This is a genomic window from Pseudotabrizicola sp. L79, assembly GCF_036553525.1.
Lineage (GTDB): Bacteria > Pseudomonadota > Alphaproteobacteria > Rhodobacterales > Rhodobacteraceae > Pseudotabrizicola.
On sequence record NZ_JAZHDA010000052.1, the window covers coordinates 1 to 112908 of the forward strand.

112 protein-coding genes, 2 tRNA genes, 1 pseudogene and 2 riboswitches are annotated in these 112908 nt (G+C 63.0%); of the genes and pseudogenes, 24 read left to right on the forward strand and 91 right to left on the reverse strand.

From position 1 onward, the window contains the following. Nucleotides 1–8: 8 nt before the first annotated feature. The 5 genes from V3C85_RS13125 to V3C85_RS13145 all read right to left on the reverse strand — a co-directional run bounded on the left by V3C85_RS13125 (nt 9) and on the right by V3C85_RS13145 (nt 5060). A complete protein-coding gene (locus V3C85_RS13125) occupies nt 9–245 on the reverse strand; it encodes an Lrp/AsnC ligand binding domain-containing protein (protein ID WP_331795576.1) in 237 nt (78 codons plus the stop codon). Nucleotides 246–361: 116 nt separating this feature from the next. Further along, nucleotides 362–1894 carry an ATP-dependent DNA helicase gene (locus V3C85_RS13130; protein ID WP_331795577.1) on the reverse strand — a complete coding sequence of 511 codons (1533 nt, stop codon included), beginning with the start codon at nt 1892–1894 and terminating at the stop codon, nt 362–364. 59 nt (nt 1895–1953) lie between these two features. Further along, the gene (locus tag V3C85_RS13135; protein WP_331795578.1) at nt 1954–2172 is read right to left on the reverse strand and encodes a hypothetical protein; all 219 of its coding nucleotides are present in this window, start codon (nt 2170–2172) and stop codon (nt 1954–1956) included. 124 nt (nt 2173–2296) lie between these two features. Further along, a complete protein-coding gene (ccrA, locus tag V3C85_RS13140) occupies nt 2297–3589 on the reverse strand; it encodes a crotonyl-CoA carboxylase/reductase (RefSeq protein ID WP_331795579.1) in 1293 nt (430 codons plus the stop codon). A 142-nt stretch (nt 3590–3731) separates the two neighbouring features. Further along, entirely contained in the window at nt 3732–5060 is a 1329-nt protein-coding gene (locus tag V3C85_RS13145; RefSeq protein ID WP_331795580.1) for a 1-acyl-sn-glycerol-3-phosphate acyltransferase, read from the reverse strand. 85 nt (nt 5061–5145) lie between these two features. Between V3C85_RS13145 and V3C85_RS13150 the strand changes: the two genes are divergently transcribed. The 3 genes from V3C85_RS13150 to deoD all read left to right on the forward strand — a co-directional run bounded on the left by V3C85_RS13150 (nt 5146) and on the right by deoD (nt 8437). Next, the gene (locus V3C85_RS13150) at nt 5146–7197 is read left to right on the forward strand and encodes a protein meaA (RefSeq protein WP_331795581.1); all 2052 of its coding nucleotides are present in this window, start codon (nt 5146–5148) and stop codon (nt 7195–7197) included. Nucleotides 7198–7267: 70 nt separating this feature from the next. Continuing rightward, nucleotides 7268–7645: a DUF6455 family protein gene (locus V3C85_RS13155; protein ID WP_331795582.1), complete on the forward strand. Its 378-nt coding sequence runs from the start codon at nt 7268–7270 to the stop codon at nt 7643–7645. A gap of 96 nt (nt 7646–7741) precedes the next feature. Then, nucleotides 7742–8437 carry a purine-nucleoside phosphorylase gene (gene deoD, locus V3C85_RS13160; RefSeq protein ID WP_331795583.1) on the forward strand — a complete coding sequence of 232 codons (696 nt, stop codon included), beginning with the start codon at nt 7742–7744 and terminating at the stop codon, nt 8435–8437. Here the strand turns inward: deoD and V3C85_RS13165 are convergent. Next, complete coding sequence (locus V3C85_RS13165) at nt 8419–9294, reverse strand: LysR family transcriptional regulator (RefSeq protein WP_331795584.1); 876 nt, start codon at nt 9292–9294, stop codon at nt 8419–8421. The genes deoD and V3C85_RS13165 overlap by 19 nt on opposite strands. A gap of 91 nt (nt 9295–9385) precedes the next feature. On the opposite strand from V3C85_RS13165, the gene glyA reads away from it, so the two are divergent. Further along, nucleotides 9386–10699, forward strand: a complete 1314-nt coding sequence (gene glyA / locus V3C85_RS13170; protein WP_331795585.1) for a serine hydroxymethyltransferase — start codon at nt 9386–9388, stop codon at nt 10697–10699. Between the two features lie 54 nt (nt 10700–10753). Continuing rightward, nucleotides 10754–11737, forward strand: coding sequence for an aldo/keto reductase (locus V3C85_RS13175; RefSeq protein ID WP_331795586.1), 984 nt, complete (start codon nt 10754–10756; stop codon nt 11735–11737). Nucleotides 11738–11803: 66 nt separating this feature from the next. Here the strand turns inward: V3C85_RS13175 and V3C85_RS13180 are convergent, their stop codons facing one another. From V3C85_RS13180 to V3C85_RS13260, 17 genes are all read right to left on the reverse strand, one after another. Then, nucleotides 11804–12667, reverse strand: a complete 864-nt coding sequence (locus V3C85_RS13180) for an urea carboxylase-associated family protein (RefSeq protein ID WP_331795587.1) — start codon at nt 12665–12667, stop codon at nt 11804–11806. Between the two features lie 235 nt (nt 12668–12902). After that, nucleotides 12903–13889: a glutathione S-transferase family protein gene (locus tag V3C85_RS13185; protein WP_331795588.1), complete on the reverse strand. Its 987-nt coding sequence runs from the start codon at nt 13887–13889 to the stop codon at nt 12903–12905. 116 nt (nt 13890–14005) lie between these two features. Beyond that, complete coding sequence (locus V3C85_RS13190; protein WP_331795589.1) at nt 14006–14566, reverse strand: ZIP family metal transporter; 561 nt, start codon at nt 14564–14566, stop codon at nt 14006–14008. Nucleotides 14567–14740: 174 nt separating this feature from the next. Then, nucleotides 14741–15520 (reverse strand): succinate dehydrogenase iron-sulfur subunit, encoded by a 780-nt coding sequence (locus V3C85_RS13195; RefSeq protein ID WP_331795590.1) that lies wholly within the window; start codon nt 15518–15520, stop codon nt 14741–14743. 3 nt (nt 15521–15523) lie between these two features. Beyond that, on the reverse strand, nt 15524–15817 hold the full coding sequence (locus V3C85_RS13200) for a hypothetical protein (protein WP_331795591.1): 294 nt from the start codon (nt 15815–15817) through the stop codon (nt 15524–15526). A gap of 1 nt (nt 15818) precedes the next feature. Then, the gene (locus V3C85_RS13205; RefSeq protein ID WP_331795592.1) at nt 15819–16136 is read right to left on the reverse strand and encodes a hypothetical protein; all 318 of its coding nucleotides are present in this window, start codon (nt 16134–16136) and stop codon (nt 15819–15821) included. Further along, on the reverse strand, nt 16133–16981 hold the full coding sequence (locus V3C85_RS13210) for an FkbM family methyltransferase (RefSeq protein WP_331795593.1): 849 nt from the start codon (nt 16979–16981) through the stop codon (nt 16133–16135). Before V3C85_RS13210 ends, V3C85_RS13205 begins: the two co-directional genes overlap by 4 nt. Further along, nucleotides 16981–18783: a succinate dehydrogenase flavoprotein subunit gene (gene sdhA / locus V3C85_RS13215; protein WP_331795594.1), complete on the reverse strand. Its 1803-nt coding sequence runs from the start codon at nt 18781–18783 to the stop codon at nt 16981–16983. The genes V3C85_RS13210 and sdhA overlap by 1 nt, the downstream gene beginning before the upstream one ends. A gap of 24 nt (nt 18784–18807) precedes the next feature. Continuing rightward, complete coding sequence (locus V3C85_RS13220) at nt 18808–19179, reverse strand: succinate dehydrogenase, hydrophobic membrane anchor protein (RefSeq protein ID WP_331795595.1); 372 nt, start codon at nt 19177–19179, stop codon at nt 18808–18810. Between the two features lie 7 nt (nt 19180–19186). Next, nucleotides 19187–19573 carry a succinate dehydrogenase, cytochrome b556 subunit gene (gene sdhC / locus V3C85_RS13225; RefSeq protein ID WP_331795596.1) on the reverse strand — a complete coding sequence of 129 codons (387 nt, stop codon included), beginning with the start codon at nt 19571–19573 and terminating at the stop codon, nt 19187–19189. Between the two features lie 183 nt (nt 19574–19756). Then, nucleotides 19757–20506 (reverse strand): DUF4344 domain-containing metallopeptidase, encoded by a 750-nt coding sequence (locus V3C85_RS13230; RefSeq protein ID WP_331795597.1) that lies wholly within the window; start codon nt 20504–20506, stop codon nt 19757–19759. Between the two features lie 37 nt (nt 20507–20543). Continuing rightward, a complete protein-coding gene (locus V3C85_RS13235; protein WP_331795598.1) occupies nt 20544–21569 on the reverse strand; it encodes a MaoC family dehydratase in 1026 nt (341 codons plus the stop codon). A 29-nt stretch (nt 21570–21598) separates the two neighbouring features. Continuing rightward, complete coding sequence (locus V3C85_RS13240; RefSeq protein WP_331795599.1) at nt 21599–21802, reverse strand: DUF1737 domain-containing protein; 204 nt, start codon at nt 21800–21802, stop codon at nt 21599–21601. A gap of 3 nt (nt 21803–21805) precedes the next feature. Then, a complete protein-coding gene (locus tag V3C85_RS13245; RefSeq protein ID WP_331795600.1) occupies nt 21806–22351 on the reverse strand; it encodes an NnrU family protein in 546 nt (181 codons plus the stop codon). A gap of 36 nt (nt 22352–22387) precedes the next feature. After that, nucleotides 22388–23242, reverse strand: a complete 855-nt coding sequence (locus V3C85_RS13250; protein ID WP_331795601.1) for an HpcH/HpaI aldolase/citrate lyase family protein — start codon at nt 23240–23242, stop codon at nt 22388–22390. 129 nt (nt 23243–23371) lie between these two features. Next, nucleotides 23372–24283: a DMT family transporter gene (locus V3C85_RS13255; RefSeq protein WP_331795602.1), complete on the reverse strand. Its 912-nt coding sequence runs from the start codon at nt 24281–24283 to the stop codon at nt 23372–23374. 52 nt (nt 24284–24335) lie between these two features. Next, a complete protein-coding gene (locus tag V3C85_RS13260) occupies nt 24336–25226 on the reverse strand; it encodes a LysR family transcriptional regulator ArgP (protein WP_331796028.1) in 891 nt (296 codons plus the stop codon). Nucleotides 25227–25315: 89 nt separating this feature from the next. Here V3C85_RS13260 and V3C85_RS13265 point away from each other — a divergent pair, with 89 nt between their 5' ends. Further along, the gene (locus V3C85_RS13265; RefSeq protein WP_331795603.1) at nt 25316–25921 is read left to right on the forward strand and encodes a LysE/ArgO family amino acid transporter; all 606 of its coding nucleotides are present in this window, start codon (nt 25316–25318) and stop codon (nt 25919–25921) included. A 63-nt stretch (nt 25922–25984) separates the two neighbouring features. Here V3C85_RS13265 and V3C85_RS13270 read toward each other — a convergent pair whose 3' ends face one another. From V3C85_RS13270 to V3C85_RS13295, 6 genes are all read right to left on the reverse strand, one after another. Then, on the reverse strand, nt 25985–26191 hold the full coding sequence (locus tag V3C85_RS13270) for a cold-shock protein (protein WP_331795604.1): 207 nt from the start codon (nt 26189–26191) through the stop codon (nt 25985–25987). Nucleotides 26192–26429: 238 nt separating this feature from the next. Then, on the reverse strand, nt 26430–27173 hold the full coding sequence (locus tag V3C85_RS13275) for a YebC/PmpR family DNA-binding transcriptional regulator (protein ID WP_331795605.1): 744 nt from the start codon (nt 27171–27173) through the stop codon (nt 26430–26432). Nucleotides 27174–27282: 109 nt separating this feature from the next. Next, nucleotides 27283–27648: a hypothetical protein gene (locus V3C85_RS13280; RefSeq protein WP_331795606.1), complete on the reverse strand. Its 366-nt coding sequence runs from the start codon at nt 27646–27648 to the stop codon at nt 27283–27285. A 9-nt stretch (nt 27649–27657) separates the two neighbouring features. Then, the gene (locus V3C85_RS13285) at nt 27658–29436 is read right to left on the reverse strand and encodes an SLC13 family permease (protein ID WP_331795607.1); all 1779 of its coding nucleotides are present in this window, start codon (nt 29434–29436) and stop codon (nt 27658–27660) included. A 44-nt stretch (nt 29437–29480) separates the two neighbouring features. Then, entirely contained in the window at nt 29481–30380 is a 900-nt protein-coding gene (locus V3C85_RS13290) for a DMT family transporter (RefSeq protein WP_331795608.1), read from the reverse strand. Continuing rightward, on the reverse strand, nt 30377–31189 hold the full coding sequence (locus V3C85_RS13295; protein WP_331795609.1) for a TIGR00282 family metallophosphoesterase: 813 nt from the start codon (nt 31187–31189) through the stop codon (nt 30377–30379). The genes V3C85_RS13290 and V3C85_RS13295 overlap by 4 nt, the downstream gene beginning before the upstream one ends. Nucleotides 31190–31361: 172 nt before the next feature. Here V3C85_RS13295 and V3C85_RS13300 point away from each other — a divergent pair, with 172 nt between their 5' ends. Both V3C85_RS13300 and pdeM read left to right on the forward strand, forming a co-directional pair. Further along, nucleotides 31362–33752, forward strand: a complete 2391-nt coding sequence (locus V3C85_RS13300) for a ligase-associated DNA damage response DEXH box helicase (RefSeq protein ID WP_331795610.1) — start codon at nt 31362–31364, stop codon at nt 33750–33752. A 51-nt stretch (nt 33753–33803) separates the two neighbouring features. Beyond that, on the forward strand, nt 33804–34472 hold the full coding sequence (pdeM, locus tag V3C85_RS13305) for a ligase-associated DNA damage response endonuclease PdeM (RefSeq protein WP_331795611.1): 669 nt from the start codon (nt 33804–33806) through the stop codon (nt 34470–34472). A gap of 38 nt (nt 34473–34510) precedes the next feature. Here the strand turns inward: pdeM and V3C85_RS13310 are convergent. From V3C85_RS13310 to V3C85_RS13390, 17 genes and pseudogenes are all read right to left on the reverse strand, one after another. Beyond that, a pseudogene (locus V3C85_RS13310) lies at nt 34511–35215 on the reverse strand (hypothetical protein); the annotation flags it as partial. Between the two features lie 113 nt (nt 35216–35328). Then, entirely contained in the window at nt 35329–36219 is an 891-nt protein-coding gene (gene folD, locus V3C85_RS13315; RefSeq protein ID WP_331795612.1) for a bifunctional methylenetetrahydrofolate dehydrogenase/methenyltetrahydrofolate cyclohydrolase FolD, read from the reverse strand. A 13-nt stretch (nt 36220–36232) separates the two neighbouring features. After that, entirely contained in the window at nt 36233–37123 is an 891-nt protein-coding gene (locus V3C85_RS13320) for a bifunctional 5,10-methylenetetrahydrofolate dehydrogenase/5,10-methenyltetrahydrofolate cyclohydrolase (protein WP_331795613.1), read from the reverse strand. Further along, nucleotides 37104–37571: an OsmC family protein gene (locus V3C85_RS13325; RefSeq protein WP_331795614.1), complete on the reverse strand. Its 468-nt coding sequence runs from the start codon at nt 37569–37571 to the stop codon at nt 37104–37106. The genes V3C85_RS13320 and V3C85_RS13325 overlap by 20 nt, the downstream gene beginning before the upstream one ends. 3 nt (nt 37572–37574) lie before the next feature. Continuing rightward, nucleotides 37575–37886 carry a chorismate mutase gene (locus tag V3C85_RS13330; RefSeq protein ID WP_331795615.1) on the reverse strand — a complete coding sequence of 104 codons (312 nt, stop codon included), beginning with the start codon at nt 37884–37886 and terminating at the stop codon, nt 37575–37577. 81 nt (nt 37887–37967) lie between these two features. Then, nucleotides 37968–39644, reverse strand: coding sequence for a formate--tetrahydrofolate ligase (locus tag V3C85_RS13335; RefSeq protein ID WP_331795616.1), 1677 nt, complete (start codon nt 39642–39644; stop codon nt 37968–37970). Between the two features lie 180 nt (nt 39645–39824). Next, nucleotides 39825–40424 (reverse strand): MOSC domain-containing protein, encoded by a 600-nt coding sequence (locus V3C85_RS13340; RefSeq protein WP_331795617.1) that lies wholly within the window; start codon nt 40422–40424, stop codon nt 39825–39827. A 93-nt stretch (nt 40425–40517) separates the two neighbouring features. Then, nucleotides 40518–42425, reverse strand: a complete 1908-nt coding sequence (gene ftsH, locus V3C85_RS13345) for an ATP-dependent zinc metalloprotease FtsH (RefSeq protein ID WP_331795618.1) — start codon at nt 42423–42425, stop codon at nt 40518–40520. Between the two features lie 76 nt (nt 42426–42501). Further along, the gene (gene tilS, locus V3C85_RS13350; protein WP_331795619.1) at nt 42502–43767 is read right to left on the reverse strand and encodes a tRNA lysidine(34) synthetase TilS; all 1266 of its coding nucleotides are present in this window, start codon (nt 43765–43767) and stop codon (nt 42502–42504) included. After that, on the reverse strand, nt 43764–44600 hold the full coding sequence (gene ybgF, locus V3C85_RS13355; RefSeq protein ID WP_331795620.1) for a tol-pal system protein YbgF: 837 nt from the start codon (nt 44598–44600) through the stop codon (nt 43764–43766). The genes tilS and ybgF overlap by 4 nt, the downstream gene beginning before the upstream one ends. Before the next feature lie 4 nt (nt 44601–44604). Continuing rightward, nucleotides 44605–45138 (reverse strand): peptidoglycan-associated lipoprotein Pal, encoded by a 534-nt coding sequence (gene pal / locus V3C85_RS13360; RefSeq protein WP_331795621.1) that lies wholly within the window; start codon nt 45136–45138, stop codon nt 44605–44607. Between the two features lie 96 nt (nt 45139–45234). Further along, nucleotides 45235–46554, reverse strand: coding sequence for a Tol-Pal system beta propeller repeat protein TolB (tolB, locus tag V3C85_RS13365; protein ID WP_331796029.1), 1320 nt, complete (start codon nt 46552–46554; stop codon nt 45235–45237). Nucleotides 46555–46725: 171 nt separating this feature from the next. Then, nucleotides 46726–47844 (reverse strand): cell envelope biogenesis protein TolA, encoded by a 1119-nt coding sequence (locus V3C85_RS13370; protein ID WP_331795622.1) that lies wholly within the window; start codon nt 47842–47844, stop codon nt 46726–46728. Between the two features lie 24 nt (nt 47845–47868). Continuing rightward, a complete protein-coding gene (tolR, locus tag V3C85_RS13375; protein ID WP_331795623.1) occupies nt 47869–48336 on the reverse strand; it encodes a protein TolR in 468 nt (155 codons plus the stop codon). A gap of 3 nt (nt 48337–48339) precedes the next feature. Further along, nucleotides 48340–49035 (reverse strand): protein TolQ, encoded by a 696-nt coding sequence (tolQ, locus tag V3C85_RS13380; protein WP_331795624.1) that lies wholly within the window; start codon nt 49033–49035, stop codon nt 48340–48342. A gap of 146 nt (nt 49036–49181) precedes the next feature. Then, nucleotides 49182–50474 carry a histidine kinase dimerization/phospho-acceptor domain-containing protein gene (locus tag V3C85_RS13385; protein ID WP_331795625.1) on the reverse strand — a complete coding sequence of 431 codons (1293 nt, stop codon included), beginning with the start codon at nt 50472–50474 and terminating at the stop codon, nt 49182–49184. After that, nucleotides 50471–51124 carry a response regulator gene (locus V3C85_RS13390; protein ID WP_331795626.1) on the reverse strand — a complete coding sequence of 218 codons (654 nt, stop codon included), beginning with the start codon at nt 51122–51124 and terminating at the stop codon, nt 50471–50473. Before V3C85_RS13390 ends, V3C85_RS13385 begins: the two co-directional genes overlap by 4 nt. Before the next feature lie 157 nt (nt 51125–51281). On the opposite strand from V3C85_RS13390, the gene V3C85_RS13395 reads away from it, so the two are divergent. Then, nucleotides 51282–52928 (forward strand): phosphoethanolamine transferase, encoded by a 1647-nt coding sequence (locus tag V3C85_RS13395; RefSeq protein ID WP_331795627.1) that lies wholly within the window; start codon nt 51282–51284, stop codon nt 52926–52928. A 35-nt stretch (nt 52929–52963) separates the two neighbouring features. Here the strand turns inward: V3C85_RS13395 and irrA are convergent, their stop codons facing one another. Beyond that, on the reverse strand, nt 52964–53380 hold the full coding sequence (gene irrA / locus V3C85_RS13400; RefSeq protein WP_331795628.1) for an iron response transcriptional regulator IrrA: 417 nt from the start codon (nt 53378–53380) through the stop codon (nt 52964–52966). 161 nt (nt 53381–53541) lie between these two features. On the opposite strand from irrA, the gene fabA reads away from it, so the two are divergent. The 4 genes from fabA (at nt 53542) to V3C85_RS13420 (ending at nt 56313) form a co-directional block, all read left to right on the forward strand. Next, nucleotides 53542–54051 (forward strand): bifunctional 3-hydroxydecanoyl-ACP dehydratase/trans-2-decenoyl-ACP isomerase, encoded by a 510-nt coding sequence (gene fabA / locus V3C85_RS13405; RefSeq protein ID WP_331795629.1) that lies wholly within the window; start codon nt 53542–53544, stop codon nt 54049–54051. A gap of 22 nt (nt 54052–54073) precedes the next feature. Beyond that, entirely contained in the window at nt 54074–55303 is a 1230-nt protein-coding gene (gene fabB, locus V3C85_RS13410; protein ID WP_331795630.1) for a beta-ketoacyl-ACP synthase I, read from the forward strand. A gap of 19 nt (nt 55304–55322) precedes the next feature. After that, a complete protein-coding gene (locus V3C85_RS13415; RefSeq protein WP_331795631.1) occupies nt 55323–56111 on the forward strand; it encodes an enoyl-ACP reductase FabI in 789 nt (262 codons plus the stop codon). A 128-nt stretch (nt 56112–56239) separates the two neighbouring features. Beyond that, nucleotides 56240–56313: transfer RNA gene (locus V3C85_RS13420), tRNA-Gly, on the forward strand. Between the two features lie 5 nt (nt 56314–56318). Here V3C85_RS13420 and V3C85_RS13425 read toward each other — a convergent pair. The 4 genes from V3C85_RS13425 to ileS form a co-directional block, all read right to left on the reverse strand. Beyond that, a complete protein-coding gene (locus V3C85_RS13425) occupies nt 56319–57398 on the reverse strand; it encodes a DUF475 domain-containing protein (RefSeq protein WP_331795632.1) in 1080 nt (359 codons plus the stop codon). A gap of 125 nt (nt 57399–57523) precedes the next feature. Then, nucleotides 57524–58177, reverse strand: coding sequence for an SOS response-associated peptidase (locus V3C85_RS13430; protein ID WP_331795633.1), 654 nt, complete (start codon nt 58175–58177; stop codon nt 57524–57526). 51 nt (nt 58178–58228) lie between these two features. Continuing rightward, nucleotides 58229–58699: a methylated-DNA--[protein]-cysteine S-methyltransferase gene (locus V3C85_RS13435; RefSeq protein ID WP_331795634.1), complete on the reverse strand. Its 471-nt coding sequence runs from the start codon at nt 58697–58699 to the stop codon at nt 58229–58231. Next, nucleotides 58696–61644, reverse strand: coding sequence for an isoleucine--tRNA ligase (ileS, locus tag V3C85_RS13440; protein ID WP_331795635.1), 2949 nt, complete (start codon nt 61642–61644; stop codon nt 58696–58698). The genes V3C85_RS13435 and ileS overlap by 4 nt, the downstream gene beginning before the upstream one ends. Before the next feature lie 251 nt (nt 61645–61895). On the opposite strand from ileS, the gene V3C85_RS13445 reads away from it, so the two are divergent. Both V3C85_RS13445 and V3C85_RS13450 read left to right on the forward strand, forming a co-directional pair. Beyond that, complete coding sequence (locus V3C85_RS13445; RefSeq protein ID WP_331795636.1) at nt 61896–62273, forward strand: DUF2237 family protein; 378 nt, start codon at nt 61896–61898, stop codon at nt 62271–62273. A 74-nt stretch (nt 62274–62347) separates the two neighbouring features. Further along, entirely contained in the window at nt 62348–62746 is a 399-nt protein-coding gene (locus V3C85_RS13450; RefSeq protein ID WP_331795637.1) for a group III truncated hemoglobin, read from the forward strand. 117 nt (nt 62747–62863) lie between these two features. On the opposite strand, the gene trpB is transcribed toward V3C85_RS13450, so the two are convergent. Beyond that, nucleotides 62864–64096: a tryptophan synthase subunit beta gene (gene trpB / locus V3C85_RS13455; protein WP_331795638.1), complete on the reverse strand. Its 1233-nt coding sequence runs from the start codon at nt 64094–64096 to the stop codon at nt 62864–62866. Between the two features lie 182 nt (nt 64097–64278). On the opposite strand from trpB, the gene V3C85_RS13460 reads away from it, so the two are divergent. Further along, nucleotides 64279–65073, forward strand: coding sequence for a DUF4394 domain-containing protein (locus V3C85_RS13460; RefSeq protein ID WP_331795639.1), 795 nt, complete (start codon nt 64279–64281; stop codon nt 65071–65073). 146 nt (nt 65074–65219) lie between these two features. Here V3C85_RS13460 and V3C85_RS13465 read toward each other — a convergent pair whose 3' ends face one another. The 8 genes from V3C85_RS13465 to aroA form a co-directional block, all read right to left on the reverse strand. Further along, entirely contained in the window at nt 65220–65663 is a 444-nt protein-coding gene (locus tag V3C85_RS13465; protein ID WP_331795640.1) for a GNAT family N-acetyltransferase, read from the reverse strand. Between the two features lie 9 nt (nt 65664–65672). Continuing rightward, nucleotides 65673–66341: a phosphoribosylanthranilate isomerase gene (locus V3C85_RS13470; protein ID WP_331795641.1), complete on the reverse strand. Its 669-nt coding sequence runs from the start codon at nt 66339–66341 to the stop codon at nt 65673–65675. Nucleotides 66342–66343: 2 nt separating this feature from the next. Next, nucleotides 66344–66703, reverse strand: a complete 360-nt coding sequence (locus V3C85_RS13475) for a lipopolysaccharide assembly protein LapA domain-containing protein (protein ID WP_331795642.1) — start codon at nt 66701–66703, stop codon at nt 66344–66346. An 87-nt stretch (nt 66704–66790) separates the two neighbouring features. Beyond that, a complete protein-coding gene (ihfB, locus tag V3C85_RS13480; protein WP_331796031.1) occupies nt 66791–67075 on the reverse strand; it encodes an integration host factor subunit beta in 285 nt (94 codons plus the stop codon). Between the two features lie 175 nt (nt 67076–67250). After that, nucleotides 67251–68954: a 30S ribosomal protein S1 gene (gene rpsA, locus V3C85_RS13485; RefSeq protein ID WP_331796032.1), complete on the reverse strand. Its 1704-nt coding sequence runs from the start codon at nt 68952–68954 to the stop codon at nt 67251–67253. A gap of 206 nt (nt 68955–69160) precedes the next feature. After that, nucleotides 69161–69793 carry an NAD(P)H-dependent oxidoreductase gene (locus tag V3C85_RS13490; RefSeq protein ID WP_331795643.1) on the reverse strand — a complete coding sequence of 211 codons (633 nt, stop codon included), beginning with the start codon at nt 69791–69793 and terminating at the stop codon, nt 69161–69163. A gap of 133 nt (nt 69794–69926) precedes the next feature. Then, nucleotides 69927–70514: a (d)CMP kinase gene (locus V3C85_RS13495; RefSeq protein WP_331795644.1), complete on the reverse strand. Its 588-nt coding sequence runs from the start codon at nt 70512–70514 to the stop codon at nt 69927–69929. A 97-nt stretch (nt 70515–70611) separates the two neighbouring features. Then, nucleotides 70612–71958, reverse strand: coding sequence for a 3-phosphoshikimate 1-carboxyvinyltransferase (gene aroA, locus V3C85_RS13500; RefSeq protein WP_331795645.1), 1347 nt, complete (start codon nt 71956–71958; stop codon nt 70612–70614). A gap of 130 nt (nt 71959–72088) precedes the next feature. On the opposite strand from aroA, the gene V3C85_RS13505 reads away from it, so the two are divergent. Then, the gene (locus V3C85_RS13505) at nt 72089–73114 is read left to right on the forward strand and encodes an MBL fold metallo-hydrolase (protein WP_331795646.1); all 1026 of its coding nucleotides are present in this window, start codon (nt 72089–72091) and stop codon (nt 73112–73114) included. Between the two features lie 6 nt (nt 73115–73120). On the opposite strand, the gene trmB is transcribed toward V3C85_RS13505, so the two are convergent. The 9 genes from trmB to miaB form a co-directional block, all read right to left on the reverse strand. Continuing rightward, nucleotides 73121–73816 (reverse strand): tRNA (guanine(46)-N(7))-methyltransferase TrmB, encoded by a 696-nt coding sequence (gene trmB / locus V3C85_RS13510; protein WP_331795647.1) that lies wholly within the window; start codon nt 73814–73816, stop codon nt 73121–73123. Nucleotides 73817–73951: 135 nt separating this feature from the next. Next, nucleotides 73952–75118, reverse strand: coding sequence for a methionine adenosyltransferase (metK, locus tag V3C85_RS13515; protein ID WP_331795648.1), 1167 nt, complete (start codon nt 75116–75118; stop codon nt 73952–73954). Nucleotides 75119–75125: 7 nt separating this feature from the next. Continuing rightward, a riboswitch (SAM-SAH riboswitch) is annotated at nt 75126–75174 on the reverse strand. 35 nt (nt 75175–75209) lie between these two features. Further along, nucleotides 75210–76700, reverse strand: coding sequence for an apolipoprotein N-acyltransferase (lnt, locus tag V3C85_RS13520; protein ID WP_331795649.1), 1491 nt, complete (start codon nt 76698–76700; stop codon nt 75210–75212). Beyond that, nucleotides 76697–77608, reverse strand: a complete 912-nt coding sequence (locus V3C85_RS13525; protein ID WP_331795651.1) for a hemolysin family protein — start codon at nt 77606–77608, stop codon at nt 76697–76699. Before V3C85_RS13525 ends, lnt begins: the two co-directional genes overlap by 4 nt. Before the next feature lie 39 nt (nt 77609–77647). Then, nucleotides 77648–78151: an rRNA maturation RNase YbeY gene (ybeY, locus tag V3C85_RS13530; protein ID WP_331795652.1), complete on the reverse strand. Its 504-nt coding sequence runs from the start codon at nt 78149–78151 to the stop codon at nt 77648–77650. 59 nt (nt 78152–78210) lie between these two features. Then, complete coding sequence (locus V3C85_RS13535; RefSeq protein ID WP_445942020.1) at nt 78211–79215, reverse strand: PhoH family protein; 1005 nt, start codon at nt 79213–79215, stop codon at nt 78211–78213. A 192-nt stretch (nt 79216–79407) separates the two neighbouring features. Then, complete coding sequence (locus V3C85_RS13540) at nt 79408–79791, reverse strand: hypothetical protein (protein ID WP_331795654.1); 384 nt, start codon at nt 79789–79791, stop codon at nt 79408–79410. A gap of 8 nt (nt 79792–79799) precedes the next feature. Beyond that, nucleotides 79800–80369 (reverse strand): OmpA family protein, encoded by a 570-nt coding sequence (locus V3C85_RS13545; protein ID WP_331795655.1) that lies wholly within the window; start codon nt 80367–80369, stop codon nt 79800–79802. A 203-nt stretch (nt 80370–80572) separates the two neighbouring features. Continuing rightward, nucleotides 80573–81895, reverse strand: coding sequence for a tRNA (N6-isopentenyl adenosine(37)-C2)-methylthiotransferase MiaB (gene miaB / locus V3C85_RS13550; RefSeq protein WP_331795656.1), 1323 nt, complete (start codon nt 81893–81895; stop codon nt 80573–80575). A 153-nt stretch (nt 81896–82048) separates the two neighbouring features. On the opposite strand from miaB, the gene V3C85_RS13555 reads away from it, so the two are divergent. Further along, nucleotides 82049–82918 (forward strand): glycosyltransferase family 2 protein, encoded by an 870-nt coding sequence (locus V3C85_RS13555; RefSeq protein WP_331795658.1) that lies wholly within the window; start codon nt 82049–82051, stop codon nt 82916–82918. Between the two features lie 135 nt (nt 82919–83053). Here the strand turns inward: V3C85_RS13555 and V3C85_RS13560 are convergent, their stop codons facing one another. The 8 genes from V3C85_RS13560 to cydD all read right to left on the reverse strand — a co-directional run bounded on the left by V3C85_RS13560 (nt 83054) and on the right by cydD (nt 91858). Continuing rightward, nucleotides 83054–83407 (reverse strand): DUF5368 domain-containing protein, encoded by a 354-nt coding sequence (locus V3C85_RS13560; RefSeq protein WP_331795660.1) that lies wholly within the window; start codon nt 83405–83407, stop codon nt 83054–83056. Between the two features lie 11 nt (nt 83408–83418). After that, entirely contained in the window at nt 83419–84762 is a 1344-nt protein-coding gene (locus V3C85_RS13565; protein ID WP_331795662.1) for an NAD(P)/FAD-dependent oxidoreductase, read from the reverse strand. 198 nt (nt 84763–84960) lie between these two features. Then, complete coding sequence (locus V3C85_RS13570; protein WP_331795663.1) at nt 84961–85398, reverse strand: hypothetical protein; 438 nt, start codon at nt 85396–85398, stop codon at nt 84961–84963. Between the two features lie 88 nt (nt 85399–85486). Beyond that, entirely contained in the window at nt 85487–85627 is a 141-nt protein-coding gene (cydX, locus tag V3C85_RS13575; protein WP_331795664.1) for a cytochrome bd-I oxidase subunit CydX, read from the reverse strand. A 13-nt stretch (nt 85628–85640) separates the two neighbouring features. Further along, the gene (gene cydB / locus V3C85_RS13580) at nt 85641–86804 is read right to left on the reverse strand and encodes a cytochrome d ubiquinol oxidase subunit II (RefSeq protein ID WP_331795666.1); all 1164 of its coding nucleotides are present in this window, start codon (nt 86802–86804) and stop codon (nt 85641–85643) included. 5 nt (nt 86805–86809) lie between these two features. Continuing rightward, nucleotides 86810–88432 (reverse strand): cytochrome ubiquinol oxidase subunit I, encoded by a 1623-nt coding sequence (locus tag V3C85_RS13585; protein WP_331795668.1) that lies wholly within the window; start codon nt 88430–88432, stop codon nt 86810–86812. A 124-nt stretch (nt 88433–88556) separates the two neighbouring features. Beyond that, a complete protein-coding gene (locus V3C85_RS13590; protein WP_331795670.1) occupies nt 88557–90200 on the reverse strand; it encodes an amino acid ABC transporter ATP-binding/permease protein in 1644 nt (547 codons plus the stop codon). Beyond that, on the reverse strand, nt 90197–91858 hold the full coding sequence (gene cydD, locus V3C85_RS13595; RefSeq protein WP_331795672.1) for a thiol reductant ABC exporter subunit CydD: 1662 nt from the start codon (nt 91856–91858) through the stop codon (nt 90197–90199). Before cydD ends, V3C85_RS13590 begins: the two co-directional genes overlap by 4 nt. Nucleotides 91859–92044: 186 nt before the next feature. Between cydD and V3C85_RS13600 the strand changes: the two genes are divergently transcribed. Then, the gene (locus V3C85_RS13600; protein WP_331795674.1) at nt 92045–92710 is read left to right on the forward strand and encodes a class I SAM-dependent methyltransferase; all 666 of its coding nucleotides are present in this window, start codon (nt 92045–92047) and stop codon (nt 92708–92710) included. A 12-nt stretch (nt 92711–92722) separates the two neighbouring features. Here the strand turns inward: V3C85_RS13600 and V3C85_RS13605 are convergent. The 6 genes from V3C85_RS13605 to gcvT all read right to left on the reverse strand — a co-directional run bounded on the left by V3C85_RS13605 (nt 92723) and on the right by gcvT (nt 98299). Next, a tRNA-Ala gene (locus V3C85_RS13605) sits at nt 92723–92798 on the reverse strand. An 80-nt stretch (nt 92799–92878) separates the two neighbouring features. Further along, on the reverse strand, nt 92879–93328 hold the full coding sequence (trxC, locus tag V3C85_RS13610; protein WP_331795676.1) for a thioredoxin TrxC: 450 nt from the start codon (nt 93326–93328) through the stop codon (nt 92879–92881). A gap of 61 nt (nt 93329–93389) precedes the next feature. Next, complete coding sequence (locus tag V3C85_RS13615) at nt 93390–93707, reverse strand: DUF3775 domain-containing protein (protein ID WP_331795678.1); 318 nt, start codon at nt 93705–93707, stop codon at nt 93390–93392. A gap of 123 nt (nt 93708–93830) precedes the next feature. After that, entirely contained in the window at nt 93831–96671 is a 2841-nt protein-coding gene (gene gcvP / locus V3C85_RS13620) for an aminomethyl-transferring glycine dehydrogenase (protein WP_331795680.1), read from the reverse strand. A gap of 122 nt (nt 96672–96793) precedes the next feature. Further along, nucleotides 96794–97153, reverse strand: a complete 360-nt coding sequence (gcvH, locus tag V3C85_RS13625; RefSeq protein WP_331795681.1) for a glycine cleavage system protein GcvH — start codon at nt 97151–97153, stop codon at nt 96794–96796. Nucleotides 97154–97162: 9 nt separating this feature from the next. Then, nucleotides 97163–98299, reverse strand: coding sequence for a glycine cleavage system aminomethyltransferase GcvT (gene gcvT / locus V3C85_RS13630; RefSeq protein ID WP_331795683.1), 1137 nt, complete (start codon nt 98297–98299; stop codon nt 97163–97165). Nucleotides 98300–98451: 152 nt separating this feature from the next. Further along, nucleotides 98452–98556: riboswitch (glycine riboswitch) on the reverse strand. 76 nt (nt 98557–98632) lie between these two features. On the opposite strand from gcvT, the gene V3C85_RS13635 reads away from it, so the two are divergent. Further along, nucleotides 98633–99199 (forward strand): gamma-glutamylcyclotransferase family protein, encoded by a 567-nt coding sequence (locus V3C85_RS13635; RefSeq protein WP_331795684.1) that lies wholly within the window; start codon nt 98633–98635, stop codon nt 99197–99199. On the opposite strand, the gene V3C85_RS13640 is transcribed toward V3C85_RS13635, so the two are convergent. After that, nucleotides 99183–100538: an MATE family efflux transporter gene (locus tag V3C85_RS13640; protein WP_331795685.1), complete on the reverse strand. Its 1356-nt coding sequence runs from the start codon at nt 100536–100538 to the stop codon at nt 99183–99185. The two genes, V3C85_RS13635 and V3C85_RS13640, sit on opposite strands and share 17 nt — an antisense overlap. Before the next feature lie 44 nt (nt 100539–100582). Continuing rightward, nucleotides 100583–101911: a glutamate--tRNA ligase gene (gltX, locus tag V3C85_RS13645; protein WP_331795687.1), complete on the reverse strand. Its 1329-nt coding sequence runs from the start codon at nt 101909–101911 to the stop codon at nt 100583–100585. 99 nt (nt 101912–102010) lie between these two features. Here gltX and V3C85_RS13650 point away from each other — a divergent pair, with 99 nt between their 5' ends. From V3C85_RS13650 to V3C85_RS13660, 3 genes are all read left to right on the forward strand, one after another. Continuing rightward, complete coding sequence (locus tag V3C85_RS13650; protein WP_331795688.1) at nt 102011–102421, forward strand: metallopeptidase family protein; 411 nt, start codon at nt 102011–102013, stop codon at nt 102419–102421. A 123-nt stretch (nt 102422–102544) separates the two neighbouring features. Further along, on the forward strand, nt 102545–103483 hold the full coding sequence (locus tag V3C85_RS13655) for an MBL fold metallo-hydrolase (protein ID WP_331795690.1): 939 nt from the start codon (nt 102545–102547) through the stop codon (nt 103481–103483). A gap of 126 nt (nt 103484–103609) precedes the next feature. Beyond that, nucleotides 103610–104554 carry a 1-phosphofructokinase family hexose kinase gene (locus tag V3C85_RS13660; protein ID WP_331795692.1) on the forward strand — a complete coding sequence of 315 codons (945 nt, stop codon included), beginning with the start codon at nt 103610–103612 and terminating at the stop codon, nt 104552–104554. A 120-nt stretch (nt 104555–104674) separates the two neighbouring features. On the opposite strand, the gene V3C85_RS13665 is transcribed toward V3C85_RS13660, so the two are convergent. Both V3C85_RS13665 and V3C85_RS13670 read right to left on the reverse strand, forming a co-directional pair. Beyond that, nucleotides 104675–105298: a hypothetical protein gene (locus tag V3C85_RS13665; protein WP_331795694.1), complete on the reverse strand. Its 624-nt coding sequence runs from the start codon at nt 105296–105298 to the stop codon at nt 104675–104677. Further along, on the reverse strand, nt 105282–106946 hold the full coding sequence (locus V3C85_RS13670; protein WP_331795695.1) for an NAD+ synthase: 1665 nt from the start codon (nt 106944–106946) through the stop codon (nt 105282–105284). The genes V3C85_RS13665 and V3C85_RS13670 overlap by 17 nt, the downstream gene beginning before the upstream one ends. A 162-nt stretch (nt 106947–107108) precedes the next feature. Here V3C85_RS13670 and V3C85_RS13675 point away from each other — a divergent pair, with 162 nt between their 5' ends. Next, entirely contained in the window at nt 107109–108590 is a 1482-nt protein-coding gene (locus V3C85_RS13675) for an MORN repeat-containing protein (protein ID WP_331795697.1), read from the forward strand. Nucleotides 108591–108684: 94 nt separating this feature from the next. Here the strand turns inward: V3C85_RS13675 and V3C85_RS13680 are convergent, their stop codons facing one another. Genes V3C85_RS13680 through V3C85_RS13695 form a run of 4 tightly spaced genes read right to left on the reverse strand, consistent with a single transcriptional unit; the run spans nt 108685 to nt 112659 of the window. Continuing rightward, nucleotides 108685–110217 (reverse strand): cryptochrome/photolyase family protein, encoded by a 1533-nt coding sequence (locus V3C85_RS13680; RefSeq protein WP_331795698.1) that lies wholly within the window; start codon nt 110215–110217, stop codon nt 108685–108687. Next, nucleotides 110211–110873 carry an SDR family NAD(P)-dependent oxidoreductase gene (locus V3C85_RS13685; protein ID WP_331795699.1) on the reverse strand — a complete coding sequence of 221 codons (663 nt, stop codon included), beginning with the start codon at nt 110871–110873 and terminating at the stop codon, nt 110211–110213. Before V3C85_RS13685 ends, V3C85_RS13680 begins: the two co-directional genes overlap by 7 nt. 18 nt (nt 110874–110891) lie before the next feature. Then, nucleotides 110892–111578 carry a hypothetical protein gene (locus V3C85_RS13690; protein ID WP_331795701.1) on the reverse strand — a complete coding sequence of 229 codons (687 nt, stop codon included), beginning with the start codon at nt 111576–111578 and terminating at the stop codon, nt 110892–110894. Beyond that, a complete protein-coding gene (locus V3C85_RS13695; RefSeq protein WP_331795702.1) occupies nt 111568–112659 on the reverse strand; it encodes a GSCFA domain-containing protein in 1092 nt (363 codons plus the stop codon). The genes V3C85_RS13690 and V3C85_RS13695 overlap by 11 nt, the downstream gene beginning before the upstream one ends. Nucleotides 112660–112908 lie beyond the last annotated feature (249 nt).

A 112908-nucleotide genomic window follows, 5' to 3' on the forward strand; every position in this document is an offset into this window, starting at 1 on the left:
GCCCGGCGTCAAAAGGCCTTGAAGGTCATGGTGGTCAGCGTCCGGCTGATGCCGGGAATGTCAAACAGCTTTGACGACAGATAATGCCCCACATCCTCATCCTCGGGGATGTAAACCTTGGCGATGAGATCATATTCACCACTGGTCGAATACATCTCTGACACGATCTCCCGGTCCCAGATGGCATTGGCCACCTCATAGGTCTTGCCGGGGGTGCAGCGGAACTGAACGAATACGCAGCGCATCGGGGCCTCCTGATCATTGCGCCAAGCCTAGTCGCTTGAACCGGAAACGAAAAGCGGGAACGGCACGCGGCAAATCTCTTGCAAGAGATTTGCAAATTCCTTTTCAAGGAATTTGATCACTCGGCCTCGGCCTGCATCACCAGCGGCACCGTCGCAGGCCGCAGATCGGCCACGCTCAGATCCCCCTTTGGCCGCGCCAGCCGGTTGCGCACCACCCAGAACAGCCGCTTTTCCGCCCGCGTGATCGCCACATAGGCCAGCCGCTTCCACAGCGGCACCCCGGCCTCATTGCGCCCGGCCTGCGCGGCGGCAAACAGATCGGGGGCAAAGACCTGCACCTCTTCCCACTGGCTGCCCTGCGCCTTGTGGATCGTCACCGCCGCCCCATGCAGAAAGGCCGCCCCCATCCGCGCCGCACTTGGGATGAACGGCTCTTCCTCGTCCGGGCGTTCGATCTTGATGATGCTGGCCGCACTCACCTGCGGGTCTTCCGCCCCCACCACATGCAGCTTGGCAAAGCCCTCACGGTTGCCGGGGCCCAGATAGATCACCTGCGCGCCTTTGATCAGCCCCCGCGCCTCCAGATCAATCCGCTTCTTGCGGTGCTTCAGCGGCAGTTCGATCCCGTCGCAGATCAGCGGCTCTCCGGGCAGCAACTGATCTTCCGGCGCCCCATGCGCGGCACGAAAGGCCGTGATCAGCCGGATCCGCGTCGCATTGCGCCACACCAGACAGGGCGAGCGCGCCATCAGATCCGCATCCACCCGCTCGGCCCAGACCACCCGGTCATCGCGCCGCGCCGCCGCTTCGACCATGCGCTCGAAATCCTCAAACCCCAGATCGGGGTCGGCCAGGGCATGGGCCAGATCCAGAATCGGGTTATCCTCGGCCTGCCGGTGAATCCGGCTCAGCATCAACCGGCGCGCCTCGGGCAACCGGTCAAACACCATGCTGCCCGATTGTCCCACCGGGGCCAACTGTGCCGGATCGCCAAACAGCACCAGCGTCGGAAAGATTTCGCGCAGATCGTCGAACTGGCGTTCATCCAGCATCGAGGATTCGTCAATGAACCCCACATCCAGCGGCTCTTCGCGGCGCTTCCAGCCCTTGATGAAATCCGATCCGCGCAGACCCGCCGCCGCCAGGGCCCCGGGCACCGAGGCCACCTGCTGAAAGAACGCGAACGCCCGGTCCAGCGCCCCCTCGGCCAGCCCCTCCACCTCGGGGCGCGTGCCGCCCCCGGCCAGCCATTCGGCAATCCGTTCATATTGCGGATCATAGACCGGCGTATAAAGAATGCGGTGAATGGTCGTCGCCGGCACCCCGCGCATCCGCAACACGCTGGCCGCCTTGTTGGTCGGTGCCAGCACCGCCAGGGTCCGTCGGTCCTTGCGCTTGCGGCCCTCATAATCGCCCGAGATCACCTCAACCCCAGCCGCGATCAGCGCCTTGGTCAACTGCCCCAGCAGCATGGTCTTGCCCGATCCGGCCTTGCCCATCACCGCCAGAACCTGGGTCTTGCCCTCGGCGGGCGGCAACAGCGCGCCATCGTCGATATCAATGCCCGCCACGCGCAGCATCTGGGCCACATTGTCATGGGCCTGCGCCTGATCATCTGAAAGCGTAAGGGAAATCTGCGTGCCGGTCATGCCCGGCACCATAAGGCCAAGCCCAAGGGCCTGCCAGAGCCAAAGCCAAGGCGCCGCGCCTAATTCGGCCGCCCCTTTGGCGCCCGGCCCGCGGCCCCGATCCCCGCATCCTCTTGCGCCACTTCGGCCCGCGCCACGCGCAGCGCCTCATCTGCCATGGCGGCGGTCGCCGGAAGGCAGTTCTGCACGGCGTAAGATCGCAGATCCTCCAGCACCTCAAAGATCCAGTCGTGACACATATCCGCCCAGCACCACTCAGACCAATCCGCTGGCCTCATCCTATAGGAGAGTTTAAGCCAATGATTTGCAATCTTATGTTGTTCATGGGCCCAAAAAGACCGGTCAGCAAAAAGCCGCCGGCAGGGGGCCCCGCCGGCGGCTTGTGGTCGGTTTAGCCAGCGATCAGCGCTGCTTGCTGGCCTCCAGCGTGTCTTCAAAGGTGCGCAAACCCGTGCGCGGGGCCTGCACCAGAACCGCCATATTTCCGGGCTTGTGCTGGTTTTTCCACATCTTGGTATGCGCCTTGGGAATATCCGCCCAAGGGAAGACTTCCGACATGCACGGATCAAGACGGCGCTCACACATCAGCTTGTTGGCGGCGGCGGCTTGCTTCAGATGGGCAAAGTGGCTGCCCTGCAAACGCTTTTGGTGCATCCACATATAGCGCACGTCAAAGGTGCAGTTAAAGCCGCTGGTGCCCGCACAGATCACCACCATGCCGCCCTTTTTCACCACCAGGGTCGATACCGGAAAGGTCGCCTCGCCGGGGTGTTCGAACACCATATCGACATTCACACCCTTGCCGGTGATGTCCCAGATCGCCTTTCCGAACTTGCGCGCTTCTTTCAGCCAGTCGTTATATTCCTGGCTGTTCACCGTGGGCAGTTGCCCCCAGCACTTAAAGTCATTGCGGTTGATCACGCCCTTGGCGCCCATCGACATGACGAAATCCCGCTTGCTTTCGTCGCTGATCACGCCGATCGCATTGGCCCCGGCCGTATTGGCCAGCTGGATCGCATACGACCCAAGGCCGCCCGAGGCGCCCCAGACCAGCACATTCTGGCCCGGCTTCAGATCATGCGGTTCATGGCCGAACAACATCCGGTAAGCGGTGGCAAGGGTCAGCGTATAGCAGGCGCTTTCTTCCCAGGTCAGATGCTTGGGGCGCGGCATCAACTGTTGCGCCTGCACCCGGGTGAACTGCGCGAACGAACCGTCATGCGTTTCATAGCCCCAGATCCGCTGGGTGGGGCTGAACATCGGATCGCCGCCGTTGCACTCCTCATCATCGCCATCATCCTGATTGCAATGGATTACAACCTCGTCGCCCACTTTCCAGCGCTTGACCTTGTCACCCACCGCCCAGACGATGCCCGACGCATCCGAACCGGCAATGTGATAGGGCTGCTTGTGGCCGTCAAAGGGCGAAATCGGAACGCCCAGACCGGCCCAGACCCCGTTATAATTCACGCCCGCCGCCATCACCAGCACCAGCACTTCATGGCTGTCGATGGTCCAGGTATCGACCACCTCTTGCTGCATCGCATCTTCCGGGGCGCCATGCCGTTCGCGCCGGATCGACCAGGCGTACATCTGCTTGGGCACATGGCCCAGGGGCGGCATTTCGCCCAGTTCATAAAGGTCCTTCTTGGGCGCGTCGTAGGCGACGATAGCGCTTTGCGTGTCCAGAGCCATGGGGGCCTCCATCCGGGTTTCCTTTGCCGCGCCGCAGAATCGGCGGGGCTATACGCCTTTGGATATGACCCGCCGCGCAACTTTGCAATAGTATGAAAGTCTTTTTTGTAATTTTATGTCTGCGGCGCCGCAGCAAATGGCGCTATCTTGCAGCAAGCCCCAGCCTTTGCCGCACGGGTGCGGCGTAAAATGCCAGCAAATCCAGCCGGTCAGGCACGATGGCGCCCGTAGCATCCACCAGACCACGCAGCCGCAGCATCGCCATCCCCTCGGCCTCGGCCTGCGCCAGCCCCCCGGGTGGCAGGCGCAAGACCGCACCTGCGGCCCGCAACCGCGCCACCAGATCCGCCAGCGCGATGCCTTCGGTCAGGCTGGCCGCCATCAAGGGCACGGGCAGCATCGGCACCACCGCCTCAACCTCGGCCATCAGGCGCGTGGCGAACCCGTCCAGATCGCCCCCCGCCGCGCGCCAGTCGCGCAGCGACATCGGCGCGCCGAAACTGGCCGCCGCAGTGCCAAACAGAAACTTGCGCCCCCCCGCCCGCTTGATGGCCACCCGAAGTGCCTCCCACAGCACCCGGCCAAGGCGCGGACGAAACCGCCGCGTGCCGCTGCGCCCGGCCTTTACCAGCAAAGCGTCCTCCAGCACGCGGTCATAGGCCAGCCCCACCGGAATGAACACGATATCGCGCCCCTCGGGCCGCCACCCCGCCCAAAGATAGGACAGCAACCCCAGTTTGGCCGGCCCCACCCGCCCATCCAACGACAGGCCACCTTCGGGAAACACCGCCTGCACCGTGCCCTTTTCCGTCGCCATCTGCACATAGCGCGCCAAGACCCGGCGATAGAGCGCATCATGGTTGCCGCGCCGAATGAAATAGGCCCCCATCGCCCGGATCAGCGCGCTCAGCGGCCAGACCCGCGCCCATTCCCCCACCGCATAGGAAATCGCCGTCCGCCCCGCCACCAACCAGGTCACCAGCACATAATCCATGTTGCTGCGGTGGTTCATCACAAAGACAACGCTGGCATCCGGGGCCACCGCCGCCAGTTCCCCCGCCACCTTGCCCACCCGCACGCGAAAGAACACCGCCGACAGCCACCGCGCCGCCCGCGTGGCAAAGCCGAAATAGATCAGCGCCGAAAACCCCGGCACGATCTCGCGCGCATAGGCCCGCGCCTTTTCCAGCGCCACCTCGCCCGGCACGCCCGTTTCGGCCGCATGGTCCGCCACCGCCTCCAGCACCGCCGGATCATACAGCAACCGCACCACCCAATCCCGGCGGCTCATCAGCTTGAAAGGCTCGATCTTGCGGTCCAGCCGCGCATTGACCCGCGCCACCACCCGCTCGACCCGCCCGCGCATCAACCAGCGCAGGCCGGGGCCGATGATCCGCTCTAACGCCGCGATGGCCGCCAGAACCCCGGCAACCACCAACAACCAGACCGGAATCTCTACAGTGCTGAACATATCCGCAGCCTAGCCGATCCCGCCCCCCACACAATGCTCTTCGCCCAAAGCGAAAAACCGCCCCCTTTTCGCCGCATCGCAACAAATGCCGCATCGCGGCGAATTGACATCGCCAGATTCTTTCCCTTATCTGTGCCCTGACGAAACAAAATTGCGCGCCATCGACTCGGAGGTTTCCATGACCCAAGACAAACCCTGGCTGTTCCGCACCTATGCGGGCCATTCCACGGCCTCGGCCTCGAACGCGCTTTACCGCACCAACCTGTCCAAGGGGCAGACCGGCCTGTCGGTCGCCTTCGACTTGCCCACCCAGACCGGCTATGACAGCGACGATCCGCGCGCCAAGGGCGAGGTCGGCAAGGTGGGCGTGCCAGTGGCCCATCTGGGCGACATGCGCGCACTGTTCGACCAGATCCCGCTGGAACAGATGAACACATCCATGACGATCAACGCCACCGCCCCCTGGCTGCTGGCGCTCTATATCGCCGTGGCCGAAGAACAGGGTGCTGACGTCGCAAAACTGAACGGCACCGTGCAAAACGACCTGATCAAGGAATATCTGTCGCGCGGCACCTATATCTGCCCGCCGAAACCCAGCCTGCGGATGATCACCGATGTCGCGGCCTATACCCGCCAGCATCTGCCGAGATGGAACCCGATGAACGTCTGCTCTTACCACCTGCAAGAGGCAGGGGCGACGCCGGAACAGGAACTGGCCTTTGCTCTGGCCACGGGCGTGGCCGTGCTGGACGATCTGAAAACCAAGGTCGCACCCGAACATTTCCCCGAAATGGTCGGCCGCATCTCTTTCTTCGTGAATGCCGGCATCCGCTTTGTCACCGAACTGTGCAAGATGCGCGCCTTTGTCGATCTGTGGGATGAAATCTGCGAAACCCGCTTTGGCGTGACCGATCCGAAATACCGCCGCTTCCGCTATGGCGTGCAGGTCAACAGCCTGGGCCTGACCGAACAGCAACCCGAAAACAACGTCTATCGCATCCTGATCGAAATGCTGGCCGTGACGCTCTCGAAAAAAGCCCGCGCCCGCGCCGTGCAGCTTCCCGCCTGGAATGAGGCATTGGGCCTGCCCCGCCCCTGGGATCAGCAATGGTCGCTGCGCATGCAGCAGATCCTGGCCTATGAAACCGATCTGCTGGAATATGACGACCTGTTCGACGGCAACCCCGCCATCGACCGCAAGGTCGAGGCGCTCAAGCAAGGCGCGCGCGATGAACTGGCCACCATCGACGCCATGGGCGGCGCCGTGGCCGCCATCGACTATATGAAAGGCCGTCTGGTCGAGGCGAATGCCGAACGCATCGCCCGGATCGAGTCAAAAGAAACCACCGTCGTCGGCGTCAACCGCTTTACCACCACCGAACCCTCGCCCCTGACCACAGGCGAAGGCGCGATCATGACCTGCGATCCCGAAGCCGAGGCCGACCAGATCGCCCGCCTGACCGCATGGCGCGCCAGCCGGGATGCCACCGCCGTCAAGGCCGCACTCGACCAACTGGCCGCCGCCTGCACCTCTGGCGAAAACGTCATGCCGGCCTCAATCGCCTGTGCCCGTGCCGGGGCCACCACGGGCGAATGGGCCGCCGTTATCCGCCGCGCCTTTGGCGAATACCGCGCCCCCACCGGCGTTTCCCGCAACCCCAGCAACCGCACCGAAGGGCTGGAACCGATCCGCGAGGCCGTGTCCACCGTGTCGGCCAAGCTGGGGCGGCAACTCAAGTTCCTTGTCGGCAAACCGGGGCTCGATGGCCATTCCAACGGCGCCGAACAAATCGCCGCCCGCGCCCGCGATTGCGGCATGGATATTCATTACGAAGGCATCCGCCTGACGCCCGAAGAAATCGTCAGCGCCGCCGCCGATCAACAGGCGCATGTCGTCGGCCTGTCGATCCTGTCGGGCAGCCATATTCCCCTGATCGAAGAAACGCTGCAACGGATGCGCGACGCCGGGCTGTCGCATATTCCGGTGGTCGTCGGCGGCATCATCCCCGAAGACGATGCCGTGGCCCTGCGCGCCATGGGGGTGGCGGCCGTCTATACGCCCAAGGATTTTGAGCTGAACCGCATCATGATGGATATCGTCACGCTGGTCGATACCGCCCCCCTCGCGGCCGAGTAACGCGCCCCGGATCTTGCGCCAGATCAAGGCGCGCCGCCCCCGGCGCGCCTAGCCTTGCCCCAAAGCAAAGATGCGGGACAAGGAGACGATCATGCTGCACGCCATCAAGGCCCTGATCAGCCGCAGGCGTCAGGAAAAAGCGGTCGAGGCGCTCAGCGCCGCCGACCTGGCTGATCTGGGCATGACCCGCGACACGGTGCTGCATTTTCTGCGCATGCCCGCCGATGCACCCGACAGGGTGCTGGCCATGGGGCGGGTTTTTGGCCTGTCCGAAGGTGGGCTGAAACAAAACCGGTCCGATTGGCTTGATATGGTCGAAACCTGCGCCGCCTGCCCCGACCGCGCCGCCTGTGCGCTGGTGCTGTCCAAGGGCGCTTTGGCCAACCCGCGCGACGCCGCCTTTTGCCCCAACACGGCCCGTTTCACCGCCCATTGGGCCGCCGCCTGACGCCCGAGTCGCCCTCCGCATTGCCCCCGGATTTTGTCTGTACAGGGGGTGCACAGGGGGTGTACCCAAGGCAGACAGCATCTGACAGGGCGGAACATGACCTTTCACATCGGCGCAAAACCCGGCCAAATCGCCGAAACCGTGCTTTTGCCGGGCGATCCCTACCGTGCCCGCTGGGCGGCCCAGCGGTTTCTGGATGGGGCAGAACTGGTCAATGAAACGCGCGGAATGCTTGGTTTTACAGGCACTTGGCAGGGCCACCCCGTCACCATCCACGGCACCGGCATGGGCCAACCCTCGATGTCGATCTATGCCAATGAGTTGATCCGCGACTACGGTGCACAAACCCTGATCCGCATCGGCTCTTGTGGGGCCTTGCAAGACCATGTGAAGCTACGCGATATTGTGCTGGCCCAGGCCGCCAGCACCATATCTGGCCCCTCCAGCACGATCTTCCGCGAGGCAAATTTCGCCCCCGTCGCCGATTTCACCCTGCTTTCAAAGGCTCACACCGCAGCACAGGGCAAGGCCCATGTCGGCGGGATTTTGACCTCGGACACGTTTTATGATGAACGTGACGATATTTCCAAGCAATTACAACGGCATGGCTGCCTCGCGATCGAGATGGAAACGGCCGAACTCTACACCCTCGCCGCCCGCTATCAACGCCGCGCCCTGGCTGTTCTGACCGTGTCAGACCACATCCTGACAGGCGAGGCCCTGCCGTCAGATCAGCGTGAACAAAGCTTTGCCGATATGGTCGAAATCGCCCTTCACGCCGCCTTTGACTGAAGCCAGCGCGCGACCCGCCCCGCCGCCGATGTGGGGCGTAACCCTTTGTCAGACCACAGAAAAAGCCCGCGCGGCAGGGTCAGCCGCGTGGCAAAGGGGGCGACCAGACGCCCCTCCTCCAGATGCCGCGCCACCAAGGCGCGATGGCCCATCAGCACCCCCGCACCATTCACCGCCTCCTCGACCGCAAGGCCATACAGCGAAAACACCGGCCCCCGCGGCACCACAAGCACTTCCGGCACCGCATGGGCCAGCCACAGACGCCAATCCTGATCCCATGTCGCATCCGACAGACAGGCCACCCGCCCCAAGTCGTCAATCCCCTGCAACCGCGCCGCCACCTCGGGCGCACAAACCGGAAAAATCTCATCCTGTTCAATGGGTTCGCCGGGGCCTTCGGCATAGAACAGGCACAGATCGAACGGCGCGCGTTTCAGGTTGGGCGGGCCTTCCATCGCGGTGATGGAAACTGAAATCTCGGGCGCCAGGGCCCGCAGGCCCGGCAATTTGGGTGATAGCCAAAGCTGGGCAATGGCGGGCAAAGTGGCGATATGCACCGTTTGCGGCGCGGCCTCATCGCGCAATCGCCGCGACGCCGCCGCAAGCGCATCAAAGGCCGCCATCATCTCGGGCAGCACCCTTGCGCCCAAAGGGGTCAGCACCACCCCCTTGGCCCCACGCTGAAACAGCGCCGCGCCAAGGGCCGCCTCCAGCCCCTTGACCTGCGCCGTCACCGCCCCCGGCGTCACCCCCAATTCTGCCGCCGCCGCCGCAAATCCCCCCAACCGCGCCGCAGCCTCAAAGGCGCGCAGGGCGTTCAGAGGCAGATCATGGGGACGAGGAGGGGATACAGCCATAAATGCCTCAATTTTTCTAACCCTAGAATTTCGGAAATCTCATTTGCTGGCAAGCCCACAGTTGGGCATTCTGCCCCAAAAGGAGATCACCATGCCCCATTCCACCGCCCGCCCCTGGGTTCCGACCGAAGCCTATATCCAAACCCTTGCCGCCCGCGCCAATGCCCCGTCATCCGCTGTAAACGCCCGGATTGAAACGCTTATTCAGCAGAACCTTGCGATCCATGATCAAGAGTGTTTCAACCTGAACCCGGCCACCAACGTGATGAACCCCCGCGCCGAGGCGGCGCTGTCTCGCGGTTTGGGCAGCCGCCCCAGCCTGGGCTATCCGGGCGACAAATACGAAATGGGGCTAGAGGCGATCGAGGAAATCGAGGTCATCGCCGCCGAACTGGCCTGCGAGATTTTCGGCGCGAAATATGCTGAAATCCGCGTCGGCTCGGGCGCGTTGGCCAATCTTTACGGCTTTATGGCGCTGGCAAAACCGGGCGATGCGATCATTGCCCCCCCACCCGCCGTTGGGGGCCATGTCACCCACCACGCCGCTGGCTGTGCGGGTCTTTACGGCCTTGTCACCCATTCGGCCCCGGTGAATGTCGATGGCTATACGATTGACCTGGAGGGCCTGCGCAGCCTGGCCCAAAAGGTGCGGCCCAAGATCATCACCATCGGCGGGTCGCTGAACCTGTTTCCGCACCCCGTGCCCGAAATCCGCGCCATCGCCGATGAGGTCGGCGCCAAGGTGCTGTTCGACGCCGCCCATCAATGCGGCATCATCGCCGGTGGGGCTTGGGCCAATCCGCTAACCCAAGGCGCGCATCTGATGACGATGAGCACCTATAAATCGCTGGGCGGGCCTGCCGGTGGCCTGATTGTCACGAATGACGCAGACATCGCCAAGGCCTTGGATCATATCGCCTTTCCCGGCATGACTGCGAATTTCGATGCGGCCAAATCAGCCGCCCTTGCCATTTCCCTGCTGGATTGGCGCGACCATGGTGCCGCCTATGCGCAAGGGATGATCGCCCTGTCTCAGGCACTGGCCGCAGAACTGGCCGCCCTTGGATTGCCCGTGTTTGGTGCAGATCGCGGCATGACGCAGTCGCATCAGTTTGCCGTTCAGGCAGCGGGCTTCGGCGGGGGGCAAGCGGCCTCGAAAACCTTGCGCAGGGCAGGCTTTCTGGCCTGCGGCATCGGCCTGCCGATCGCCGAGGTGGCGGGCGATCTGAACGGCCTGCGCATCGGCACACCAGAACTGGTGCGGCGCGGCGTCACCCCCGCCGATGCCCCCGCCCTCGCCGCCCTGATCGCCGAGGCTTTGCGCTCGAACGCGCCGGAAACGGTGGCCGCGCGCACCAAAGACCTGCGGGGCAGGTTCACCGGTCTGCACTTCGTGACCGCCTGACTTGACCCCATCGCCTGCATGGGCTTCCTTGTCTGAAACAGCACAGGACAGCCCATGCAGAAACGTCAACTTGGGGCGGGCGGCCCCCTTGTCTCGGCCATCGGGCTTGGATGCCTTTCCTTCGGCGGCCTGTTTGGCCCCACAACCCGTGACGACAGCCTGCGCTGCCTTGATGCCGCATGGGAGTGTGGCATCAACTTTCTGGATGTCGCGAATATCTATGGCAACGGCCTGTCGGAACAGGTGATTGGCGCATGGCTGGCCAGCCGCCCGCATCGCCCGGTGATTGCCACCAAGGCCAGCATCGTTGCGGGGCCAGATCGCCGCATCGACAATTCGCGCGCCCATTTGCGCGCTGAACTTGAGGGTTCCCTAAAACGGCTGGGTGTTGAGCGGGTGGACCTGTTTTACATGCACCGCCACGAAGCCGGGCGCCCCATCGAAGAGGTGGCAGAAACCATGGCCGAACTGATCCGCGAGGGTAAGATCGGCGGCTATGGCCTGTCGGAAATCGCACCCTATACCCTGCGTCGGGCGCATGCTGTGCATCCGGTTGCCGCCGTGCAAAACGAATACAGCCTGTGGACACGCGCGCCCGAACTGGGGCTGCTGCAAGCCTGCGCCGAACTGGATGTGGCCTTCGTGCCCTTCTCGCCGCTGGCCCGTGGTGCCTTGGGCGACCCGATGCTGGACCCCGATCTGCATGATATTGGCCCGTTCCGCAGTCAGATCCCGCGCTTTTCAGCCGAAAACTGGCCGCTGAACCGGGAACGGCTACTGTCCTATCGCAGCCTGGCCGCCGACTTGGGCCATAATCCGGCGGCCCTTGCCATAGCCTGGTGCCTGCATCAGGGGCCGCACCTGATCCCGATCCCCGGCACCCGCAGCGCCACGCATCTGCGGGCCTGGGCCAAGGCCGCCGAAATCCGGCTGACAACAGCCGATCTGGCCGCGATCGAACAGGTGCTGCCCATCGGCTGGGCCTATGGCGACCGCTACAACGATGATATGGCCGCCTCGGTTGAACGCTACAGCTAACCCCCTTCATCTGTTCAAAAATATCCTCGGGGGGAGGCCGAAGGCCGTGGGGGGCAGACAGCCCCCCTAGCGTCCGTGGCTGCGGTCATATCCATTGGCTATTGACGGCGCCCATCCCGGTGGCGGCGCCGCAGGGCGAAACACCTGCACCATCAGCGGATGGCATTGCGCCTGATCCGACGAATGCTGCGCCGAACAATCGCCGCCCGGACAGGCCGACAGGGCCCCCAACAGGCCGATCTCGGCAAAGAATTCCAGATAATCCCCGGGGCGCACCGGGCTTGCCTTCATGAAATACTGGCCGGCATCGCGGGTAAAGCCGGTGCACATGAACACATTCAGCACATCATGCACATGCAGTTCCGCCTGATGCAGCGGCAGGCCCGTCGCATCGGCCAAGGCGCGGGTCAGGTTGGAATGGCAGCAATGGTGATACTGGCCACCATGGCTAAGCAGGTTGTGGGTATAGGGGTCGCAGCGCGTGCCGATCACATCATGCACCGCCCCGCCAAAGCCATCAAACCCATACCAATCCAGCGTATCTTCGGTGATCGTGGCCATCGGACGCAGATAGGGCAGGTTTGACCACATCCGATCCCCCGCGCTGAGATGGGTGCCGTGCAACGCGCGGGTTTTGCCGGAAAAGAACCTTTCGCCCAGATCAACGGCATTCCACAGGTTCAGATCTCCCACCTGTGGGCCATCGATGCTGGTGATGCGAAAAAAGCAGCCCGCGGGCACATCGAAACACCGGGCCTCACGGGCGGGCACCAGCACTTCGGCAATCATCTGCCAGCCCTCGCGCGCCGCGCGATAGGGGGCAAGGTCGGGGGCAGGCAGGCTGTTGACGGGATAGCAGATCACCGGTGCAACGGCCTTGCGGTCGGCAGCATCAAGCGGTGCGGGATGGGTGGGATGGTCTGGCTTCATGGGGTCACCTCTGCGCCCACCATCCCTGCCCTGTCGGGTCTGGTCAATCCCGCCGCAGACAGTCTTTCGGCGCAGCCGCACCCGGGCTGACCGCCCCACAGGCCGCGCACCGCCATTGCCCTGCCGCCCTTTCCTGCCGCCAAGCGCAAATCCGGGTCAGCGTCGATGTCCGCCTTTGCCAATACAAATAGGCAAAGACAAAGATCAGCAGCAAGGCCACCAGCAGCGGCATGGTTCATTCCCCCAAATGGTCGCGGCCATGGGGGGCAAGATAGTCGATCTCGGGCCCCACCGGCACAATCCGATGCGGGTTTATCGTCTGATGGCTGAAATGGTAATGGCGCATGAAATGATCGACATGCACCGTCGCGGCCACTTTGGGCCATTGATAAAGCTCGCGCGTATAGGCCCAAAGATGCGGGTAATCGACGATGCGGCGGCGGTTGCACTTGAAATGGCCGTGATAGACCGGATCAAACCGGATCAGCGTGGGAAACAGCCGCCAATCCGCCTCGGTGATCTGCGTGCCCATCAGATAGCGCTGCCGCGACAGACGGTCCTCCAGCCAGTCAAGCGTGTCAAACAGTGCGGCCACGGCCTCATCATAGGCGGATTGGCTGGTGGCGAACCCGGCCCGATACACACCGTTGTTCACCGTGGCATAGATCCGGCTGTTGACCTCGGCCATCGCGGGGCGCAGGGCCTGCGGCACGAAATCCTGCAGATCGCCCGTCAGCCCGTCGAAGGCAGAGTTGAACATGCGAATGATCTCGCTCGACTCGTTCGACACGATGGTGTTCGTTTGCTTGTCCCACAGGATCGGCACCGTCACCCGACCCGAGACATCGGGCATGGCGCGCGTATAGATATCGCGCAGAAAGGGCAGGCCGAACTGACGGTCGCCCGTGGTGCCGGGGAAATCCGTGGCAAAGGTCCAGCCATCGGACAGCATGTCGGGATGCACGACCGAAACGTCAATATGATCCTGCAAGCCCTTGAGCGCACGGAAGATCAGCGTGCGATGCGCCCATGGGCAGGCGTAAGAGACATAAAGGTGATAACGCCCGCTTTCGGCGCGAAACCCGCCTTGGCCCGAAGGGCCAGCCGCGCCATCGGCAGTCACCCAGTTGCGAAAGGCCGCATCGGTGCGCACAAAGGCGCCGCCCGACTTGTCGGTCTCATACCAGGTGTCGTGCCATTCGCCGTTGACCAGCAGCCCCATCGCGCCCTCCAATTCCCGTGCCCATCACCATAGGCGACCGGGGCCTGCGATCACACCCGCAGGGGCGCGCAAGTCTCGCGCGGGGATGCACAGCGGCGGCAGGGGCGTCAGGGGCGTCAGGGCAGGTAAAGGTAACCCGCAAGGCCCAGCATGAACCCCGCCACGGCCCCCAGGGGCGGCACCCAATGCCGTTCCAGAACCGCCTGTGGGGCGATATCCTGAAACATCAGATACAGAATGCCCCCACCGGAAAACAGCATCAGCGCGCCCAGGATTGCAGCGTGGCTTTCCAGATAAAGCAACCCAAAAGCCGCCGACGCCGGGCCGATACAGGCAAGGGCAGCAAAAAGCGCCAGCAGACGCCAGGGCCGGATTTTATGGGCGGCCAGAACCTCGCGATAGGCGTTAAAGCCTTCGGGCAGGTTTTGCAGCGCGATCAGCAGCGCCAACAGCATGGCCCGCGTGCGGTCTGAGGCCAGAATGGCCCCCAAGGCCATCGCCTCGGGAACGAAATCCAGCAGCATGGCCATCAGCTGCGCCGCTCCACCGCCGTGCGACTTCAGCGCTCGGTCCGCGAACATGAAGGCCACGCCTCCTGCCCCCAGCCAGAACAGGGCCGCAGCGGGCGGCACATGCGCAATGCCTTCGGGCACCAGCACCAGACAAACCGCCGACAACAAAGCCCCGCCACCAAAGGCGACGATCGCGTGGAACAGTTCGGCCCTTGGCCGGTGTCTTTTGACCGGGCATCGGCGCCGATCAAAAGGGCCAAAAGCCCACCCAAGGGAATGGCAAAGCCTGCGGCTGCGGCCAGAACCAAGGCGAGCCACAGGCTTTCGGGCAACATGGCGTCAGACGACGCGGCTGACCATCATCTTCTTGATCTCGGCAATGGCCTGCGCTGGGTTCAGTCCCTTGGGGCAGGTCTTGGCGCAGTTCATGATCGTGTGGCAGCGATACAGTTTGAACGGGTCTTCCAACTGATCCAGACGCTCGCCCGTGGCCTCATCCCGGCTGTCGATGATCCAGCGATAGGCATGCAGCAAAGCGGCGGGGCCAAGGTATTTGTCGCCATTCCACCAATAAGACGGGCACGATGTGCTGCAAGAGGCGCACATCACACATTCATACAGACCATCCAGCTTTTTGCGATCTTCGATCGACTGGCGCCATTCCTTGGCCGGGCGATTGGTCTTGGTTTCCAGCCAAGGCATGATGCTGGCGTGCTGGGCGTAGAAATGGGTCAGGTCGGGGATCAGATCCTTGATCACCGGCATATGAGGCAACGGATAGATCTTCACATCGCCCTTCACCTCATCCAGCCCATAGATACAGGCAAGGGTGTTGCGCCCGTCGATGTTCATCGCGCAGGAACCGCAAATCCCTTCGCGGCAGGACCGGCGGAAGGTCAGTGTCGGGTCGATCTCGCTCTTGATCTTGATCAGCGCGTCCAGAACCATCGGGCCGCATTTGTCCATATCGACAAAATAGGTATCGACCTGTGGGTTCTTGCCGTCATCCGGGTTCCAGCGATAGATCTGGAACTTGCGCACGTTCTTGGCACCTTCTGGCTTTGGCCAGGTCTTGCCGGTGCGAACCGTCGAATTCTTGGGAAGTGTGAACTGGACCATGGTTTATCCCTTCCATTCCGGGAACGAGTAAAGCGGGCGGGTCGGCGCCTGCCCTGATTTCTGTTGCACGCAAAGGTCGTAAACAGCCGAAGGATCACGACCCATGATAAAATCCGAGGTCACCGTGACCTCAAGGTTGCCACGGGCCTTGCCCGTGGAATCGACGCCCACCCCGATCTCGCCGCGCGGTTGCTGGGCCAGACGCGCCCTTTCAAGGCACTGACGCTCGGCCTGTTCGACAGGGATGGGGCCACAGGCCAGCAGCGCAAGCGGGGCGGCAAAGACAAACTGGCGCATCCTACCCCCTCCACATCACGGCACTGGCGGCAAAGCAGGCCTGCGTTTCCGGGCGCACCGCAATGGCCCGGATGTTCGCCTCGGTCAGCGTGCCAGCAACCACGGCCACATCGCGCGACAGGGCTTGCACCTCGGCGGCAGTGGCGTGTCGGATCACGCAATCCGTGGCCCGCTGCGCCTGTGCGCCTGTCATGTCACGCTGCATCACCGGCAACACAACGGTTGCCGCCGCCCGGCGGCCAACAGTGTCAGCCATATCCTGTGGCGAGCACCCCGCCAGCAGCAATACCGTCACAACAAGACCGAAGTGCACCTTCATGCCCGCCCCTCATCCAATGCGAAATGGATGTTGCGCTGGTTTGAGTAGACCTCACGATACCCAAAAGCTCTCAACTCAGCCACCAGATCGCGCTTCCAAAACCGCCGATGACAAACCTCGGTCAGAATATAGCGCGGCCAGGCCTTGGGTGGCATCACATCAAAGTAGGGGAGTAAGGCACTGTCCTCAAAGCCTTCGATGTCAATTTTCAGCATGCCGATATGGTCAATGCCCAAGTCATTCAGCGCATCTGCCAGCGTGACCTTGGAAACCTTGATTTCTTGCCAATGATCAAAGCGTTTTGTGGCCGACGTCCCACCCTGATTGTGCGGGGGGCGAAACAGTGCCAACTCACCCGGCGCTTCTGCAACCGCCGCATTTATGACGGTCACGCGATCACTCATCCCGTTAAAGGCCAGATGCGTCTTCAATCGCTCAAAAGTATCCGGCGCTGGTTCAAAGGCGATGATCGGCCGATCAGGGGGCAGTATTCGACCCGCCAGCATGGAATACAGGCCGATGTTCGCGCCAATATCGATAAAGTTATCGTACTCGGCAACGCGTTCGATCACACGATCAAACTCATCTTCCTCACCGTGAATCCCGTTCAGAACGATGCCCTCATCCCCGGCGTTCGACGATGGAAGCAATCGAAGCCGTAGCCCCCGAAAGCAAACATCATACGCCTTCTCTGACGCACGCAACCAACGCTTTGCCAGTTTTCGATGCAGGGGCCAGGTTCTGTGGGGGCGGTCAAAGCTGAATGTCGCCATGACAAGATATGCCCAACCATCCGGGGCAAAAGCCCCGAACGGTGCAGCAGAAATGTCGGGCGAGGACCTCATCAGAACTTCCGTTCCGCCGGGGCGATCTTCTTCAGGCTGATCCCACCCTCGGCCTCGGCCGTCAGCGGATCAACATGCACCGCGCGGTAGTCCAGCGTCACCTTGTCGCCATCGACCCAAGCCAGCGTGTGTTTGCGCCAGTTGGCATCATCCCGCTGGGCATAGTCTTCATGCGCATGGGCACCGCGGCTTTCCTTGCGGGCGTTCGCGCCATAGATCGTGGCAAGCGCATTCGGCATCAGGTTGGCCAGTTCCAGCGTTTCCATCAGATCGCTGTTCCACACCAGACTGCGGTCGGTGACATGCAGATCACCCATTTTGCTGGCGATGGCGGTCATCTTCTTTTCGCCCTCGGCCAGCGTCTTGTCGGTGCGGAATACGGCCGCATCGGCCTGCATGGTCTTTTGCATCTCAAGCCGCAGATCTGCCGTCGGGATCGCGCCTTTGGCGTGCCGCGTGTCGTCAAAGCGCGACAGCGCCTTGTCCACCTCGGCCTTGTTCAGGCCCGGCACGGCGGCGTTCTTATCCACCACCTGACCGGCGCGAATGGCCGCCGCACGGCCAAACACCACAAGGTCAATCAGACTGTTCGAGCCCAGACGGTTTGCCCCATGCACCGAGGCACAACCTGCCTCACCCACGGCCATCAGACCGGGAAAGATGGCATCGGGGTTATCCTTGGTCGGGTTCAGCACCTCGCCAAAGTAGTTCGTCGGGATACCGCCCATGTTGTAATGCACTGTCGGCAGAACCGGGATCGGCTCTTTGGTCAGATCGACACCGGCAAAGATGCGGGCCGATTCCGAAATGCCGGGCAGGCGCAGTTCCAGCGTTTCCTTGGGCAGGTGGTTCAGGTGCAGGTGGATGTGATCGCCCTGATCGCCCACGCCACGGCCTTCGCGAATTTCCATCGTCATGCAGCGGCTGACATAATCGCGCGGCGCAAGGTCTTTGTAATGGGGCGCATACCGCTCCATGAACCGCTCGCCGTTCGAATTGGTCAGATATCCGCCTTCGCCACGCGCCCCTTCGGTGATCAGGCAGCCCGAGCCGTAGATGCCCGTCGGGTGGAACTGCACGAATTCCATATCCTGCAGCGGCAGACCCGCACGCGCCACCATGCCACCACCGTCACCGGTGCAGGTGTGGGCGCTGGTCGCGCTGAAATAGGCACGGCCATAGCCGCCCGTGGCCAGAACCGTCATCTTGGCGTTGAACACATGGATCGTGCCGTCATCCAGCTTCCACGCCACAACACCCGTGCAGACGCCATCGGTGATGATCAGATCAATCGCGAAATATTCGATAAAGAATTCGGCGTTGTTCTTCAGCGACTGGCCATACAGCGTGTGCAGGATCGCATGGCCGGTGCGGTCAGCCGCGGCACAGGTGCGCTGCACCGGGGGGCCTTCGCCGAATTCGGTGGTGTGGCCGCCAAAGGGGCGCTGATAGATCTTGCCCTCTTCGGTGCGCGAAAAGGGCACGCCATAATGCTCCAGCTCATACACGGCCTTGGGGGCTTCGCGGGCCAGATATTCCATGGCGTCGGTATCGCCCAGCCAGTCTGACCCCTTGACGGTGTCATACATGTGCCACTGCCAACTGTCGGGGCCCATGTTGCCAAGGCTGGCCGCGATGCCGCCCTGTGCGGCCACCGTATGCGACCGGGTCGGGAAAACCTTGGTTACACAGGCCGTGCGCAGGCCCTGTTCGGCCATGCCAAGGGTCGCGCGCAGACCGGCCCCACCGGCCCCCACCACGACCACATCATAGTCATGCACTTCATAAGGATAGGCGTTCATGTTCTTGTCCTTTTTCGCGCTGGATCACAGGGCCATGCGGGCCAGGGCAAACAGCCCTGTCGCGGCAAGGATCCAGCCCAGAGAGGTAACCCCGATGATGGCAGCCTTTTTGGCCGAGCCACGCAGGTAATCTTCGATCATGATGGTGGCGCCGCCGATAAAGTGGCGCATGCCGACCACCAGGATCAGGGCCGTCAGAATGGCCGGGAACGGATGGCCGAACGTGGCCACGACCTGCTCTTGTGATTGGCCAAGGGCGTTGCCAAAGATATACAGCCAGACCGGCACCATGAAGGCCAGCCCGACAGAAGACACAGTCATGGCCCAATGATGTTCGGTGCCAGTGCCGGATGCGCCTTTGCCGACGGCGCGCTTGCGATCAGTCAGATAACGCATGGGGGCCTCACATAACCAGAATAAGTGTGATCACGGTCAGAACGACCGAACCGATGATGCAGGCCATCCCCAGCTTTTCTGCTGTCGGGATATCAAGCCCCTTGCCGGCATCGTAATACAGGTGCCGCAGACCCGCGAGGTAGTGATACCACACAGCCCAGAGTGAGCCGGTAAAGACCAGATCCCCGAACCAGCTGGTGGCCACCGCATTGGCCGTGGCGAAATATTCGGGTGAGGTCGCGGCGGCCAAGAGCCACCACACGGCCAACATAACACCCACGATCAGGGCGTTTCCGGTGATCCGCGTCAGAATTGAGGTCAGCATGGGCACATGCCAACGGTAAATCTGCAAATGCGGAGAAAGAGGCCGTTCGACCCGCTTGACGTCTGCCATATCGGTTCCCTTCGTCGCTGGCTTGACCCGGATGGCATTCCAGGCCCGGGGCGCGCTTCGATTATGCCTTTCTGAATAGCGTTTTTTTTGCGCCTGTCACGCTCTGCAATGCCGCAGGTGCTGCAAATTAGCGCTAACCCCGAAAGATTCCGACATTCGTGATCACGAAATTTCCGGGTGTGATCACAGTTCGGCGCCGATTGCCTGCTCGATCAGATAATCCACATATTCGGTGCAGATTGAAATCGAGCGGGTTTCAGGGAAGTAAAAGGCATTCACCTCGCCACATGGCTCATGGTGCACCACCACAGGTTCTGGCAGCGCGTAGATGGCGTTCAGATCCGTGATCTCATCTTGCAGCAACACCGTGATTTCTGGATCGCCGCCACCGTCAGAAACGGTCAGCGCCGTTGCAGGATCGGCGCCTTCCTCAAGCTCGATCTCATAAAGGAACGCCCCCCAGGATTCATCGGCAAGCGTGAATTCTTCCGGGCACAGGGCGGCCCGATCCTCGGGCAGTTCAAACAGTTCTGCAAAATCTGCCCGCCCCTCGGGATTGGCACCGTAAAACAGGCAGACGGTGTTGTAATAGCGCTGCTCGTCGGGGCCATGCACATCCCAATAGCTGGTCTCATTGCCCTCTTGCGATGACAGCAGAAACGACAGGGCCGTGGCCGCAGCCACCCGCCGGGCATAGTCCTCTTCCCAAAGACCATGCGCCAGAACCACGGCCAGCATATCTGCCGCGTCTTCCTCTTGCCCCAGAACGGGCAGATCCAACTGGTCGATCAGGGCGTGACCCATCTCATGGTAAAGCGTGCCCAGAATATTGCCTTCGACATAATCCCGCGCGCCCGGGGACAGATCGGCAATGCCTTGGGCACAGGCGGGCGGGGCAACGGCAAGGCAAACCCCAAGAATCAGATGCCGCACCGCATTTACCCCGCCGAATGATCCACGCCTGCCGCTATCAAAGCGGCATCAAGGCCCAGTAATCAAGATCCAGCAGAACCTCGGGCAGGTATTTCCCGTCAGCGCCCTTCAGCGCCCCGGCCTGCCCGCGCGTGGCCACCAGACGCAACCGAATGGCCCCCACGCCGGGGCGGTCGGTTTCGGCCTTTTCCAGCACTTCGGACCAGGCCCGAACGGTATCACCGGCAAAGCAGGGGTTGGCATGGGCCCCGCCGTTCAGCGCGACGATCATCTGCGCATTGGCCAGGCCATTGAACGACAGCGCCCGCGCCAGACTGATGATATGCCCGCCATAGATCAGCCGCTTGCCATCGTCGCGCACGGTCGCATCGAAATGCACCTTTGCGGTGTTCTGCCACAACCGCGTGGCCATCATATGCTCGGCCTCTTCGATGGTGACGCCATCAACATGGTCGATCACCTCACCCACGGCATAATCGGCCCAGCGATGCGGTTCTCCGGCCAAGGTGAAATCATAATTGCTGAAGGTCAGGCGTTTGGGAATGGACAGGGCCTCGGGCACCACGACCGAGGCCAGTTGCGGCACCACGGCCGACGGGGCCGGCGCGTCAAGATTGCCTTTGCGCACCATCACCCAACGGACATATTCCAGAACCGGCTCGTCATCCTGATTAAAGCCCTTGGTGCGCACATAGACGACACCCGATTTGCCGTTCGAGTTTTCCTTCAACCCGATCACGGTGCTTTCCGACCGCAGCGTATCGCCTGCATTCACCGGTTGCAGCCACCGCCCCTCGGCATAGCCCAGGTTTGCCACGGCATTCAGGCTGATGTCGGGCACGGTTTTGCCAAAGACGGTGTGAAAGGCGATCAGATCATCCAGTGGGGCGGCGGCCAGACCACAGGCCCGCGCGAATTTATCAGACGAATACAGGGCATGACGCGCGGGATACAGCGCGTGATACAGCGCCCTCTCGCCCCCCGACAGCGTGCGTGGCACCGCATGGGTGATCGTCTCGCCCAGGCGGTAATCCTCAAAAAAGCGGCCGGGATTGGTCTTCATGGCATCGTTCTCCTTGCGGCGGGCGCCGCCTATTGCGCGCCCAGCTTGATCTCTGGCGTATAGGTGCCCGGCACCTCTTTGGTCACCGCCTGCCCGCAGCGCATCACGCCACGGGCCGCGTCAAAGGCATAAGTGGGGGGGCCGTGCAATTCCCACCCCTTGTTCAGCGCCGCCGTCACCTTGTGACAAAAGGCCGAGGTGTCGTCGTCAGACAAGAACCGATACAACCGCACCGCTTACCCCCAGGGCTGAACGCCCAGCCAGTTGTGGATCAGCATGATGACCACCGTCACCACAACCGCCCCGACAACAGCCATGATCTCTTTCGAAACCGGCACAGGCGCAGGCCGTGTCCAGTTCGGCTGGGCGCGATTGATCACAATCACCTCAACCACCGCCCAGGCCAGCAAACCGCCAAACAGCAAGATCGAGGCCAGATCGCCATTCACCAGCAAATGGGCCACAGCCCATGTCTTGAACCCCGTCAACTGCGGGTGGCGCACCTTGCGGGTGATGGCCGTTTTCATGCCCGATGCCGCGTAGAAATAGAACGCCAGCAGCATCAGCAGATTGTTCACATGGGTCAGAAAGCTGGGCGGATACCAGACATCAATATGCGTCACACCATGATAGCCAACCACCATCAGCACGACCGACAGCATGATCGCCACTGCCACCGCACCCTTGCCCGCCTCGCCCATCCGGGCACGGGCCTCTGGGGCAATCCGCTTGAAGAAATGCGCAGCCCACCACAGGGCGACGCCAAGAATGATCAATGTCATGGTTTGAACCTTTGGCTACCAGCCTGCACCATGGCCCTATTCGGCCATGGCTGCAATCGCCTCGGCCTTGGCCAGCATCTGTTTTGCCGTAGCCACATGCAGGTTCTCGACGATCTTGCCATCCACCACGGCCACGGCCTGACCGGCGGCAATGGCGGCATCATAGGCCGCGATCTGGCGCCGGGCCAGATCCACCTCGGCCTCAGACGGGGCAAAGGCAGTGTTGGCAATCTCCAACTGCAAAGGGTGAATCAGCGTCTTGCCATCGAACCCCATGTCGCGCCCCTGTTCGCATTCGGCGCGCAGGCCGTCTTCATCCTTAAAGGCGTTATAGACCCCATCGACGATCACCCGGCCATGGGCGCGGGCCGCCAGCAGGCACAGGCCAAGGCCGGTCTGCATGGGAATGCGGTCGGCGCGGAACCGGCTGCCCAGTTCCTTGGCCAGATCATTGGTGCCCATCACCATGCCTTGCAAGCGGGGATGGCGGGCAATGTCCGCCGCATTCAACATGCCAAGGGCGGTTTCCATCATGGCCCAAAGCGGCTTTTCCGGGGCAATGGCGGCCACCGCCTCCAGATCGCTGGCCTGGCTGACCTTGGGGATCAAAAGCGCATCAACGCCCGCGTGATCGGCAAAGGCCGCGGCATCCTCGCGCCCCCAAGGCGTGTCCAAACCATTGATCCGCACGATCCGCGCGCGGTTGCCATAGTCACCGTTCAGCGCCTGCGCCAGGATCGCCCGCGCGTTCACCTTTTCATCGGGGGCCACGGCATCTTCCAGATCAAAGATGATCGCATCAGCCGCCAGCGTCATCGCCTTTTCCAACGCCCGCTCTTTCGAGCCGGGAATATACAGAACAGACCGATAGGGGCGGGCAGCTTGCGTCATTGATTCGACCTCTCGCAACATTATTGCGCCAAAGGGCACCAATGCGCCACAAATGGCAAGGGCAAATTTGCCGCATCGCAGCAATTCAGCAGCGCTCGCAGACCATCGGGTGGCACGCGGGAGTAAGTGTCAGATCGCCGGAACATCTGGCTTGGCCGCACGGCGCCGCAGCACAGCCTCACGCCAGGTGATATAGCTGACCGCCGCCACGATCACCCCGCCACCCAGCAAAACAAAGGGGTCCACCGGCTCGGCAAAGGCAACCGCCCCCAAGATCGTGGCCCAAACCAGTTGCAAGAACACCACCGGTTGTGTCACCGCCACAGGGGCCACGGCAAAGGCCCGGCTCATGCAGTAATGCCCCAGCGTGGCACAGGCCGCCACCACCGCCAACCAGGCCACCTGCGCCAGGCTGATCGGCACCCAAACCCACCAGGCCAAAGGGGCCAGCCCCAGCGTCACCACCAGCGACAAGACCGCCACCGCCTGCCCCGCCCCCACCAGCGCCGACAAGCGCTTGGCAAACAGATAGGATCCGGCAAAACAGCAGGCCGCGCCGATCTGGCTCAGATGCCCGTCCGTCACCTCACGCAGGCCGGGGCGCAGCACAATCAGCGCCCCGATCAGCGCCACACCAATCGCCGCCATCCGCCGCGCCGCCAGCTTTTCGCCCAGAAACACCGCCGTCCCCACGGTCAGCAACACCGGATTCAGATAGCCAATCGCCGTCACCTCGGCCACCGGGATGCGGGCCATGGCGTAAAACCAAAAGATCACCGCAGCCACATGCAGCACACCGCGCCCCAGATGCAGCCGCCACACCGCCACCGGCATGCCTGCGCGCAACACCCCCAGCAAGGTGGGCAGCAAAAACACGGCCCCCCAGGCAAAGCGGATAAAGGCCGATTGCGCCGCCGGAAGATCCGTGCCCAGCGACCGCACCACCCCGGTCACGGCCACAAAACTCAGGCCCGAGGCCAGCATCCACAAGATGCCATGCAGCGGGTTCTGTTGGGCGGGGACAAAGGGTTCGGCAGCCATGGCCGCACCCTGCGTTGCGCCGCGCGGCAAGACAAGGCCGCGATTGTATCCGTCACAACCCGTCGCAAATCAACACCCGCCCCGCCGCCGCCCGCATCGCCCGGGTCAGCGGCGCAATCACCCCGGCCGTCAGCCGCGCAAATTGCCAGTGCAGCGCCACATCCAGCGCCGTATCTGGCACCAGCTCAACCAACCGCCCCGCCGCCAGATGCCCGGCCACCAACGGCTCGGGGTTCAGCCCCCAGCCCAAGCCCAGAACACAGGCCTCGACAAAGCCTTGCGACGACGCCAGCCGATGCGACGGAAACCCCGCCCGCGCGCCCATGCCCCGCGCCTCGACCCATGCCACCTGCAACCGATCCTTGTCGGAAAAGGTCAGCGCCGGGGCCCGCGCCACCGCCGCCGCCGTCACACCGTCGGGAAACCAGCGCGCCATATAGGCAGGCGAGGCCGTGGCCCGATAGCGCAAGGCCCCCAAAGGCCGTGTGTCACAGCCCTGCAACGGCCCCGGATGCGCCGTCACCGCCGCCACAACCTCACCGCGTCGCAGCCAGTCTTGCGAAAAATCCTGATCGTCGATCACCAGATCGAACAACACCCCCGGCACCTCGGCCAGCGCCGGCAACACCCAGGTTGCCAGACTGTCGGCATTCACCGCCACCCGAACAACCGCCGCCCGCGCCTCGCCTGCCCCCAGGGCCGCCGCCACATCGCGCGCCAGCAGCGCCACTTCGTCATGATGCCGGATCAGCCGCAGCCCCGCTTCGGTCGCCACACTGGGCGTCCCGCGCCGGATCAGCAGCGTGCCCACCCGCTCTTCCAGCGCCCGCAGCCGCTGCGACACCGCCGATTGCGTCACCCCCAACTCGGCCGCCGCCAGATCAAACGATCCACGCCGATGCACCGCCACAAGCGCCGCCAATTGGGCCGGATCGAACATCAGTTTTCCTTATCCATGATCAGAAAGATAAACTGGATTGATCCACGCCCCATGGCCTAAGTCAAGCCGCAGCCCAAACCCGCAGGACACCCATGCTCAACGCCGCCGTCGCCGGATACCTGACCGCCCTGTCCCTGATCGCCGCCATCGGCGCGCAAAACGCCTTTGTCCTGCGTCAGGGCCTGCGCCGTGACCATGTCTGGCCCGTGGTGCTGACCTGCGCCGTGTCGGATGCGCTGTTGATCACCCTTGGCGTTGCCGGGTTCGACAGCCTTGCCGCCATGGCGCCCTGGCTGACCACCGCCATGCTTTACGCCGGGGCCGCGTTTCTGATCGCTTATGGCGCACTGCGCTTTCGTGCAGCCCTGCGCGGCGGAGAGTCGCTGATGCCCGCCCCCGGCCGCACCACCAGCCTGCGCGCCACCTTGGCCACCTGCCTGGTGCTGACCTGGGCCAACCCGCATGTCTATCTTGATACCGTGGTGCTGCTGGGGGCGATCAGCGCACAGTATGCACCGCATCACTGGGCCTTCGGGGCCGCCGCCGCCCTTGGCAGCCTGTCGTTCTTCTCGGCCCTTGGCTTTGGCGCCCGCCTTCTGGCACCTCTCTTTGCCAATCCCCGCGCTTGGGTGGTGCTGGAACTGGCCATCGGCCTGACAATGTGGCTGATCGCCCTTGGCCTGATCCTGCAAGCCTGAGGCGTAAAAGAAAACGGGGGCAGCTTGCGCCACCCCCGTTTCAATGCCGAACCGGCGCTTGGCTTATGCCAGCGACAGGTTGGTGGCCGATTCGCGACCATTGCGGTCTTTTTCCAGATCGAACTGAACGGCCTGGCCGTCATTCAGACCGCGCAGACCAGCACGCTCCAAAGCGGTGATGTGCACGAACACGTCCTTCGACCCACCTTCCGGTGCGATAAAGCCGAAACCTTTAGTTGCGTTGAACCATTTCACGGTGCCTTTGGCCATCGTGAGATCTCCTGTAAGTAGCGCCACCCACAGCATGCGGTGGCCCGGCCGAGAGTCGTCTAGATCGAGTGACTGTGGGCCGAAGCAGACAGAAGACCGAAAGAGAAGAAGCTTTGCACGAGTTACATAGGCCGCCCCGTGCCGAAATGCAAGGCCCGGCCCGGCAAAGCAACGCCATGCCAGCCGGGCGGCAAATTTTTTCCAAAAAATTTGTGCGGATTTTTCAAAAAATCCGCGGTCACTCCAACTGCGCAGCCACCTCTTCGGGCACATCAAAATTGTGCGTCACGGTCTGCACGTCGTCATCTTCTTCCAGCAGATCAATCAACCGCATCAGCTTTTGCGCGGTTTCCAGATCCACCTCGGTGCGGCTCTGCGGCTTCCAGATCAGCTTCGACTCGGTCGATTCCCCCAAAGCCTTTTCCAACGCATCCGACACTTCCGACAGCGCCTCGACCTGGCAATAGATCCAGTGGCCGTCCTCATCACTCTCGACATCATCCGCGCCAGCCTCCAGCGCGGCCATCATCACGTCATCCGCCGATCCAACCGCCGCCGGATAGGAAATCTCGCCCACCCGGTCAAAGCTGTGCGCCACCGATCCGGTGGTGCCCAGATTGCCGCCCGATTTGGTGAAATACGACCGCACGTTCGATGCCGTGCGGTTCAGGTTGTCGGTCAACGCCTCGACGATGATCGCAATCCCGTTGACGCCATAACCTTCATAGCGGATCTCGGTGTAATCGCCCGCATCCCCCATCTGCGATTTCTTGATCGCGCGGTCGATCACATCCTTGGGCATCGACACGGCCTTGGCCGCCTTGATCGCCAGACGCAGACGCGGGTTCATATCAGGGTCAGGCAGGCCCATCTTGGCCGCGACGGTGATTTCCTTCGCCAGCTTGGAAAACATCTTCGAGCGCAGTTTGTCCTGCTTGCCCTTACGGTGCTGGATATTCGCCCATTTGGAATGGCCCGCCATGATGCCTGCTCCTGAAACCTGTTCTGATAACGGGTTCCCTTACACCAGCCCCGCCCCCGGCTGCAAGCCACCCACCGGGGTAAGCTGTAGGGGGCCAATTGTCCGGGGGTCAGTCGATCTCGGGCACTGGCGGGGGCGAGGCAAAAACCGTATCCACGCCCGCCGGATCGGTGATCACCACTTCGGCCAAGGGCGGCACCGCCCCTTCCGCCCCAAGGGCAGAAGTGATCCCCGTCCAGATCTGGCGCAGGATATTGGGGTTCTCGATCTCGCGCACCGCATAGCCATATCCCGGCCCACAGCTTTCCAGCCGCCCCACCGGCGCCGCACGCCAATCGGCCCGGCACACCGTGCCATCCGACAGCACCAGCGTCAGCAGGGTCTGTGACAACCGCGCCTCTTGCGGCACCACTTGGCCCATAGGCGCGCCGACACAGCCCGCCACCACCAGCATCACAGGCAAGATCATCTTCATAACCAGCTCCTACAGCGGCCAGATCAGCGGGATCAGGGCCGAGGCCACCAACCCGGTGATGATATTCAGCGGAATCCCCACCCGGAAGTAATCCGAGAACCGATAGCCCCCCGGCCCATAGACCATCATATTGGTCTGATACCCCACCGGCGTCGCAAAGGCGACCGAGGCTGAAAACATCACCGCCACCGCAAAGGGCCGCGGGTCCATGCCCAAAGACAGGCCCAGTTCAATGGCAATCGGGGTAAAGATCACCGCCACCGCATTGTTCGACAGGAATTCGGTCAGCAACAGGCCCAGAAAATACACCGCCAAGATCATCAGAAACGGCGGCAGCCCGGCCATCAGCGGGCCCACCGCATTTACGATCACCGTCACCGCGCCGGAATGATCCAGCCCCTGCCCCACCGCCAGCATGGCAAAGATCATGCCCAGCAGACGGCCATCGACGAATGAAAACGCCTCATCGGCATCAATGCAGCGGGTGATCAGGATGATCGCCACCGCCACCACGCCCAGCGCCAGGATCGGCGCCATGTTCAGCGCCGAAAGACCCACGATGCCCAACAGCCCCAACAGCGCAATCGGGGCCTTTTCACGCCGAAACGCCCGCAGCGCCGGGCGGCTGATGTCAACCAGATCCTGATCGGCCGCCAGCCGCTGAATATCCTCGATCGCACCTTCCAGCAGCAGGGTATCGCCCACCCGCACCACCAGATCATCCAATTGCCGGCCGATGTTCTGATTGCGCCGATGCGCGGCCAGCACATAAACGCCATAGCGCCGCCGCAGGCGCAGATCGCCCAAGCGCCGCCCCTCCATCCGGCAGCCGGGGCTGATCAGCACCTCCACCGTTTCGGTCCGGGTAGAGGACAGCTTGTCCACCAGTTGCACATCCTTGCGCGCCTGCAAGCCCAAGAGTTCGGTCATTTCCGTGCGCAAAACCACCCGGTCGCCCGCTTCCAGAACCACCGGCCCCAACTCGCGCCGCAGGCTGGCATCGCCGCGCAACACGTCGATCACCCGCACGCCATCACGCTTGAACAGATCGACCTCCATCACCTTCTGGCCCACCAGCGCCGAATCCTCGGGCACCGCGACCTCGGTGAAATATTTCATCTTCTTGCGGTCCGACAGCAGCACCCCCATCGACTGCCGGTCGGGCAACAGCTTGTTGGCAAACAGCCCCAGAAACAGCCCGCCCACCACCGTCACGGCAATGCCCAGCGGCATGATCTCGAAAATCCCGAAATGCTCCATCCCCTTGGCGCGCACCACCCCGTCCACCAACAGGTTGGTCGAGGTGCCGATCAGCGTCAGCATGCCCCCCATGATCGTCATGTAAGACAAAGGGATCAGCATCTTCGACGGCGCCACACCAATGCGCGCCGCCATCTGAATCACCACCGGAATCATCACCGCCACCAGGGGCGTGTTGTTCATGAAGGCCGAGGCAATGGCGACAAAGGTGAACAGCACCAGAATCGTGGTGCGCGGCCGGTTGCCCACATTCCGTTCAGCCATGCGGATCACCATGTCAACCGACCCGGTCCGCACCAGCCCGCCCATCACCAGAAACATCATCACGATGGTCCAGGGCGCAGGGTTCGACAGCACATCCACCGCATCGGCCACCGGCAGGATGCCCAGCACCAGCATGGCCGCAGCCCCGGCCAGCGCCACCACCTCGACAGGATAGGTTTCCAGCACAAACATGGTGAACATCACCAGCAAGATCGCCAGTGCCACCCAAGGCTGCCATTCCGCCGCCAGTTCAAATCCGAACATACCGCCTCCCAGACTGCGGCCGCCACGCGAATGCCGCCAAGACCTCAGACTGCATTCGCCCGGACCGCCTCACGCGGCTTGACCAATGCCACACCGGCCAGCATCAAGACAAGCGAAACCAAGGCCTGCGGTTGCAACTGCTCGCCCAAAAGCACAACTGCCCAAAGAACGCCCGCCCCCGTCACCAGATAGGAACATTGCGCCGCAAAAACCGCCCCTGCGCGCGCCGCCAACCAGACATAACCCGCATAGCACAGGCCATGCACCACACTGGATGCAATCAGCGCCAGTTCGGGGCGGCCAAAATCGGCCAAGGGATTGAACATCTGCCCCGAAGCCAGCGCCAGTGGCAGACACAACACCATGCCCACCAGACTGGCCATGAACATGGCCTGCACCGCATCCATCCCCGCCATCCCGACGCGGGCCACATAATTCGATTCCATCGCGTAAAACAGCGGCCCCACCAGTGCCAGCGGCAGAAACGCCACCAAACCCGCCGCCCAGACACCCGCCCCCGGCGCCGCCAGCAAGACCACGCCCGCCAGCCCCAGCCCCAACCCGGCCACGCGCCGCAGCGAAAACCGATCCGCCCCCAGCAGCATCGCAATCCCAAAGGCCATCATCGGAATGGTCGAGATCAGAATCGACATCACCGCCGAAGGCAACCGCGCCACGCTGATGTAAAAGGTTGCATTGGGCACCAGCGTGCCCAGCACCGCCACCACCACCGCAAAGGTCAGGGCCGGGCGGGTCAGCATCAGCCCCCGCCCGCGCAACCGTGTGATCGCCCCCAACACCAGAACGCAGATCACCAATTGCCAAAAGATCAGCCCGAACGGCCCATGCCCCGTTGCCGTGGCCATCTTGCCGGTCGGCTGGGTAAAGCCCCAGCCCAGACCCAACAGCACCAACACCGCAAGGTCCAGCCTGCGTCCGCTCAAGGCGTGGCCTCTTCCAAACGACCACCCACCCGGATCATCCGCACCCGCAGGGCGCGCCCGGTCTTGTCGTCGGTTTCCACAAACACGCCCGACAGCGTCGCCTCACCTGCCGCGGGCTCAAACCGCGCTTTCGGCATCCCGGTGACAAACCGCCGCAACGGCTCCAGCTTTTCCATCCCGATCACGCTGTTGTAATCGCCGCACATGCCCGCATCGGTCAGATAGGCCGTGCCCTTGGTCATGATCTGCGCATCACCCGTTGGCACATGGGTATGCGTGCCCACCACCAGACTGGCCATGCCATCGCACCAATGGCCCATCGCCATCTTCTCGCTGGTCGCCTCGGCATGCACATCCACCACCGCGGCCTGCACCGCCGCGCCCAAGGCATGGCTTTTCAGCACCGCCTCGGTTGCGCTGAACGGGTCATCGAACGGGCGCTTCATGAACACCTGCCCCAGCACCTGCGTCACCAGAACCCGCCGCCCCTGCGTGGCCGTAAACACCCGCGCGCCCTTGCCCGGGGCCACTTTGCTGAAATTCAGGGGCCGGATGATGCGCGGCTCCTGCTCGATGAAACTCAGCATGTCTTTCTGGTCAAAGGCATGATCACCCAGCGTGATGCAATCGGCCCCGGCCTCCAGGATCAGCTTGGCATGGTCGCCCGAAAGCCCGGCGCCGCTCGTCGCGTTCTCGCCATTGACCACCACGAAATCCAGACCCCAATCGGCACGCAGCTTGGGCAGCCGTGCCGCCACCGCTGCACGCCCCGCCCGTCCCATCACATCGCCCAAGAAAAGTATCCGCATACCGCCCCGATTAGGCCCGCGCCGGGGGCAGGGCAAGCCAAATCGGCGTCGCAACCGCGCCAAGGCACCGTGTCACGGCTGTGACCACAGATGCACCACAGATAAACCACGGATAGACCACGCCGTCACCACGCCCCGTTGACCTTGCGCCCCGCCCCGCTACCCTTGGCCCATGGTCACGCTTCCCACCCCCCTTTCCAACTGGTTTTCCGCACGGGGCTGGGATCTGCACCCCCATCAACGGCAGATGCTGGCGCAGTCACAGGCCCCCGCCACGCTGCTGATCGCCCCCACGGGCGGCGGCAAAACGCTGGCGGGGTTTCTGCCAAGCCTCTCAGAAATAACGGAAAATCCGAAATCAGGGCTGCACACCCTCTATATCTCGCCGCTCAAGGCGCTGACATCAGACATCCGCCGCAACCTGCGCAACCCGATTGACGGCGCGGGCCTGCCCATCCGGGTCGAAGATCGCACGGGCGACACCACCTATACCCAACGCCGCCGCCAAAGGGCCGATCCGCCCCATATCCTGCTGACCACGCCCGAAAGCCTTGCCCTGCTGCTAAGTTACGAAGATTCCACAAGAATTTTTGCATCATTGCAGCGGGTGATCATCGACGAAATCCATGCCCTTGCGGAATCCAAGCGCGGCGACCAACTGACCCTGCTGTTGGCACGCCTGCAATCGCTGGCCCCGAACCTGCGCCGCATCGGGCTTTCCGCCACCGTCGAAGACCCGCCTGCACTGGCCCGCTTTCTGGCGCCAGATACCCAGATCGTTCAGGCCGATCCGGGGCCCGACCCCGATATTTCCATGCTGGAAACCCCCACCCCACCGCCTTGGGCGGGGGGGGGCGGGCGCTATGCGATCCCCGAAATCCTCAATGAAATCAAGGCGCATCGCACAACGCTGATCTTTCACAACACCCGCGCACAGGCGGAACTGTTTTTTCACGACCTCTGGCTACAAAACGAAGACAGCCTGCCCATCGGCATTCATCACGGCAGCCTTGCCCGCGAACAGCGCGAAAAGGTTGAAGCGGCGATGGCCACGGGCGCGCTTCGGGCCGTCGTCTGCACCGGCTCGCTGGATCTGGGCATCGACTGGGGCGATGTCGATCTGGTGGTGCAGGTCGGCGCGCCCAAGAATGTGAAACGTCTTGTGCAAAGGATCGGCCGCGCCAATCACCGCTACAACGCCCCGTCCAAGGCCCTGCTGGTGCCCGCCAACCGGTTCGAGGTGGTCGAATGCAAAGCCGCCCTTGATGCTGTCCGCGCCCGCACCCTGGATGGCGAACCTCGCGGTCCCGGCCCGCGTGACGTTTTGTGCCAACATATCCTGATGACGGCCTGTGCTGGCCCCTTTGATGAGACCAGCCTTTATCATCAGGTCAAGACGGCCGGGCCATACCGCAACCTGTCGCGGGCGGCCTTTGATCAGACACTAGATTTTGTGGCCACCGGCGGCTATGCCCTGCGCGCCTATGACAAATGGCAACGCCTGAAACAGACCAATGGCCTGTGGCATCTGCGCGATCCGCGCAGCGCCGCGGTGATCCGGCAGAACCTTGGCACCATCATCGACACCGAAACGCTCAAGGTTCGCCTCAAGGGTCGCTTTGGCGGCACCCCTCTGGGCGAGGTCGAGGAAGCCTTCGCCGCCACCCTGACCCCCGGTGACACCTTTCTGATCGGCGGTCAGGTGGTGCGCTATGAAGGGTTGGCCGAAATGACGGTCGAGGTCACCCGCCAACCTGGGCGTGACCCCAAAGTGGCCACGTTCAACGGCACGAAATTTGCGACATCAACCCTGCTGACCCACCGGATTCTTGATATTTTCCAACAAGATCACTGGCCCGACCTGCCCGCCCACACCGCCCAATGGCTGGCCCTGCAACGCAAGGTTTCCCGCCTGCCCGACCGCGACAGCCTGCTGCTGGAAAGCTTTCCCCATGACGGGCGCGAACATCTGGTCATCTACGGCTTTGCCGGCCGCAATGCCCAGCAGACGCTTGGGCTGCTGATCACGAAAACCATGGAAGAACAGGGCCTTGCCCCGCTGGGTTTTGTTGCCACCGATTACGCCACCCTGATCTGGGGCCTTGATCCCGTCACCGATGCCGAACCGCTGTTCGATCTGGCCCGCCTGCGCGCCCAGCTGGACAGTTGGCTGGCCGGTAACGCCTTGATGAAACGCAGTTTTCGCAGCGTCGCCATCATCGCAGGGCTGATCGAGCGCAGCCATCAGGGCCGACGCAAATCGGGGCGGCAGGCGACGTTTTCCTCTGACATCCTGTACGACACCTTGCGCAAATACGACCCCGACCACCTGCTGCTCAGCATCACCCGCGAAGAGGCGATGCGCGGTCTGATCGACTTTTCGCGCATCGAAGACCTGCTGGCCCGTATCAACAGCATTGATCTTAAACGCCTTTCGCGCATCACCCCGCTGGCTGCCCCCTTGTTTCTGGAACCCGGCCGCATTCCCGTGCACGGTCAGGGCCGCGACAGGCTGGTGCAGGCCGAAGCTGAAAAGCTGATGGCCGCCGCGGGGCTGACCTAGGCCCAACATCACCCCCTTGCCAAGGCCGCCTGTCCTTGGCAAGCCTCGCCCATGCATCACAGCCTGACCTTCCACACCGAAACCCTGCACTGCCTGCCCTCGGGCGCGCTGTTCTGGCCTGCGCAGGGGTTGCTTTGTGTGTCAGACCTGCACCTTGGCAAATCCGAACGGCTGGCCCGCCGGGGCGGCACCTTGCTGCCCCCCTATGAAACCCGCGCCACCCTGTCACGGCTTGAGGCCGATCTGACCGCAACAGACGCGACCACGATCATCTGCCTGGGCGACAGTTTCGACGATTCTGCCGCCCTTGATGGCCTTGACGAGACAGATCGCCTGTGGCTGATCCGCCTGATTGCCGGGCGCAACTGGGTTTGGGTGGCGGGCAATCATGATGCCGGGCCACTGAACATTGCAGGCACCCATCTGGCCCAGGTAAAACGCCCCCCCCTGACCTTTCGCCATATTGCAGAACCCAACGAAATGGCCGAGATTTCAGGCCATTATCACCCCAAGCTGCGATTGGCCGGGCAAGCGCACCGCTGCTTTCTGGTGGATGCCAAGCGGATGATCCTGCCCGCCTATGGCGCCTATACCGGCGGGCTGTGGTCGTTTGACCCGGCTTTGTCGGGGCTGATGGCCCCAGACTCTATCGCCTTGGCCTGCACCGCTGGCAGGGTGCTGGCCGTGCCGATGCCACGTTCCTCGACCAAGGCACGATAGGTCTTGCTGACGGGAATGGTGGTGCCATCCTGCAGGGTCAGCACCAGTTTGCCCCCCACTTTCGCCGCCGCAACAACCGCCGGCCAGGCCACCCAATGCGACCGATGCACCTGCGCCCCATCCAGCCCATCGGTTTCCGCAATCGCATCTGACAGCCGCAACAACAGGCTGGTGGTTCCAGCCGTGGTGCGCACATCGACATAGTGATCCCGCACCGAGATTGACAAAAGATCGCCACGCTGCGCATCGGGCAGGCGGTCAAAAAGGCGCGGGGCAAATGTGGCCGCCGCGTCGCTTGGCATGGGGCTCTCTGGCTCGGCAAAGGCCTCGCCCATTTGATCTGTCACGCCGCGAAAGGCCCCAACCGTCAGCGAACACAGGGCGGTAAAACTGGCGATCTCTAGCCAGCTGGGCAACGGCGCATCGGTTTGAAACGCCGGAACCAGCAGGATCAGATGCACAATCGGAGGAAAGATCAGCGCCAGAATCAGGGCAATGATCGGCGATCCGACGGTCAGGCTTTTGACGTTCCAGACCCCGAAGACCAGCGCCCGCAGCAGCATGCCCAGAACCACGCCCATGCCGACGATCATGGCCCAAAAGGCAAAGCGCAGCGGAAAATCCAAAACGCGGTAGGTATCAAACGGGCCAGCAAGGCTGCTGACCAGGGTCAACGTCAGCCAGATGACAAAGGGAAGGCCCGATTTCAAATCAGACCGCAGGGAAACCATAAACGCTTTCATGCACGTCCCGGCACGAATTACAAACTATGCATCTGACATAGATGGCCACCAAAAACTTCGCAAGAAGCCTTTGGTAGCAAATGCTTAGACTGTTGCCGCCGTGCCCGCAGGCGTCAGGCTGTCAGGCCTTTTGGTTCGGGCAGGGCATTGGCGCGACAGCAGGCGGTCAGCGTATTGGCCAAAAGACAGGCAATCGTCATCGGCCCAACCCCCCCCGGCACCGGGGTGATGGCACCGGCCACATCGGCAGCACTGGCATAGTGCACATCGCCCACCAGCTTTGCCTTGCCATCCCGCTCGATGCGGTTGATGCCCACGTCAATCACCGTGGCCCCGGGCTTGACCATATCGCCCGTGATCATCTCGGGCCGGCCAACTGCGGCCACCAGAATATCGGCGCGACGGCAGACCTCGGCCAGATCCTTGGTGCGGCTGTGCGCGATGGTCACGGTGCAGCTGTCGCCCAGCAAAAGCTGCGCCATCGGCTTGCCGACGATGTTCGACCGGCCCACCACAACCGCATTCAGCCCGGCAAGGCTGCCGTGATGGTCGCGCAGCATCATCAGGCACCCCAGCGGCGTGCAGGGCACCATCGACTTTTGCCCCGTGCCCAACAGGCCCACGTTCGAGATATGGAACCCGTCCACATCCTTGGCCGGGTCGATCGAGTTGATCACAAGATCGCTGTTCAGATGCCCCGGCAGGGGCAGTTGCACCAGAATGCCATGCACGGCCGGATCGGCGTTCAGCCGTGCAATCAACGCCAGCAGATCGGCCTCTGACGTGTCGGCGGGCAGCTTGTGTTCATAGCTGTTCATGCCCACTTCCACCGTCTGCGTGCCCTTGTTGCGCACATAGACCTGACTGGCCGGATCTTCCCCCACCAGCACCACAGCAAGGCCCGGCGTCAGCCCCTGCTCTTCGCGCAGGCGGGCCACATGGGCGGCCACTTGCGCCCGCACCTTGGCCGCGAATGCCTTGCCGTCAATCACCACTGCGGTCATGTTTACGTTCCTTTCAGCCAGCCGCCGCAAAAGCGGCGCGATAATGGTTCATTTGCATCCGTGTCGCCAGAACGGCATTCTTCATCAGGATGGCCACCGTCACCGGCCCCACACCGCCCGGCACGGGCGTGATCCAGCCCGCCGTGGCAGCACAGCTTTCAAAATCGGCATCCCCCACCGTGCGCGGGCCATTTGGCCCGTCAACCCGGTTGATCCCGATGTCAATCAGCGCGGCCCCCGGTTTCAGCATGTCACCCCGCACAAGGCCCGGCTTGCCAACCGCCACGAACACCGCATCGGCCGCACGCGAATGCACCGCAACCTGCCGGGTCATGTGATGGCACACCGTCACGGTGGCCCCCAACCCCATCATCAGAAAGGCAATCGGCTTGCCGACGATTTCAGAATGCCCGATCACGCAGACATCCAGGCCCTCAACCTTTAACGGCAGGGTTTTCAGAATTTCCACCGCAGCCACAGCGGTGCAGGGGCCAAGGGCAAGGTCGTTGTAAACGATATTGCCAATCGACGACGGATGCATCCCTTCCACATCTTTCAACGGATGCACGGCCTTTTGCAGCGCCTTGACCGGAATATGCGCGGGCAAGGGACGCTGGATGATGATGCCATTGACGCGCGGATCAGCGTTCAGGCCCGCCAGCACGCCGGTCAATTGCTCCAGGCTGATGTCGGTTGGGTAATTGCGCGCCTCAAAGGCCACGCCGGCCGCCTCGGCCTGACGCTGCTGGTTGCGCACATACAGCTCGGCTGCGGCCACATCGCCAACCGAGATCGAGACCAGACGCGGTGCCCAACCCTTGGTCGCCAGGGTTTCCGCCTCGGCCTTTGTCTCGGCCTGCATCCGCGCCGCGATGGCGCGCCCGTCAATCAGTGTTGCGGTCATGGTCGCCTTCCAAATCGATGACAATCTCGGCCCTGACCGACTGCGCGATAAAGCATTCGTCATGCGCGGCGTGGTGCAAGGCGGCCTCTTCTGCCGCAGATGGCGCGATGCGCCACTTTACCCGGGGCCGCAGGGTTACGCGGGTGATGCACAGCTTGCCTGCCACCCGCCCCATCTGGCCAAAGGCGTCATCTTCATAGCCATCAGCCACAAAACCGCCGCGGCGGGCCAGATCCAGAAACCACAGCATGTGGCAGGACGACAAGGACGCAACAAAAGCCTCTTCTGGGTCAACCCCTTCGGGATTTGAAAACGGCACAGGCACGATGGCAGGTGATGCCGAGGCCGCGACAACGGCGCCACCGTCGAATTGCCATTCATGGGCGCGCGAATACTGACCCTGGGCAAAGTCGCCCGTCGAGGTCCAGACCACCCGCGCCCCATGCATGCCTTAGCCCTTTCGCAACGTATCCGGCCCCAGCCGGTTTTCTTCACGGGCGATTGACCAGTCGATCAGACGCCGCCACAGTTTTTCCACCAGATCGGGCGGCAGGCCATAATGGCCCGCATGGCGGCGCACGTTTTGCACCACCTGCTCGACCCGGTCATCAATCCGCGCCGGCAGATCGACCTTGGCCTTAATCTCGGCCGCCCGGTCGATATAGCCCGCCCGTTCGGCCAACAGCCGGACCAGATCTTCGTCAAGACGGTCGATCTCGGCCCGGATATGCCCCATCGTTTCACATTCGGCTGGCTTGCGCATCGGTATCTCCTGCTGAACTGCCCCCCAGATAAGGGGGCAGCCGCCAAAGGGCAACGCGGGCTTTCGCCCCAGCCGCACCGCTTAGAACAGACCTTCGACAAAGCCCTGATCGTTCAGCCGGATCACCTCGGCTGAGGGCACTTTGGGCAGGCCCGGCATCGTCATGATCTCTCCGCAAATGGCCACGATGAACCCAGCCCCCGCCGACAGACGCACTTCGCGCACCGGCACCGAATGGCCCGTGGGCGCACCGCGCAGGTTGGGGTCGGTCGAGAAGGAATACTGGGTTTTCGCCATGCAGATGGGCAGATGGCCGTAACCGGCGGCTTCCCATGTTTTCAACTGGTCGCGGATCGACTTGTCGGCCAGCACTTCATCGGCGTGATAGATGCGCTTGGCGATGGTTTCGATCTTTTGGAACAACGGCATCTCATCGGGGTAAAGCGGGGCAAAGTGGCTGGCCCCGGATTCCGCCAGTTGCACCACCTTTTTCGCCAGATCCTCGATCCCTTCAGACCCCTTGGCCCAATGCTTGCACAAGATCGCCTCGGCACCCTGAGCCGCGACATAGGCCTTCACGGCCTCCACCTCGGCATCGGTGTCGCTGTAGAAATGGTTGATCGCCACAACGACCGGCACGCCAAAGGATTTCACATTCGCGATATGGCGGCCAAGGTTCGGGCAGCCCTTCTTGACCGCATCCACATTCTCGGCGCCCAGATCGGCCTTGGCCACACCGCCGTTCATCTTCATCGCGCGCACCGTGGCCACGATCACCGCCGCCGCAGGCTTCAGCCCCGCCTTGCGGCACTTGATGTCAAAGAACTTTTCGGCCCCCAGATCGGCCCCGAAACCAGCTTCGGTCACCACATATTCGCCCAGCTTCAGCGCGGTGGTGGTGGCAATCACCGAGTTGCAGCCATGGGCGATATTGGCAAAGGGCCCGCCATGCACAAAGGCCGGGTTGTTTTCCAACGTCTGCACAAGGTTGGGCTGCATCGCATCTTTCAGCAGCACGGTCATTGCCCCATCTGCCTTGATGTCGCGGCAATAGATCGGGGTCTTGTCGCGGGTATAGGCCACGACGATGTCGCCAAGGCGCTTTTGCAGATCGTCCAGATCCTTCGACAGGCACAAGATCGCCATCACTTCCGACGCAACCGTGATGTCAAAACCGGTCTGACGCGGGAACCCGTTTGATACGCCCCCCAGCGAGGTGACGATGTCACGCAGCGCGCGGTCGTTCATATCCATCACGCGGCGCCACACCACACGGCGCTCGTCAATGCCAAGGCCATTGCCCCAATAGATATGGTTGTCGATCATCGCCGACAGCAGGTTGTGGGCGCTGGTGATGGCGTGGAAATCGCCGGTGAAATGCAGGTTCATCTCTTCCATCGGCACGACTTGGGCCATGCCGCCGCCTGCGGCCCCGCCCTTCATGCCAAAGTTCGGGCCAAGGCTGGCTTCGCGGATGCAAATGACGGCTTTCTTGCCGATCCGGTTCAGACCATCGCCAAGCCCCACGGTGGTGGTGGTCTTGCCTTCGCCGGCCGGGGTCGGGTTGATCGCGGTGACAAGGATCAGCTTGCCATCGGGCTTGCCGTGAAGTGATTTGATGAACTCTTGCCCGACTTTGGCCTTGTCATGGCCATAGGGCAACAAATGCTCATGCGGGATTCCAAGCGCGGCCCCAATCTCCATGATCGGCTTTTTTTTCGCTTCGCGTGCAATCTCGATATCGGTCTTGAAGGCCATGTCCGTCTCCCTCGGGCGTGTTCCTGCCGGGCATCCTCCCCCGGTTGCCCCCGTGATAGCGGCAGTGCCTGCGTCGTAAAGGCGCATTTCCGACCTGAAACATTCGTTTTTCGCCCAAGCACGTTTCCGATCGGAACCGCCCGAGACATCCCGAGGCGCGCAGTGCGAAAGCCGGCCCCGCTATCCGTTGCGCGCCGTATCAAGATGTGCCCAGACCGGCTGATCGGGAATGTGCAAGGTCACGGCCTGCCCCACCTGCAACAGACCCTCGGCTTCGACCCAGGCCGTCACACCCCGCCGCCCCTTGGCTGCGGCCTTGAACTTCGCACCAAAGCCGGGATGCGCCGTTTCAATTGGGCGGGCAGGCAATGTGCAGGGGCGGTTTTCCATATCGACCACCAGTGTCGCTCCGCCCTGTGCCTGCAACCGGCTGGACGGCGGCAGATGCGTCAGATCAGGGATACCCTCGATCACCATCGTGGCCCCCACCAAGGCAGGGTCCAGGGCGGAAATGCCCATTTTCGCCGCGATAAGGGCCAGGTCTTCGGCCGACAGCACCGAAAACTGCCGCGTGTTGCGAATGATCGTCCCGCGCTTGTATTGGCCTGTCACGCGGCTGCAGGATGGCCGGGTCAGTCCGCCATGCGCCTCGCCCTCGGGGCCTGCAAAGGTGGCGCGCAGGCTGTCCAGCGGCTCGGCCTCTAGCCGCGCCTCGCGGTCGCGCACAAGGCCCAGCCAGACGATCTTGCCAGTAAAGGCGGTGGGTTTCAGGGCTGGCATTGCATCACACCTCTTGCCGAAAATCGGATCTCTCAAATGCAAACCCCGAAACCTTGGCAGGTTTCGGGGTCAGGTCTTGCCGTGGGGACGAGATCAGGCCGTCGGCTCAGGCTCCATCCCGCCTTTCGGCGCTTTGGGTTTGGTCTTGGGAATGGATGCAATCGCACTCAGCCCCGAGCTTTCGTTGCCATCGTCATCATCAGGGCCTCCCAAGGGTTCGCCTGCGATGATCTTTTTCAACTCATCCCCGGTCAGGGTTTCATATTCCAGCAGACCCTGGGCAATGTTTTCAAACTGTTGCGCATTGTCAGAGATGGTCTTGAACGCCAGATTGTAGCCTTCGTCGATGATCCGCTTCACTTCCAGTTCGATGGTTTCCTTGGTCTTGGCCGAAACCGAGAAGCCACCGGTGTTGCCCTGATAGCCTTCGGCAGCCTCGCGGTAATCGACATTGCCCACCTTGTCAGACATCCCCAGCCGCATGACCATCATCCGGGCCATTTGCGACGCCTGCATGATGTCATTGGCCGCACCGCCCGAAACGCTTTCCGGCCCGAACTTATAGATTTCTGCGGCCTTGCCGGCCATGGCCATGGCAATGCGCTGCTCCATCTCATCCTTGTGCCAGCTCAGCCGGTCGCTTTCCGGCAGCGGCTGCACCATGCCAAGGGCCTGACCGCGCGGGATGATCGTTGCCTTGTGAATCGGGTCGTGCTTGGGCAGCAGCATGCCCAACAGGGCGTGACCGGCTTCGTGATAGGCCGTCATCGACTTTTCTTCTTCCGACATGACCATCGAACGCCGCTCGGGGCCCATCAGCACCTTGTCGCGCGCCTTGTCGAAATCTTCGGCCGTCACGAACCGGCGGCCAATGCGGGCGGCCATCAGGGCCGCTTCGTTGACAAGGTTCATCAGATCCGCACCCGAAAAGCCCGGTGTGCCGCGTGCAACGGTGCGCAGATCGACATCCGGCCCCAAGGGCACCTTGCGGGCATGAACGCCCAAAATCTTTTCGCGGCCCTTGATATCGGGGTTCGACACCGTGACCTGACGGTCAAAACGACCGGGGCGCAACAGCGCAGGGTCCAGCACGTCTTTGCGGTTGGTGGCGGCGATGATGATCACGCCTTCATTCGCCTCAAACCCGTCCATTTCAACCAGCAACTGGTTCAACGTCTGCTCGCGTTCGTCATTGCCGCCGCCCATGCCAACACCACGGGCACGACCCACGGCGTCAATTTCGTCGATGAAGACGATGCACGGTGCATTCTTCTTGGCCTGTTCGAACATGTCGCGCACGCGGCTTGCGCCAACGCCGACGAACATTTCCACAAAGTCAGACCCCGAAATGGTAAAGAAAGGCACGCCCGCCTCGCCCGCAATGGCGCGGGCCAACAGCGTTTTACCCGTGCCGGGCGGGCCAACCAGCAAGGCGCCCTTGGGGATCTTGCCCCCCAAACGGCTGAACTTCTGCGGGTTGCGCAGGAATTCAACGATCTCTTCCAGCTCTTCCTTGGCTTCGTCGATACCGGCCACATCGTCAAAGGTGACGCGGCCCTGCTTTTCGGTCAGCAGCTTGGCCCGGCTTTTGCCAAAGCCCATGGCACCGCCACGGCCCCCGCCCTGCATCCGGTTCATGAAGAAAATCCAGATGCCAATCAGCACGATAAACGGCAGCCACAGCGAAATCAGCGACAAGAAGCCCGATTGCTCTTGCGCCACAGCGCGCACTTCAACGCCCTTTTCGATCAGCTGGGCGGTGATGTCGGTGCCCTGTGGAATGACGGCGGTGTATTGATTGCCATCGGTCGAGCGCACCAGAACCCGTTCGCCATCAATCTCGGCGCTGGATACCTGCCCGGCATCAACCCGCGACACAAAATCCGAATAGGAAATCGTGCGCGACGCGGTCGTGGTTCCGTTGGTGTTGAACAGGTTGAACAGCGCCAGAATCAACAGAAACAGAACGACCCAAAATGCTATATTTCGTGCGTTACCCACGAAGTGTCTCCTCACATGCGCGCGGTCCGCGACCGCCTGCGTTCTTGGCCCTAAGATAGACAGTTCAGGCCCGGGTTCAATGCGATAACAGGAATCTCTGGAAAGAGGGCGTGATTGTCGCACAAGCAGCCGCCCCGAAACCCAGAATCGGGGCAGAAACCAGCCGATCCTCTTGCCAGATGGCAGGCGAGACCAGCGCCGCTGCCCGTGCCACACCCGTCGCGCGCCAATCCGGCACCTGGCGCAGGCCCTGGGCCCCAAGCGCGCAGACCTGCCCCGCAGCGGCCGAGGTGACCCGCCAGCGATGGTCCCACAGCGCACCAACAGGCACTGGCCCCATCACGGCGCGGGGCTCTCGGGTCAGGGTGATCTGATCGGGGCCGTGGCGAAATTGCACCCCGGCCAAGGTGACGGCCCGGCCTTGGGCCAAAGCCGTCTCAAGCCGCGCCAGTTGGTCGGCGCGGGGGGGATAGCTGGCCCCATTCATCCAACGCAGCGCCCCGTTCAGCAGGCGGCGGCGCAACTCGGGCGGCAGGGCCCACAGGGATGGCCCCGGCAACCACAGGCTGCCCGCCCGCTCCTCGGCCTCGGCCGCGGCGGCGGCTGTGGCCTGCACCAGGGCACTGTCGGCCATGGCCAGATTGGCCATGCTACGGGTGACGGCCTGAACCGTAATGCCAAGCGGGCGCAGGGCGGCCAGGGCCTGCCGGGCCCGCACCCGTGCATAGCTGGGGTCGTCATTGGTGGGGTCGTCGATCCAGCGCAGGTTGTGGCGGCGCAAATAATCGCGCAAGACCTGCCGCCCGTGACCGCACAGGGGCCGCGCCCAGTGAACGCCCTGTTCCTGCCACGCAAGACGCATGCCCGACAGCCCCTCCAGCCCCGCAGATCGGGACAGGTTCATCAAAAAGCTTTCGGCCTGATCATCGGCGGTGTGGCCCAGAACCACATGGCTGATGCCCCGCGCCCGCGCCCAATCCGCGATCAGCGACAGACGGGCGCGACGGGCCTGATCCATCAGATTGCCCGTCTGTGCCGGCCCGGCCCACAGCAAAGTGTCATGCGAAATGCCCAAACCGGCGCAGATCCGGCCCACCGTCGCGGCTTCGGTGGCCGAAGCCGGGCGCAGGCCATGATCCACCGTAGCGGCCTGCAATCGCAGGCCCGACAGCGGTGCAACGCGGTGCATCAGATGCAGCAGGGCAAGGGAATCCCCGCCCCCCGACACGGCCACGCCCACCGGCAACGGGCCGGGGTGTTCGGGTGCAAAGGCCGCACAAGCGGCGGCCACATCGCGCAAAAGATCATTGTCTTCTGGCGCGGTCGTGGCCGCGTCACTCACTGACAGGCAAGCCCTGTCATCGCCACACTTGCCTGCGTGGCGGCCATGCTGCCCGGAAACCGCACCCCCACTTCGCCCAGGGTGACGCAGGCTTCGGGCGTCTGGCCCAAGGCACCCAGCGATTCGCCCAGTTTCAGCAAACTGTCGGCGGCAAAATTGCCATCCGGCTGGCCCGAGAAGGCCTCGAGATAGGCGCGCGCGGCATTCGCCGTGTCGCCCGCCTGAGACAGCGCCTCACCGCGCAGGTAATGCGCCTCTTGGGTCAGCGGCGAGCCAGGATAGGATTGGGTAAAGGCCGCAAAGAGGTCTGCGGCGGTGCGAAAGTCACCCTGACCGAGCACCCCCTTGGCCCGGTCAAAATCCGTCTGTTCGCCGATAGCAAGCTCGGCCCCCGCAGGCGGTGGGGTGGTTTCACCAATCACGACAGGCGGGGCGGCATTGGGGTCGGTTGATCCCGTCCCAGTATCGCCCCCCAAGAGCGGCGTGGTGCCAATGGCGCCGATGTCACAACCGGGGGTCACCTCGCACAGCCGAAACTCAAGATCGCCCAGCCGGTTGGTGCCATCGCTGACCACCCGGTTCAGGCGCAACTCGATCTGTTCGGCCTTGGCCGTCAACCGCGACAGTTCCGCCTCCAGCGTATCCATCCGCTCCAAAGCCGAGGCCCCGGCAACACCCGTGCCGGCAGCCCCTGTTTGCACCAGCTCTGCTTTCAGCGCGTTGAATTCACCCGCCAGCGACACCAGTTCGGCACGAATATCGGCCAAGGTCTGGTCCTGCGCCATGGCAGGACCAGCCAGGCCAAGGCACAGGCTCAGCACCAAAGCCCGCATCACGTTACACCCCGCCGCCGATGGACAGAACGGTCACGGCGCGGCGGTTCTTGGCATAGCACGCCTCATCCGAGCAAACCTCGATCGGGCGTTCCTTGCCATAAGACACCGTGCGCATCCGCCCGGCCGAAACCCCTTGCGAGATCAGGAAGTTCTGCACCGCCGCGGCACGACGGGCCCCCAGCGACAAGTTGTATTCGCGCGTGCCCTGTTCGTCGGCATGGCCTTCGATGATGACAGCATAAGACGGGTTGGTGTTCAGCCACTGGGCCTGACCGGCCAGCACCTGCCGCGCCTCGGGCGACAGCGTGTGCTGATCCACCGCAAAAAGAACGCGATCACCGACGCGCTGATTGAAATAGGCGATCGACGCCGGATCATTGGGATCGCCAAGGCCGGTGGTATCGACAAAACCGCCGCCCGCACCCGCGCCAGCACCACCGGCACCTGCGCCGCCAGCACCGAACCGGTCGGGATTGTTACAGGCGGCAAGGCCAAGGGCCGCCACCAAAAGCATTGCCTTGGGAAGGAAGGGCATCTGAAGTTTCCTTTTCATTCTTGGCTCGATCTGGCCACGATTCTAACAGGTTTGCCGGCCCCTGTTAACGGGTCCGGCGCGCATTTTGGTGTGAACTCAGGGCAGCAGGGGCGACCATGCCGGGTCTGACGCCGCGCCTTGGGTGGAAACCTGTTTCAGGTTCCGCCCGGTAATGTCCACCGAATACAGCCGCGCCTCACCCCCGGCCCCGGCGGTTTCGCGGGTGAACATGATCACGCGGCCATTCGGGCTCCAGGTCGGGCCTTCATCCAGAAAGCTGGCGGTCAGCAGACGCTCTTCGCTGCCATCGGTGCGCATCACGCCGATATGAAAACGGCCCGCGTTCTGCTTGGTAAAGGCGATCAGATCACCGCGCGGCGACCAGACCGGGGTGCCATAGCGCCCCTGCCCGCCCGAGATGCGCCGCGCTTCACCGCCCGATGCACTCATGATATAAAGCTGCTGGTTGCCCGAACGGTCGGATTCAAACACGATCTGGCTGCCATCGGGGCTAAAGCTGGGCGCGGTTTCGATCGAGGGGGCATTGGTCAGTTGCGTCAGACCACCCGACCCGATGTCCAGCATGTAAAGATCAGAGTTGCCGCCGCGTTCCAGACTGAACACCACCCGGCTGCCGTCGGGCGAAAAGCGCGGGGCAAAGGTCATGGTGCCCGGCTGCTCGGCCAGACTGCGGGTCGCCAGTGAACCGACATCCATCAGGGTGATCCGCGGGAAACCGCTGGCATAGCTGGTGTAAAGGATCCGATCCCCCGTGGGCGAAAAGCGCGGCGCCAGCACGATTGAAGATGAATCCGTCAGATATTGCACATTGGCGCCATCGTAATCCATCACCGCCAGACGCTTGGCGCGGGCATTTTTCGGCCCGCTTTCGCTGACAAACACCACCCGGCTGTCGAAATACCCGCCTTCGCCGGTGATCCGGCTATAGGCGGCATCGGCCACTTTATGCGCCATCCGCCGCCAGCTTTGCGGCGTGCCCGCAAATTGCAGACCCTCGCCCAGTTGCTGGCCGCTGTAGACGTCGAACAGGCGAAACTTCACGACAATCCGCCCGCCACTGGCGCTGACCGCCCCGGTGATCAGGGCTTGGGCATTGATGGCCTTCCAATCCTCATAGGCGACGGGCGCGTCAAAGCTGGACACGCGGCTGATATGGGCCTGCGGCGGAATTTCGCGAAACAGGCCGGTGCCCGACAGATCGCTGGCGATCACACGGGCGATGTTGGCGGCATATTCGGCGGCCTCGCCGTTTTCGGCCACGAAATCGGGCACGGCAAACGGCAGGGGTTCGATCACGCCTTCGGTGATTTCAATGCGCAACGGGCCATTCTGGGCGAGGGCCGGCTGCGGCAGGGCGATTGCCCCCAACAGGGCCAGCGCGCAGGCAGGGACCATGGCGGAACGAAGGATATGGGAAAAGCTCATCATCGCCTCAATTTGTCTGCGTTTCAGGGCAGCAAAGCGCATTCGCGCCAGATTTTGGCCAGCATAGCGCAATCACGCTGGCAAGCAGGGGGAAAGAGCCGCGAAATGGCCCCTTTTCGGCAAATCTTTGCGCAAATCGCCTCATCTCAGTCGCATTCCATCGGGGTTGAACACCAATTCCATTTCACGCCATTGGTCGTATTTGTCGGCAGGCAGGGGGAAACCGCGCGCGCCACACCGAATAACCGCCCGCCGCGCCGCTTCATAGGCCTGACGCGCGGCAGCTTCGGACCCGCCGCTGTAATCCACCATCTTGATCGAGGCCGCATCCGGCACACCGTTTTGCGACACCGCGACGAAAACCACCACAGTTACCCGCAAGGCTTCGGACGACAGCGAGCCGACGTTCCAGCATTGCTGCACCGCCACCCGCAACGCATCGCGTTCGCCGCTGGTCATCGGCGGGCCAACCGGGGCGTTGGTGGCGGCGGGCGTGTCCGTCGTCGCCTCGGCCAAGGCCCCCGCGATGGCATCAGCCACGGCATCTGTCGCAGGCTCGGCGGTTTGCACAGGTTCGGCCGTCTCTTGCACCGGGGCATCGCGCCGCGCGGGCTTGCCCCTTGGGCGCGGGCTGGTGGGCGGGGCGCCGCTGGCGTCAACCTGCTCGTCGCGGTTTGCCTCGGTTTCCAGCACGGTGCCGGCCTCTTCCTGTGCCGCTTCGGGGCGCTCTTCCTCTTGCACCACGGGGTCGGGCACCGGGTCGGGCGTCACGGCCTCTTGCGGGGCTTCGGCCACCTCGGCTTGCGGCTCGGGCGCGTCAACGGGCACTGGGGCCACGCGTGGCGCGGGCTTGGGGCGCGGGCTGCTGGTGGGGGGCAAGGGCACTTCGGGCACGAAGTCAGGATTGACTGGCAAAAGCTCGGCATCGGCCACGCCATTGTTTTCGGGCAAAGGCTCGGGCACCGGCTCGGGCTCGGGGGCCGGTTCGGGCACCACCGGCTCGGGCGGCACGATCACTTCGGCCGGGGCGGGCGGCTCGGGCGCGGGCTGTGGCTCGGCCGCCGGTTCCGGGGCGGGCGCAGGCTCGGGCGTCGAAGGCACTGCCGCCGCCATTGCGTCAAACTCGGCTGCTGAAATCAGCGACACCTCTGCAACCTGCACCGGCGGGGCATCGCGCGACGTAAACAGCCAATCCCCCAGGATCGCCCAGAGGATCAGCGCCACATGTCCTGCGCCCGAAATAATGGTGCCCGTTTGCATGCGCGCAAGCATTGGCGTCTCGGATCAGTTGCCGTTCATCGACGGGCCATCGACATCGGTCACCAGACCAATCTCGTTGAACCCGCCGGCATTCAAGGCCCCCATGACTTGCGCCACGCGCTCATAGGGAATGGCGCCATCGGCCCGCAGAAACACCTTGCGCGTCGTGCGTTCGGCGGCGATGGCCGTCAGTCTGGTGATCAGTTCCGCCTGCGCGGTTTCGGTGTTCATGATCAGCGTCCGGCCATCGGCGGTCAGCGTCACGGTCAGCGGTTCTTCCTGTTCCGTGGGCAGCGCACTGGCTGCGGTCTTTGGCAACTCGACCGGAACCCCCACCGTCAGCAGGGGCGCCGCCACCATGAAGATGATCAACAGCACCAGCATGACATCGACAAAAGGCGTGACGTTGATTTCCGACATCGCCGCCGCATTGCCACCGCGTCTGCGCCGCCGTGACCCACCGCCCGAAGATTTGATGACCCCTGCCCCCATGGCTCAGGCGTCCAACTGGCGCGACAAGATCGTGGCGAATTCGTCGGCAAAGCTCTCGTAATTGCCAAGGATCCGCTCACTATCGGCGTTCAGCTTGTTATAGAACACCACCGCCGGAATAGCCGCAACAAGGCCGATCCCGGTGGCCAGCAGCGCCTCGGCGATGCCGGGGGCCACGACGGCAAGGTTGGTATTCTGGCTGATGGCGATCTGTTCAAACGCGTGCTTGATCCCCCAGACCGTGCCGAACAGCCCGATAAAGGGGGCCGTGGCCCCGGTGGTGGCCAGGAACGACAGCCCCGTGGTCAGCCGCTCTGATTCGCGGGCAATCGCCACGTTCATCGCCCGATCAATCCGGGCCTGAGCGCCCGCGATCAGCGCCCCATCCTGCCGATGGCTGCGCCGCCATTCCAGCATCCCGGCCGAAAACACCTTTTCACTGGCGCCTTCGGGCTGCGGGCCGATCTTTTCAAACAACTCATCCAGCGGCTCGCCCGACCAAAAGGCACGGTCAAAAATCTCGGCCTCACGCTTGGCCGCGCGATACTGGATGAACTTCTGGATGATGATCGACCATGACCAGAACGACATGCCCATCAGCAAAATCATGACGACCTTAACGGTCAGTGTCGCGCGCGCGAAAAGGGCCAGCATGGAGAAATCAATCTCCTGCGCCATCGCAAGGGTTTCCGTTTCCATAACGCCTGCTCTTGTTGTGGGGCGATTGTTCGCCTCCTGTTATCAATGATTCTATCTGGAAATAAGGGCAATTGCCAACACATCTGCGTGGCGTGGCGACAGTCTGCTGAAACATTTCGGGCAACGGGGCCGGAAATGCCCAAACATCAACCCGTTGCCCCGCCCCCCGATGCCGTCTTGCGCGCCAAAAGTGGCATAAAATCCACTTCCACCCGCGCCCGCCGCCCGCCGTCACCTGCCACCATCTCTTTTCGCAGCCCCGCCCCGATGGCCTGCGACACCGCCGCCATGATGGCCAGGCCCAAGCCCGCCCCGGTGGATCCCACGCCACTGGCAAAGCGCGCTTCTTGAAAGGCCGCCCCCGGCGCGACGGGGTTTTCCACCACCACCTTGCCCTCGGGCCACACCGAAACCCGCACCAACCCGGTGCTGTTTTCACAGGCATTGTCGATGATGTTGCGCAACAGGATCGCAAGGGCATCGGGATCAACAGGCAGGTCCAACGTCTCTTGATCATGATCGTCGATCACCAGCCGTGCGGCTTGGGCCGCGGGCATCTCGTCGCGGATCAGCCGCAGAATCCGCAGCAGATCAGACGGCCCCTTCCCCAGCACCCCGCCTGCCTCGCTGCGGGCCAGTTGCAACAACCGCTCGATCCGGCGGGCCAGACGGTCCAGCACGGGCTGCACGGCAGCGGCAGTCTTGGGGTCTTCCACCTCTAGCCGCGCCCGCAGCGCCGCAATCGGGGTGCGCAACTCATGCGCCGCATTCGCCACAAAGGCACGCTCGGCCTCGCGCAGATGCGACACGCGGTCGGTATAGGCATTCAGGCTGGTCACCAGGGGCAGCAATTCCGCAGGCAGGCCCTTGGCACTGACGGGGGTGAAATCCTCGGGGCCCCTTTCAGCGACCCGCTTGGCAAGATCGCGCGCCGGGGCCAGCGACAGACCCACCGTGCGCCGCACCGCCAACAAGATCACCGCCACCAGGGGCAGCACCAGCACCAGCAGCCCCAGCGACGCCTCGACCACTTCCTCGCGTCGCCAAGCCTTGTTGTGGCCAATCTCGATCGTGGCATTTTCGGCCGTCATCCGCAGCACACGCCAGCCGCTGCTGTCGGCATAGCCATCCGCCCCAACCACCCCCCACGGGGCAGGCGGGGGCGCAAAGCCCAGCGGTGTGATCCGCAACACCCGTTCATCGCCATCGCCAGACACGCTGATCGACCGGGCCAGCCGCGCCCCTTCGGAACTGTCCAGCAGCAGCGCCGTCTCATCGCCAAGGGCGCGCAATTCCTCGTCCAACATCTCGTTGAACTCGTGATTGATCAGCAGGGCCGTCACCAAAATCGTGACAAACCAACCCAGACTGACCACAAGCACCATGTTGCGCGACAGGCGCCCGCGCAATGACCACGCCTTGGCCCCGGCCACCGTCATGGCACCAGATACCCCATACCCCGGCGCGTCTCTACCGCCCCCGCCCCCAGCTTTTGCCGCAGGCGCGAGACATAGACCTCAACCGCATTGCCCTCGACCGCATCATCAAAGGCATAAAGCGCCTCCTCCAGCGCAGCCTTGCTCAGCACGCGACCACGGGCCGCCAACAGCGCATCAAACAGTGCCCATTCGCGCGACGTCAGGCGTTGTTCGTGACCGTCGCGCCAGATCTTGGCCGCCGCCCGATCAACCACCAGATCGCCCAAGGCGATGCGGCTGTCGGGCTGGCCCTGCGCACGCCGGGCATTGGCGCGGATGCGCGCCGACAATTCCCCCAGATCGAAAGGCTTGACGATGTAATCATCGGCCCCCGCATCCAGCCCGGCAATCCGGTCGGAAATCTGGTCGCGCGCCGTGGCCACAATCACCGGCGTGCGGTCGCCCGCCCTGCGGCAGCGGCGCAACAGATCCAGCCCCGATCCATCCGGCAGGCCCAGATCCAGCACCACGCAAGCATAGCTGGCCACATCCATCGCCGCCTCGGCACTGGCCAGATCAGGCGCATGATCCACGGCATGCCCTTCACCGCGCAAAAAGCGCAGCACCGACTCGGCCAGATCAGCCGTATCTTCGACAAGCAGCAATCTCATGCCGCCAGAATAACGGGCCAGCCCCGCCGCTGCGAGTGGAAAAGAATGCGCTTTATCGCCAAGGCTGTAAGCCAAGCGCAAGGTTGCGGGCGCATTGGGGGCGAAACGTGGCCCGCCCCGGCGGGGCCACAGACCCGTGACCTGATGGACCAACCCTATGACCAATACCCCCAAAACCCGCCTTGCAGGCTTTGTGCGCCCCCGCATGACGCATCTGACGCTGAACCTGATCGGTGCCACCTATATCCTGGCGGTGCTGAATTCCGGCTTCTGGCAGCGCATGTCCGAACTTTTCGGCCAACACCCCGTCAGCTTTGCGGCCTTTGCCGTGGCAGGTTGGGCGCTTACCCTTTTGCTGGTCGAGCTGTTGGGCCCCGGCGCGCTGCAAAAGCCGGTTTTGGCAACGCTGATCCTGATCGCCGCGGCGGCCAATTACTATGAGCGCGCCTTTGGCGTACTGATCGACCGCGAGATGGTTCGCAACGTGCTGGAAACCACGGTGACCGAGTCAAAGCACCTGATGACCTTTCAGATGGTCTGGCAGATCACGCTGTTGGGCGTTCTGCCCGCCGCACTGGTCTTTGTGCCCGTCATCCGCCGCCGCAAGCCCCTGCACCAGATCTGGCGTTGGCCGGTTGGCATTGCCGCCAGCTTTGCCCTGCTGGTCGGCGCGTTGCTGGTTGATTACAAATCCTTTTCTGCGGCCCTGCGCGAACGCCACGATCTGATGGGCGCCTATCAACCCGGTGCCACCATCAATGCCGTGCGCCGCTTTGCCTCTGACCAGTGGACAACGGCCGAGCCGGTGGCAGCCCCCTATGGCACCGACGCCACCCCCGGCCCGTTGCTAGCGGCGGCGACCAAGCCGGTTTTGCTGGTCTATTTCGTGGGTGAAACCGCACGGGCGCAGAACTTTGGCCTGAACGGCTATGCCCGCGACACCACCCCCCAGCTGCGCAAACGCAATGTCATCAACTTTTCGGATGTCAGCTCTTGCGGCACCTCGACCGCCGTTTCCGTGCCGTGCATGTTCTCGCATCACGGGATGGATGACTACTCCCGCAACGCCTTCCTCAGTTCGGAAAACCTGCTCGACATCCTGAACCGCGCCGGATTTGACGTGCAGTGGTTCGACAACAACACCGGCGACCAAAAGGTGGCCAAACGCCTTGGCTTTACCACGATCACCGCCTCGATCGCGCCCGAGGCCTGCATCGACGAATGCACGGATGAGGCGTTCTTGCCCATCATCCAGAAAACCGCCGAGACGATGACGCAAAACACCGTGCTGGTGCTGCACATGATCGGCAGCCACGGCCCGGCCTATTACCTGCGCTATTCCAAAGACCGCGCGCTGTTCCAGCCCGAATGCACAACCACGCAATTCGCCAATTGCGCCCCCGAAGACATCGTCAACGCCTATGACAACTCGATTGTCGAAACCGATCATGTTCTGGCGCAAACCATCGACCTTTTGGCCGCGTCTGACCGCATTCTGCCAGCGATGGTCTATGTGTCAGACCATGGCGAGTCCTTGGGGGAAAACGGCCTGTATCTGCATGCCGCACCTATGTTCATGGCCCCGGCCGAGCAGCGCAAGGTGCCCATGGTCATGTGGATGGACAGCGACTTTACCACCGCGATGCAGGTGAACACGGCTTGCTTGTCGGAAAATGCCACTCAGCCGATCAGCCATGACAATCTGTTTCACAGCGTCTTGGGCCTGCTGAACGTCAGCACAACGGTGCGCGATGCAGCGCTTGATCTGACGGCCCCGTGCAAATTGAACATCGCCAGCAACTGACGCCACGCTGCGGGCGGTTCCGGCCTGCCTGCGCCCTAGTTGCGGCGCAGGCGGATCACCACATCAACCCGTGCAATCTGGGTGCCCTCGGGCGCGTCGGGCAGACCGGTGATCTGCAACTGGTCTTTCGGGGCGTCGGTCAGTTCCGAGCTGTCTTCCCAAAAGAAATGCGGATGATCATCCATGCGGGTGTCAAAATAGCTTTTCGCGCCATCCACCACCACTTCGTTCATCAACCCGGCCTCGCAAAAGGCGCGCAAGGTGTTGTAAACGGTGGCAAGGCTCACCCTCTCGCCCGATTGCATGGTCAACGCATACAGGCTTTCGGCGGTGACATGGCGATCCTGACCATCGCCCACCAGCAAAGCCGCCAGCGACAGGCGCTGCCGTGTCGGGCGCAAGCCCCCAGTGGCCAGCCAGTCGGCACCGCGTTTCATTGCCAGATCGGTCATCATATTCCCCTTCACCCCTTATATAGAGCGCACGCCCCCCCAATTTCAAATGAAAATCGGTCGCAACTGCCGTGACAAGGCCTTTGCGCCGCCCTTGCCACCCCTTCCTTGCGGGTGTTACACGGTTGGTCAGACGCCAATGCTTAAGGGAACCGCCGCTGATGGGGAAATATCCGACCAGTTTCGACAAGGACGCGCTTCTGGCCTGTGCACGGGGGGAATTGTTCGGCCCCGGCAATGCGCAACTGCCCGCCCCCCCGATGCTGATGATGGATCGCATCACCGAGATTTCCGAAGATGGCGGCGCACATGGCAAGGGCCATGTGGTGGCCGAATTCGACATCACCCCCGACCTGTGGTTCTTTGACTGCCACTTCCCCGGCAACCCGATCATGCCCGGCTGTCTTGGCCTTGACGGCCTTTGGCAACTGACCGGCTTCAACCTTGGCTGGCGCGGCTGGCAGGGGCGCGGCTATGCCTTGGGTGTCGGCGAGGTAAAGCTGACCGGCATGGTGCGCCCTGACCGCAAGATGCTGACCTACAAGGTCGATTTCACCAAGGCCCTGGCCACCCGCCGCCTGACCATGGGCGTGGCGAATGGCATCGTCGAGGCGGATGGCGAAGTGATTTATCAGGTCACCGACATGAAAGTGGCCCTCTCGGCCAATTGAGATCAAGGATAGGAGAGCGCCCATGCGTCGCGTCGTCATCACCGGCATCGGCATCGTATCGCCCATCGGCAACACTGCCGCCGAGGTAGAGGCCAGCCTGCGCGCCGGGAAATCCGGCATCGTCTTTGCCCCTGAATATGCAGAACGCGGATTCCGCAGCCAGGTGCACGGCCAGCCCAACATCGTCTTCGAAGACCACATCGACAAGCGCGACCTGCGTTTCATGGGCGATGGGGCGGCCTATAACTTCATCGCCATGCAACAGGCGGTCAAGGACTCGGGGCTGGAACCATCCGACATCTCGAACGAGCGCACGGGCATTATCGTCGGCTCCGGCGGCCCTTCGACCAAATCGTTCTTCAAGGCCCATAATATCGTGCGCGAAAGCGGCAGCCCCAAGCGGATTGGCCCCTTCGGCGTGACCAAGGGCATGTCCTCGACCACCTCGGCCTGCCTTGCGACGCCTTTCAAGATCAAGGGCGTGAACTATTCGATCACCTCGGCCTGCTCAACTTCGGCCCATTGCATCGGCAATGGCGCAGAGCTGATCCAGTTCGGCAAGCAAGACATCGTCTTTGCCGGTGGCGGAGAGGAATTGGACTGGACGCTGTCGTGCCTCTTTGACGCCATGGGCGCAATGAGCAGCAAGTATAACGACGCCCCCGAAACCGCATCCCGCACCTATGACGCCACCCGTGACGGCTTTGTCATCGCAGGCGGCGGTGGTGTTGTGGTGCTGGAGGAGTTGAACCACGCCCTGGCCCGCGGCGCCAAGATCTATGGCGAAGTCACCGGTTACGGCGCCACGTCAGATGGGCACGACATGGTCGCCCCCAGCGGCGAAGGCGGCGAGCGGTCGATGAAACTTGCGCTTTCCACCCTGCCCAAAGACCGCAAGATTGATTACATCAACAGCCACGGCACCAGCACCCCCGCCGGCGACGTGACCGAGATGGAGGCGATCCGCCGCGTCTTTGGCAAGGGCAACACGCCCCCCGTCGCCTCGACCAAATCGCTGACCGGGCACAGCCTTGGCGCCACCGGCGTGCACGAGGCGATCTATTCGCTGATCATGATGAATGCAGGCTTCATCGCCGCCTCGGCCAATGTCACAACACTAGACCCGGCGCTTGATGCATCCGAAATCGTGACCACGATGCGCGACGGCGTCGAGATCGACAGCGTTTTGTCCAACAGCTTTGGCTTTGGCGGCACCAACGCCACGCTGGTGATGAGCAAATATCGCGGCTAACCGCAGTCTGGGGACGATCATGGCCGAACTGATGAAGGGCAAGCGCGGGCTTGTCATGGGCGTGGCAAACGAACGCTCGATCGCCTGGGGCATCGCCAAGGCCCTGGCAGACGAAGGCGCCGACCTGGCCTTTTCCTATCAGGGCGAGGCCTTTGGCAAGCGCGTTGAACCGCTTGCCGCCAGCGTCGGGTCAAACCTGCTGGTCGATGTCGATGTCACCGATGATGCCAGCCTGGATGCCTGCTTTGCCAAGCTGCGCGACAACTGGGGCACGATGGATTTTCTGATCCACGCCATCGCCTTTTCCGACAAGACCGAACTGACGGGGCGGTTCATCAACACCAGCCGCGGCAACTTTGCCAATTCGCTGAACATCTCGTGCTTCAGCTTTATCGACGTCAGCCGCCGCGCCGCCGAGATGATGCCCGAGGGCGGCAGCCTGATCACTCTGACCTTCCAGGGCTCGAACAAGGTTTCCCCAAATTACAACGTGATGGGCGTCGCCAAGGCCGCACTGGAAAGCGCCACGCGTTATCTGGCCAATGACCTTGGCCCGCAAAAGGTGCGCGTCAACGCCATCTCGCCCGGCCCGATGAAAACCCTTGCCGGGGCGGCCATCGGCGGCGCACGCGCCACCTTCCGTCATACCGAAGAAAACGCCCCCCTACGCGCCAATGCCACCCTGGAGGCGATTGGCGGCACCGCGGTCTGGCTGTGTTCCGGCTATGGTGCCGCCACCACGGGCGAGGTGATCCATGTCGATGGCGGCTATCACATCCTTGGCTTTCCGCAGCCCCAGAACATGTAACCGATCCAGTGCGTCCCCAAGACGCAAGGGAAAGCCCCGCACCGGTCTTCGGGCGGGGCTTTTTCTTGCGTCGTCGCGTCAGGCCCCCGTTGACCCCGCCGCGTCGATCCGCTACCTCAGACCCTGACGCGGGCGTTGTGTAATGGTAAGACCCCTGCCTTCCAAGCAGGAGACGCGGGTTCGATTCCCGCCGCCCGCTCCACTTCCCTAGTCCAAAGCCCCAGCATTGGCCCGGTTCCAGCGGATCGACGACCACAGGCTGACACCGATCAGGGCGGCGCCGAACAGGCCGGTGATCACCTCGGGGATATGAACCAGCGTCTGCACATACATGATCACGCTCAGGATCAAGATCGCATAGAACGCCCCGTGTTCCAGAAAGCGGTATTGCGCCAGCGTGCCGCGCTCGACCAGCATGATGGTCATCGACCGCACATACATCGCGCCGATCCCCAGACCGATGGCAATGATGAACAGGTTTGACGACAGCGCAAAGGCCCCGATCACCCCATCAAAGCTGAAGCTGGCATCCAGCACTTCCAGATAGAGAAACGCCCCCAGCCCGCCCTTGGCAGCCCCGGCCAGGGCCTCTTGGCTTTTGTCCAGCACCCCGCCCAGAACCTCGACCAGCAGAAAGGTCAGCAGGCCCCAGATCGCGGCATGGAAAAACGTGGTGGCATGGGCGGCACTGTCCTGCCGCTCGATCACCTCGGAAAACACCAGCATGATCGCCAGAACAACGGCAATCTCGATCCCCTTGATCGAGGAATATTGCGTGACCTTTTCTTCCAGCCAACGCACCCAATGCACATCTTTCTCGTGGTCGAAAAAGAACGACAGCGCCACCATCATCAGGAAAGTGCCGCCAAAGGCCGCAATCGGCAGATGCGCCTCATGCATGATGCGGCTGTATTCCTCGGGCTGGCTGGCGGCCATCACCACCGCGCTCCATGGCCCGACATTGGCCGCGATCACCACGATCAGCAGCGGAAACACGATGCGCATGCCAAACACGGCTATGATGATCCCCCAGGTCAGGAACCTGTGCTGCCATTCCGGCGTCATATCCTTCAGCTTGTTGGCATTGACGATGGCATTGTCAAAAGACAGGCTGATTTCCAGCACCGCCAGAACGCTGACGATGAAAAACACCTTCATCGCCCCGGCCACGGTATGCGCGGTCGAAAACCCCAGCCACAGGCCAAGGGCCAGACCAACGGCGGTAAAGGCAAAGGCCCATGTGAAATAGGACAGCGTCGATTTCGACGCAGCAGAAGTCGGTGTCATGGGACTGCAAACTGAACGGGCGTGTTGCGGTTCAGGTGCCGACATCGCAAGACCGCCGCAAATCTTGCCAGAGGGGCCCGGTCACCCGTGCCGTCTCTATGCGCCTTTGGCCCGTGGAAATCAAGTCAGGCCGCCAGCGGCACTATCAACTCCGGCCCCTCGGCCCGGTTTGAATTCACCTTGCGGTCCACCCGGTGGCACTGCATCAGCCCGTCAGCGGCAGGCTTCATCAGAACCGCCGCGCCATGCCCGGCCTCGCCCAGCCACAGCGGCCAGTCGGGGGCCTCCAGCATCAGCGCCTCACGGTGATGCAGCCCCTGCATCCCCGGCCCGGCCTCGGTGCTGACAATGGCCACGGTGTCAACCTCGCCCCAAGGCTGCCAGATCCCCGCAAGGGCCATGGGCGCGCCATCGCGCCGCGTGAAATACCACGGCAGCTTGGCCCCATCCTCGCCCGTCTGCCATTCGTAAAACCCACTGGCCGGCACGATACAGCGCCGCGCCCGCACCGCCTCGCGAAAGGCGGGCTTTTGCGCGATCGAATCAGACCGCGCATTGATGATCAGCGGCCCGTCCGTCGGCGTCTTGTACCAGCTTGGGAGAAAGCCCCAGCGCATTGCCCGCAACCGCCGCTGCCCCACATCCGAGGTGACCACCGCCACAGATTGCGTCGGGCAGATGTTGAACCGCGGCCCCACCGGCAGATCATTTCCCGGCACGGCGTCAAACAGCGCCGCCAGCGCCTCATTCGGGTGGGTGATGGTGAAACGCCCGCACATGGGCCAAAAATGGGCCGAATGACCGGGGCTGACAAGGGGGCACCGCAAGGCTTACAGCAGCAAGGCCCCCTCAAGCCGCAACAGCGCGGCCTTTGTTTCCACGCCCCCCGGCGCGGAAAAGCCGCCAAACCAGCCAGACCCGGTGACGCGGTGACACGGAATCACGATGGGCAGCGGATTGGCCCCGCAGGCCTGCCCCACCGCCTGCGCAGGCGCACCAACCGCCTTGGCAATCTCGCCATAGCTGCGCGTCTGGCCATAGGGAATCGCCGCCATCGCCCGGCGCACATCCCGGTGCAGCCCCTGCCCCCAATCCAGCGGCAGGTCGAACACCCGCAACCGCCCGTCGAAATAGGCCCGCATCTGCGCGCCTGCCTCGGCCAAAAGGGCCGACCCGTCCCCCGGATCGGCCCCTGCCAGGGACTTGTCCCATGTCAGCTTCACCAGAACGCCCCCCGCCTCGTGCAGGGTCATCGGGCCAAACGGCCCCTCGACCACCGCCCGATGCGGGCCGTCGCTCATCCCAGGGCGTCGTTGCAGCGCGCGCAGGTCTGGGCGTGCTGATGCGTGCCCACATCGGGCAGCACCTTCCAGCAGCGGGCGCATTTGTCGCCTTCGGCTTCGGCAAAAACCACCGCCACGCCCGCCACATCAGCCAGCTTGAACGCCCCTTCAGGTGCCGCCCCCGCCGTCAGCGCCAAGCCACTGGTGATGCACAGCTCCGAGAAATCGACCGACCCCAGCGCCGCCCGCAGCGCATCATCCTCAACGTAAACTGCCGGTGCCGCCTCCAGCGACGAGCCGATCACCTTGGCCGTCCGCTGCACCTCCAGCGCACCCGTCACCGTGCGCCGCGCCGCCCGGATGCCCGCCCATTTCTTTGCCAAAGCCTCATCCCGCCAGGCGGCAGGCGTCTTTGGCATGTCATGCAGGTGGATGCTGTCGCCGTCATTGGGAAAGCGGCTCAGCCAGACATCCTCGGCGGTGAACACCATGATCGGTGCCAGCCATGTCGTCAGGCGGTGGAACAGCGCATCCATCACCGTGCGGCAGGCGCGGCGGCGCAGACTGCTGGCCGGGTCGCAATACAGCGTGTCCTTGCGGATATCAAAGTAGAAGGCCGACAGATCGCTGGTCGCAAAGGTGAACAGCTTCTGGAACACGCCCTGGAAATCATAGGCGGCATAGCCCTTGCGCACCTCGCCATCCAACTCGGCCAGGCGGTGCAGCACCCAACGCTCCAGTTCCGGCATCTCGGCGGCAGGCACGGCCTCGGCCTCGGTATAGCCCGCCAAAGCCCCCAGCATATAGCGCAGGGTGTTGCGCAGCCGGCGATAGCTGTCGGCCACGCCTTTCAGGATTTCCTTCCCGATCCGCAGGTCCACTGTATAGTCCGATTGCGCCACCCACAGCCGCAGAATATCGGCGCCGTATTCCTCGATCACCTTTTGCGGCGCAACCGTGTTGCCCAGGGATTTGGACATTTTCATGCCCTTTTCATCTAGGGTAAAGCCATGCGTCAGCACCCCGCGATAAGGCGCGCGGCCCTTGGTGCCACAGGCTTGCAACAGGCTGGAGTGGAACCAGCCGCGATGCTGGTCGGTGCCTTCCAGATACAGGTCGGCCAAGCCATCCGCCGTGCCGTCCTTGCGGTCACGCAGCACGAAGGCATGGGTGGAACCAGAGTCGAACCACACATCCAGCACGTCAAAGATCTGGTCATAATCCAACGGATCCACGATGCCCGTCAGCATCTTTTCCTTGAACCCTTGCACATACCAGACATCGGCCCCCTCGGCCTCAAAGGCCGCAACGATGCGGGCGTTCACCTGCGGGTCGCGCAGCAGGAAATCCGCATCCGTGGGTTTCGCCCCCTTTTTCACGAAACAGGTCAGCGGCACACCCCAGGCACGCTGGCGGCTCAGCACCCAATCGGGCCGCGCCTCCATCATCGACTGCAGGCGGTTGCGGCCCGAAACGGGCGTGAACTGCACCAGATCGGTGATCGACTTCAGCGCCCTCTCGCGGATCGTATCGCCATAGCTGCCCATGCCATCGTCCAGCTTGCGGTCAATCGCGGCAAACCACTGCGGCGTGTTGCGATAGATCAGCGGCGCCTTCGACCGCCACGAATGCGGGTAGCTGTGCTTCAGCTTGCCCTTGGCAAACAGTGCGCCGGAATAGGCAAGTTGCTTGATCACAGAGACATTCGCCGGGCCTTCCTTGCCCTCGGGCGTGATGATCTGCTGGCCGCCGAACAAGGGCAGATCGGCGCGATAGCTGCCATCGGCCTCGACATTATAGGTCATCGGCAGGCCGAATTTCTGGCCGATCTGATAGTCGTCATCGCCATGGCTTGGCGCGGTATGCACAAAGCCCGTGCCCGCATCATCGGTGACATGATCGCCCGGCAACATCGGCACGTCAAAATCCCACTCGCCATTGCCGCCCTCGACCCCGCGGAACGGATGGGCCAGGGTCAGGCCCGCCAGATCATTGGCCGACACATCGCACAACCGGCGGATCATCTCGGGGCCAGCAAGCTTGGCTTGCGCAAAGGTCGCCTCGGCCAGCGCATCAGCCACCAGCACACGCTGGCCGATGGTGGCGGTGCTGTCCTCGGGCCGGCCGATGATCTCATACAGGCCATAGCTGATCCCGGGGCCAAAGCTCACCGCCCGGTTTTGCGGGATGGTCCAGGGCGTGGTGGTCCAGATCACCACATCCGTCTTCATCTTGGTGAAAATACTCCCGCCGGAGGCGTCCGACGCCACCACCGGGAACCGCACCCAGATCATATGGCTGGTCACGTCATGATATTCCACCTCGGCCTCGGCCAGGGCGGTCTTTTCCACCGGTGACCACATCACGGGCTTTGACCCCTGATACAGGCTGCCGTTCATCAGAAACTTCATGAACTCCTCGGCGATCACCGCCTCGGCATGGAAATCCATCGTCAGATAGGGCTTGTCCCAGGTGCCGGTCACGCCAAGGCGCTTGAATTCCTCACGCTGAACATCAATCCAGCCTTCGGCAAACTTGCGGCATTCCTGACGAAAGGCGACAATATCCACGTCATCCTTGTTCAGCCCCTTGGCGCGGTATTGCTCCTCGATCTTCCATTCGATCGGCAGGCCGTGGCAATCCCAGCCGGGCACATAGCGGGCGTCAAAGCCCATCATCTGCTGGCTGCGCACCACCATGTCCTTCAGCACCTTGTTCAGCGCATGGCCGATGTGCAGATGACCGTTGGCATAGGGGGGGCCGTCATGCAGCGTAAACGGCTTGCGCCCCGTTTTCTCGCGCAGGCGGTCATAGACGCCAATCCGCTCCCAACGGGCCAGCCATTCCGGCTCACGCTGCGGCAGGCCCGCGCGCATCGGGAAATCGGTTTCGGGCAGAAAAACAGTGTCGCGGTAATCGGCTGCGGTTTCGGGGCCAGCGGTCTCGGTCGTCTCGGCGCACATGGCGGAATTCCTATGAACAGGGTCAGATGGATGCGGGCGGCCGCCTGGCCAGTGCCCCGCGCGTGAAAATTGCCCCGGACGCTCTGACAACGGTCAGAACGCCGGGCGGCTAATTCGCGCTATGATCAGGATCATCCACATCGCCCGCCTTATATTGCGCGCGCTTTGGGGTGTAAACTGTGGCAAAGCCGCTTTGGCACATGGAAAACTCTGCGCTTTGCCCTAATCTTGCCCCAGACAAGGAGAGACAGATGAAAGAGCCATCCATCAACGTGCTGGGCAGTGATTTGCAGCCCTGCTCGACCCAGCCGATGACGGGGTTTTTCCGCAACGGCTGTTGCGATACCGGGCCGATGGATCAGGGCCTGCACACCGTCTGCGCCGTGATGACGGCCGAGTTTCTGGCGCTGTCGAAATATCTGGGCAATGACCTGTCCACCCCCCGCCCCGAATACGGCTTTGCCGGGCTGAAACCGGGTGATCAGTGGTGCCTTTGCGCAGGCAGGTTCCTGCAAGCGCATGAGGAAGGCGCCGCCCCGCAGGTGCGGCTGAAATCGACCCATGCCAAAGCGCTGCAAATCGTCCCCGCCGAGGTGCTGCGGCTTTACGCCATCGACACCGCCGACTAGCCCGCCGCGCCACCGGGGGGCTGCGGCAGCACGCCCCCTTGCCCTGCCCCGGCGCCAGGCAGACAGTCGCGGTCATGATACCGCCGCGCTTTGACATCACCCCCGCCCAGATCGACGCCGTCGTGACCGAATTCTATGCCTGCGTGCGCCTGCACCCCGGCCTTGGCCCGGTCTTTGCCGCCCATGTTGCCGACTGGCCAACGCATGAGGAAAAGATCAGCCGCTTCTGGCGCAATGCGATCTTGTTTGAACGCGCCTATGACGGCAACCCGATGGCTGTGCATCTGGCCGCAGGCGATGTGCGCGCGCCGATGTTCGATGTCTGGCTGGGCCTGTTCGATTCGGTCCTGCGCCGCACCCTGCCCGAAGCCACCGCCGCCGCATGGTCGGCCCTTGCCCACCGGATCGGGCGCGGCATGCGCATGGGTGTGCAAGACCGCGACCAACCCGCCGGGGCACCCAAGCTGTTCTGACCCGACGCCAAGGAAAAAGCCCCCGCCGCCACTGCGACAGGGGCTATGACTGGGGCTATCACTCGGGCCATCATTGGGGCGGTCACCGGTGCCCGCACCCACAGACGCGCGGCGCGTCTATACCTTCATGTCAAAGCCCAAGTGCTTGGCGACGGTGAAGATATCCTTGTCGCCACGGCCACACATATTCATCACGATGATATGGTCACTGGGCAGCGTTGGCGCGATCTTCATCACATGGGCCAGCGCATGGCTCGGCTCCAGCGCCGGGATGATGCCCTCCAGCGCGCAAGACAGCTGGAACGCCTCCAGCGCCTCGGCATCGGTGATGCTGACATATTTCGCCCGCCCCGTATCATGCAGCCAGGCATGTTCCGGCCCGATGCCGGGGTAATCAAGGCCCGCGCTGATCGAAAAGCCTTCCAGAATCTGGCCATCGTCATCTTGCAACAGATAGGTGCGGTTGCCATGCAGCACGCCCGGGCGCCCGCCGGTCAGGCTGGCGCAATGCTGCATCCGGTCATCCACGCCCTTGCCGCCCGCCTCGACCCCGATGATGTTCACCGAAGGATCGTCCAGGAAGGGGTAGAACAGCCCCATCGCATTCGATCCGCCCCCGATGGCCGCGATCACCGTATCGGGCAAGCGGCCCTCGCCCTCTTGCTCGGCCAGTTGCCAGCGCACTTCCTTGCCGATGATGCTTTGGAAATCGCGCACCATCGCCGGATAGGGCGCAGGCCCCGCCACCGTGCCGATGCAATAGAACGTGTCGCGCACATTGGTCACCCAGTCGCGCAGCGCATCGTTCATCGCATCCTTCAGCGTGCCCCGGCCCGAGGTCACCGGCACCACCTCGGCCCCCAGCAGACGCATGCGGAACACGTTGGGCGCCTGCCGTTCCACATCATGCGCGCCCATATAGACCACGCATTTCAGACCGAACTTGGCACAAACCGTGGCCGTCGCCACCCCATGCTGGCCCGCCCCGGTTTCGGCGATGATCCGGGTCTTGCCCATGCGCCGCGCCAGAATGATTTGGCCCAACACATTGTTGATCTTGTGTGCGCCGGTGTGGTTCAACTCGTCGCGCTTCATATAGATCTTCGCGCCACCCAGATGGGTGGTCAGCCGCTCTGCATAATACAGCGGGCTGGGGCGGCCCACATAATGCTTCCACAGATCATCCATCTCGGCCCAGAAACTGGGGTCGGTCTTGGCGAATTCGTAACGCTCTTCCAGTTCAAGGATCAGCGGCATCAGCGTTTCCGAAACAAAACGCCCGCCAAAAATGCCAAAGCGTCCGGCCTCATCCGGCCCGGTCATAAAGCTGTTGATTCCGTCTTCGGCCATCGCCCGTCTCCCACACTGTTGCGCCTTACCTAGCGCGCCCATGGCACTGGGTAAAGCCGCCCCGCCGCATTGCGATAACGCTTTCGTGACCGGGGCCGCTGAAACTTGGCCCCGCCGTCGCATCGTAGCTGCCCTGCACCGGCCGATCCCGGCCAAACCGACACAAGAAACCGGAGTGACCCATGACCCGCATCGCAGCCCTTCTGCTGGCCACCACCGCAACCACCACCGCACTCATCGCCGCCCCCACCCATGCCGAAACCGCCATCGGCCTGACGGGCGAGCGCACCTTGGTGATGATCGACACCACCACCGCCACCGTCACCGGCAGCGTCGAGGTGCAGGGCGTTGACCGCCTGCTGGGCATCGACTACCGCCCCGCCACCATGGCGGTGATCGGTGTGACCGCAGATCAGGCCATTGTCGTGATCGACCCGATGACCGGCACCACCACCGCCCTGTCAGACATGGCGGTAAAACTGGACATCGCCACAGATGCCCCGGTGATCGTCGATGTGAACCCGGCCGCCGACCGGCTGCGCTTCATGTCGGGGCTGACCAATCACCGCATCAACATGGATACGGGCGATGTCACGGTTGACGGCGCGCTGAACTGGGAACCGGGCGATGCCAATGCCGCCACCCCCCCGATGGTCGCCGCCACCGGCTATACCAACAGCTATGGCACGCCGGAAAAGACCCAGATGTTCAACATCGACAGCGGCTTGTCGGCCCTGCTTCAGCAAACCGCCCCGAATGACGGCACCAACAAGACCATCGGAACGCTTGGCGTCACGCTGCAAGGCCCGGTCGCGCTGGATGTGGCCACCGATGCGGCAGGCACCAACACGGTCTGGCTGGCGGCCAATGGCGGGTTGCACACCGTCGATCTGGCCAGCGGGGCCGTCACGCAAAGCTGGGCGATCACGGGCACCGACATGCCCCTGCGCGACCTGACGGTTCTGCCTGCACAGTAACGGGGCATCACCTGCCGCGGCCAGCCCCGGCTGGCAGCGGCGCCAAGGGGGCTGTCGGCCCCCTCGGCCTGTTTCGGGCCTTGCCCCCAAGGATATTTTGCGTGTGAAAGGCCATGGGTCAGAAAGCCACAGGGCGGCGGGCAGGATCAGTCGAGCATCTTCTTGTAGCCCAGATGGCTGGGCGCATAGCCCAGACGATCATAAAAGGCATGGGCGCGCAGGCGGCTTTTGTCAGTGGTCAACTGTACCATCCTTGCGCCCGCCGCCCGTGCGCGGGCCTCGGCCTCGGCCATCAGCGCGGCCCCGATGCCCTGGCCGCGCAGATCCGGCACGGTGCGCACCGCCTCGACCAAGGCGCGGGTCATGCCCTGACGCGACAGGCCGTCAAGAATGGTCAATTGGCAGGTGGCGACCACCCTGCCCCCGGTTTCTGCGACGATGATCTGATGCATGGGCTGGGCGGCGATCCGATCAAAGGCCGCCAGATAGGGGGCCAGATCGGCGCTTTCACGGCCCTGTCCCAAAGGGTCATCTGCCAGCATGGCAACAAGGGCAGGCAGATCGGCGCGGGTGGCGGTGCGAAAGAGCATGCCGGACACCTAGCGCAGGATCGGCACGGCGCTTTCCGCGCGTCGGGTGGCCTGAACAAAGGCGGCAATCCGCCCCGCATCCTTGACACCCGGCGCAGATTCCACACCGGACGAGACATCAACCTGCCGGGCATTGGTCAGGCGGATCGCCTCGGCCACAGTCTCGGGGGTCAGCCCACCTGCCAGCATCCACGGCCGCAGCCAACGCCGTTGCGCCACCAGCCGCCAGTCAAACGACAGGCCATTGCCCCCCGGCAAATCGGCCCCCTTGGGCGGCTTGGCATCGACCAAAATCTGATCGGCCACCAGCGAATAGTCGAAAACCGCCGCCAGATCGCCCTCATCCGCCACACCCACCGCCTTCATCACCGGCAGGCCATAGCGGGCGCGCACTTCGGCCACGCGGTCAGGGCTTTCGTGCCCATGCAGTTGCAACATATCCAGCGGCACCTGATCGACGATGGCATCCAGCGTCGCATCATCGGCATCAACCACCAGCGCCACCTTGGCCAAGCCCACGGGGGCCGCATGGGCCAGCGCGCGCGCCTGTGGCAAGGTCACATTGCGCGGGCTTTTGGGGAAAAAGACGAAACCGGCATAAGCCGCCCCCGCCGATGCCACAGCCGCAACATCGGCCAGCGTGCGCAGCCCGCAAATCTTGACGCGAATGTCTGCCATTCTTAGCTGGCCTTGCGCTTGTCCAGCAGGGCCAGAACATCATCTGACTGGTCGGGCTTGGTGTCCCGCATCACCGCCAGTTCCCGCTCCAGCCGCGCAACCTCTTTGGTGCGGGTCGCCGCAGTGGCGCGGTGCTTGTGCTCGCGGAACCATTCCCAGACAAAACCGATCAGAATGCCCGCAATGATGCCGCCAAAGATAACGGCATAGAGCGGCACGGTGAGGCGCCATTCCACCCCGGCAAAGGCGGCCAGATTGGCGGGCAACACCTCCAGCGTCACGGCATCGCGGTTGGCCAGCGCAATGGTCACCAGAACAATCGCCAGCACAGCCAAAAGCAGATAACGCAGCATGCGGATCATGGAACAACCTTTCCTTGCCAGTCCCAAAGGACAGTCCAGACCCCGACTATCGGACGGGAGGGCGGCAGGTGCAAGGGTGAAGCGGGCTTAACCCTTGCCGTTCAGCCGGTCGCGCAAAAGTTTGCCCGTCTTGAAGAAGGGCACTTTCTTGTCCTCAACCTGCACCGCTTCACCGGTGCGGGGGTTGCGGCCCACGCGCGCATCCCGCGACTTGACCGAAAAGGCGCCAAAGCCGCGCAATTCCACCCGGTCCCCGCTGGCCAAGGCCTCGATGATCTCTTCAAAGACCGTGTTCACGATCCGCTCGACATGCCGTTGTGTCAGATGCGGATTTTCATCTGCAATTTTCTGGATCAGTTCCGACCGGATCATCCGCAGTGTCCCCCCTGTGGTCAGCCCGCCCTGCGCGGTCGCCACGCTGTTCTTATTCAGAGACTATAGGCAAAAACAATCGCTTCACACAAACGAAAAGGCGCACAGGCCCCGAGCCAAGCAAAAAGGCCCCGTCCGAAGACGGGGCCTTTTCTATCCAAAAGGACAGGTTTTATCAGTTCCGGTCGCCCTTCAGCGCCGCGCCAAGGATATCCCCCAGTGATGCACCCGAATCGGACGAGCCATACTGTTCCACGGCTTCTTTCTCTTCAGCGATCTCGCGCGCCTTGATCGACAGGCCCAGACGGCGGGTCTTCGGATCGATGTTGGTCACGCGCACGTCAACCTTGTCACCAACCGAGAACCGCTCGGGGCGCTGGTCGCCACGGTCACGGCTCAGGTCCGAACGACGGATGAACGACTTGGCACCGTTGTATTCCACTTCGATGCCGCCATCTTCGATCGCGGTCACTTCCACGGTCACAATCGACCCACGCTTCACGCCGTCAACGGCATCGGTAAAGGTGTCGTCGCCCAGGGCCTTGATCGACAGCGAGATACGCTCTTTCTCGACGTCAACTTCCGACACGCTGGCCTTGACCACATCGCCCTTGCGGTAGTTCGCAATGGCATCTTCGCCACGCTGGTCCCACGACAGGTCCGACAGGTGAACCATGCCGTCGATGTCGTTTTCCAGACCCACGAACAGACCGAATTCGGTGATGTTCTTGACTTCGCCCTCGATGGTCGAGCCAACGGGGTGGGTCTCGGCGAACACTTCCCACGGGTTGCGCATGGTCTGCTTCAGGCCCAGCGACACGCGACGCTTGGCGCTGTCGATTTCCAGAACCATGACATCGACTTCCTGGCTGGTCGAAACGATCTTGCCGGGGTGGACGTTTTTCTTGGTCCAGGACATTTCCGAAACGTGCACCAGACCTTCGACCCCGGCTTCCAGCTCTACAAAGGCGCCGTAATCGGTGATGTTGGTCACGCGGCCCTTGTGAACCGAACCCAGCGGATAGGCCTTTTCAACCACATCCCACGGATCGTCCTGCAGCTGCTTCATGCCCAGGCTGATGCGGTGGGTGTCTTTGTTGATCTTGATGACCTGAACCTTGACGGTCTCGCCAATCGCCAGAATTTCCGACGGGTGGTTCACACGGCGCCATGCCATGTCGGTGACGTGCAGCAGGCCGTCGACGCCGCCCAGATCAACGAACGCACCATATTCGGTGATGTTCTTGACCACGCCATCCACGGTCTGACCTTCGGTCAGGTTGCCGATGACTTCGGCGCGCTGTTCGGCGCGGCTTTCTTCCAGAATCGCGCGGCGCGACACAACGATGTTGCCACGGCGACGGTCCATTTTCAGGATCTGGAAGGGCTGCTTCATCCCCATCAGCGGGCCAGCGTCACGCACCGGGCGGACATCAACCTGGCTGCCGGGAAGGAAGGCAACAGCGCCGCCCAGATCAACCGTAAAGCCACCTTTGACACGGCCAAAGATCGCGCCATCGACGCGCTGTTCCGAGGCATAGGCTTTTTCCAGACGGTCCCACGCTTCTTCGCGGCGGGCTTTGTCACGGCTGATGACAGCTTCGCCACGGGCGTTCTCGACGCGGTCCAGATAGACCTCGACTTCGTCGCCAACTTCGATCGAAGGCGCTTCGCCGGGGTTTGCAAATTCTTTCAGATCAACGCGGCCTTCCATTTTATAGCCGACGTCGATGATGGCCTGGCCCGCTTCGATCGCGATGACACGGCCTTTGACAACAGAACCCTCTTCGGGGGTGTCAATCTCAAAGCTCTCTTTCAAGAGGGCTTCGAATTCGTCCATAGATGCTTTAGCGCACATGCAGTTATCGTCCTTTTTCAGTGTTTTCTGGCCTTGCGGTTGGCTCCGCCGGTCTTTGGTGGCCCTGATCCCGGTCAATGACCAAAAACGACTCAGCCCGGAAAACCGGCCAAGATCGCGCGCGTCAGGATGGGGGGCCTATAGACCCATTCCACCCCGCTGGCAAGCAAAAGGGGCCCACCCCAGCGGCAGGCCCCCAATAAATGCTGGTCATTCCGCCACAGGCGTCAGGCGACCTGCTTGACCAGCTCGTCCAACGGCTTGCGCACCTTTTTCATGCCGGCCAGCCAGTCGCCCTCGGCGGCGCGATAGCCCAGGGGCAACAGCGTGACAGACCGCAGGCCGCGCGCGCGCAGGCCCAGAATCTCATCCACCTTGGCCGGATCAAAGCCTTCCATCGGGGTGGCATCCACCTCTTCAAAGGCGGCGGCAGTCACGCCAATGCCAAAGGCGATATAGGCCTGACGCGCCGCATGTTCGAAATTCTCATCGGCACTGCGCGGCAGATACATGCCCTTCAGACGGTCGTAATAGGCGCTCAGGGTTTCGGATTTGCCGCGCTGACGCTCGGTCTCGGCCACCACGGCGTCAATCCGCTCGGCGGTGTAATTGTCCCATGCGGCAAAGACCAGAACATGGCTGCCATCGGTGATCTGCGCCTGATCATAGCCGGCGGCCCGCAGCTTGGCCTTGACCTCGGGGTTGGTCACCACGATCACTTCAAACGGTTGCAACCCGCTGGATGTGGGGGCAAGGCTGATGGCCTCCAGAATACGGTCCAGCTTGTCCTGCGGCACCGATTTCGACGGGTCCATCTTCTTGGTGGCATAGCGCCAGTTCAGCTTATCGTGCAAAATCATGATCTTCGGCCTTCCTCGGCCCCGGTTTTGGGGCGGTTTCTCTTGGCCAGACAGATAAGCCCTTTGCCCCAAAGCACAAGGCAACCAGATGCAGAGGCGTTGTGCATTCCTGCGCAGGCCTTGGCGCTTGCGCTTAGCCCGCCAGCGCCTTGGCCACGGCGGCCAGGGCCTGTTCGGTCGCCTCGGCAATGGTCAGATCGCTGGTATCAAGAAGCAGCGCATCGGCGGCAGCGCACATCGGCGCATCGGCCCGGCCTGCATCTCGCGCGTCGCGTTCCTTGACCGCGGCCAGCACCTTGGCCTGATCGCCCCCCAGTTCCAGCCAGCGGCGGTGCGCCCGCACCTCGGGGCTGGCCGTCACAAACAGCTTCACCTCGGCCTCGGGGCAGATCACCGTGCCGATGTCGCGCCCATCCAGCACCGCGCCGCCTTCGCGTCGGGCAAACCGGCGCTGAAAGTCCAGCAGGGCGGCCCGCACCTCGGGGATCACCGCCACCCGGCTGGCCGCCTGCCCGGCCTCAAGGCTGCGCAGATCGTCGCGCGCCAGATCCTCGGCCGTCAGGGTCTGGGCCGCGGTCACAGGATCGCCGCCCTTGACCGCCACGGCGCGGTATAGCGCCCCGGTGTCCAGATGCGCCAACCCGAACCGCGCGGCCACGGCCCGGCTGATCGTGCCCTTGCCCGCAGCGGCGGGGCCATCAATGGCGACGGTAAAGATCATGCGTGCTCGGCCTTTCGTTAAGAATGGGTAAAATTAGCTGGCTAAGACCTTGATTTTTATGAGTCGATAAGTTGTCTCTGGCAGAGACAGCCGTGCCTTAGCCCCGACGGATCGCCGCCCCCAGACCATTCATCAATCCTTCAAAAATGGGGAAAGAGGTGACAATCGGGCTGCCATCATCCACCGCAATCTCGGTTTTCGAGGCCATGCCAGCAATCAGGAAAGACATCGCGATCCGATGATCCAGATGGGTCTGACAGGTCGCCCCCCCCGGCATCCCCCCCGGCCCCATCCCGTGCACGATCAGCGTGTCCTCGTCTTCCTCGATCTTCACGCCACAAGCCTCCAGCCCCCGCGCCATCGCGTCGATCCGGTCGCTCTCCTTGACCCGCAGTTCCTTGACCCCCCGCATCACCGTCTTGCCCGTCGCAAAGGCCGCGACCACCGACAGGATCGGGTATTCATCAATCATGCTCGGCGCCCTCTCCTCGGGCACCTCGATCCCCTGCATCGCATCCGAAAAGCGCACCCGCAGATCCGCCACCGGCTCGCCGCCCTCTTCACGCGGGTTCAGGAAGTCGATCTTCGCGCCCATCTCGACCAGCGTGATATAAAGCCCATTCCGCGTCAGGTTCTGGCTGACCCCCGGCACGGTGATATCAGACCCCTCGACAATCAGCGCCGCACAGGTCGGAAAGGCCGCCGAGGACGGATCGCGCGGAACAGCCACCGTCTGCGGCCGCAACTCGGGCCGCCCTTGCAGGGTGATGACATGGCCTTCACTGGTCTTTTCGACGTTCAGCGTGGCCCCAAAGCCCACCAGCATCCGTTCCGAATGGTCGCGCGTGGGTTCGCGTTCAATCACCACCGTTTCACCCGGCGCATTCAAACCTGCCAGCAGCACCGCCGATTTCACCTGCGCACTGGCCACCGGCAGCGCATAGCGGACCGGCACCGGATGGGCCGCCCCCACCACCGTCATCGGCAACCGCCCCCCCTTGCGCCCATAGGCCTGCGTGCCGAACAGCGACAGCGGATCGGTCACCCGCCCCATCGGCCGCTTGCGCAACGATGCGTCGCCGGTAAAGGTGGCCGTGATCGGCGAGGTTGCCATCGTGCCCATGATCAGCCGCACCCCGGTGCCCGAGTTGCCGCAATCTATCACATCGGCCGGTTCGGAAAAGCCACCGACACCCACCCCATGCACCGACCACGCCCCCGGCCCATGTTGGGTGACAGTCGCGCCAAAGGCCCGCATGGCCGCGGCGGTATCCAGCACATCCTGCCCTTCCAGCAATCCGCTGATCCGGGTTTCCCCCACCGCCATCGCGCCAAAGATCAGCGCCCGGTGCGAGATCGACTTGTCGCCCGGAACCGCAGCATCACCCTTCAGGGGGCCGCATTTCGCGGAAATCATCGGTTGTGCTTCGCCATGGCCTGACATTGGGATCTCCCGCAAGTGAATGGATGCCTGATAGCGCAAGCAAAGCCACGGGTCCATGGGGGGTTGAAGCCTGCGGCGCGCGGGTCATATTCTTTGGATGAACCGACGCAGCCTTATCAAGGGAACCGCTTTGCTGGCTGCCACCGCAGCCATTGGCGGCACGGCCATGACCCCACGCAAGAACCGCTATTACGCCGGGCCTGTCAGCGACCATTTCGACGGCACCCGCTTTTTCAATCCCGGCGGGCAACCGCCACGGGGCGGGCTTGATCTGCTGAAATGGAAGCTGAACGGGCAAAAGCAGGTTTGGCCTGAGGCCGTGCCTTTGCCCGCCAAGGCACAGCCCGCAACCGCGCATGATGACCTGCGGATCACCATGGTGGGCCATGCCACGATGCTGATCCAGACGGCGGGGCTGAACATCCTGACCGATCCGGTCTGGTCAGATCGCGCCAGCCCGCTGGCCTTTGCAGGGCCAAAGCGGGTGACAGAACCGGGCATCGCCTTTGCCGATCTGCCCAAGGTCGACCTGATCCTGCTAAGCCACAATCACTATGACCATCTGGATCTGGTCACGTTGAAATCGCTGAACCAGGGCCATGCGCCGCAGATCATCACGCCTTTGGGAAATGATGCGATCCTGCGCCCCGATCTGCCAGAGGCGCGGATCGAGACCCGCGACTGGGATGAGGCCGCGCCATTTGGCCCGGTGACCGTGCATGTCGAGCCCTGCCATCACTGGTCGGCGCGCGGTGTGGCCGACCGCTCGATGGCCCTGTGGGCGGCCTTTGTGATCGAAGGACCAGCGGGCAAGATCCTGCATATCGGGGATACGGGCTTTGATGAAGGCAGGCCCTATCGCCGGGTGCGCGACAAGCATGGGCCGATGGATCTGGCGATCTTGCCAATCGGTGCCTATGAGCCGCGCTGGTTCATGCGCGCCCAGCATCAGAACCCGGAAGAAGCCGTCAAAGGCATGCAGATCTGCGGGGCGCGCCATGCGGTCGGCCATCATTGGGGCACGTTCCAACTGACCGATGAAGCGCGGGACGACCCGCCCAAGGCGCTGACGGCGGCGCTGATGGCGCAAGACCTGCGGGCCGAAAGGTTTCAGCCGCTGGCCCCTGCACAGGTTTGGACACGGCCCGTGGCGTAACGGGGGTCAGATCCGGCGAAAGGTCAGGTAGTGCGGCGCGCGCCCCTCTCGCAGGGCCTTTTGTTCATAGCGGGTTGGCAGCCAATCCTCCCAAGCGTCGCCCTTCCCCGTCTGCGCCACCAGCGTGAACCCTGCGGGCGGCACTTCCTCCAGCGTTTGGCGGACGTAATCGGGAATATCGGTGGCCACCCGAAACTCGGCGCCCGGCTTTAACACGCGCGCCAGTTCCAGCAGATAGCCGGGGGTGACAAAGCGACGGCGGTGGTGGCGGGCCTTGGGCCAAGGGTCGGGATAGTTCAGAAACGCCTTGTCAAGGCAGGCATCGGGCAGCACGTCGAACAGATCGCGCACATCGCCGGGATGAATGGTCAGGTTCTGCACCCCGGCCTGACGGATTTTCCCCAGCAGCATCGCAATGCCATTGACGAAAGGTTCGCATCCGATCAGGCCGATATCTGGATAGCGCGCGGCCATATGCACCAGATGCTCGCCCCCGCCAAAACCAACCTCCAGCCAGATGGGGCGCGGGCTGGCAAAGATCGCCGCCGGGTGCAATACTGTGCGGGTCGGGTTTTCTTCTTGCGTGACCTGTTTCAGGCGCAAGGCCTCAAGATCATTGGCAAGGTAATCTTTCTGGCTGGCGCGCAGCGTCTTGCCATGCACCCGTCCATAGAAATTGCGGCGTTGTTCCGGTTCGGCCATCTGTCGCCCTCCTGATCCGGGGCGTCTTGTCAGCACAGCCACGCGGGGTCAAGCCACGACTGCCAATGGTCCGCAATCAGCGGCCCAAAATGGCGGGGTGGACCGCGCCCTTGACCCCAAGGGCGCGGCCGTGTGTCAGACGGCTTTCTTCAAAGCGTCGATCAGATCGACCTGTTCCCAGCTGAACCCGCCATCTGCCTCGGGGGCGCGGCCAAAATGGCCATAAGCCGCGGTGCGGGCATAGATCGGGCGGTTCAGGTTCAGATGGGTGCGAATGCCACGCGGCGTCAGATCCATGCAGGCCGCAACCGCCTGTTCGATGCGTGCATCCGGCACCTGACCAGTGCCATGGGTATCGACATAGATCGACAGGGGCTTGGCCACGCCGATGGCATAGGACACCTGCAAGGTGCAGCGGTCTGCCAGACCCGAGGCCACAACGTTCTTGGCCAGATAGCGCGCGGCATAGGCGGCCGAACGGTCAACCTTGGTCGGATCCTTGCCCGAGAAAGCCCCACCACCATGCGGGGCCGCACCGCCATAGGTATCGACGATGATCTTGCGCCCGGTCAGACCCGCATCCCCATCGGGGCCGCCGATCACAAAAGTGCCGGTCGGGTTCACCCACCATTCGGTCTTTTCGGTGATCCAGCCCGAGGGCAGGATTTCGCGGATATAGGGTTCGACGATCGCGCGGATGTCATCCGATGTCTGCGCGGCATCGGCATGCTGGGTTGACAGCACGATCGAGGTGACTTCCACCGGCTTGCCATCTTCATAGCGCAGCGACAGCTGTGATTTGGCATCGGGGCGCAGGGTCGGCTCTTGCCCGGATTTGCGCACCTCGGCCAGACGGCGCAGGATGGCATGGGAATACAGGATCGGTGCCGGCATCAACTCGGCCGTTTCGCGGCAGGCATAGCCGAACATGATGCCCTGATCACCCGCGCCATCGCGGTCAACGCCTTGGGCGATATGGGCCGATTGCGGGTGCAGGAAGTTCGAGACCTCAAGGGTGTTCCAGTGGAACTCGTCCTGTTCATACCCGATGTCGCGCACGCAATCGCGCACGATCTGGTCAACCCGATCCATCATTCGGCCCAGATTGGCCTTGTCGGCAAGGCCGACTTCGCCCCCGACAACCACACGGTTGGTGGTGGCAAAGGTTTCGCAGGCAACGCGGGCGTTCGGCTCTTCGGTCAAAAAGGCATCGAGGATGGCGTCGGACACGCGGTCACAGACCTTGTCCGGGTGCCCCTCGGAAACGGATTCCGAGGTAAAAACATAATTCTTGCGCGACATTGGGAAGTGCTCCGTTGGTTGATCCCCGCCACGCCAGGAAGCCGTTGTGGCAGTTCTTGCCCGATGCCACTAGACCTTTGCGGGCTGAACTTCAACCCGGCTTGCGCCGCCATGGCCAACGCGACGCAAGGAACAGCCCAAAAAGCAACACCCAGGCCATCAGATCGCCATATCGGGCATAGGCCGTTGCCGGCAAGGCAGGGCCAAGCCCCGCCACATCCAGAGCGCCGGCTTGGGCAAAGGGCAGTTGCTGCACCACACCGCCACGCGCATCAATCACCGCTGTCACCCCGGTATTGCCAACCCGCACCAGCGGCAGGCCCATTTCGATGGCCCGAAGGCGCGACAACTGAAAATGCTGGAACGGGCCGGTAAAGGGGCCAAACCACGCATCGTTGGTGATCTGCAAGATCCAGTCGGGCCGGGCCACGCTGCGGGGGATGGCGGGAAACACCGCCTCGTAGCAGATCAGCGGCAGCACATGGCCCAGATCTGGCCCCAGATCCAGCACCGCAGGCCCCGGCCCAGCCGAATAGCCGTTGCCCACCTGCGCCGCAAAGGCGCCGATGCCAAACCAGTTCCACAGCACATCGCCCAAGGGCATGTATTCCCCAAAGGGCACCAAATGATGCTTGTCGTAGCTGGCGACCACTTGGCCCGCGCCCTGCACCACGCGCAGGCTGTTCCAGCCCTGCTCGCCCTCGACCCGCTGGATGCCGATGGCCACCGGTTTGCCCGATGATGCGGCGGTGATGATGCTGGGCACCTCGGGCGAATATTCGAACAGATAGGGAATTGCGGTTTCGGGCCAGATTGTCAGATCGGCAGGGGTGCCTGCGCGGGTCAGATCAAGTTGGCGTTGAAACAGGATGCGGGCCTGATCGGGGTCCCATTTCAGCGATTGCGCAGCGGCGGGTTGCACAAGCCGCAAGGTAACCGGCCGCATCGGGGTCTCGGGGGCCTGGGCCTGCGTCAGCCCAACAGCCATGGCCCCGGCCACCAGCGCGGCTGCGCCCGCCCCGCCCCAAAGCCGGTTCAGCAGCGGCAGGGCGGCGGCCAGCAGCGTCAGCACGGTCAGGCCGGTTGCGCCGACATACGCGGCCATGTGCTCGACCGGCGTGCCCAGCCACAGATGCCCCACCAACCCCCAGGGAAAGCCCGTAAAGATGTGGCCCCGCAGCAACTCGACCCCGGCCAGCAAGGCCACCAGCCCCAACAGACGCTGCGGGAAACAAGTGGCAACAGCGGCGGCGGCGGCCCAGAACAGGCCCAAGCCAAAGGCCATCAGCGCAAAGGCAAAGGGTGCCATCCAGCCATAGACCCACGGATCAACAAAGAACGGATACACGATCCAGTTCAGATAGGTGCCGAAATATCCGGCCCCGACAAACCATCCCGCCCACCACCCCATCGCGGGCGAGGCTGCGCGCGACATCCGCCACAGGGCCCAGATCAGGCCCGGAAAGGCCAGATACCACGCCAGCAGCGGCGCCTGAGACAGCGCCACGCTGGCCCCGGCAAGGACATGCCACCCGGCCTGTCGCCAGCCCGGGAAAGCCGCAAAGAGGGGTTTCAGCCTCAAGATGCCTTGGTTTCAGCTTCGGTCGCGGCAAAGCCCGGCAGGCGCACACGCAGACGCTTGATCCGGCGCGGATCGGCATCGACGATTTCGAATTCGGCCCCGGTTTCATGCGGCACGATTTCACCCCGTGCGGGCACTCGGCCAATGCGCACAAAGACAAGGCCGCCCAGCGTGTCAATCTCGCTGTCTTCCTCGACATCACGCAGTTTCAGGCCAATGGCGGACTCAAATTCTTCCAGCGGTGCGGTGGATTGGGCCAGGAAGACGCCGGGCTTTTCCTCTTTCCACAGCGCGCCTTCGACTTCGTCGTGTTCGTCCTCGATTTCACCAATCACCGTTTCGATCAGGTCTTCGATGGTCACCAGACCATCAACCCCACCGTATTCGTCGATCACCAAAGCCATATGCACCCGTTCGCGCTGCATCTTTTGCAGCAGCACGCCGATCGGCATCGACGGGGGCGCATAAAGCAGCGGGCGCAGCAACTTGCGCACCGAAAAGCGGCCCGACGCCCCGAACCCGTGCTGCAGTGCCACGTCTTTCAGCAAGATCAGGCCCTGCGGATGGTCCATCGTGCCCTTGTAAACCGGCAGGCGCGAAAAGCCCTGCTCGCGGAACACCTCGACCAGTTCATCGCGACCGATGTCGATGGGCACGGCCACGATTTCAGCCTTGGGAATCGCCACATCATCAACCCGCAGGCGACGCAGCACACCCAAGCCCATCATGCCCCCGGCCGCAGGAACAATGGCTTCTTCCGGCTGCTCGGTGGCGGCGGGGCTGTCTGCCCCTGAAAACGCGCCAAACAATCGTCCTAAAAAGCTTTTCTGAGGAGGCTCGGCGCCTTCGCCCAGTTCATCAAACTGCGCGCCCTGCGCTGCAGTCGATCCGTCGTTACTACTGCCCATCTGTCCTTTTCCGGCCACGTCCCTGTTCAGGGCACCAAGCTAATATGGATTATCCAGACCGAGACTTTCAAGTATGGCGACCTCATGGGCCTCCATCACCTCGGCATCGGCGTCGTCTATATGGTCATACCCAAGCAAATGCAGAAGCCCATGCACGATTAAATGTGTGACATGGGCAGAGAATGGCTTATCCGCCTCGGCCGCCTCGCGCGCGCAGGTTTCATAGGCCAGGGCAACATCGCCCAGTTCTTCGGGATCATCGGCAGTGCCAGCCTCAACCGGCTGCGGTTCCGCGCCCGGCGTGTCGGGCGCGCGATCTTCGGATGGCCAGCTGAGCACATTGGTGGGCTGCGGCTTGCCCCGGAAATCGGCATTCAGCGCCGCAATCCGCGTATCATCACAGGCCAAGACACATAAGGTCAGGCCCTGTTCAGGCAGGTTCAAATGGTGAAAGGTGGCGCGTGCAGCGATTTGGCAAAGGTCGTCCAGACCCATTGCCTCCCAGCGGCTATCTTCGATGATGCAATCGACCAAGGGTTCCATGGCCTGCGCCCTATCTCAACCCTTGGTCAACTGCAATTGCCTTTGCTGCCCGACGGTCCTTAGCCTTGCGTGGTTTCATTGGCCTCATAGGCCTCGATGATCCGCGCAACCAAGGGGTGGCGCACGACATCTTTCGAGGTGAAGTAGTTGAAGGTGACACCCTTGACGCCTTTCAGAATGCGCTCGGCCTCTTGCAGGCCCGAGGGCACGCCGCGCGGCAAGTCGATCTGCGTGCGATCGCCGGTAATGACCATGCGGCTGCCTTCGCCCAGACGGGTCAGAAACATCTTCATCTGCATGGTGGTGGCGTTCTGCGCCTCATCCAGCACGACAAAGGCGTTGGAAAGGGTGCGACCGCGCATGAAGGCCAGCGGGGCAATCTCGATCCGCTTTTCCTCCATCAGCTTTTGCACCTGTTTGGCGGGCAGAAAGTCGTTCAGCGCGTCATAAAGCGGCTGCATATAGGGATCGACTTTTTCCTTCATGTCGCCGGGCAGAAAGCCAAGGCGTTCGCCCGCCTCGACCGCCGGGCGTGACAGGATGATCTTTTCAACGGCACCCGAGATGAACATCGTCACCCCGACCGCCACTGCAAGATAGGTTTTGCCAGTGCCGGCCGGGCCAATGCCAAAGCCAAGCTCATTCTGGAACAGATTGGCGACATAGGCCTTTTGCGCCTCGGTCCGGGGCTCGATCGGCTTTTTGCGGGTGCGCAATTCCATGCCGGGGGTGAACAGTTCGATCTGTTCGGCCTCGGGCGTGGCCGCTGCGCGCATCCGCAACGCCCCATCGACATCGCCCGCCGCAATGTTGCGGCCACTTTCCAGACGGGCATAGAGACTTCGCAAGATTGCTGCCGCTTGCTCCCGCGCGCCCTTATCCCCGATCACTGCAAGGCGATTGCCGCGTCGCAGGATGTGAACACCCATCTGATGTTCAATCTGCGCCAGATTGCGATCATATTCGCCACAAAGCTCGATCAGCAGGCGGTTATCAGGAAATTCGAGGACTGTTTCCACCATATCCTCGGCCTTGGTCGGGGGGGTCAGCGCGCTGATGCCCAAGGAGATCTCCTTCTATCTAGGGCCTGTATGAAGTGTGCGCCCAGCTACAGCATCTGGCAAGCACAGAGTGGCCCTTGGGTGTGAAATATGGCCAAGTCTCGCCAAGTCGAATGACATTTGCGTAAATATCTGCCGAAAATGAAAAGAGGCCGCAGGGTGATGCGGCCTCTTTTACAGTTCGGTGTTGCCGCCTTAGTTACTGCGACGCACCACGGTGCGGATACCTGGGCCAGAAGCCCGATCGCCCACGCCTTCGGTGCCCGTCTGGTAATTGCGGATCACCGTGCCGGGCGGGAATTTATCGTTGCAAATTGGCAGCCCCGACACCGGGTCATAGCGCGGCGTCGAATAGCCTTCGAGACCGTCATCCATGATCCAGTTCTGGCACCCATCCGGGTCATAGGCGATGGCAGCATTGCCATTGCGCAGAACGCCCGTATCACGGCCCTGGTCTTGGCCCGTGGCAATCACGGTATCAGCCCCACGATAGCGCTCTGTGCCCTCAAAGGTTTCGGTCACGCAACCGCTCAGCAACAAGGCTGCGGCGCAAGAGGCTCCGATTTTGATCGTTTTCATCATGATCCTCACCACCGGTAGCAGACGACTTCGACGCGCCGGTTCTTTTGCATACCCGCCGCCGTGCTGTTCGATGCGATCGGCTGGCGTTCGCCATAGCCGATTTCCCGCTCGACATGGGCGCCGACAGACCGCGCCACCGAGGCCACGGCAGCAGCGCGACGGTCAGACAGGCGCATGTTGTATTCATCCGACGCGCGGCTGTCGGTATGGCCATAAATGGCGTAACCAAAGGCCCCGGCGCTTTGGAAAAAGTCGCGCAGGCGGGCCTGACCGCTAGAGGTAAGCCGGGCACTGTCTGTTGCGAACAGCGTGTCGGTGTTTTCGACCAGACAGGTATTCTTCTTCAAACACACCGGTTTGCCAGTCTTTGGGTTGCGGCGCGGAACCATATAGCCTTCGAGGCCGCCGTCTGCCCACCAATGCATGCAGCCGTCGTCGTCGATCCACACGCCCCATTCAATCTTGCCGGATACCTCTGGGGCACCCTGCGCCATGGCGGCCGTCGCACCGGACAGACCGACCGCAAGCGCAGCCCCCCCCAGGACCATCCGCAATGCCTTGGAATACTTATCCACAGCCGCAGCCCCTTCTACTATGACTAGTCAACAAAACTATATCTAGATGTGCCGTCGCCAAAAAGTGAAGTAAAGCGAAATCTGAATAAATTGGGGCATTTATGTGGCAAACGGGGTTGAACCGCCGGCACAATCACGCGCCCTGCGCGACTTGGTTTCCGAATTGGAAACAGTTCGACCACAATCCCTAGAACAAGGGTCGATCAGGAAATTCTGACCGCGGACAAAGAGTTGGTGGCCGAACCCGAGACACGCACCCGCACCAGTTCGCCCACTTTGCCATCGGGATCATCGACGTGAACGGCATGCAGGTGGTCAGATTTGCCAACCATCTGCCCCGGCTGACGACCTGCCTTTTCATACAGCACGCCGACCTCGCGCCCGACCATCGCCAATTGCGCGGCCCGCTGCTGGCTGGTGATCAGGGCCTGCAACTCTTGCAGACGGGCATCGGCAACCTCGGCCTCGACATCGGGCTTTTCTGCTGCCGGTGTGCCTGGACGCGCCGAGTATTTGAAACTGAACGCCGCCCCATAGGTGACGTGACGCACCAGATCCATCGTATCGTGAAAATCGCTGTCCGTTTCACCGGGGAAGCCCACGATAAAATCGGACGACAGCAAGATGTCTGGCCGTGCGGCGCGAATGCGGTCCACCAGGCGGAAATAATCATCGCGTGTGTGTTTGCGGTTCATCGCCTTGAGAATGCGGTCGCTGCCCGATTGCACCGGCAAATGCAGATAGGGCATCAGTTGCGGCACATCCCCATGGGCGGCAATCAGGTCATCGTCCATATCGTTGGGATGGCTGGTGGTATAGCGGATGCGGTCCAGCCCATCGACCTTGGCCAAGGCCCGGATCAAGCGCGCCAAGGTCCAGTCACCGCCGCCCTGATCAGCGGGGCCGTGGCCATGATAGGCATTCACATTCTGGCCCAAAAGGGTGATCTCGCGCACACCCCGGCTGATCAGATCACGCGCCTCGGTCATGATGCGATCGACCGGGCGGCTGACCTCGGCCCCGCGGGTGTAAGGCACCACACAAAAGGCGCAGAATTTGTCGCAGCCTTCCTGCACCGTCAGAAAGGCGGTCGGGCCACGCCGCGCCTTGCGCGCAGGCAGCAGGTCAAACTTGTCTTCCTCGGGGAAATCGGTATCGACCTGCGGCCCGGTGCCGCGGGCCAGTTGCGGCAGGCGGTGATAGGCCTGCGGCCCCACCACAATATCCACCAAAGGCATCCGGCGCTGAATCTCGGCCCCTTCGGCCTGGGCAACACAACCCGCCACGCCGATTTTCAGATCAGGCCGCGCAGCCTTGAGAGGTTTCAGGCGGCCCAGATCGGAATACAGCTTTTCGCTGGCCTTTTCGCGGATATGGCAAGTGTTCAGCAAAACCATATCGGCGTCTTCGGCCACCTCGGTCGTGACATAGCCTTCGGCGCCCATGGCCTCGACCATGCGCTCGCTGTCATAGACATTCATCTGACAGCCGTAGGTCTTGATGAAAAGTTTCTTCGGCTCTGTCATGGTGGCTCCCTCGGGCAGGGCGACTGGGTCATCGACTGGGGTCAGGCTGGGCTTCTACACGACACAGGCGGCAGTCGCAACGCAGGCTGTGTAGGGGCTTGCGTTGCCGCCCGGCATGAGGGACTTTTGCCCAAGCGAAGAAAGCAAACCGATATGCGTTATACCAGTCTGTCCGATTTTCTCAGCAAGGGAAAAGCCGCCTTGGCCAAAGGGCCGGTGGCCGTGGTCTTTGCCGAAGATGACATCGAAATCGACACCACGTTGCGGCATCATCAAAGGGCGGGGTTCCGTGAGGTTCTGCTGTTCGCCCCCGCCCCCATCGTGCTGCCCGACAAGCTGGAAGCGACGGTTCACCGGATTGACCACAACGTCCATGCCGAGGCCGCCCTGATCACCGTGATCAACAGCCTGATCCGCGCCGCGCCGGGGATCTGGCTGTTCTACTGCTATAACGGCGAATACCTGTTCCACCCGTTTTGCGAAGATCGCAACATCCGCGAATTGCTGGCCTTTCACACCGAAGAGAGACGCGAAGCCTTGCTGACCTATGTGATCGACCTTTACGCAGGCGATCTGGACAGCTTTCCCAACGCCGTTTCCCTTGAGGATGCGCATCTGGACAGGTCAGGCTATTACGCCCTTGGGCGGCCCGACCCGGCGAACAAGAACCACCCCAAAGAGCGGCAGCTTGATTTCTTTGGCGGCCTTCGCTGGCGCTTTGAAGAACATGTGCCGTGGGAACGGCGCAAGATCGACCGTATTTGCCTGTTCAAGACCAAACCGGGGCTGGAACTGCGCCCTGATTACACGCTGAACGATGAGGAAATGAACACCTACGCCTGCCCGTGGCACAATAACCTGACCACGGCGCTTGCATCGTTCCGCACGGCCAAGGCCCTGCGCACCAACCCCGGATCGCGCTATGACATCCACGATTTCAAATGGCGCAACACGGTGCCGTTTGAATGGCACAGCCAGCAATTGATGGATTTGGGCCTGATGGAGCCGGGGCAGTGGTTCTAAGGCGGCGCGACGGCCCGTTGCAACACCGCGCGGCCAAACCGAAAACGGCGCCGGTGATGCCCCGGCGCCGTGTTGCCCGTTGTAAGACCTGCTGAACGAACCGCGACTTATGCCCAGCCAAGCAGCCCGCGGCGATCAGTCAACCGTGGTGCGAAAGAACAGCGACTGCACCGTGTAAACCAGAATGGCCGCGCCAACCGCACCCATCACGGCCACGCCCAGAAACACGATCAGATCAACAGGGCCACCCAGATCGCGCAGATGCGAATGTGTCATCTGCTGCACAAAGACCACGGCTGCCACCGCGCCAAAGGGCATCGACAGCTGTGCCAGCAGAAACTTGCGCCACGACACAGACCGATCACGCACCAGAACATAAAGATACGCCACCGTCACCAGCACAGCCGCCGCCACCATGCCCCAGAACAGGCCACGGCCAAAGATTTCTTCAAAGACGGCAATCAGGGTTTCAAACGTCAGGTCTTTCATCGCGCTCTCCCTCAGGCCTTGCCACGCAGCATGGCGTTATAAGTGGCTTTCAGGGCCACCTCTTTCATCAGCCAACTGATCCACAGTTCCTCTAGCGGGGCAATGATGCCGGGGAAGGACGGGACAAGGTTGTTGTTGTAATCAAACTCGACCAGCATGGCGCGGCCCACGCGGGTGATCATCGGGCACGAGGTGTATCCGTTATACGTCTCGGTTCCCTCGTTGCCCTGAATAGCGGCCACAAGATGATCTTCCACCACCGGCACCATCCATTTTACTGACGCCGCGGTTTTGCCCTTGGGCACACCCGCCACATCGCCAAGGGCAAAGATCTCGGGATAGCGCAGGTGGCGCAGGGTTTGCATATCCACCTCGGCCCAGCCTTGATCCGTCCATTTGTCGGCCCATGACAGGCCCGACTGGCGGATCACCTCGGGTGCCCGTTGTGGCGGGATGACATGCAGATAGTCATAGGGCATCTCGACATCGGACCTGGTTTCCAGCTTGGTCGTGGGGTCGATCACCGTCTCGACAAAGGTTGCACGCTTGGCCCCCGGATCGACCGACTTCAGCGTGCGGCCATAATGCGGGGTGATGCCACGCTGCCCGAACAGCATCCGCAGCTTTTCATGCACGATCGGCACCGAGAACAGGGCCTGCTGCGGGGCTGCGTAGTGCATTTCGTATTTGCCCGCAGCGCGACCACGGCTGGCAATATCTTCGATCAGGAAAGTGTGCTTGATCGGCGCACCCGCACATTTCATTTCGGTCGCGGGCCGGGTGAACAGGCCAATCCCGCCGGTTTCGGTAAACTGCTGCGCGGCTGACCAGGTTTTGGCGGCATATTCCGGCCCCGCATACAGCGAGCCGATGCCATTGGTGCCAACCAGATCAAGCGAAAAGCCTTCGATCGCTTGGTGATCCAGCACCAGACCGGGGGCAACAACCAGGAAATCATAGCCAATCGTCTGCCCGCCCGACGTGCCGACGGTCTTGGCAACCGGGTCGATGGCGGCGGCATATTCGGCCACCAGCGTGATGCCCTGCGGCAACCAGTCGGTTGTTTTTGACACCGTGTAAGAGGCCGGTTTCAAGCCCGCCGCCACCAGCGACAGGCCGGGCTGATACAAATGCTCGGCGCGGGCGTCGATGATGGTGATCTGCGCGCCATCCAACCGGTCAACCAGTCGATTGACAAGCGCCGTGCCCGCAGCGCCCGCGCCGATGATGACGATACGCGCCTTGGTGGCCAGTTTCGCCGCACGGGCCGGGCCCCCAAGACTGGCAGCAGCAAGGCCGGCAGCGCCGATCCCCAGAAAGCCGCGCCGTGAAGTGGAAAGACCGGATCTGGTCATGGTGAGTCCTCCTAGGATTTCCTGCATTCCTGCCACAAGATTAGGCCGCGCCATCTGATCTGGATCAAATTGACATTCCAATAATGGAATATCTTCGGGCGATTGCTGCCGCCGCGTTGCGGCAACACGGGCAGGCGCGCAGCAAGGGGCGCCCCGAAAGGCGCCCCATCTGTGTCAAACCACGCGGTCAGACCTGGCTTAGAAACTCATGACCGTCGTGTTCGGCGCCACAATGGCCGCCCCCATCGCATCAGGGGCCGCTGCCGTTACACCGTCCAGCAGAATGCTGGCATCGGCGCCTTTGCCGGGCAGATAAATGGCGCAGACCTGCACTTTCAGCCCGTTCTTTTGCATCATCATCTGCATCAGGCCTTGCGGGCTGGCATCGCGCGGCGGCTGGCCCGCGGTGGCCGAAGCCGGGGCCTCTTTCAGGGCGATGTCGCCGGCGGGGCCGCACAGCAGCACCTCGGCCTCGGCACCCGCAGCCATGGCATTCATGGTCAGAACCATGGCCATCAACTGGGTCTGCGGCTCGGGTGCAGTCAGAATGGTGATCAGCTTGTTTTGCTCTTGCGCAGAAACGGCTGTGCCAAAAGCCAGACCAAGGGCAAGAACAGAGGATGCGAATTTAAGCATGGAAATCTCCAGTTATGTGATTTGGGGGGTGTCGGAAAATCTGGCGGGGCGGCGGATGTTGGGCCGCCCCACCAGCAACGTCACGCGATCATGACCGCGCGGGACGCGACGGTGTGGGGCCGTCACGATTCAAAAGCTTTTCATCCTCTTTCAACTCCAGCCACATGGCGTTCATGACGGCAAAGATGGCTGCAAGCGGAAGGCCAAGGATCCAGGCGAAATACCACATGATTTCAGTCCTTTCAGTAGACAGAATGAGAGTTTTCGGTCACATCGGCCTCGGTCACCTTGCCCCACAGCACCTTATAGACCCATGCGGTATACATCAGGATCAGCGGCATGAAGATCAGCGTGACCACCAGCATGATGAACAACGTCAGATGCGAGGACGAACTGTTCCAGACCGTCAAAGACGATTGCGGATCGCTGGACGAGGGCATGATGAAGGGAAACATCGTCAGGCCCACAGACGAAATCACACCGAGGATCGCCATCTTGGAAAACAGCAGGGTCGAAACCTCGCGCCCGGCCCGCAGGCCCAGAAAGGTCAGCGCGCCGCCCAGAACACCCATGATCGGGGCCACGACGATCCACGGCCGATCTGCATAGGCGGTCAGCCAGGTTGCGGTCTTTTCCACTTCGAAATGCAGCGGGTTTGATGGGCCACCCGTCACATAATCGCCAACAATGCGATAGCCCTCGATACCAACGGCCATCCACAGGCCCGCCAGCACATAGCTGGCAACCGCCACAACCGCCGCGACCGAACCGATCACACGGGCGCGGCTTTGCACCGGGCCTTCGGCCTTGAGCGTCAGCCAGGCCCCGCCATGCATGATCAGCATCGACAGCGACACCACCCCGGCAAGGATCGAAAAAGGATCAAGCAGCCCGATGAACTTGATGTACCAAGCCCCTTCATAGATCGTGTGCAGATCATCGGTGAAATGGAAGGGCACGCCCTGAATCACATTCCCCACCGCCACGCCGAACAACAGGGCCGGAATGGCGCCCGAACCGAACAGCGCCCAATCCCAGGCACTGCGCCAACGTGGGTCGTCACGTTTCGAGCGGTATTTGAACGCCACGGGCCGGACGATAAAGGCCGCCAGAATGACGAACATCGCCAGATAAAAGCCCGAGAAGGACACCGCATAAAGCGGAGGCCAGGCCGCAAAGATCGCGCCCCCGCCCAGAATGAACCAGACTTGGTTGCCTTCCCAAACCGGGCCAACGGTGTTGATGGCGATTCGGCGTTCGGTATCGCTCTTGCCGACAAAGGGGATCAGCGCGCCCACCCCCATGTCAAAGCCATCGGTCAAGGCAAAGCCGATCAGCAAGACGCCCAAAAGGCCCCACCAGATCACGCGCAGCAGTTCATAACTCAGAAGTTCATGCAAAATCATGGGTCTTACTCCGCCGGTTGCAGGTCGGGTTGGGCAATGGCGTCTGCATTGCGCCGACCAACCAACCGGTCACTGTGGCGTTTCATCCAGGCTTCGGTTTCGGGAACATCCTGGAACGGGCCTTTGCGGATGTATTTCAACATCAGGCCCATCTCGATGATGAACAGCACGGTGTAGAACGCGATAAACCCTGCCAAGGTCAGCCCCACTTCGGTGATCGACAGCGCGCTGACCGACATGGCCGTGGGAAGAACACCGTCCACCGTCCAGGGTTGCCGGCCGAACTCGGCCACGAACCACCCCATTTCAGCAGCAATCCACGGCGCGGGGATCATCCAGACCGCCAGATGCAAAGCCGGGCGGGGATAGCGCATCCCCCTGAAGGATGCGCGATAGAAGAAATAGGCCATCGTCGCGATGAAGCCAAAGCCAAGCGCCACCATCAGGCGGAACGCCCAGAACAGCGGCCAGACCGTGGGAACGGTGTCATTCGACGCCGCCACGATCTGCGCCTCGGTCGCGGTGCGCGGATCTTCGACATATTTCTTCAGCAGAAAGGCAAAGCCCAGATCGGCCGAGTGGTCTTCGAACGTCGCCACGATCGCCGGATCTGCGGCGTCGCGGGCTTCGCGAATATGCAGCAGCGCGTCATAGGCGATAATGCCACTGCGGATACGGGTTTCTGCCTGCGCAACCAGATCGTTGATCCCCGGAATTTCGGTGGTCAGCGACCGCGTGCCGATCAGACCCATCGCCCAAGGGATTTCAATCGCGTAATGCGTCTCGCGCGCGTCCTGATCCGGGAACCCGACCAGATTGAACGGCGCCGGCGCGGGGTGGGTTTCCCACATCGCCTCGATTGCGGCCAGTTTCATCTTTTGGCTGTGGGTGGCCGAATAGCCCGACTCGTCGCCCAGCAACACCACCGAGAAGGCCGACGCCAGACCGAAGGCCGCCGCCACGGTGATCGACCGCCGCGCCAGTTCAACATGACGGTCGCGCAGCAGATACCAGGCCGATACGCCAAGCACAAAGACCGAGGCCGTGACATAGCCCGCACTGACGGTATGCACGAATTTGGCCTGGGCAACCTCGTTGAAGAGAACCTCGAAAAAGTCGGTCATCTCCATCCGCATGGTCATCGGGTTGAATTCCGCACCGACCGGGTTCTGCATCCAGCCATTGGCGATCAGGATCCACAGCGCCGAGAAGTTCGACCCAATGGCCACCAGCCACGCCACGGCAAGGTGGGCGACTTTGCTCAGCTTGTCCCAGCCAAAGAAGAACAGGCCGACAAAGGTGGCCTCAAGGAAAAAGGCCATCAGGCCCTCGATCGCAAGGGGCGCACCGAAGATGTCGCCGACGTAATGGCTGTAATAGCTCCAGTTCATGCCGAACTGGAATTCCATCGTGATGCCGGTGGCGACGCCGAGAACAAAGTTGATCCCGAACAGAGTGCCCCAAAACTTTGTCATCTGCCGCCACAAGGGGCGGTTGGTCATAACGTAAACAGTCTCCATGATCGCGACCAGGATCGACAGACCCAAGGTCAGCGGCACGAAGAGGAAGTGATACATCGCAGTCATGGCGAATTGCAGCCGTGACAGCTCGACGATCCCGAATTCCATGGTGTGTGCCTCCAGTTATCGGGGGGCGAATCCCGCCCGACATACATTCGTAAGGCGGAATATATCTTCTGGTATCGGGATGGCGGCCTTGATCCAGATCAATAACTAGCATTTGTGATATGACTTAGTTCAGCGAAATGATCCGGTCGGCCATCGCCGTTTCAATCGCCCGATGCGCCGCGATCAGAATTGCCGCATCAGGCAGCACCTGCCTAAGGCCACGCAAGGCCGCAGCAGCAGTGGTCTCGTCCAACCCTTCGGTTGGCTCATCCAGCACCAGAACTTGCGGATTGCGCAATACGGCGCGGGCCAAGACCAAACGCCGCGCCTCGCCCCCGGAAAGCCCCTCTCCTCGCGGGCCAATACCGAAATCAAGGCCCCCCCTTGCGCGGATCACGCCATCCAGTTGCACAGCAGCCAGCACTTGCCACAGCCGTTCATCACTGGCGGCATTGCCAAGGGTCAGCGCCTGCGCCACGCTGCCCGCCATCAGCGCACTGCGTTGCGGCAGCAGCGTCAGCCTGTCTCGCAAATCAGGCTCGGGCCAAAGGCCAAGGGGCTGGCCTTGCAGCAAGATCTGCCCATCCGCCAGCGGATGCAGCCCCGCCACGGCCAGCAAGACCGTGGATTTCCCCACCCCACTGGCCCCGGTCAGCGCCAAGGTCTGGCCCGGATGCAGATCAAAGCTTAGCCCGCGCACAAGGGCCTGGTCTGTGCCCGCACGGTGCAGCGTCAGGTTCTGCACGGCCAAGGGCACCGCCTGCGCCGCGCAAACCGGGGGCAAGGCCATCGGCGGCGGGGCAGTCACATCGCGCACCACCCGCCGCGCGGCATCCGCCATACGCCCCAGATCTGACGCCGCGCGCCGCAGCGGGGCCAGCACCTCGGCCATGGCCAATGCGGCAAAAAGCCCAAGCGCTGCAAAGGCGGGGGCGATCTGCCCAGACTGCACCCCCAGAATACCCAGCATCAATGTGCCAGCGACGACCAGTGTGGTCAGCAGCCCCAAGGCCAGCGTTGTCTTGCGCTCCGCACGGTCCAACTGCCGCCGCAGCACCAGACGCCGCGCCTCGGCGGCCATCACCGCTGCGGCTTGCGCGGACAAATGACCATAAACCGCCAGATCACGCCGCCCCCGGATCATATCGATCAACCGGGTGCGAAAGGCCTGCGTTGCCAGCTCGGCCCGGCGCGACAGCGGCACGGCCACGGCCCCCATGCGCCAGACCACCACAGCCGCCCCCAGCAGATAGCCACCCACCCCCCACAGCGCGACCGCCGGAGAAACCAGCACCCACAGCACAGGCAAAGCCAGCGCCAGGGTCATCACCCCCGCCATGACTGGCAAAACCAAACGCAAGGGCACACCGTCCAGCGCGTCGATATCCGCCGTTAGCCGGTTCAGCACCTGTGCCCCACGCATGCGGATCATCTGGCCGTAGGGCGCGTGCAACCGCGACGCCAAGACCCTCAACCGCAGGCTTTCCAGCGCGCGCAGCGTGGCATCATGGGTCAAAACCCGCTCTCCATAGCGCGCAGCGGCCCGCCCAAGCGCCAAAAAGCGCACCATCGCCGACGGGCGGAATACATCGAACACCGCCCCTGCCCCCGCCAGCCCCGCCGCAGCCGCAGCCGTGATGAACCAGCCCGACAGGCCCAAAAGCGCGGCCCCCATCACCAGCACCACCACAGTCAGAACAGCGCCGCGCACCAGGGCCCGGCGCTGATCACGCCAGATCAGATGAAAGACGGTCCAAAGCGCCCTCATGCCTTGCCCCCGATCAGGATGATCCGATCCATCCGGGCAGCAAGGGCCCGGTCATGCGTGGCGACAACCAACGTGGCCCCGCGCGCGGCCTCGGCCAGGAGCCCCTTGGTCACCAGATTGGCGGTGATCGCATCCAGATCGGCCGTCGGCTCATCAGCCAGCAGCAGATCTGGCCCCCCAAAGACCGCCCGCGCCAGCGTGATGCGTCGGGCCTCGCCCCCCGACAGACCACCGCCTGTTTCGCCCAGCCGGGTGGCCAGCCCCTGCGGCAGGCCCGCCACCACATCAGACACAGCCGCCACCGACAGCGCATGATCCAGATCGCCTTTGCGCCCCAAGGCCAAATTCTGCCGCAGACTGGACGCCATGAAGTGCGGGGCCTGTGGCATCCACCCCAGCCGTGCCCGCCACGCATCGGCATTTGCCGCTGTCAAAACCTGCCCCGCCACGGTGATCTGCCCCTGCTCGGGCAATTCCAGCCCCGCCATCAACCGCAGGGCCGAGGTCTTGCCCGCCCCGCTTGGCCCCATCAGCGCCACCCGCTCTCCGGGCGCAATCACGATATGCGGCAGCGCCTGCCCGGCGGGCGTCACACAGCCGCGCAACTCGACGCTGGCAGGCCCGGACAACCGCGAAACCTGTGCGCCTGCGCCGGGCAAGGGCCGGGCAGGTTGCGCCAGATGCGCCACCCATTCCGCCTGAACCGCCTCTGCCGCTGCCTTGTCATGCCACGCGGCAGACAGATCGCGCAGGGGCTGAAAAAACTCGGGCGCCAGCAGCAGCACATAGATGCCCGCGCCGGGTGAAATCGCGCCGCCCCAGGCCCCAAAGGTGATCGCGCCCAAAAGCGAAAACCCCACATAAACCGCAACCATGGCCACACCAATGGCGGCAAACAGTTCCAGCACCGTTGACGACAGAAAGGCCACCCGCAGCACCGCCATCGTGCGCGCCCGCAAATCGCCGGCTTGGTCGGCAAAGCTGTCTTGCACCGCTTGGCCTGCCCCCAGCAGCCGGATATCGACCAGCGCCGACAACCGCTCGACCAGAAAATCGTTCAGGCTGCCGATCTCGGTCATCTGGCGGGCACTGGCCTCTTTTGCGGCCAAACCGATCAGCGCCATGAACACCGGGATCAGCGGCCCCGCCACCAGCAAGATCAGCCCAACGGCCCAAGACTGCCAAAACGCCAGGGCAAGAATGATCAGCGGCAGCACCATCACCCGCGCCCGCGCCGGGGCATAGCGGGTGACAAAGGGCACCAGCATATCCAGCTTTTCTGTCGCCAGGGCCGCTTGCGCCCCGGCGCCCGTCTGACCACTGTCAGCCGCAAGCCCCGCCTCTCGCGCCACAAAGGCCGCGCGGGCTGTGGTGATCACCGCCTCGGCAGCAGATTGTGCCGCAGCCTCGGCACGGTCGGCAAGGGCCACCCGCAGCAGCCCAAGGGCCGCAAAGCCAAGACCCGCAGTCAGTACCGAAACCTTGGCCCCCGCCAACAGCCCCGAAATGGCCCAGGCAAGGACCGCCGCCTGGCCCAGCCAGACCACCCCGGCCAGCACCGACAGCACCGCAGCCCGCCGCTGCGCAGCACGGCCCGGGGCAAAAAGCGCCGCCCCAGCGGGGGCAGCCTTAAGGGGCAAGGAAGGGGTATCGCGCACGACTGGCCTTAAACTTGTGTTTTGCCGATGAGTTAAGGTGCATTCAGCCGATGTGATGTGATCTGGATCAAATATCACAAAAGATGCATATGTTATTCTGCAAAAGTCAAAGTCAAAGTCTAAATGCAGCTTTGGCATCCGGCGCGGCCTTGGCCCGCGCTTCCCCTTTGGCCGAAAGGCGTCTTGATGAGTGTTCTATCCCGCCCCGCCCCGCCAGTGGCACAAACCCGCCAGCAGCGGTTCTGGAACCGTTTTGCAGATCGCTATGCCGCCCGGCAGATCAAGGATGTCACCGCCTATGAGGCCCTACTGACAGCCGTCACCGCACGCCTGAAGCCCGGTGATCATGTGCTGGAAATCGGTTGCGGCACTGGTGGCACGGCGATCAGGCTGTCAGGTGGCGTTGCCAGCTATATTGCCACCGACTTCTCTCAGGAAATGATCCGCATTGCCCAATCAAAGCCCGCGCCCGACACGCTGTGCTTTGTGGTGGCCACCGCCGACAGCGCCCTGCACACGGGCCCGTTCGATGCGATCTGCGCCTTTAACGTGCTGCATCTGGTGGATGACCTGCCCACCGTGTTGCAGCACTGCCGTGATCAGCTAAAGCCCGACGGGCTGTTGATCAGCAAGACATGGTGCTTTGCCGACCTGCCGCTCAAGCTGCGGGTGCTCTTTGTCGGGCTGCGGCTGATCGGGCTTTTCCCCGATGCCGCGTCGCTAAGCCAGCAGGGCCTGCAAACAGCCTTGTCCGATGCCGGGTTTGAGATCGTCGAGCACCGTGCTTTTGGCAGCCGCCCCCAAAACCCCTATATCGTGGCCAAGGTCAAACAGCCGGATCAGCGCCACTAAAAGCCGGATGACTGGTGGAGCAGAGGGGGATCGAACCCCTGACCTCGTCATTGCGAACGACGCGCTCTCCCAACTGAGCTACTGCCCCAATCACCGACTTTCTGGCAAAGGCCCTTGCTGTTGTCAAGCGACCGCCGGGCCCGATCAGGGGCACGGCGGCGCCCCAAGTCAGCCTGGCACAGCCCCGGTATTCGACTGCACGAAAGCCACGATATCCGCCGCCGGGCGGGCACCGGCCAGGCGCGCGATTTCGCGCCCCTTGCGATACAGGATCAGCGCCGGGATACCCCGGATGCCTGCCCGCTGCGACACCGTCGGATGGTCTTCGGTATTCAGTTTCGCCAACCGGGCCTTGGCGCCAAGCGTCTGCGCCGCCTTGGCAAATTCGGGGGCCATCATCCGGCAGGGGCCACACCACGGCGCCCAGTAATCCACCAACAACGGCAGATCGTCGCCCCGCGTGGCTTTGTCATGTGTGGCGGCATCCAGCTCGGCCACCTTGCCCGTGATCAGCGGATCGCCGCAACTGCCGCAAATCGGGCGTTCGGTCAGCCGCGCCAAAGGCACACGATTGGCCTGACCACAGGTCATGCAGACAAGTTTTGCTGTATCGGCCATGGCGACTCCTTACATTCGACTTGTCGAATATATTTGAACGCCCGTCCCGGTTTGCAAGGGGTCAGAGCAGGTCTTCTTCCTCACCGCTGACATCAACACCCAACGCCTCTAGCCCCGCCTCAAGGTTTTCCGCCAGATGGGGCATCCCGATCAGGTAATCGGCGGTTGGCGTCGTCGCCTCATGGATCGCGGTCTGCACGGCCTCGGCGTAATCCTCAGGCTCGAACGAGCCGCGCCCAACCCAGGCAATCGCCGTCAGATGGGCTTTTTCGTCGTCGTTCAGATCATCGATAAAGGGTTTCAACTGGCTGTCTGCGGCTGGACCCTCTCGGTGCAGCAAGATCACCTGCACGACTTTGGATGGGCTGATGTCGATCATTGTGGTTCTCCTTACAGGCATCGTCGCAATCTGCGCAGGCGCGCGCAAGGGGGAACCTGCCCCACCCCCTCTGCCACCGCCAAAAAGCAAAGGGGCCACCGCTTGCGCCATGGCCCCTTTGTCTTACTCTGCCGCCTCGGCATAGCTTTCGACAGGGGGGCAGATGCAAATCAGGTTGCGATCGCCATAGACATTGTCCACCCGCCCGACGGGCGGCCAGTATTTGTCAACGCGGAACGCGCCCGGCGGGAAGCACCCCTGTTCGCGGCTGTATTTGCGATCCCACTCGGCCACCAGATCATTCACCGTATGCGGAGCATGGCGCAGCGGGCTGTCTTCGGCGCTGATCTCGCCCGCTTCCACCGCCCGGATCTCGTCACGGATGGCCAGAAGCGCCGTGATAAAGCGATCAATCTCGGCCTTGGTCTCGCTTTCGGTCGGTTCCACCATCAGCGTGCCTGCCACCGGCCAACTCATGGTCGGCGCATGGAACCCGTTGTCAATCAGCCGTTTGGCGATGTCATCCACGGTAACACCAAATTCGGCAAAGGGCCGGGTATCCAGAATGCATTCATGCGCCACACGGCCCTTGTTGCCCATGAACAAGATCGGGAAGGCCCCGGCCAGACGGGCGGCGATGTAATTGGCATTCAGAATCGCCACGCGGGTGGCCTGCGTCAGCCCCTCGCCCCCCATCATCAGGCAATAGGCCCATGAGATCAGCAGGATCGAGGCGCTGCCGAACGGTGCGGCCGAAACCGGCCCCTCGGCCCCGCCCGTTTCCGGGTGGCCCGGCAGATGCGGTGCCAGATGCGCGCGCACGCCAATGGGGCCCATGCCGGGGCCACCACCGCCATGCGGAATGGCAAAGGTCTTGTGCAGGTTCAGGTGGCTGACATCGCCGCCAATCTCGCCCGGTTTCACAAGGCCGACCAGCGCGTTCATATTCGCACCGTCGATATAGACCTGCCCGCCGAATTCATGCGTGATGCTGCAGACCTCGCGCACCGTTTCCTCAAACACGCCATGGGTGCTGGGATAAGTGATCATGCAGGCAGCAAGGTTCTTGCCCGCGGCTTCGGCCTTGGCGCGGAAATCTTCAACATCCACATCGCCGTTCGGGGCCGATTTCACCACCACGACCTTCATTCCCACCATCTGCGCCGAAGCCGGGTTGGTGCCATGGGCCGAAACCGGGATCAGGCAGATGTCGCGATGCCCTTCGCCACGCGACCGGTGATAGGCCTGAATGGTCAGCAGACCCGCATATTCGCCCTGTGCCCCAGAATTGGGCTGCATCGAGAAGTCATCATATCCGGTGATCTCGCACAGCTTGCCTTTCAGATCGGCAATTGCCTCGGCATAGCCCTGCGCCTGATCGGCGGGGGCAAAGGGATGCAGGCTGCCAAACTCGGGCCAGGTGATCGGCATCATCTCGGCGGCGGCGTTCAGCTTCATCGTGCATGACCCCAGCGGGATCATCGCACGGTCCAGCGCAAGGTCACGGTCCGACAGGCGGCGCATATAGCGCATCATCTCGGATTCCGCCCGGTTCATGTGAAAGACCGGGTGGGTCAGATAGTCGGTTTCGCGCACCATGATTTCGGGAAAGCCCAAGGTCGCCCGATGCGGCGGCACCCCATCAATGCCAAAGGCCCGCAGGACGCGCACCAGCACGCGCTCATCCGTGGTTTCATCAAGGCTTATGCCCACACGATCGTTGCCGATCTTGCGGAAATTCAACCCTTCTTGCCGGGCTGCGGCCAGAATGCCGGTCTGGCCCACCCCCACCTCAACCGTGATCGTGTCAAAGAACGCCTTGGGCGACACCTTGGCCCCCGCCGCCTTTAGTGCGCGGGCAAGGCGCGTGGTCAGGAAATGCACCCGCTCGGCAATGGCGCGCAGGCCCATCGGCCCGTGAAACACGGCATACATGCTGGCCATCACCGCCAGCAGCGCCTGCGCCGTGCAGACGTTCGACGTGGCCTTTTCGCGGCGGATATGCTGTTCGCGGGTTTGCAGCGACAGACGATAAGCCTTGTTGCCGCGGCTGTCGATCGACACGCCGACAATCCGGCCCGGCATCGACCGCTTCAGATCATCGCGGCACGACATAAAGGCCGCGTGCGGCCCGCCATACCCCATCTGCACCCCAAAGCGCTGCGCCGAGCCAACAGCGATATCGGCCCCCATCGCACCCGGTTCTTTCAGCATGCACAAGGCCAGCAGGTCGGTGGCGACAATGGCAATCGCCTTGGCCTGATGCAGCGCGGCGATCTGGTCGGTGAAGTCGCGCACATGGCCATAGCTGCCCGGATACTGGAAGATCGCCCCAAAGACCCGGGTGGGGTCAAGGTTTTCCACCATATCTTCGATGATCTCGATCCCCAGCGGCAAAGCCCGGGTCTTGATCACGGCAATGGTCTGCGGGTGGCAGAACCGATCGACGAAAAATGCCGTCGCCTTGGATTTGGCCGAGCGTTGCGCCATCGTCATCGCTTCGGCCGCGGCAGTAGCCTCGTCCAGCAGGCTGGCATTGGCAACGGGCAGGCCGGTCAGATCGGCCACCATGGTCTGGTAGTTCAGCAATGCCTCAAGCCGACCTTGGGCAATCTCGGGCTGATAGGGGGTATAGGCCGTGTACCAAGCCGGATTTTCCAGAATGTTGCGCTGAATGGCCGGCGGGGTGACGGTGCCGTAATAGCCCTGCCCGATCAGGCTGGTCATCACCTTGTTGCGGCTGCCAACCTGCCGCATCCGTTCCAACAGCTCATGCTCGGCCAGGGGGGCCCAGCCCAGGGGCGTGGACTGGCGGATCGACTTGGGCACGGTCTGGTCGATCAGATCGTCCAGCGACGCCACACCGACGGCTTGCAGCATCTCGGCCATCTCGGCAGGAGAAGGGCCGATATGGCGGCGGTTGGCGAAATCATAGGGGTTATAGGCGACGGGGGTGTAGGTCATGTCCGGCTTCCTGAAAATGAGTTCCCCGGCGGGCACCCACGCGCCCGCCAAAATCCTTGCAAGGATTTTGACCGTTTTCTTTCAAGAAAACGGCCCGGACCCTGTGCAGGGTCCGGCAACGATCACCCGATGTAATCGTTGTATTCATCCTCATCCATGTAGTCGTCCAGCGCCGACATATCGTCGATCTTCATCTTGAAGAACCACGCCTCGCCCACCGGATCTTCGTTCACCAGTGCGGGCTTATCCACCAGCTTGTCATTCACTTCGACAATCTCGCCATCCAGCGGGGCCAGAATGTCTGACGCGGCTTTGACGCTTTCGATCACCACGACTTCATCCCCGGTCGAAACCATGGTCTCGATCTCGGGCAGTTCGACGAACACCACATCGCCCAGTTGGGTGGCGGCATGTTCTGTGATCCCAACGACCACCAGATCGCCTTCGACCTTCAGCCATTCATGTTCTTTCGTGTATTTCATCTGATCGCCTCAGCGCTTGTAGGTTGTTGGATGGAAAGGAAGATCACAAACCGTCACGGGCAGGCGCTTGCCGCGCACCTCGCCCATCAGGGCCGTGCCGGGGGTGGCGTGGCTGGCCGCGACATAGCCCATGGCCACTGGGGCCTCGACACTGGGGCCAAACCCGCCCGAGGTGACATGCCCCACCGGGGTGCCATCGGGGCAAAACAGGGCTGTCCCCTCGCGCATCGGGGCCCGGCCTTCGGGGCGCAGGCCAACGCGCCGCCGGTCGGGGCCCTCGGCCAACTGATGCAAGATGGCATCGGCCCCCGGAAAGCCCCCTGCGCGCGCGCCGCCCGTGCGACGCGCCTTTTGGATAGCCCAGTTCAGCCCCGCTTCGACCGGCGTGGTGCCCGTGTCGATGTCATGGCCGTAAAGGCACAACCCCGCCTCCAGCCGCAGGCTGTCACGCGCACCAAGGCCAATGGGCTGCACCTCGGCCATGGCCAGCAGCGCCCGCGCCAAAGCCGGCGCCCCGGCATCGGGGACCGAGATTTCATAGCCGTCCTCGCCCGTATAGCCCGAGCGTGACACCCACAAAGCGCCAAAATCCGTGTCGAAAACCGCCACATCCATGAACCGCATCGCCGCCACGCCCGGCACCAGCCGCGCCAAAGCCTGTTCGGCCAAAGGCCCCTGCAGCGCCAGCAAGGCGCGGTCGGTGATGGCCACCACATCGGCCACATCGGACAGGTGGGCCGTCATATGGGCAATGTCGGCCACCTTGCAGGCCGCATTGACCACCACGAACAGATGATCGCCCCGATTGGCGAACATCAAATCGTCCAGAATGCCACCCTGATCATTGGTGAACAGGCCATAGCGCTGCCGCCCCTGCCCCAGCCCGGCCACATCGACGGGCATCATCGCCTCAAACCCCGCGACCAGTGCCGCCATGTCGGCCTTGGGGCGCAAGATCACCTGCCCCATATGGCTGACATCAAACAGGCCCGCCGCCGTGCGGGTGTGCAGATGCTCTTTCATCACGCCAGCGGGGTATTGCACCGGCATTTCATAGCCCGCAAAGGGCACCATCTTGCCCCCAAGCGACAGATGCAGGTCATGCAGACCAAGCCGCTTTAGGCCATCGTCATTGGATTCGGTCAAATCGCCTCTCCTTGCCCGGCCGGAAAGGTCGCTCCGGCACCGTTTGGGCAGGCCAATCCCTGCCCCACGATGCCCCCTCTGTCCTTGCCCTGACGGGCGCCTGAGATCGTTATCCCTTCGGCGGGCCCCAAGGGGCCACTCTCCAGAGTCTGATGCCAGAAACGGTCCCTTGCGCCTGAGAGTTTACCGGGGCGGTTGCTCCTTCGGCACCGGATCTGCCCCATGCTGGGCCACCCGGATTCTCCCGATCCTGACAGTTCAAGCTCTAGCCTGTGTCCCCGATCCATGGCAAGAGGAAAAAGGATACGACAGTATACAGGGAAAAAGCGACACATGCCCTTGGATCAGCCGCATTTCTTTGGTTATGGGTCGCTGGTCAACCGGGCCACCCATGACTACCCAAGGCCACGGCCCGCCAGCCTGTTGGGGTGGCGACGCGTCTGGGTCCATGTGGCCAGCCGCCCCGTCGCTTTTCTGTCGGTCGAGCGCGCCACCGGCAGCCAGATCCTGGGGCTTGTGGCCCAGGTTCCAGGCGCTGACTGGGCTGCACTCGACGCACGCGAATATGCCTATTTGCGCCAGCCCGAAACGACGCTTGTCGATGACAAACCGGTTCCGGTGCAGGTCTATGCCGTGCCTGCCGATGATCATCTGCCGCCAACCACGGCCAATCCGCTGATCCTGTCGTATATCGATGCCGTTGTGCAGGGGTTCTTGCGCGAATTCGGGCCACAGGGGGCGGCGCATTTCTTTGCCACCACCCATGGCTGGCAGGCCCCGGTTCTGAATGACCGCGCCAACCCCAGCTATCCGCGCCATCAGGTGCTGACCGCGGCAGAACGGCGCGTGGTGGATGAAGGTCTTGCGCAAGCAGGCGCGCGGATCATGCCGTCCGGTTGATCACCCGCAGCGCCAGCCAGACCGCCACCAGCCCAAACAGCACCCCGCCAACCGCCTGCCCGATCAGCACGCCCTGCGGCCCCAAAGACCCAGCCAGCCACAGCGCAAAGGGCACGGTGCCCAGCGTGTGGCGCCCCCAGTTCACCAGCGTTGACTGAAACGGCCGCCCCAGATTGTTGCAGGCCGCATTCGAAACAAAGATCAACCCGTTGAAAAAGAACAGCAGGCACAAAGGGCCGCAGAACAGGTAAATCAGATCACGCGTCACGCCCTCGGCCCGGAACAGATCGGCAAGGGGGCCGCGCAGCACGAACAAAACCAGAGTCACCAGCCCCACGACCAGCCCCATGAAAACGATGGCATCCCAGAACGCGCGCCGCACCCGATCGATCCGGCCCGCCCCGAAATTCTGCCCGATGATCGGCCCCAGGGCCCCAGACAGCGCAAAGATGATGCCCAAGGCCACCGGTGTCAGCCGCCCGGTGATCGCCATGCCGGCCACCGCCGCCTCGCCATAGGGCGCGATCAACCGCGTCACCAACGCCTGCCCCATCGGGGTGGCCACCTGGGTCAGGATGGCTGGACCCGCGATCCCGCCCAATCCGCGCCAGTCTTCGGCAAAGCCCGTCGCCGAAATCGGGGAAAAGCCGCCGTGGTGGCGCAAGATCGGCCAGATGCCAAAAAGGCAGATGGCCAGCCGCGACAAGATTCCGGCCAGCGCCGCGCCGGTCAGGCCCAGATCAAGACCAAAGATCAGAATGGGGTCAAAGATCGCCAACACTACCGCGCCCCAGACCGTAACCATCATGGCCCGCCGCGCATCGCCATGGCTGCGCAAAATGGCCGAGGCGATGATCCCCACCATCAACAACGGCTGCCCCGCAACCACGATGCGCAGGAAATGCACCGTCATCGCCTCGGTCTCGCCCACGGCGCCAAGCGCCCGCACAATGGGCCCCAACAGCGCCCAGACCACCAGCGTGAACAAAAGGCCGACGCCAAGCCCAAGGGCAAGCCCATTGGTGGCGCGCCTGCGCGCAAGATCGGGGTCACGCTGCCCCAAGGCGCGCGCAACAAGCGCCGAGACCGCGATTGAGATGCCAATCCCGAAACTGGTGGTGAAAAACAGCACCGCCCCGGCATAACCCACGGCAGCCGTGGCCACCGGGTCTTCCAGCCATGAAATGTAAAGGATGTTCACCAGATCGACGACAAAGATCGCCATCAATCCGACGGATGAGGTCAGGCTCATCACCACGACATGGCGAAACAGATTGCCTTCAACAAACCGGGCCGGGGCCCCGCCCCTGCCCGCCTTTGCCGTGGTGATCGTTGCCATTGCCATTGCCCCCGTTGTTGATCGTCACCTTGCGGGGGCCAAGGTCAGGCCCCCAGGGTCGGGGCCTTGGCCAGAAGCGGCATCACATCGGCCATTTCGGGGCCATTCTCGCGCCCTGTCATCGCCTTGCGCAGCGGCATGAACAGGCCTTTGCCCTTGCGCCCCGTCGCCTCTTTCACCGCAGCGGTCCACTCGCTCCAGGTGGTGGTGGTCCAGGGCTGCGGCGGCAACATCGCCAAAGCCTGCGCCACGAAGTCCCGGTCTTCATCGGCCACCAGCGGGGTCGCCCCATCGCGGAACAGATGCCACCACGCCTCCAGATCGGCCAGAACCGTGATGTTGCCCTTGGCCACATCCCAGAACTGTTCGGCCTTGTCGGCGGGCACACCCAGGGCGGCAATGCGGTCTTGCACCTGCGCAAAGGGCAGGCCCTGCACATAACCGCGGGTCAGCGGGAACAGGTCTTCGGCATCGAACTTGGTCGGGGCCGCGCCAAAGGTGCCCACGTCAAAGCCTTCGGCCAATTCGTCGATATTGGCAAACAATTCCACCGGACGAGACGAGCCAAGGCGGGCCATCAGGCTCAGCAGCGCCATCGCCTCAACCCCTTGGGCACGCAGGTCTTTCAGCGAAAGCGTGCCCAGACGTTTCGACAGCTCTTCGCCCTTGGCGCCGGTCAGCAGCGAATGGTGGGCAAAGTTGGGCGGGGTGCCCCCCATCGCCTTCATGATCTGAATTTGCGTCGCCGTGTTCGTCACATGGTCGGCGCCACGCACGATAAAGGTCACGCCCATATCAATATCATCGACCGAGCTGGCAAAGGTATAAAGCACCTGCCCATCGGCGCGGATCAGCACCGGATCAGACACGCTGGCCGCATCAATCGAGATATCGCCCAGAATGCCGTCGTTCCACTCGATCCGTTCCTGATCCAGCAGAAAACGCCAATAGCCTGCCCGCCCCTCGGCGCGCAGCTTGGCCTTGTCGGCCTCGGACAGGTTTAGCCCCGCACGGTCATAGACCGGGGGCTTGCCCATGTTCAGCTGCTTTTTGCGCTTCAGGTCCAGTTCCGTGGGCGATTCAAACACCTCATAGAACTTGCCCTTGGCCTTCAGGTCTTCGGCGGCCTCGCGATAGCGTTCCAGCCGCAGCGATTGCTTTTCCACCCGGTCCCAATGCAGGCCCAGCCATTCCAGATCGCGCATGATCTGATCGGCATATTCCTGCTTTGACCGTTCCTGATCGGTGTCATCCAGACGCAGGATGAACTGCCCGCCCGATTTCCTGGCGATCAGATAGTTCATCAGCGCAGTGCGCAGGTTGCCGACATGAATATAGCCGGTAGGCGACGGGGCGAAACGGGTGACGGTCATGGATGGGCTCCTTCAACCGCCCTTCCCTGTCACACGGCCCCGGAATTGTCAAAGTCGTCCGCACTTTCGCGAGCCTGCGCCTGCGCCTATATTCAGCGCATGACCCAGATTTCGCCCGATGCCATCGCCCCTGACCTTGCGCTGTTCGAACAGCTTGCCCATGGCGCCATTGCTGGCCTGCCCGAGGTATATCGGGCAGCAGCCACCCATATCGTGCTGCGGATCGAGGATTTCGCCCCAGATGATGTGCTAGAGGCGATGGATCTGCATGATCCGTTTGAACTGACGGGGCTTTATGACGGCATCCCGCTGACGGAAAAGTCAGTGGCCGATCAGGTGGTGCATCCGGATGTGATCTGGCTGTTTCGCCGCCCCATTCTGGATGAATGGGCTGACCGGGGCGATGTTTCGCTGCAAGAGTTGGTGACCCATGTTCTGGTGCACGAATTGGCGCATCATTTCGGCTGGTCGGATGAAGACATCGCGCGGATTGATCCGTGGTGGGAATAGCCCTTTAGATGCCCACCCAGTGCACAGCGCCTGTGCGCCAATGCACGGGGCTGACGGTCCTGTGACTCGACCTGCGGCATTCTGCCCCTACCTTAATGGCAGACAACGACCAAGGAGAACCCCATGACCTCGCGCCTGATCTCTCGCCGCTCGGCCCTGATGGCGGCTGCCGCCCTGCCATTGGCCCCCAGCCTGCTGACCGCCCGCCCGGCCATGGCTGCCGTTGAAATGCAAGGCTCGCAGACGCCTGTGTTCAACCGTTTCAAACTGGGCGGGTTTGAGGTGACAACCCTGTTGGCCGGCACCCGTCCGGTGGAAAAGCCCAATGAAATCTTTGGCCTGAACGCCACGCCCGAAGACTTTGCCGCCACGGCAGAGGCCGCCTTTCTGCCCACCGATGTGGCCCAGTTCTTCTTCACCCCCACCCTTGTGAACACCGGCGCCGAATTGGTGCTGTTCGACACGGGCCTGAGCGCCGAGGGCACCGGGGCGGCACTTGCTGCGGCGGGCATCAGCCCTGACATGGTGGATGTGGTGGTTCTGACCCACATGCATGGCGACCATATCGGTGGCATGATGACCGCCGAAGGCACGCCCACCTTTGCCAATGCGCGCTATGTCACCGGTTCGGTCGAGCATAACCACTGGTCAACGGCCGGGAATGAAGGCTTTGACAAGAACGTGGCGCCGATGAACGACAAGTTCACCTTCCTTGACGATGGTGGCAGCGTGGCCAGTGGCATCACCGCCAAGATGGCGGCGGGGCATACGCCGGGGCATATGATCTATATGCTGGAAAGCGAAGGCAAGGCGCTGGCGATCACCGCCGATACCGCGAACCACTATGTCTTCTCGCTGGCCCAGCCTGACTGGGAAGTGCGCTTTGACGCCGACAAGGCTGCGGCGGCGCAGGCGCGGCGCGATGTGTTTGGCATGCTGGCCGCCGACAAGATGCCCTTTATCGGCTATCACATGCCCTTCCCCGGCATGGGCTATGTCGAGGCGCAGGGCAGCGGCTTTCGCTACGTTCCGGCCAGCTATCAGATGATGCTGAACGGCTAAGTCCTTGACAGCAAAGCCTTGGGGCCATCCAGCAAACGGTGGCCCCAAAGCATGTCTGCCCTGCGGATCGGTGCTTTCCCATTGTCGCTGTTGGCGCTAACATGACGCGCGACGAAAGGACCGCCCATGCAAGCCCCCATCCTGACCCTGACCCTGAACCCGGCGCTGGATATGGCGACCGAGGTGCCTGACATTCTGCCCGGCCACAAGCTGCGCTGCACCGACCCGCATCTTGACCCGGGTGGTGGCGGGCTGAATGTCAGCCGCGCGATCAAGGCCTTGGGCGGTGACAGCCTTGCGCTGGTGGCTTTGGGGGGGCTGACGGGCGACCGGCTGGCCGGGCTGATCCGGGCGGATGGGGTGACGTTCCTGTCGATCCTGGGGCCGGGGGAAACCCGGCAAAGCCTTACAGTAACAGAGAAATCTTCCGGCAAGCAGTTTCGGTTCATGCTGCCCGGCCCGGTTTGGGGCGAGGCAGAGCGGGCGCGGGTGTTCACGCTGCTGGCGGCCACGGCGCGGCCCGGTGGGATCAGCGTGATTTCGGGCAGCCAACCCCCCGGTGTGCCTGCAGATTTCCCCGCGCAACTGGCCGCCAGCATGGAGGGCAGCCGCGTGGTGCTGGATACCTCGGGGGCGGCCCTGTTTGAAGCTGTGAACCGGCCAATCCCCGGTCTGGATGTGCTGCGGATGGACGGCGAAGAAGGCGAGGAGCTGGCCGGGCGCAAGCTGGCCACGCGTATGGAAACCGCTGATTTCGCACAGGAAATGGTCAAGAAGGGCGTGGCCAAGACTGTCATTGTTGCCCGCGGGGCAGAAGGCAATGTGCTGGCCAATGCCACCGAACGGCTGTTTTCCCCGGCCCCCAAGGTCAAGGTGAAATCGACCGTTGGCGCGGGCGACAGCTTTGTCGCGGCCTATGTTCTGGCCGTGGCGCGGGGGCAGGATGCGGCCACGGCGCTTGCCATGGCTTCGGCGGCGGCGGCGGCGGCGGTGATGACCGATGCCACCCAGTTGTGCAAAGCCGAGGATGTGATGCGGCTGATGCCACAGGCGGCGGCGGTGGCGATCTAACCCGCTGGAATCGCAGGATTAATACCCCAATTCCGCCAGAGTTGGGGGTGCCACCCTGCGTACACCCCCCGTGCACCGGGCATACATCCCCGGCGGCAGACAGGCGCGGGCCACGGGCTGTTAACCCTGATGCAGCGAATCGGGGGCGGCTGTCAGGTGCCAATGGCAATCCAGCATCGACGGCGCGCGGTGCAAGGCCAGCCCCCGCAGCGCCAAGACAGGCTGAAGCTGGGCCACAAGGTCTTGCACAGACATCGGCAAAACCGTCGCCCGGCACCGCGCCTTGGGCGTTGTGGCCCAGCGCAGCAGCGCCGATGGCCCCCAACTGGCGGGGCGCAGTCCGGCCCGACGGGCGCCCTGGGGCGTGAAGGTGATCACCAGACAGGGTGTGGTGCGGTAGTGCACAGCGGCGATCCCGGCGATGTCTGACCACATCACCAGACCGGGCGGCACAGCCCCCCGGACATGCGGCGGATAAAGCCGCAGACCATCGGCCGTGGCGTCAAGGATTGGCTGGCCCCGTGCGGCGGGCGGCACGGCAAGGCCAAGCCCCGCAAGCCCGCCCGCCAAAGCCAGCAGCGCCACAAAGCCCGACAGACCCCCATGCCGCACCAGCACGACAGCCAGCGCCAAGGCCAGGGCGGCCAGGGCCCAGACCACAACGCGCAACGCCCCGACAAGCCGGTTGCCTTCCACCACGGCGCAAACCGACAGGGCGGGCACGGGCCTAGAGGCCGGTGTCATCGCGCCAGCGGTTGGCGATGGGATAGCGGCGATCCAGCCAGAACGCTTTTTGCGTCAGCCGCGTGCCGGGCGCGGATTGGAACCGCTTGTATTCCGCGATGTAGAGCAGATGTTCGACCTTTTTCACCGTGTCACGGTCAAAGCCTTCGGCCACCAGATCGGCCACCGAAGCCTCACGCTCGACCAGCCCTTCCAGAATGGCGTCCAGCACCTCATAGGGGGGCAGGCTGTCCTGATCGGTCTGGTTGGCGCGCAATTCGGCACTGGGCGGCTTGGTGATGATGCGCTGCGGGATGACCTCGCCCGCCGGGCCCTTCATCCAGTCGCGGTGGTGTTCGTTGCGCCAGGTCGCGGTCAGGAACATGCGGGTTTTATACATGTCCTTGACGGGGTTATAGCCGCCGTTCATGTCGCCATAGATGGTGCAATAGCCCACGGCCATTTCCGATTTGTTGCCGGTGGTCAGCAGCATTTCACCATATTTGTTGGAAATCGCCATCAGCATCACACCGCGCAGGCGGCTTTGGATGTTTTCTTCGGTGATGCCTTCCTCGGTGCCGTCAAACAGGGGGGCCAGCGTGTCGGCCACCGCCTTTTGCGCCGCCGTGATCGGCACGGTATCCAGCCGACAGCCCAGCGCGCGGGCGCATTTTTCGGCATCTTCCAGCGAATGGGCACTGGTGAATTCCGACGGCAGCATCACGCAGCGCACGTTTTCAGGGCCCAAGGCATCGGCCGCAATCGCCGCGACGATGGCCGAATCGATGCCGCCCGACAGGCCCAGCACCGCCTTTTTAAAGCCGGTCTTGGCAAAGTAATCGGCCACCGACAGCACGCAGGCGCGGTAGTCGGCCTCGCCAATCGGGGGGATCGGCGCGATTTCCCCTTGGGCCGCACGCCAGCCATCTTCGGTTTCGGTAAAGGTGACATGGGTCAGGTTTTCGTCGAATTGCGGCATTTGCACCGCCAGATGGCCGCCGGGGTTCAAGACCATGCTGGACCCGTCAAACACCTGATCGTCCTGCCCGCCCACCATGTTCAGATAGACCAGCGGCAGGCCGGTTTCGATGACCCGCGACACCATCAGGTTCAGCCGCAGGTTGGGCTTGCCCCGATGATAGGGCGAGCCATTGGGCACCAGCAAAATCTCGGCCCCGGTTTCGGCAAGGGTTTCGCAGACATCCGTATGCCAGGCATCTTCGCAGATGGGCGATCCGATGCGGACCCCGTTCACCAGATAGGGGCCATGCACATCGGCGGGCGAAAACAGCCGTTTTTCATCAAAGACCGCGTCATTGGGCAGGTGGTGTTTCAGCACCGTGGCCGTGATCTTGCCGCCTTGCAGGATGTAATAGGCGTTGAACAACCGCAGGTCTTGCAGGGCCGGGCCGCCGATGGCCATGGCCGGGCCATCGGCGCAATCGCGGGCAAGGGACTCGATCGCGTCGATCGCGGCGCGCACGAAGGCCGGTTTCAGGATCAGATCCTGGGTCTGATAGCCGGTGATGAACATCTCGGTCAGGGCGACCATGTCGCTGCCGGCCTGTTTGGCGGCAGCCCAGGCCATGCGGGCCTTGTCGGCATTGGCGGCCAGCGCCCCCACCGTGGGGTTCAGTTGCGCAAGGGTCAGGCGAAACTCTCTGGCCATGGCGGGCCCTTTCCATCACATCGTCTTGACTGGGTCTTTCCTGGGGGTTCTAGCAGGTTGGCGCAAAAGGGAAAGCGCCGCCGGGGGATCGGGGCCGCCCTGCTTGTCAGCGCAGGCCGCCATCGCTAGGGTTTGCACAACGGAAATGCAAAGGGGCTGTTGATGCGGCGTGGTGCAGGATGTCTGGTCGGGGTGGCGATGCTGGTGCTGGCAGGGCCTGCGGCGGTGCTGGCCCAGGACGGCGAGGTTCTGTCAAAGCAATATGACGACGGGTCGTTCTATGAGGGCACCTTTCGCGATGGTCGCCAGCATGGGACCGGCACCTATACGCTGCCCAACGGCTATAGCTATACCGGCGAATGGGTGGATGGCGAAATTCGCGGCACGGGCGTGGCGCGCTATCCCAATGGCTCGCTTTATGAAGGCCAGTTCGCTGCGGGCAAGCCCGAGGGGCGGGGCAAGATCACCTATGCCAATGGCGGCAGCTATGAAGGGGACTGGACCGGCGGGCGGATGACGGGGCAAGGCGTGGCCAGCTATCCTGATGGGTCGGTCTATGAGGGGGCCTTTGTCGATGGCAAGCACCATGGCACCGGCGTGATGCGCGGGGCCAGTGGCTCGGTCTATGAGGGGGGCTGGGTTGAGGGCATGCGCGAGGGCAAGGGCAAGATCACCTATGCCGATGGCACAGTCTATGACGGCGAGCTGAAGGCCAACATGCGCGAAGGTCAGGGCACGCTGACGATGCCGGACGGGCTGACCTATGTCGGCGGATGGGCGGCGGGCCAGATCAACGGTCAGGGCAAACTGACCCAGCCCAATGGCGATGTGTATGAAGGCGGCTTTGTCGATGGCCTGCGTGATGGCACGGGCAAGATGTCCCATGCCAATGGCGACAGCTATGACGGGGGCTTTGTGGCCGACAAGCGCGAGGGTCAGGGCATTTTCCGCGCGACCGATGGCACGGTGTTTGAAGGCGACTGGGTTGGCGGCCGATTGCAGGGCAAGGGCAAGATCACCTTTGCCGATGGGTCGGTGTATGAAGGCGATGTCGTGGCCGATCAGGCCGAAGGTATCGGCAAGATCGTCTATGCCGATGGTTCGACCTATGAAGGGGCGTGGAAAGCCGGTGTGATCGAAGGTGATGGCACGGCGACCTATCTGTCGGGGGCGGTGTATTCGGGGGCCTTTGTTGCCGCCCAGCCGAATGGCAAGGGCGCGATGACGCTGCCCGATGGCTATCGTTATGATGGCGACTGGGTGAATGGCCAGCGGCAGGGTCAGGGTGTGGCCACCTATGCCGATGGCACAGTTTATACCGGCAGTTTTGACGCGGGCCTGCGCCATGGCACGGGCAGCATCGTGATGGCCGATGGCTTTCGCTATGAAGGCGCATGGGCGCGGGGCAAGATCGAGGGCATCGGCATTGCCACCTATCCCAATGGCGACCGGTATGAAGGTGCGTTTCTTGATGGCCGCCGTGAGGGTCAGGGCAAGTTGACCTATTCCAGCGGGCAGATCGCCGAGGGCATCTGGAAAAGCGGCATCCTGACCGCCCCGGCGCCAGAGCCAGAACCAGAACCAGCGCAAACGCCAGACCCGGCGCCGGCGGACGCGCAGGCCCCGGCTGATCCGCAGAACTGAACCCGCCATCCCTTGGCGCGCGCGGCGGGTGCCGTGGCAGTGCTGTTGCGCGGGGCGAAGGCGGGGCCGCAAGACGGCCACCCCGATCGGCGGATCAGACGGTTTCGCCCGCGTCCAGACGGCGCAGGAAATCGGCCGCCTCGGTCAGCACCGTGTCGCGGCGGGTGGCATCCATCTTGTCCCAGGTGCGATACATCTGCGCCATGCGGGGGTTCTTGGCAAAGCGGTCGCGGTGGCGCAGCAGGAAATCCCAATACAGCAGATTGAACGGGCAAGCCTTGGCCCCGGTCTTGTCCTTCACCCGATAGGCGCAGCCTGCGCAATAATCGCTCATCCGGTCGATATAGGCACCGGATGCGGCATAGGGTTTTGAACCGACCACCCCGCCATCGGCAAACTGACTCATGCCGATCGTGTTCGGGGCCTCGACCCATTCAAAGGCGTCGATATAGACCGACAGATACCAGTCATGCACCTCGGCCGGGTTCACCCCGGCCAGCATGGCGAAATTGCCGGTGACCATCAGGCGCTGGATGTGATGGGCATAGGCCAGATCGCGCGTCTGGCCCACGGCCTGCGACAGGCAGGCCATCTGCGTCTTTGCCCCCCAGAACAGCGGCGGCAGGGCGCGCTGTGCCCCCAGCGCGTTGCGGGTGGTGTAATCGGGGCCTTCGAGAAAATAGATGCCGCGAATGAACTCGCGCCAGCCGATGATCTGACGGACAAAGCCTTCGACCGCGTTCAGCGGCGCGCGCCCTGCCCGCCATGCGTCCTCGGCGGCCTTGCACACCTCGTGCCAGCCCAGAAGGCCGATGTTCAGATAGGGCGAGATCAGGGCATGGCTGAGCGTCGGGTCATCTTGCAGCATCGCATCTTGTTCATCGCCAAAGCGCGGCAGGGCATGGGTGATGAAATGATCCAGCGCCTGTTGCGCCTCGGGGCGTGTTGTGGCCCAGCCAAAGCCGTCGAGCCCGCCGAAATGATCGGCAAAACGGTCGCGCACCAGCGCGATCACCGCAGCCGTGACCGCATCGGGGGCAAAGCGGGGCGGGCGCGGGCGCAGCAGATCGGCGCGGGCGGGTTTGCGGTTGTCATGGTCAAAGTTCCACTGCCCGCCCGCCGGATCGTCGCCTTGCATCAACAGCCCGGTCTTGCGCCGCATGTCGCGATAAAACCATTCCATCCGCAGTTGCTTGCGCCCCTTGGCCCAGGTGGCAAATTCGGCGTCGCTGCACAAAAAGCGGTCATCGGGGTGCTGGCTGACCGTCAGCGGCAGGTCGTTCAGGGCCGCGATCAGCCGCCATTCGCCGGGCCGCGTGGCCAGCACCTCGGTCGCGCCATGGACCGCGGCGTGGCGCAGCAGTTCACCGCCAATCGACTGGCTGTTGTCGGGATCATCCAGCCGGGTATAGGCCACCTGCCAGCCCTGCGCCTGCAATTCGGCGGCAAAGTGGCGCATGGCCGACAGCACCAGCACGATCTTTTGCGGGTGGTGGCGCACATAGCTGCCTTCGGCCATCACCTCGGCCATCACCACGATGTCGCGCGATTTGTCGCCCGCGCGCAGGGCCGACAGCCCCTGCGACAGCTGATCGCCCAAGACAAGGATCAGGCGCGGTTTCACCATGGGATGGCTTTGCCCTGCCAATCGAAAAAGCCCCCCGTCTGGGCCGGGGTCAGGCTGTCGAGCACGGCAATCAGATGGGCGGCGGCCTGATCGGGGGGAACGGTCGGGTGGCCGCCTGCGTATTTGGCGGTCAGCGGGGTGGCGACCGTGCCCGGATGCAGGCAGGCCAGCACGGCCTGTTTGTGGCTGCGCGCCAGTTCGATCGCGGCGGTATGCACCAGTTGGTTCAGCGCCGCCTTGGCCGCGCGATAGGCATACCAGCCGCCAAGGCCGTTGTCGCCAATGCTGCCCACCCGCGCCGACAGGATGGCGATCTTGCTGGGCGCATCCCGCGGGATCAGCGGCAGGGCATGTTTCAGCACCAGCGCGGGGCCGATGGCATTCAGCGCGAATTGCGCGGCCATGGCCTGTGCGTCCAGCGCGCGCAGGGTCTTTTCCGGCGGGGTGCCGTTCAGTTCCAGCGCGCCTGTGGTGACAAAGAGCCGGTCAAAGGGGCCGGCCAGCGCACCAAGGTGGTGGGCGATGCTGGCCTCATCCGTGATGTCCAGCCCGTCGGCAGAGCGGGACAGGGCGGTGACGTGGTGGCCTTGGGCGGTCAGGCGGGCCGTCAGGGCCGCGCCGATCCCGCCCGAGGCGCCGATAACAACTGCGCGCATGGTCAGACCTTTTTCGTCTTATTCGGCTGCGGCGGCCATTCGGATCAGATTTCGGTCAAAAAGACGCGACAGCACCTCGGCGCCATAGGCGGGGTTGCCATGCACCCCATCAGGCGCGCGCAGATGTTCAGGCAGGGGGGCATCGGCCCAATCGGGTTCTTCGCGCGGGTCAAACACGGCGATGCCGTTGTCGCGCAGGATGCGGGTGATGCGGGCCGCCACATGCAGCGCCACCGGATCGGTCTGGATCATCGGCGGGGCGATGACCAGCAGGCGCGCATCCTGACTGGCCAGCCGCAACAGGCGAAACAGGCTGCTGCGGTGGTGAAAGATATAGCCGGTCAGAAAGGCATCCGAGGTGAACAGGGCCGCGTCTTCGGTGGCGGCATGGGTGGGGTCGGGGCTGTGGCCATGGCGGGCAAAGGGCGGCACAAGGCGGCCCAGATGATAGCCGATGCTGGCCAGCACCGGGATATCCTTGGGAAAGACACTGCTTTGCGCCTCGGCGGCAAAGGCCGCGATGCGCCGGTTCAGGGCCGGGCGATGGGGGACCGACAGGCCCTGCGTCGGATGCGGGCGCATCCGGTTTTCGTGCCAAAGATTGCCCGACAGGAACAGCATCTTGCTGTTCAGCCCCGAAGCCACAGCGGCCTCTTGCAGCGCGCCGCAATGGCTGTCGCCGACGATCAGCAGATCAGGACGCATTATAGGCCTCCAGCGCGGCTTCTTCGCAGACCAGTGCTTCGGCGGCCATCGCCTCGGTCACCGCGCGGTCACGGCTGGCTTCGGCTGCGGCTTCGGCGCCATGGCGGGGCGGGGCGGTCAGGCGCAGGCCCTGAAAGAAATGGCCCATCACCGTTTCCACCCCCTGCGGCACGACCGAGCGCAGGTTGGGTTCGAAAAAGGCCGAACGGGTGGCGGGGCCGGTGATGATTTCATAGCTGGGGAAGTAATCGACCTCGGGGCAATCCTCGGCCATCTCGCCCGCGACGCCGCGCAGCACCGACTTTGATCGGGTGGTGGCGACCAGAACGTGATCGCCGCTGGCAGTCGCAGTCAGCGGCACGGGGCTGACGGTCAGCAGCAGGTGGATGTCGGGGTTCAGGCCACGCAGCAGCACGAGGCTGTCATCCAGGGCCTGACGGATCGCCGCGGCACGGTAATTCACAAAGCGGTGCTGGTCGGCGTTGAAGCTGCCCCCCAGCGTGCCCGGACAGGCGGCATAGGGCTGGCCCGTGGCGCTTTCCCAGCCTTCGGTCAGGCCAAGGGTAAAGACAAACACATCGGCCCCGGTGATCGCGCGTTTCAACCCGCGCAGCATGGCGGTGCGTGACAGGATGGCCTCGTCGTGGCTGGCAAAGCCGTCGGGTTCGATGGCGGGGCGCAGGCTGTCGCGAAAGCGGCCATCGGGATCGGCCCAGATCTCGGGCGCATCGACAGCCACCTGGCCCGCCACCAGTTGCAACAGCAGGCGCAGTTGGGCGGCGGTGTAGATATTCGCGGTGCGGGCGGAAAAGACGCCGTAGTTGAACCGCAGCGCAAGGTCTGGCGGGGTGGCGGCGGGCGCAGGTTCGCCGTCGATCCAGCCCATGCGGCGGGCCTTGAGGGCGCGGCTGATGTGCTGGGCAAAGCAAGAGCCAAAGGTGGCAAAGCGGGCGTCGGCGGGCAAGGCCCAGGGCGAGGTCCACAGATCAGACAGGCCGAACACCCCCGCCGCGGCGACCCCGGTTCGCCAGAAGGCGCGGGAGGGGAGAGTGGCGTAGGGGGTGGGGTCTGGTTTGGACATGGGCCTCGGTATCGCTGGGTATCGCTGGGGTATCGCCGGGATTTGGCCAGATTGTGGCAGATCGGGAAACAATACGACAGCGAAAACCGGGGCCGCAAGCGGGGCCGGGGTGAAATGTCCTTGGAAATGTCTCTGGCAAAGATGGAAGTTGGGGTGAAGGATTCCAAGGGCTTGGCGTGACGTTTTCAGGAAGTGTCAGGCAATTGAATTTTCGGGTAGGGACCGTCTCGCGTCAGCATGGGGGGAAGC

What these genes read in the sequence shown, in the direction of transcription:
- sdhC (WP_331795596.1), bottom strand. Translation starts at nt 19,573, where the DNA reads ATGGCAGACGTCAAGCGGGTCGAACGGCCTCTTTCTCCGCATTTGCAG.
- V3C85_RS13270 (WP_331795604.1), bottom strand. Translation starts at nt 26,191, where the DNA reads ATGGCCAAAGGCACCGTGAAATGGTTCAACGCAACTAAAGGTTTCGGC.
- V3C85_RS13265 (WP_331795603.1), top strand. Translation starts at nt 25,316, where the DNA reads ATGCTCAACGCCGCCGTCGCCGGATACCTGACCGCCCTGTCCCTGATC.
- V3C85_RS13275 (WP_331795605.1), bottom strand. Translation starts at nt 27,173, where the DNA reads ATGGCGGGCCATTCCAAATGGGCGAATATCCAGCACCGTAAGGGCAAG.
- V3C85_RS13415 (WP_331795631.1), top strand. Translation starts at nt 55,323, where the DNA reads ATGGCCGAACTGATGAAGGGCAAGCGCGGGCTTGTCATGGGCGTGGCA.
- V3C85_RS13600 (WP_331795674.1), top strand. Translation starts at nt 92,045, where the DNA reads ATGAGTGTTCTATCCCGCCCCGCCCCGCCAGTGGCACAAACCCGCCAG.
- V3C85_RS13695 (WP_331795702.1), bottom strand. Translation starts at nt 112,659, where the DNA reads ATGTCCAAACCAGACCCCACCCCCTACGCCACTCTCCCCTCCCGCGCC.
- V3C85_RS13560 (WP_331795660.1), bottom strand. Translation starts at nt 83,407, where the DNA reads ATGAAAGACCTGACGTTTGAAACCCTGATTGCCGTCTTTGAAGAAATC.
- ihfB (WP_331796031.1), bottom strand. Translation starts at nt 67,075, where the DNA reads ATGATCCGGTCGGAACTGATCCAGAAAATTGCAGATGAAAATCCGCAT.
- folD (WP_331795612.1), bottom strand. Translation starts at nt 36,219, where the DNA reads ATGACCGCAGTGGTGATTGACGGCAAGGCATTCGCGGCCAAGGTGCGG.
- V3C85_RS13425 (WP_331795632.1), bottom strand. Translation starts at nt 57,398, where the DNA reads ATGACACCGACTTCTGCTGCGTCGAAATCGACGCTGTCCTATTTCACA.
- V3C85_RS13280 (WP_331795606.1), bottom strand. Translation starts at nt 27,648, where the DNA reads ATGAAGATGATCTTGCCTGTGATGCTGGTGGTGGCGGGCTGTGTCGGC.
- V3C85_RS13295 (WP_331795609.1), bottom strand. Translation starts at nt 31,189, where the DNA reads ATGCGGATACTTTTCTTGGGCGATGTGATGGGACGGGCGGGGCGTGCA.
- V3C85_RS13285 (WP_331795607.1), bottom strand. Translation starts at nt 29,436, where the DNA reads ATGTTCGGATTTGAACTGGCGGCGGAATGGCAGCCTTGGGTGGCACTG.
- V3C85_RS13445 (WP_331795636.1), top strand. Translation starts at nt 61,896, where the DNA reads ATGAAAGAGCCATCCATCAACGTGCTGGGCAGTGATTTGCAGCCCTGC.
- aroA (WP_331795645.1), bottom strand. Translation starts at nt 71,958, where the DNA reads ATGTCAGGCCATGGCGAAGCACAACCGATGATTTCCGCGAAATGCGGC.
- V3C85_RS13670 (WP_331795695.1), bottom strand. Translation starts at nt 106,946, where the DNA reads ATGGCCAGAGAGTTTCGCCTGACCCTTGCGCAACTGAACCCCACGGTG.
- gcvH (WP_331795681.1), bottom strand. Translation starts at nt 97,153, where the DNA reads ATGAAATACACGAAAGAACATGAATGGCTGAAGGTCGAAGGCGATCTG.
- V3C85_RS13680 (WP_331795698.1), bottom strand. Translation starts at nt 110,217, where the DNA reads ATGGTGAAACCGCGCCTGATCCTTGTCTTGGGCGATCAGCTGTCGCAG.
- tolQ (WP_331795624.1), bottom strand. Translation starts at nt 49,035, where the DNA reads ATGGAAACGGAAACCCTTGCGATGGCGCAGGAGATTGATTTCTCCATG.
- V3C85_RS13325 (WP_331795614.1), bottom strand. Translation starts at nt 37,571, where the DNA reads ATGCATGGGGCGCGGGTGGTCTGGACCTCGACGGGCGACTTTGCCCAG.
- ccrA (WP_331795579.1), bottom strand. Translation starts at nt 3,589, where the DNA reads ATGGCTCTGGACACGCAAAGCGCTATCGTCGCCTACGACGCGCCCAAG.
- gltX (WP_331795687.1), bottom strand. Translation starts at nt 101,911, where the DNA reads ATGACCGTCACCCGTTTCGCCCCGTCGCCTACCGGCTATATTCATGTC.
- V3C85_RS13540 (WP_331795654.1), bottom strand. Translation starts at nt 79,791, where the DNA reads ATGAAAACGATCAAAATCGGAGCCTCTTGCGCCGCAGCCTTGTTGCTG.
- V3C85_RS13255 (WP_331795602.1), bottom strand. Translation starts at nt 24,283, where the DNA reads ATGGCTGCCGAACCCTTTGTCCCCGCCCAACAGAACCCGCTGCATGGC.
- V3C85_RS13175 (WP_331795586.1), top strand. Translation starts at nt 10,754, where the DNA reads ATGCAGAAACGTCAACTTGGGGCGGGCGGCCCCCTTGTCTCGGCCATC.
- V3C85_RS13615 (WP_331795678.1), bottom strand. Translation starts at nt 93,707, where the DNA reads ATGATCGACATCAGCCCATCCAAAGTCGTGCAGGTGATCTTGCTGCAC.
- V3C85_RS13470 (WP_331795641.1), bottom strand. Translation starts at nt 66,341, where the DNA reads ATGGCAGACATTCGCGTCAAGATTTGCGGGCTGCGCACGCTGGCCGAT.
- V3C85_RS13320 (WP_331795613.1), bottom strand. Translation starts at nt 37,123, where the DNA reads ATGACCGCAACACTGATTGACGGGCGCGCCATCGCGGCGCGGATGCAG.
- V3C85_RS13450 (WP_331795637.1), top strand. Translation starts at nt 62,348, where the DNA reads ATGATACCGCCGCGCTTTGACATCACCCCCGCCCAGATCGACGCCGTC.
- V3C85_RS13385 (WP_331795625.1), bottom strand. Translation starts at nt 50,474, where the DNA reads ATGACGGTGGCCGGGGCCAAGGCGTGGTCATTGCGCGGGCGCCTGTCG.
- tolR (WP_331795623.1), bottom strand. Translation starts at nt 48,336, where the DNA reads ATGGGGGCAGGGGTCATCAAATCTTCGGGCGGTGGGTCACGGCGGCGC.
- V3C85_RS13435 (WP_331795634.1), bottom strand. Translation starts at nt 58,699, where the DNA reads ATGAGCGACGGCCCGCATCGGGCGGTGGTCGAGGGGCCGTTTGGCCCG.
- ybgF (WP_331795620.1), bottom strand. Translation starts at nt 44,600, where the DNA reads ATGCGGGCTTTGGTGCTGAGCCTGTGCCTTGGCCTGGCTGGTCCTGCC.
- miaB (WP_331795656.1), bottom strand. Translation starts at nt 81,895, where the DNA reads ATGACAGAGCCGAAGAAACTTTTCATCAAGACCTACGGCTGTCAGATG.
- V3C85_RS13245 (WP_331795600.1), bottom strand. Translation starts at nt 22,351, where the DNA reads ATGACATTGATCATTCTTGGCGTCGCCCTGTGGTGGGCTGCGCATTTC.
- V3C85_RS13650 (WP_331795688.1), top strand. Translation starts at nt 102,011, where the DNA reads ATGACCCAGATTTCGCCCGATGCCATCGCCCCTGACCTTGCGCTGTTC.
- V3C85_RS13335 (WP_331795616.1), bottom strand. Translation starts at nt 39,644, where the DNA reads ATGGCCTTCAAGACCGATATCGAGATTGCACGCGAAGCGAAAAAAAAG.
- V3C85_RS13135 (WP_331795578.1), bottom strand. Translation starts at nt 2,172, where the DNA reads ATGAGGCCAGCGGATTGGTCTGAGTGGTGCTGGGCGGATATGTGTCAC.
- sdhA (WP_331795594.1), bottom strand. Translation starts at nt 18,783, where the DNA reads ATGAACGCCTATCCTTATGAAGTGCATGACTATGATGTGGTCGTGGTG.
- V3C85_RS13235 (WP_331795598.1), bottom strand. Translation starts at nt 21,569, where the DNA reads ATGAAGACCAATCCCGGCCGCTTTTTTGAGGATTACCGCCTGGGCGAG.
- V3C85_RS13585 (WP_331795668.1), bottom strand. Translation starts at nt 88,432, where the DNA reads ATGGAATTCGGGATCGTCGAGCTGTCACGGCTGCAATTCGCCATGACT.
- V3C85_RS13390 (WP_331795626.1), bottom strand. Translation starts at nt 51,124, where the DNA reads ATGAGATTGCTGCTTGTCGAAGATACGGCTGATCTGGCCGAGTCGGTG.
- trxC (WP_331795676.1), bottom strand. Translation starts at nt 93,328, where the DNA reads ATGGCCGATACAGCAAAACTTGTCTGCATGACCTGTGGTCAGGCCAAT.
- gcvP (WP_331795680.1), bottom strand. Translation starts at nt 96,671, where the DNA reads ATGACCTACACCCCCGTCGCCTATAACCCCTATGATTTCGCCAACCGC.
- V3C85_RS13155 (WP_331795582.1), top strand. Translation starts at nt 7,268, where the DNA reads ATGCGGGACAAGGAGACGATCATGCTGCACGCCATCAAGGCCCTGATC.
- V3C85_RS13125 (WP_331795576.1), bottom strand. Translation starts at nt 245, where the DNA reads ATGCGCTGCGTATTCGTTCAGTTCCGCTGCACCCCCGGCAAGACCTAT.
- V3C85_RS13660 (WP_331795692.1), top strand. Translation starts at nt 103,610, where the DNA reads ATGCAAGCCCCCATCCTGACCCTGACCCTGAACCCGGCGCTGGATATG.
- V3C85_RS13685 (WP_331795699.1), bottom strand. Translation starts at nt 110,873, where the DNA reads ATGCGCGCAGTTGTTATCGGCGCCTCGGGCGGGATCGGCGCGGCCCTG.
- trpB (WP_331795638.1), bottom strand. Translation starts at nt 64,096, where the DNA reads ATGGCCGAAGACGGAATCAACAGCTTTATGACCGGGCCGGATGAGGCC.
- V3C85_RS13475 (WP_331795642.1), bottom strand. Translation starts at nt 66,703, where the DNA reads ATGATCCGCATGCTGCGTTATCTGCTTTTGGCTGTGCTGGCGATTGTT.
- fabB (WP_331795630.1), top strand. Translation starts at nt 54,074, where the DNA reads ATGCGTCGCGTCGTCATCACCGGCATCGGCATCGTATCGCCCATCGGC.
- V3C85_RS13675 (WP_331795697.1), top strand. Translation starts at nt 107,109, where the DNA reads ATGCGGCGTGGTGCAGGATGTCTGGTCGGGGTGGCGATGCTGGTGCTG.
- V3C85_RS13145 (WP_331795580.1), bottom strand. Translation starts at nt 5,060, where the DNA reads ATGTTCAGCACTGTAGAGATTCCGGTCTGGTTGTTGGTGGTTGCCGGG.
- V3C85_RS13370 (WP_331795622.1), bottom strand. Translation starts at nt 47,844, where the DNA reads ATGCAAACGGGCACCATTATTTCGGGCGCAGGACATGTGGCGCTGATC.
- pdeM (WP_331795611.1), top strand. Translation starts at nt 33,804, where the DNA reads ATGCATCACAGCCTGACCTTCCACACCGAAACCCTGCACTGCCTGCCC.
- V3C85_RS13340 (WP_331795617.1), bottom strand. Translation starts at nt 40,424, where the DNA reads ATGCCAGCCCTGAAACCCACCGCCTTTACTGGCAAGATCGTCTGGCTG.
- V3C85_RS13565 (WP_331795662.1), bottom strand. Translation starts at nt 84,762, where the DNA reads ATGACCAGATCCGGTCTTTCCACTTCACGGCGCGGCTTTCTGGGGATC.
- V3C85_RS13555 (WP_331795658.1), top strand. Translation starts at nt 82,049, where the DNA reads ATGCGTTATACCAGTCTGTCCGATTTTCTCAGCAAGGGAAAAGCCGCC.
- V3C85_RS13690 (WP_331795701.1), bottom strand. Translation starts at nt 111,578, where the DNA reads ATGCGTCCTGATCTGCTGATCGTCGGCGACAGCCATTGCGGCGCGCTG.
- V3C85_RS13180 (WP_331795587.1), bottom strand. Translation starts at nt 12,667, where the DNA reads ATGAAGCCAGACCATCCCACCCATCCCGCACCGCTTGATGCTGCCGAC.
- deoD (WP_331795583.1), top strand. Translation starts at nt 7,742, where the DNA reads ATGACCTTTCACATCGGCGCAAAACCCGGCCAAATCGCCGAAACCGTG.
- V3C85_RS13490 (WP_331795643.1), bottom strand. Translation starts at nt 69,793, where the DNA reads ATGATTTTGCACGATAAGCTGAACTGGCGCTATGCCACCAAGAAGATG.
- trmB (WP_331795647.1), bottom strand. Translation starts at nt 73,816, where the DNA reads ATGGCCGAACCGGAACAACGCCGCAATTTCTATGGACGGGTGCATGGC.
- V3C85_RS13590 (WP_331795670.1), bottom strand. Translation starts at nt 90,200, where the DNA reads ATGAGGGCGCTTTGGACCGTCTTTCATCTGATCTGGCGTGATCAGCGC.
- cydX (WP_331795664.1), bottom strand. Translation starts at nt 85,627, where the DNA reads ATGTGGTATTTCGCCTGGATCCTTGGCCTTCCGCTTGCAGCCATCTTT.
- V3C85_RS13220 (WP_331795595.1), bottom strand. Translation starts at nt 19,179, where the DNA reads ATGCGTTATCTGACTGATCGCAAGCGCGCCGTCGGCAAAGGCGCATCC.
- V3C85_RS13460 (WP_331795639.1), top strand. Translation starts at nt 64,279, where the DNA reads ATGACCCGCATCGCAGCCCTTCTGCTGGCCACCACCGCAACCACCACC.
- V3C85_RS13430 (WP_331795633.1), bottom strand. Translation starts at nt 58,177, where the DNA reads ATGTGCGGGCGTTTCACCATCACCCACCCGAATGAGGCGCTGGCGGCG.
- tolB (WP_331796029.1), bottom strand. Translation starts at nt 46,554, where the DNA reads ATGGTCCCTGCCTGCGCGCTGGCCCTGTTGGGGGCAATCGCCCTGCCG.
- V3C85_RS13205 (WP_331795592.1), bottom strand. Translation starts at nt 16,136, where the DNA reads ATGAAGGTGCACTTCGGTCTTGTTGTGACGGTATTGCTGCTGGCGGGG.
- ileS (WP_331795635.1), bottom strand. Translation starts at nt 61,644, where the DNA reads ATGTGCGCCGAGACGACCGAGACCGCTGGCCCCGAAACCGCAGCCGAT.
- cydB (WP_331795666.1), bottom strand. Translation starts at nt 86,804, where the DNA reads ATGATTTTGCATGAACTTCTGAGTTATGAACTGCTGCGCGTGATCTGG.
- V3C85_RS13185 (WP_331795588.1), bottom strand. Translation starts at nt 13,889, where the DNA reads ATGGGGCTGCTGGTCAACGGCGAATGGCACGACACCTGGTATGAGACC.
- V3C85_RS13250 (WP_331795601.1), bottom strand. Translation starts at nt 23,242, where the DNA reads ATGACGCAAGCTGCCCGCCCCTATCGGTCTGTTCTGTATATTCCCGGC.
- V3C85_RS13525 (WP_331795651.1), bottom strand. Translation starts at nt 77,608, where the DNA reads ATGGGCAGTAGTAACGACGGATCGACTGCAGCGCAGGGCGCGCAGTTT.
- V3C85_RS13130 (WP_331795577.1), bottom strand. Translation starts at nt 1,894, where the DNA reads ATGACCGGCACGCAGATTTCCCTTACGCTTTCAGATGATCAGGCGCAG.
- fabA (WP_331795629.1), top strand. Translation starts at nt 53,542, where the DNA reads ATGGGGAAATATCCGACCAGTTTCGACAAGGACGCGCTTCTGGCCTGT.
- glyA (WP_331795585.1), top strand. Translation starts at nt 9,386, where the DNA reads ATGCCCCATTCCACCGCCCGCCCCTGGGTTCCGACCGAAGCCTATATC.
- V3C85_RS13300 (WP_331795610.1), top strand. Translation starts at nt 31,362, where the DNA reads ATGGTCACGCTTCCCACCCCCCTTTCCAACTGGTTTTCCGCACGGGGC.
- V3C85_RS13195 (WP_331795590.1), bottom strand. Translation starts at nt 15,520, where the DNA reads ATGGTCCAGTTCACACTTCCCAAGAATTCGACGGTTCGCACCGGCAAG.
- irrA (WP_331795628.1), bottom strand. Translation starts at nt 53,380, where the DNA reads ATGACCGATCTGGCAATGAAACGCGGTGCCGACTGGCTGGCCACTGGG.
- V3C85_RS13210 (WP_331795593.1), bottom strand. Translation starts at nt 16,981, where the DNA reads ATGAGGTCCTCGCCCGACATTTCTGCTGCACCGTTCGGGGCTTTTGCC.
- V3C85_RS13150 (WP_331795581.1), top strand. Translation starts at nt 5,146, where the DNA reads ATGCCGCATCGCGGCGAATTGACATCGCCAGATTCTTTCCCTTATCTG.
- V3C85_RS13665 (WP_331795694.1), bottom strand. Translation starts at nt 105,298, where the DNA reads ATGACACCGGCCTCTAGGCCCGTGCCCGCCCTGTCGGTTTGCGCCGTG.
- V3C85_RS13200 (WP_331795591.1), bottom strand. Translation starts at nt 15,817, where the DNA reads ATGCGCCAGTTTGTCTTTGCCGCCCCGCTTGCGCTGCTGGCCTGTGGC.
- V3C85_RS13395 (WP_331795627.1), top strand. Translation starts at nt 51,282, where the DNA reads ATGACCAATACCCCCAAAACCCGCCTTGCAGGCTTTGTGCGCCCCCGC.
- V3C85_RS13465 (WP_331795640.1), bottom strand. Translation starts at nt 65,663, where the DNA reads ATGCTCTTTCGCACCGCCACCCGCGCCGATCTGCCTGCCCTTGTTGCC.
- V3C85_RS13570 (WP_331795663.1), bottom strand. Translation starts at nt 85,398, where the DNA reads ATGCTTAAATTCGCATCCTCTGTTCTTGCCCTTGGTCTGGCTTTTGGC.
- pal (WP_331795621.1), bottom strand. Translation starts at nt 45,138, where the DNA reads ATGCCCTTCCTTCCCAAGGCAATGCTTTTGGTGGCGGCCCTTGGCCTT.
- V3C85_RS13165 (WP_331795584.1), bottom strand. Translation starts at nt 9,294, where the DNA reads ATGGCTGTATCCCCTCCTCGTCCCCATGATCTGCCTCTGAACGCCCTG.
- V3C85_RS13330 (WP_331795615.1), bottom strand. Translation starts at nt 37,886, where the DNA reads ATGCGCAAGCCAGCCGAATGTGAAACGATGGGGCATATCCGGGCCGAG.
- V3C85_RS13655 (WP_331795690.1), top strand. Translation starts at nt 102,545, where the DNA reads ATGACCTCGCGCCTGATCTCTCGCCGCTCGGCCCTGATGGCGGCTGCC.
- metK (WP_331795648.1), bottom strand. Translation starts at nt 75,118, where the DNA reads ATGTCGCGCAAGAATTATGTTTTTACCTCGGAATCCGTTTCCGAGGGG.
- ybeY (WP_331795652.1), bottom strand. Translation starts at nt 78,151, where the DNA reads ATGGAACCCTTGGTCGATTGCATCATCGAAGATAGCCGCTGGGAGGCA.
- V3C85_RS13635 (WP_331795684.1), top strand. Translation starts at nt 98,633, where the DNA reads ATGCCCTTGGATCAGCCGCATTTCTTTGGTTATGGGTCGCTGGTCAAC.
- V3C85_RS13495 (WP_331795644.1), bottom strand. Translation starts at nt 70,514, where the DNA reads ATGATCTTTACCGTCGCCATTGATGGCCCCGCCGCTGCGGGCAAGGGC.
- V3C85_RS13640 (WP_331795685.1), bottom strand. Translation starts at nt 100,538, where the DNA reads ATGGCAACGATCACCACGGCAAAGGCGGGCAGGGGCGGGGCCCCGGCC.